Below are 110,102 nucleotides of genomic sequence, written 5' to 3' on the forward strand. Positions count from 1 at the left end.
AGGCTCGCGACATCGCTGCCGCCGCCCGCCTCGGTAATGCCTAGCGCGATGATCTTCTCGCCCGCCAGCACCGGCGGTGCGACGCGCTGCTTCAATTCTTCGGACCCGAGCGCGAGGATCGGCGGCAGCCCGATACCGTGCGTCATCAGCGACGCGCCAAGCCCGCCCGCGCCGACCGCGGCGAGTTCCTCGGTCAGCACCAGACCGTGAAAATTGTCGAAGCCGTCGCTGTGCCCGCCATATTGTTCGGGGTATCGCAGCCCGAGGATGCCCGCGTCCGCGGCCTTTTTATGTAGCGCGCGCGGCAGTTCGCCCTCGGCTTCCCAACGGTCGATATGCGGCGCGACCTCGCGCTCGACGAAGCGGCGGACGCTTTGCGCCAGCGCCTCATGGGTTTCGTCATAATAGGGGGAGCGGGCGCGCCAGTCGTCGAAAGCTGTCATCCCCGGATGCTGCGCGCGATTGACGTAAGCGTCAAGCGAGGCTTGCGCCGCCGCGCCAACGACCTAAGGTCACGGTCCATGAACAAAGCCCCCCTGCTCGCCGGCCTTGCCGCAATCGCCCTGCTCGCCAACCCCGCTGCGGCGCAGACCTCGCCCGAGGCGACCGCCGAAGCGGCGCTGAAAAAAGCGCCGGTGTTCGACGGCCACAATGACGTGCCCTGGGCGCTGCGCGGCCGCGTCGACAATATGATCAACGATTTCGACTTCAAGGACACCAGCCACACCGCAAGGCCCGACGCGACACCGCCGGTGATCGCGATGCACACCGACCTGATGCGGCTGCGCAAGGGCCGCGTCGGCGCGCAATTCTGGTCGGTCTATGTTCCCGCGAACACGAACGAGCAGCAGGCGGTGCAGCAAACGCTCGAACAGATCGACGTCACCAAGCGGCTCGTCGCGCGCTACCCGAACGACCTCGCGCTTGCCGCGACCAGCACCGAACTCGAAAAGGCGATGAAGGCGGGCAAGGTCGCGGGCATGATGGGCATGGAGGGCGGCCAGTCGATCGGCTCGTCGCTCGCGGTGCTGCGCCAGATGTACGATCTCGGCGCGCGCTACATGACGCTGACGCACTCGAAGAACATCCCATGGGCCGACAGCGCGACCGACGCGCCGGCGTTGGACGGCCTCAACGATTTCGGACGGCAGGTCGTGCGCGAGATGAACCGCATCGGGATGATCGTCGATCTGAGCCACGTCAGCGAGGCGACGATGAAGGACGCACTCGAAGTCGCCAAAGCGCCGGTCATGTTCAGCCATTCGGGCGTGCGCGGGGTGAACCCGCATCCGCGTAACGTTCCTGACAGCGTGCTGCCGCTGGTCAAGGCAAACGGCGGCATCGTCATGGTCGTGTTCCTGCCGGGCTTCCTCGACGCCGACGTCCGCGCGCAGGGGCTCGCCCGCACCGCCGAACAGGCGCGACTGAAGGCAATGTATCCGGGTGATCCGGCCGCGGCCGACGCCGCGCTCAAGACGTGGGATGCCGCGAACCCCGTGCCGACGACCAATGTCGGGAAGGTCGCCGGACATATCGACTATCTGAAGAAGATGATCGGCGTCGACCATATCGGGGTCGGCGGCGATTATGACGGGATGGATTCGGCGCCGGTCGGGATGGAAGATGTCGCGGGCTACCCCGCGCTGTTCACCGAACTCGCAAAGCGCGGCTACACCCAGGCCGAACTCCAAAAGATCGCCAGCGGCAACATGCTGCGCGTGCTGAAGGCGGTCGAGGCCTATGCTGCCAGCCAGAAGGGCCAGCCGCCGATCGAAACCCCGGTCGCGAAATAGGCTAGCGGCGGCGGAACGGCCAGTCGGTCGCGCCGCTTGCCCATAGCGCCCACCAGATGATCAGCGGCTGCGCGGCGAGGCGCGGTCCGTGGTACCACCAGCTCAACGTTTCCCGGCCGATCGCGACGTTCGCGAACGCATGGTGGAAATTCGCAGGCCAGACGCAGAGCGCATAAAGCGCGAGCCCCCAGCCCGCCGCCTTGCGCAGCCGCGGAATCATCAGCCCCACCGCGCCTGCCAGCTCGGCGACACCCGTCGCGGCGACGACGAACGCCGGCTGCGGCACCCACTGCGGCGTGATCGCAAGGAACGGCGCTGGCGTTACAAGATGGCGATAGCCTGCGTAGCCATAGGCGATCGCCAGCAACCAGCGCAGCCCGGTTCGGACCAGCGCCTTCACCGCCCGATCGCGGCGAGCATCGCCTCGACGCTGGTGAATTTCTCGCGCGGATTGCCGTCGAGCGCGGCGGCGACCTCGGCTGCCTCGATCCGCCGCCAGTCGCGGAAGGTGACGGGAACCACATTGCGGCTCGCGAGCAGCGCATCGAGCCCCGCGCGCCCCGCCTTACCCGCGCCGCGGCCGATATCCTCGATCACCATCTCGGCGATCCGCGCCCCGTCGGGCTTGTTCGTCCCGATCGTGCCCGACGGCCCGCGCCGCGCCCAGCCGACGGCATAGAGCCCCGGCAGGATCCGCCCGTCGTCGCTCGCAAAGCGCCCGCGGCCGTGCTCGTACGGCACGCCGGGGATCGGCGGCGTCTGATAGCCGATGCAGCTCACCACCAGCCCCGCCTCGATCGCATAGGTCTCGCCCGTGCCGTGGCTGCGCAGATCGGCATCGAGCGTCGTGCGTTCGACGATCACGCGCTGGACGCGCCCCTCCCCTTCGATCGCGACCGGCATCGCGAAGAAATCGAAGTCGATCGTCACCGGCTTGGCGACCGGATTCGCGGCAAATTGCCGGAGATGCGTGACCGACTTGCGCATGCCCGGCTCGAGCATCACGTCGTCGCCCTCGGGCGGCAGGTCGGCGGGGTCGACGCGCGGGCTCGCGCGTTCGAGATGGCCAAGCTCGCCTAGCTCTTTGGGCGTCATCGCAATCTGGTGCGGTCCGCGCCGGCCGAGGATATGGATGTGGCGTACCGCGCTGTCGGCGAGCGCCGCGCGCGCATGTGCGACGATGTCGCTGCCCGCGAATTCGGCCGGGGTCTTGGCGAGGATGCGCGCGACGTCGAGCGCGACATTGCCGTTGCCGATCACTACCACCCCCGGCGCGTCGAGCGGCGGGTCGAGCTTCGCGAAATCGGGATGGCCATTGTACCAGCCGACGAACGCCGCGCTTCCGATCACGCCCGGCAGGTCCGCGCCCGCTATATCGAGCGGCCGGTCGTGCGGCGCCCCGGTCGCGAGCACCACCGCGTCATAGAGATCGGTCAGCTCCTCGATCGAAACGTCGCTGCCGACCGCGACATGGCCGACGAAGCGAACATTGTCGGTCAGCGCCACGCCTTCGTACCGGCGGGAGACCGCCTTGATCGACTGGTGATCGGGGGCAACCCCGGTACGGATCAGGCCATAAGGAACCGGCAGCCGGTCGATAACGTCGACCGCCATATCATCGGCTTTCTGCAATGTTTCGGCGGTATAATATCCCGCCGGACCCGACCCGACGATCGCGACATGACGCATCAGCCCACTCCTCCGGGGTGTCCACGCAGGGCGCGGCCCCCTTTTGTTGTCCGGGTGATGCTAGCGGCGAAATGCGCCAGAGCAAGCAGGCTGTTGCAAGCCGTCGCGGCGGCCTTGACAGATGATCCGTCGAAGCATATTGGCCCCCGCTCCTGCCCTGTCGTCTAATGGTAAGACTGCGGTTTCTGATACCGCCTATCGAGGTTCGAATCCTCGCGGGGCATCCAATCTTCCTTGCAAATTCGTCCGCTGACGCCTCCCCCCCCCCGGGGATCTGGCCAGCGCGCTCAGCCTAGCGCCGACTTGACGAAATCGGCGGCGCGCTCTCCGATCATGATGCTCGGCGCATTGGTGTTGCCCGACACGAGACGCGGCATGATGCTCGCATCGGCGACCCACAGCCCCTCGATGCCATTGAGCTTAAGCGTCGGATCGACCACGGCGTCCGCGTCGCTGCCCATCCGGCACGTCCCGACGGGGTGATAGACGGTGTCGGCGCGGCTGCGGATCAGCGCGTCGAGCGCGGCATCGTCATCGATATCGACCGGATGCCGGTCGATCCCCGCATAGTCGGACAGCGGCGGCGCCCCGACGACGCGGTGCATCATCCGCACGCCCGCGCGTAGCGTCGCAACGTCGCGCTCGTCGGTCAGGAAACCCGGATCGATCGTCGGGGCGGCCGCGGCATCGGCGGAGGCAAGCGTCACCGACCCGCGGCTCTCGGGACGCAGCACGCAGGCATGGACCGAAAAGCCGTGCCCCTTAACCTTGGTCCGCCCATGATCCTCGAGCATCGCGGGGACGAAATGATACTGGATGTCGGGCGCGGGCAGGTCGGGCCGCGACTTCCAGAAGCCGCCCGCCTCGGCGAAGCAGGTCGTCATGATCCCGGTGCGTTTGGTCCGATGTTCGAGGATCGCCTTCACCATCCGCCATGTGCCGCCGAGACTGTCGCCGAGCGGATCGGTCGAGCGCGTCTCCCAGCTCGACACATAGTCGATATGGTCCTGCAGATCGGCGCCGACCGCCCCGCGATCGGCGACCACGTCGATACCCTTGTCCTTCAGATGCGCTCCGGGGCCGATCCCCGACAGCATCAATATCTGCGGGCTGTTGAACGCACCCGCCGACAGGATCACCCCGCCGCGCGCGCGCAACGTCTCGCGCTTGCCGCGGCGCCGGATCACCACGCCGGTCGCCCGGCCGTTTTCGACCAGAATCTTCTCGACCAGCGCTCCGGTGCGGATATCGAGGTTGGCGCGGCCGCGCAGCGGCTCGACATAGGCGCGCGCCGCCGACCAGCGTTCGCCCGCCTTCTGCGTCACCTGATAAAGCCCGAAACCCTCCTGCTGCGCGCCGTTGAAATCATCGGTGCGCGGCAGTTGCAGCGCCGCGGCGCTTTCGACGAAGCGCCGGCTCGTCACATTGGGCCAGCGCTGGTCCATCACATTCAACGGGCCGCTGCTGCCGTGAAATTCGTCGCCCCCGCGCTCGTTGCCTTCGCTCCGCCTGAAGTAGGGCAGCACGTCGGCATAGCTCCACCCGGTTGCGCCAAGCGCGGCCCACTGGTCGTAATCGAACGCATGGCCGCGGATATAGACCATCGCGTTGATCGCGCTCGACCCGCCCAGCCCGCGCCCGCGCGGCTGGTATCCGGTGCGGCCGTTCAGTCCCTTTTGCGGGACCGTCTCATAACGATAGTTTGATGCATCGGGGATGAAGGGCATGAAGCCCGGCGTCTTCACCCGGACCGTATCGTTGCGCCCGCCCGCCTCGATCAGACAGACGGTGCGCGACCCATCTTCGGCGAGCCGCCCCGCCGCTGCGCTGCCTCCGCTGCCCCCGCCGATGACGATGATGTCGAACTGATCCATGAAAGCGACTCTCCCTCGCGCCGCCTGCTCAGCGGTCGTCCGGGTGCTTACATGAATGTCATTAGGGGGCGAGGCAAGCTGTCAGATGCAACGGCTTCAGATGCAGTTACCGAATGTACAGACCGCAACCAAAAGAAACACAGGCGCCATACTCGTCGCAAGGAACAGGGTGCCCGCGACGATCAGCAAGCGATTCCCGTCCGCCAACCCATCACCGCGCCCGCAAGGGCCAGCGGCACGCAGGCCCAGACGGCCAACCACGCTAGCGTTCCTACCGAGCCGGCGAACATGAAGAACGCTTCGCCGCGCGTGCCGAAAGCACCGACAAATATCGCCAAAACAAGCGGCAAGGCGCCTGCCGCGAACGCCAGCACATCCCAATATGGCCAGCGCTCCTTCGTCACTCCGCCGGCTCCTCCACCGGCCGCCCCGCCGCCCAACGTTCCTTGATCATCGCGCTCGTCGCGCGGCTGCCGTCGTGGCTCCAGCCGGGCTCGCGCCACATATAGGAAAGCTTGTGCTGCCACGGCGCGTGCCAGACGTCCTTCGCGATCCCGACCCATTCGTGGACCGCCGCCCAGAGGATGTTGAAGCTGCCGAGCTGCTTGACGATGCCATAGCGCACCGGCTCGTCGTCGCGCTCGGGCACGAAACTGCCGAACATCCGGTCCCAGATGATGAAGACACCCGCATAATTGGCGTCGAGATAACGCGGGTTCACGCCGTGATGGACGCGGTGGTGCGACGGCGTGTTCATCACCGCCTCGAACCAGCGCGGCATCCGTCCGATCGCCTCGGTATGAATCCAGAACTGGTAGATCAGGTTCAGCCCCGCACAGAAAAAGACCATCGCGGGCGGAAAGCCGATCAGGAACAGCGGCAGCCGGAACAGGAAGGTCAGGCTGAAAAAGCCCGTCCACGTCTGCCGCAGCGCCGTCGACAGATTATAATGCTGGCTCGAATGGTGGATGACATGGCTCGCCCAGAACCAGCGGACGCGGTGCGCGCTGCGGTGGAATGCGTAATAGGCAAGATCGTCGAGGAAAAAGCAGAGGATCCACGCCCACCACCATTGGCGAAACGCGATGCCGATATCGAACAGGTGGAATTTATAGACCCACACCGACATGCCGATAACCGCCGCGCCCACGAGCGCGCCCGCAACCTGGCTTACCGTGCCGAGCATCAGCGACGTCAGCGTATCGCGCGCCTCGTACCGGCTTTTGTCAGCACGCAGCGAAATCACCATCTCGGCGATCAGCAGCAAGATGAAGGCGGGCACCGCATAGACCACGGGATCGGGCAGCTTATCCAAAGTTGAGATCCCGCATCCGGCTGGCCCACATCCCCGCATCCTTCCCCAGTTGCAGCGTCACCGACCCGAATGTTTTCTCCGGCATCGTCAGTGTAAGGAAATCCTTGTCGAGCCGGCCGACCGTTGCCGCATCGACCGGCCGCGCCGCGAAATGATTGCCGTGCGCCCGCACCAACATCATCCGCCCTTCGGCATTACGGACGATCGCCGCGAAGCCGGCGCGGTCGCGCGCGACCTCGATACCGTTGAATCCCGCCTCGGCTTCGTCGGCAAGCCGGATCGCATGATCGGCGTCCGCGATCCGGGGATCGCTGCCCAATCCCATCCGTTTGACCAGCCAGGCGACGAACAACACTGCGAGCAGCGAGGCGCCGAGCTGGATCACATCGTTCAGACTCATTTTTCCCCCGCGAGCGCGTCCATCATCGGCCGCAGCCCGGTGAGGTCATAACCTGCCTGCGCCGCGGCATCGACGATGCCGTCGATATCGTCGCCTGCCCGCGCACGGGTCAGCGCCCACAGATGCGTCGAACGCGTGCCCGACCGGCAATAGGCGAGGATCGGCCCCGTCGCGTCGGTCAGCAGCTTGTCGAGCGCGTCGATCTGCGCATGACTGAAACCCGAATGACCGATCGGGATCGCCGCATAGGCCAGTCCCTCGGCGGCCGCGGCGGTCGAGATATGTTCGCCCTGCGGTGCCGAGGGTTCCTCGCCGTCGGGGCGATTGTTGATCACCATGGCAAAGCCTTGCGCCTTGGCCTCGGCGATATCCTCGATCGAGATTTGCGGGGCGACACTGAAGCCGGCGGACAGGGATCGAAAATCGCTCATGCCAGCGATCTACTCCCGCCGCCCGCTTGCTGACAAGTATGAAGGTGGGGCATGAACGCGCGTTGCCGCTTTCCTTGCCATCCGCTTCACCTATGGTCGCGACCATGAACGAACATTTCGACTGGGCCTTCGGCTATTGCGCGGCCCGTGGATACGCCCAACCTGTCGCCGCCTCTTTTCCCTCGGCGCTGTGGTTCGATGTCGGAAAGCCCGACCAGACCGCCCGTCTCATTCTCGGCAACGTATCGGGCGAAGCCGCAGCAGTCGCCTTCGCCGCGGTCGAAGCGCCGAACATCTTTGTCGACATCGCCGCCCCGCGCGACGCGATCCTGCCGCATGCTCCACCGCATTGGCGGCCGCGCGATCCGATGTGGCTGATGGCGGCCGGCACGGACATGCCGTCTGCGCGGCCCACGCCCGATTTCACAATCGAGGTCGATGAAAGTGCTCACCGTTTCGAAGCCATCGCGCGGGACGCCAACGGTGCGCTCGCCGCCCGCGGCGTTCTCGGCATGCACCGCACCACCGCCGTCTATGACCAGATCGTAACGGAACCGCGGTTCGGCCGCCGCGGCCTCGGGTCGGCGATCATGGCCGAACTCGGCCGCCGCGCCGCTCGCCGCGGCGCCACCCGGTGCCTGCTGGTCGCCACGCGTGACGGCAAGGCGCTCTATGAACGGCTTGGCTGGACGCTGTGCAGCGATATCGTTTCGGTCATTTCGCCGCCCGCCTGAGGCACCGCAACCTCGCGCACCACTTCGTGAAAGCGCTCGGCATATCTGGGATGCTCGGTCCCCATCCATTTGTCCCACCAGGTGAAATAGAGCCCGTAATTGCTGTTGAAGCCGCCCGCGTGGTGCAGGTCGTGATGCGTCGTCGTGTTGATCCAGCGCGTCAGCGGCGTCGACAGCCACCAGCGCGGGTGCAGCTCGAATCCCGCATGCCCCATCGCGTTGCGGATGATCTGGAAGTTGATCCACAGGAACATCACCCACACCGGAGTCGCGACGAAGAACAGCCAGATCGGCACGAACAGAATCATCACGAACGCCTCGGGGATCGCGAAGCTGTACGCGGCCCACGGCGTCGGGGTGATCGAGCGGTGATGCGCGCGGTGAAAATGCCTGAACAGCTTCGGATGGTGCATCGCGCGGTGCGCCCAATAGAAATAGGCATCGTGCGCGACGATGATCGCGGCGAGCAGCGCGGCGTCGCCCCAGACACCATAGCTCCCCTGGAACCGGTGCAGCACGCCCGTGTCGACGCCCCAGATGATGAACAGCGACACAAACAGATAGACGCCGACGGTCTGCAGCGACTGCGCGAACTCGCGGCGCTTGTCGGCGGCCGTCGCCTCGCGGGTCTGAATCTTGCGCGCCGCGATGCTCGACCGGCGCAGCCCCCAGACGATCGCGCTGGTAACGCCCGCCGCGACGAAATAGCGGCCGAAGTCGAAAGCAAAGATCGCGGGCCCCTTTTCGAGCAGGATGGCGAGGGGAGGAAGCGAATCGATCATGGCGTCGTCCTTGTTGTGGATGACCGCCATGAAGCAGAATTGCGCGGCCTCCGCCCCGCGCTGTCGAAAATCGGCTAGCCGATTCCGGAATCGGCCAGTTTCGCCGTGCGGTATGCGCTCGGCGTCATGCCCTCGGCATCGCGGAACGCGCGGTTGAAAGGCCCGAGCGATCCGAAGCCCGCGTCGAGCGCGATCGTCAGGATCGGCACCTCGCGCTGCGCCGGATCGGCGAGCGCCGCGCGCACCTCGTCGAGCCGGAAGCCGTTGAGGAACGCAGTGAAATTGCGATGTCCCATCTCGCCGTTGATCGCGCGCCGCACCCGATACTCGGGTTCGCCAAGCCGCGCCGCAAGCGCAGTGATCGAAAAGCCCTCGGCGCGATACGCGCGTTCGTCCGCCATCACCGCCTGCAACCGCTGTGCAAGCGACGACGGCCCGGCGGGCGGAACGGCCCGACCGGGCGGTGCCGGTACCCCCGGCGCCGCGAACAGCTCCGCCGCGCGAAAACGATAGAGGCCGACCGACACAATGAAGGTCGCGACGAAGATCGCCGCCAGCGTCACCGCGCGCCAGATTTCATGGCCGCTTTCGCGGTTGTGGAACATCTCCACAAAGGTGACGAGCAGGACGAAGCCGCCGATCGCGCAGAGCAGCCCGAGCCGGAACCCCCGCCGCGCCTCGACCAGATCGGCCGCCCGGCCGCGCCATGCGATCCACATACCGGCGAGCGCAAAAGCGAACATGCCGATGCGCACGACCACCCATATCGTCTGGCTGAATTGCCCCGTCGCCGCGATCAACGCGATCTGCGCCAGCGGCAGCATCCAGAAAGCCAGCACGACCAACCAGCTCTGCCAACCGATTCGCTGGCGGTCGTCGAACCATGTGCGCGCGAACATCCAGAACAGCGCCGGCACCATCACCGACAGCGCGTCGAGCAGCACATAGGGAAATTCGATCGGCTCTTCGTGACTGAAGGATTTGCCGGCCAGATAGGCGATGATCGTGAAATTCATCGCGATCGCGACGCGCGCCGACAGCACGGCCCGATGATCGCGCCACAGGATCGCGATCCACAGCAGGAACAACGCGATCGCGCCGCCGCGAATCATCGGGTCCAATATGTCGAGCGCCGCCATGGCCGCGTGCTAACGCAGGACCGGCAGGCGCGCCACCCGGGCGATCACCGCGCCGCCAGTTGCCGCAGGCGCTTGTCGGCAAGCTGCGCGAGCGCATCGCTGCGCACCGCTTCGCGGCACTCGCGCGCCGCCTTGCGTGCTTCCAGCGTCAGATGCGCGACATCGTTGCGGCAAAAGGCGCCAACCGCGCGGTCGATCCGGAGATGCGCCGACTCCACCCCGCGCGACGTGGCGAGGTCGAGCCCGTCGAGCGGAATGCGCAGCGACTGGGCGGGCTCGTAGGCGAGCGCGGCGGGTGACAGCATGGCGGCGCCGAGCATGGCGAGGATTGTCATCTGTTTCATGAGTCTTGCTCCTTTGTCGCTCGACGCCGCAGAGGGGAGAGCGTCGATGGACGTCGGATGCAGGCGTTCGTGCGGCGGGTCGCTGCGGGTTCGAAACCCGGCTAGCCGGTTTCGGAATCGGCAAGTCGCGGCAATTGCCGCGCCGTCAATATTGCCGGATCACGGTCAGAAACGCGTCGCCCCACGCGTCGAGCTTCTTGCCGCCGACACCGGGAATGTCGGCAAGCGCGCTGCGCGTCGCGGGCCGCTCGCTCGCCATCGCGCGCAGTACCGCATCGTGAAAGATGACATAGGGCGGAACATTCGCCTCGGCCGCCAACTCGCGCCGCATCGCCCGCAGCGCATCGAACAGCGGGTCACCGACCGGATTGGCCGCGGCCCCGGTGCCGCGCGACGACCGCTGCGTCCGCTTCACGGGGGGCTCGGCGATCAGCACCTGCGTCTCGCCCTTCATCATCGCCCGGCCGGCGGGGCCGAACATCAGCCCGCCATGCTCGGTCGTCTCGAGCGCCTCGCGGGCGACAAGCGTGCGGACGAGCGGCTTGATCAGCCGCGCCTCCTCGCCCGCGACGATCCCGAACACCGAGAGCTTGTCGTGGCCGCGCTGGGCGATCCGCTCGTCGCTCCTGCCCGTCAGCACCGCTTCGACATGGCCGGCGCCATAGCTTTGCCCGGTGCGATAGACCGCGCTCAGCAGTTTCTGCGCCAGCACCGTCGCGTCGATCTGGCCCGGCGGGTCGAGGCAATTGTCGCAATTGCCGCAACGTTCGGGCGGATGTTCCCCGAAATGGCGGAGCAGCAGCGCGCGGCGGCACTCGACCGTCTCAACGAGAGCAGCGAGCGCATTCAGCCGCGCCCGCTCGCTGGCGATACGCGCCTCGGGCAGCTCGCCGAGCCGCATCCGCGCCCGCGCGAAATCCTCCGCGCCCCACAGCATCAGCGCTTCGGCCGGATCACCGTCGCGACCCGCGCGGCCGGTTTCCTGATAATAGCTTTCGATCGATTTCGGCAGCCCGGCATGCGCGACGAAACGCACGTCGGGCTTGTCGATCCCCATCCCGAAGGCGACTGTCGCGGTGACGATGCCGTCCTCCGACGCAACGAAATCATGCTGGACCTGCGCGCGCCGCTCGGGATCCAGCCCGGCATGATAGGCCGCGACGCTCCGCCCCGTCGCTGCCGCGATCTTCTGTGCCATCCGTTCGGTTCCGTCGCGCGTCGGGCAGTAGACGATTCCCGGCCCTGGATTGGCGGCGATGAAGTCGGTGAGCTGCTTCGCGGGGCTGATCCGCGGCGTCACGCGATAGCGGATATTCGGCCGGTCAAAGCCCGCAAGCACCAGACCTTCCGCGGGAATACCGAGCTGGACGAGAATATCCTCGCGCGTGTGCTTGTCGGCGGTCGCGGTGAGCGCAAGCCGCGGCACCGACGGAAAGGCATCGAGCAGCGGGCGCAGCAGGCGGTAGTCGGGGCGGAAATCATGTCCCCATTCGGACACGCAATGCGCCTCGTCGATCGCGAACAACGCCGGCGTGCGCGCCTCCATCAGCGAGCGGAACCCCTCGCCCGTCGCGCGTTCGGGCGCAATATAGAGCAGGTCGAGCTCGCCGTCGCGATACGCCTGCCGCGTGTCGGCAAAATCGGCATCGACACTGGTCAGGCTCGCGGCGCGGATACCGGCCGCGCGAGCACCGCGCAGCTGGTCGTGCATCAGCGCGATCAGCGGCGACACGACGACGACGCACCCGTCGAGCGCGACGGCAGGCAGCTGATAGGTCAGCGACTTGCCCGCCCCCGTCGGCATCACCGCGAGCGTCCGTTCGCGCGCCATCACACGCGAAACGACCTCGGCCTGCTTCCCGCGGAAAGCGTCGAAACCGAAAGTGGACTTGAGTAGCGGAAGGAGAGCGTCGGCGGACATTGCGGGTCGCGATAGGAAGTTTGGCCCGGCGGGGGAAGCCCCTAAGCCTTGGCCAGCATCGCCCGCTCGGCCATCCGCGACGCGGTCTCCCGTTCGGCCATCACGACATGGTCGGCGCCGCGGCGGACGAGATCGTCGACCTCCTCGTCCGAATGCGCGCGCGCGACGATCACCAGCTTCGGATTGATCGCGCGCGCGCGGCGCACGATCGCACCCGCCTCCGCGCCCTCGGGAATGGCAATCAACAGCGTTGACGCCTCGTCGAGGCCCGCCTTGCGCAGCACGCTTTCCTTGGTCGCATCGCCGACGATCACGGTTGCGCCGGCCGCTTCGGCGGCGGCGGCCATATCCTTCTGATCTTCGATTACCGTCAGCCCCTCGCCGCGCCCGCAGATCATGCCGCCAATATGGCTGCCGACGCGTCCATAGCCGATCAGCACGACGCCGGCGTTGCACGGCGCCGGCGCATCGGCCTCCTCCGTCCCGGCCTCGGGCGCGTCGTCGGCGCGGATGCGCTTCACCATCAGCGTAAAGAAGATCGGGTTGAACAGGATCGACAGGATCGATCCCGCCAGAATCAGGTCGCGCGCCTCGTCCGGCATGACCTTCAGGTCGACGCCGAGTCCGGCAAGAATGAAAGAGAATTCGCCGATTTGCGCCAGGCTGACCGCGACCGTCATCGCGGTCTGGTTCGGATGCCCGAAGGCCCGGACGAGCGCATAGGCGGCGAGCGACTTGCCGAAGACGATGATCGCCACCGTCGCCAGCACCGGCAGCGGCTGCTCGACCAGCACCTTCGGGTCGAAGAGCATGCCCACCGACACGAAGAACAGCACCGCAAACGCATCGCGCAGCGGCAGCGTCTCCTCGGCCGCGCGGCGTGACAGCTGCGTCTCGCCGAGGATCATCCCCGCGAAGAAGGCGCCCAATGCGAACGACACGTCGAACACCACCGCCGCGCCGAAGGCGACGCCGAGTGCGATCGCCAGCACCGCGAGCCGGAACAGCTCGCGCGATCCCGAATGCGCGACCCAGTGCAGCACCCACGGCAGCACGCGCCGCGCGACGATCAGCATGAAGGCGACGAAGCCGACAACCTTGATCAGTACGATCCCCGCCGACTGGAGCAGGCCCGCGCCCGATCCCCCCAGCCCAGCTCCCTCGTCGCCGCGCGATCCGAACATCGCGGGCAGCAGCACGAGCGCGAGGACCATCGCCAGATCCTCGACGATCAGCCAGCCGACCGCGATGCGGCCCTTTTCGGTCTCGACCATGTCGCGCGCCTGCAGCGCACGCAGCAGCACCACGGTCGACGCGACCGACAGCGCAAGGCCGAAAATTGCGGCGCCCGCAAGCGACCAGCCGAGCCAAAGGCCCAGCATCACGCCCAGCGCCGTCGCCACGGCAATCTGCAGGACCGCCCCCGGCACCGCGATCTTGCGAACCGACAGCAGGTCTTTGAGCGAGAAATGCAGCCCTACGCCGAACATCAGCAGGATCACGCCGATCTCGGCGAGCTGCAAGGCAAGGCCGGTGTCGGCGACGAACCCCGGCGTGAAGGGTCCGACCATCACCCCCGCGAGCAAATAGCCCGCGATCGGTGAAATCCGCAGCCGGTGCGCAAGCGCGCCCATCAGGAAGGCAACCCCGAGGCCGGCCACGACCGTGCCGATAAGGGTCGTGTCGTGTGGCATGTCCCCTGCCTAGGGGGCGGGGGCCGCGGGGGTCAACCCAAGCCAACCGATTTCGTAGCGATTAAATCTCAGGCGGCGCGAACCCCGGCTTCGCCGCCATCATTCTCGCCATCTGCGACCGCTCGGCCCGGCCGGCCGATCAGGAAGCCCTGCACCTCGTCGCAGCCCTCGCGGCGCAGCACGTCAAGCTGTTCGGGAGTCTCGATCCCTTCGGCAAGGATCGGGATCGACAGGCTCTTGCCCAGCGCCAGCACCGCGCGCAGGATCGCGGTCGACTGGATATTGTCCTCGAGCTCGGAGGCGAAAAAGCGGTCAAGCTTGATCTTGTCGAACGGAAAGGCGCGCAGCGTTTCGAGCGACGAATAGCCGGTGCCGAAATCGTCGAGCGCGACGCCGATGCCCAGCGCCTTGATCTGGCGCAGCACGTGCAGCGCGCGCTCACGGTCGGCAATGATCGCGGTCTCGGTCAGCTCGATTTCCAGCCGCCGCGGCGGCAGCCCGGTGTCGAGCAATATCTGGTGAAACAGGCGCGGCAGGTCGATATGCGCGAGTTGCAGCGGCGACACATTGACCGCAACCTTCGACTTGTGCGGCCACAGCGCGGCGTCGCTGCACGCCCGGCGCATCACCCATTCGCCGAGCGCGAGGATGAAACCGTTCGCTTCGGCTAGCGGAATGAAGGTCGTCGGCGGGATGGCGCCGCGAACCGGGTGCGTCCAGCGCAGCAACGCCTCATAACCCGTGACCTCGCCCGTCGTGACCGACGTCTGGACCTGATAATGGACGTCGAGCTCGTCGCGGTCGATCGCGCCACGCAGATCGGCGGCAAGTTCACGCTGGTCGCGGATCGCCTCGTCGAGCTGCCAGTCATAATAGCAGGGCATTGTCGCCGCGTCGGCCTTTGCCCGGTACATCGCAAGGTCGGCGTTGTTCGCCAGCATCTCGGCGGTCGCGGCATCGTCAGGGAAAACCGCGACACCGATGCTCGCGCCCAGCCGCGCCTCGAAATCGTCGAACAGCAGGGGCGCCTTCAGTTCGGCGTCGAGCCTTGCGGCAAACGCCGTCAGCTGTGCGCGATCGGTGAAGTGCGTCAGCGCGACAAACTCGTCGCCGCCCAGCCGCGCGACGAACTCGTTCGGCCCCAGCGTATCGCGCATCCGCTGCGCAAGTCGCGCGAGCACTTCGTCGCCAGCCTTGTGGCCGTGGACGTCGTTGATTTCCTTGAAGCGGTCGAGGTCTATCGCGCAGAGGCCAACGCGCTCGCCATTGACGATCGCGGCCCCGATCTGCCGCGCCAGTTCGGCGCGAAAGGCGGCGCGGTTGGGCAGGCCGGTCAGCGCGTCGTTCATCGCCATACGTGTCATCTCGCGCAGCGCCTCCGACCGCGTCTGCCGGTCGAGCATCGCGGCGAACACTCCGGCGGCGATCACGATGCCGCCGACCAGAACGGTCGCCAGCGCGAGGGCATTGAATTCCGCCGGGCGCAGCGGCGTCGCGTCGAGCGCCATCGGGGTGATCCGCATCGCGGTCATCGCAAGGAAGTGGAGCGAAGCGATCGCGAGCACGATCAGCGCCGTCGACAAAAGCATGCGGTGCCGCAGCACCCGCCCGGTCCTGAGCATGGTCAGCGCGGCGGCGGCAAAGCCCATGCCGCAGATCACCGCCGCGGCGATATAGCTTCCATCCCACGCGACAATGCCATCGACGCGATAGGCGGTCATGCCGGTAAAGTGCATCGCAGCGATCGCGGCGCCGAAGATCATGCCGCCGATCGCGCCATAGGTCTCGCTCTTGCCCCACGCCGCGACCGCAAAACCGATGAACGAGCCCACCATCGCGATCATCAGCGACGCGATCGTCAGCACCGGGTCGAGCGTGACCGCCGCCTTCGCCTCATAAGCGAGCATCGCGACAAAATGCGTGCACCAGATCGTCGCGCTCGCGGCGACCGCGACCAGAAAGGCCCATGCGATGCCCTGCATTCGCTGCGCATCGCGCACGCGTTCGAACATCTGGACGATCGCAAAGGCGCCGATCGCGCAGATCGCGACCGCCAAGGCGACGAGCCATGGATCATGTTCGATCGCAATGCACATCACCAACCTGATCAAAATTCCACCTTTCGCGCCGGTATCCGCCGGCAGGCGGACTGATCCCGCCGCCCAATGGCCGGAAATCGCTTACAAATTTGTAAATGTCGCGCGGCAATCCAGACGCGAAAACGGACGGGGAGTCCGGCTCCCCGCCCGCCTTGGTCCAGATCGTCGGGTCAGCTGCGCGTGATCGATGCGCCGCCGTCGAGCAACGAGGCGGTACCGGTCACGAAGCTCGCATCGTCCGAGGCGAGATAGAGCACCGACTTCGCGATCTCGGCGGGCTGCGCGACCCTCTTCAGCGCGTGCAGGTTGGTGACGAAATCCTGCTTTTCGGCGCTGTCGTTGACCGCTTCGAACATGTCGGTCGCGACCCCGCCGGGGAGGACGGCGTTCACGCGGACGTTCTGCGGGCCATATTCGGCGGCGAGCGCCTGCGTCAGCCCGATCAGTCCCGACTTGCTCGCCGAATAGGCGGCGCTGCCGGGGAAGGAGAAGCTGTAGCCGACGAAGGTCGAGGTGAAGATCACCGAGCCGCCGCCATGCTTCACCATCTCGGCGATCTGGTGCTTCGCGGCGAGGAACGACGCGGTCAGGTTCACCTGCAGCGCATCGTTGAAGCCCGCTTCGCTGACCTCGGTGCTGGGGCCGGCCTCGCCGAACACGCCGGCATTGTTGAACGCAACGTCGAGCTTGCCGAAATTGTCGACGGCGGCAGCGACGAGCGCCTGGTGAAAGGCTTCGCTGCGGACGTCGCCGGCGACCGCAACGGCCTTGCCGCCTGCTGCGGTGATTTCGGCAACGAGCGAGTCGAGTTCGGCCTGGCGGCGGGCTCCGACGACGACGCTGGCGCCTTCGGCGGCAAAGAGCCTGGCGGTTTCGCGGCCGATTCCGGCGCTGGCACCGGTGACGATCGCGACCTTGTTCTGCAAACGGTTCATGGCTTTTCTCCTGTTCGGCGGCGGGCCCGATGCCCGTGGTCGATGACGAGAAAGTGGACTTTGATTGCCGTTCGGAATAGACGGCAGTTCTTGTTTCTATAATTCGGAATTGCCGAACAATGATCCGTATCGAGGGCATCGCCGCATTCGTCGCGACGGTCGAGCAAGGTTCGATCAGCGGCGCCGCGCGCCAGCTTCGTCTGTCGAAATCGGTGGTCAGCGAACGCCTCGCCGAACTCGAACGCTCGCTGGGGAGCGCGCTGCTTCACCGCACCACGCGCCGGCTCAGCCTGACCGAGGACGGTACCGCTTTCCTGCCTCGCGCGCAGCGGATCACCCGCGACGTCACCGAAGCCGCCGCCGACATCGCCGAGCGCCGCGGCACGCTCGCAGGCCCGCTGCGCATCGCCGCGCCGGTTACCTTCGGCCATATGCACCTCGGCCCCGCGCTCTATCCCTTCCTCAAGAGCCATCCCGACATTCAGCTGACGCTCGACCTCGACGACCGCCGCATCGACGTCGCGTCGAGCGGTCATGACGCGATCATCCGGCAGGGCGTGATCGACGACACGCGGCTCGTCGTCTGGAAACTCGCGAAGAGCCGCCGCATCCTGACCGCGTCCGCCGGCTATCTGGCCGAGCATGGCACGCCGGCCTGTCTTCAGGATCTGCAGGGTCACCGCGGTATCTTCTACACCAACCGCGGCGCGAGCGACTGGCACTTCCGCACCGAAAACGGCCCGGTCACGATTCAGGCAAGGCAGGCGCTCGGCGTCAACAATGGCGACATGATCCGCGACGCGGTCGCCGCGGGTCTCGGCATCGCGATGCTCCCTGCCTTCATCGCCGGCCCCGCGATCAAGGCCGGCAAGATCGTCCCTATCCCTCTCGACCTCGCACCCGACGACGAGTGGATCTACATGGCCCACTCGCAGGGCCGCGACCCGTCGGCAAAGCTGCGGGCGCTGAGGGATCATCTGAAGGAAGCGTTCGGCGATCCGCCTTATTGGGAGACCGATTAGTCCGCCGAGTTGGCAGCTCAGGGGTGGGAAGCGGACGTTGACTTGACAGATTAAGAAGCCAATCGTGACGTGATGTTACGTGTCGCCCCGATCTTGCTGCTCGTATGCGCCGCCTGCGGCGTTGTAGAGCAGCCGAAGTCAGCAGACACAGTTGCAGCTTACGAAGTTCCTCTGCCCACGGCTTCCGACAAGCGCCACTTCCTCGCGCTCCTGACCGAGAAAGCCGAGGCTGCTGGCTTCCATGTCGATGCAGCCACCAACGACGAATTAAGGGTGGCGTCCGAAGTGTCGCCTCAAACATTTAGTGCGACCGTTTGGCGCGGGAAAGATGACGACGAACCGATTGCTTCGGCGATGGATTTCCAAGACCGGCTAGGACGAGTGTGGATTTCTTTCTCGCGCGGACAAGACCCGGTTCAGTCGAGCCAGTTCCGGGCGTCGCTAATGCCAGCGATCCAAGATGGTTGGCCGGAAACAGCCTCGCTTCCGATCATGCCGAACGGCAGCATCCCACTGGCCAGTGATTTGGTTCGCACGCCAAATGGCTATGTCGTCGATCCGCTCGCAGCAAAAACGTATGAAGCAAGACGTAGCATAGAACGTCCATAAACGGTCGCTAGCGGCGATCCCCTAAACCGTCCCCTCTTCCCGCTCCGCCTGCTGCCGCGCCCACATGTCGGCATAGAGCCCGCGCATCGCGAGCAACTGGTCGTGCGTCCCCGTTTCGGCGACGCGGCCCTTTTCCAGCACGATGATCCGGTCGGCGTTGACCACCGTCGACAGGCGGTGCGCGATCACCAGGGTCGTGCGGCGCTCGGCGATGCGTTCGAGCGTGTCCTGAATCGCCGCCTCGGTGCGGCTGTCGAGCGCGCTCGTCGCTTCGTCGAGGATCAGGATCGGCGGATTCTTGAGCAACGTGCGCGCGATCGCGACGCGCTGCTTCTCGCCGCCCGACAGCTTCAGCCCGCGCTCGCCGACCTCGGTCTCATAGCCTTGCGGCAATATCGCGATGAAGCCGTCAATCGCGGCGCCCTTCGCGGCGTCGGCAATTTCCCCGACGCTCGCATCGGCGCGGCCATAGGCGATATTATAGCCGATGCTGTCATTGAAGAGCACCGTGTCCTGCGGGACGATACCGATCTCGCCGCGCAGGCTTTTCTGCGTCACCGCCTTGATATCCTGTCCGTCGATCAGCACGCGGCCGCCCTGCGGATCATAGAAACGGAACAGCAGCCGCGCGATCGTCGACTTGCCCGCGCCCGAGGGCCCGACGATTGCCAGCGTCTCGCCCGCGCCGACCGCAAAGCTCACCCCGTTCAGGATCGTGCGGTCGGGTTCGTAGCCAAAGACGATATTCTCGAACGTTACCGCGCCGCCGTTCACCGCCAGCGCCGGCGCGCCCGGCGCGTCGCTGATCTCCGACGGGGTGTCGATCAGGCGGAACATCGCCTCCATGTCGATCAGCCCCTGACGGATCGTGCGATAGACCATGCCGAGCAGGTCGAGCGGGCGGAACAGCTGCGCGAGCAGCGTGTTCACCAGCACCACGTCGCCGACCTTATACTCCCCGATCGACCAGCCCCAGACGGTGTACGCCATCGCCCCCGCCATCGCGGCGTTGGTGATGAAGCTCTGTCCGACGTTAAGCCATGCGAGGCTGTTCTCGCTCTTCACCGCGGCGCGCGCATATTGATCGGCGACATCGCGATACCGCGCAGCCTCGCGCTCCTCGGCGCCGAAATATTTGACCGTCTCGTAATTCAGCAGGCTGTCGACGCTGCGCCCGACGGTCAAAGTGTCGAGATCGTTCATCCGGGTGCGGAGCGCGGTGCGCCAGTCGGTCACCTTGCGCGTGAAGATGATGTAGACGATCACCATCAGCGCGGTCGCACCCGCCAGCCCGGCGCTGAACTTGGTCCAGAAGATCGCGATCACCGCGACCAGTTCGATCAGGGTCGGCGCGATGTTGAAGAGCAGGAAATAAAGCATCGTGTCGATGCTCTTGGTGCCGCGCTCGATCACCTTGGTGACCTCGCCCGTCCGCCGTGCGAGGTGAAAGCGCAGGCTCAGCGCGTGGAGATGGGTAAAGGTCGCAATCGCCAGTTCGCGCGTCGCATCCTGCCCGACCCGCTCGAACACCACGTTGCGCAGATTGTCGAACAGCACCCCGGCAAAGCGCGCGCCGGCATAGGCAAGCACCAGCCCGATCGCGAGCGCGACGCCCTGTTCCATTCCCGGCGCCATGCGGTCGATCGCGGCGCCATAGAGAAAGCCCATCGAGATCTGCACGCCCTTCGACGCGAGCACGATCAGCGCCGCGAGGACGATACGAACCTTCGCCCCCGTCTGCCCCGCGGGCCACAGATAGGGCATGAAGCGCCCGAGCGTCGCCAGGATCGGCGGCTCGCTGCGCTTGTCGATGGTGGTGGAAGTATCAGGCGGCATGCGCGCCCCATGTAGGAGCGATCAGGCCCGACGCCAACCTGCAACGGTTGCGGTGGGGCTCAGCGTCCCTTCGATATTCCCACATGGCGGATGATCCGGTCGATCAGGCGCCGTTCCTCGCTCGTCGGCTCGGTGGGTTCGATCAGCATGTCGTCGGGTTTGCGGCGGCCGAACATCGGGCGCCGGACGGGAAGCATGGGGGAATAACGCATCGGGGGCACGCCTTGCTTGTCGCGGCCGCCCCCCGGCACCGCATAGGGTCTGGTCCCCGCAGCGATCCTCGCGCGCCGGGCCTTACCCAAAGACTAAAAGCTATGGTTACTGCTTCCTTTGCGGAACCGAGAAGGTGCCCGTGACGCGTCCGTTCGTGCCGCCCGTAACCGGATTGCCGTCGGGGCCGCGCGCGGCGCCGCGTCCGTCGACCGTCGCGCGGCCGCTGTTGAGGTCGATCACCAGCCGGCCACCGGTCAGATGATTGCCGCCCTGCTGCAACTGGACGTTGCCGACCATGGTGATCAGCCTTTTGTCGAGGTCATAGATCGCGACATTGCCCTTCGCGGTCTCGTCGCCCTTGTTCACCGTCACGCCGCCGGTCGCGTCGAGCCGGTTGACGTCGGTGCCGCCGGCCCGCGTATAGGCGACGGTCATCCGCGGCGCGCGGACCGTCAGCCCCGCCTGCGTGACCGTCACTCCGCCCGACAGCACGACGCGGTCGGAGCGATCCTGCACCTCGATGCTGCCCGCGTCGAAATCGACCGGCGCATTGCTGTTATGGTTGGCGAGCGCCTGTGCCTGCGCGGGCGTGCCGCCGCTGCCGGTCGCGAGGATCGCCAGGCTGGTGAAGGCGAAACCGGCCCCTGCCAGTGCGACGCTCTTCATTGTCCAAAGCCCCATCATTTCTTCAACGCTCCCTGGTTGATCCTGAGCTTCGCATTGCCTGACAGGCGCACCACGCGCTGGTCGAGGTCGGCCGACAGCTGGTTGGCCGAAAACCGGCCGATGTTCAATGCGCCGTTGACGCCGCCGGTCCCGGCGAGGCTGCGGCTCTTGAGGTCGATCGCGACATTGCTCGCATCGATGGCATAGCCGTCGGCGCTGCGCACCTTGACCGTGCCGGGGACCGACACTTTCTCGGTGTTCATATTATATTGCCCCTCAGCCGCCGCGATCGTTGCGGGGCCGTCCTTCAGGCGGATCGCGCCCGACAGTTGCTGCATCCGCACAATCGGCTCGGCCGAACTCTTCTGCACCGCGCTGCCCGCGAGCAGAGCAAAGGGCTGCCCTTTCGAATCCTGGCCGCGATATTCAGCGCGCGTCACCTTCATCCGCTCCTGTGCCATCTGGACCTTGTCCTTGGCCAGCAGGAAGCTGATTTCGGTTCGCTGGGTGAAGGGTGAAAAGACGAGCACCGCCGCCACGACACCAATCACCAGCGGCAGGCCATAGCGCAGGGTGCGGACGATCCGGTCGTGGCTCGACCCGCTCGCGGCCCACAGGCGGCGCATCGTGCGATCATGGTCAGCGCGTTCGGACATGGTCTAGCTGCGAATCACTCTCGGTTCAGGTGTGCGCGAAGATATCGACCTCGGGCCAGCCCGCGAGGTCGAGCGCCGCGCGCGTCGGCAGGAAATCGAAACAGGATTGCGCAAGGCCGGTACGCCCCTCGCGCGCCAGCCGGACGTCGAGCACCTCTTTCATCGCATGCAGGAAGCGCACATCGCTCGCCGCATAATCGCGCTGCGCGTCCGAAAGTTCCGCCGCGCCCCAGTCGCTCGACTGCTGCTGCTTCGACACGTCCTGCCCCAGAAGTTCGCGCACCAACTCCTTCAGACCGTGGCGGTCGGTATAGGTGCGAACCAGTTTCGAGGCGATCTTGGTGCAATAGACGGGCGCCGTCACAATTCCCATTGCCTGCTGGATCGCGGCAATGTCGAAACGAGCAAAATGGAATATTTTCAACCGGTTGGGATCTGCCAGAACGGCCTTCAAAACCGGCGCGTCATAGGGGCTGCCGGGTTTGAAGCGAACGAGATGCTCGTCGCCCGATCCGTCGCTGATCTGAACGACGCACAGGCGGTCGCGCAGCGGGTTGAGACCCATGGTCTCGGTGTCCACCGCAACGGCGCCCGGACCCAGCGCGCCTTCGGGCAGATCTTCTTCGTGGAAATAGATGCTCATGGCTCTCGCCTTAGGCCAAGCGGGCTTGCCGCTCAATGACTGGATTCGCCAACGCCGCAAAGCCCGCGCGAGCCTGCGGTAAAGCGTGCAAAATTCTGCATCGCTTTCCTGAAATTTTCTGTTCGCAGCTGTGGATAATTAGGTTATATCTTGCGCTGTTTGTGGCACGGGGCGAGTCCGTGCCCGTGGCGAACTGCGTCCCCGTCCGGCGCAAGGAGCCGGGTAAATGGGGTGTGGACGACCGAAAGCGACTATCAGACTATGAGTTTCAACAAGGATCGGCGCGGCCCGCGCGGACGCGGCAAGCGCGATGATTTCGGCAATTTCGACAGCTTCGAACCTGCACCCTATGGCGGCGACAGCTACGGCGGCGGACGTGGCGGCTTCGGCGGCAATGACCGTGGCGGCGGTTTCGGCGGTGGCGAGCGCGGCGGTGGCTTCGGCGGCGGCGATCGTGGCGGTGGCTTCGGCGGCGGCGATCGTGGTGGCTTTGGCGGCGGACGTGGCGGCGGCATGCCCGCGCAGGTCGTCGGCGAAGGCAATGGCACGGTAAAGTTCTTCAACGCGGCAAAGGGCTTCGGCTTCGTCGCGCGTGACGATGGCGGCGAAGACGTGTTCGTGCACATCAGCGCGGTCGAACAGGCCGGCCTTCAGGGTCTCGCCTCGGGCCAGCCGATGGGCTTCACGCTCGTCGAACGCAACGGCAAGGTGTCGGCGATCGATCTGAAGATCGAAGGCGAACCGATGCCGGTCGAGGAATTCGCTCCGCGCCGCGATGACCGCGGTGACCGTCCGGCGCCCGGCGGCGCTCGCGGCCGTCGTCAGCTGACCGGTGAACGCACCTCGGGCACGGTGAAGTTCTTCAACACGACGAAGGGCTTCGGCTTTATCGCCCGCGATGACGGACAGGCCGATGCCTTCGTTCACATCAGCGCTCTGCAGCGCGCCGGCATGGCCGGCCTCAACGAGGGCGACCGCGTCGCTTTCGACATCGAGGTCGACGATCGCGGCAAGTTTGCGGCCGTGAACCTGCAGCCGGAATAAGCGAACCGCTTCGCTGAAAAGAAAAGGGCGTCCTCGGGCGCCCTTTTTGCTTTACGGCACCAGCATCCGCCAGACGGACTTCAATACCCCAGCGTAGCCTCGAGGAACCAGATCCGCTGCTGCGTTTCGTCGGCCCAGCCGTCGACCAGTCCGCTCGTCGCGATATCGCCGTCAGCCTCGGCTGCAGCCTTCACCTCCTTGATCTGCGCGAGCAGCGCCCGGTTGTCGGCGGCGAGCGACTGCACCATCGCATCGGCCTTCACCGAAGCCGCGTCATCGTCACGGATCGACTGGCGGCGCGCGACGTCACCGATCGAACGCAGCGTCGCCGCGCCGTTCTTGCGCACGCGCTCGGCGATCAGGTCGGTCGTCGCAAGGATCTGCGTGGCCTGCTCGTCGAACAGCAGGTGCAGTTCGCAAAAATGCGGTCCCTGGACGTGCCAGTGGTAATTCTTGGTCTTGAGATAGAGCGCAAAACTGTCGGCGAGCAGCGCGTTGAGCGCATCGGCGACGGCAGGCTGGTTGTTCGATGTGTCGGACATGGGAGCATCCTTTCTGTTGCCCCCGCGATATAGGAGGCGAACAGCGCCGGCGCCCATTGAACCATTTGGTCGCTATCATCGACAAAAGCGATGACAGGCGCCCTGTTGAACGATTCCCCCTATAAGCCGAACGCACCCATCGCGGTGCGGATGCCCCACAAGGCCAGAATCGCCGCGCTTGCCCAGCGGATAAACCGCGCCGAGCGCCGTTCGGCTAGCGCGGGCCCGAAGGCGAGGAAAGGCAGCATCGCGACCACCCAGCCGACCATCCCGCCTGCGGCCGCCCAGAGCCCCGCGCCGCTCGTCGCCGCGAGCGCGCCGATCAGGAAATGGCTGCGGTCACCGAACTGTGCGGCGAGCATCCGGCCCGCCAACACTGCTGGCGACGCCTCGGCGACGTTTGCGCCGATCGGACGCATCCGCCACAGCAGCGCGACCGCAGCGGAGAGCATCGCCATTGCCACCAGCAGCGCGACGACGCCCTGCCCGATCAAACGGTTCGCCGCTGCGCCAAACGCCGCGGCGACCAGCGCATTCGCCAGAAACGCACCGAAGACGATGACGGTCACGACCCGCCGGTCGCGGCGTACGCTCAAGAGACCGGAAAGAAAAACTCCCGTGCGCCCGTCGGCATTGGCCAGGGCAACCGCCACAAGGGCAAGCATGATCGCGTCCATGACTGACGGCCTGCGACGTCAGCGCGGCGGCGTCAATGGCCGAGGCGCATGGCGACCGATGCGAGCCACGCTTCCTGCGCGGCGGCCGGCAGCGGCCCGCGCGGCACCGCGACCGCGTCGCTCATCGCATCGAGATAGGTCAGGATCGCCGCCCGATAGCCGCCCGCGGCAACCGCCGATTCAAGCCGGCTCGCGAGGGTCTCGACCGCGCCGAAACCATTGTCGCGTGCGAGACAGCGGATATCGTCGATCCCCTGCACGATCTGCGTCAGCGCGCAATGCGGCAGCGCCTCGGCCAGCGCACCGATCTGGCCGCTGATGCGGTTCTGAATGTCCTGAAAATGGTCGGTATGGATTGCCATCGTCCGCCCCCTCATGTCCCTGAGAGCCCAGGATGCGCCCATATGGTTAACGACCGGTTAGCCGGTCACTATCAGCGCTGGCCGGCCAATCCCGGCTGCTGCTGTTTCATGAGATACATGTCGCGGTCGGCCGCCGCGAGGATTTCGGACTCGGTCGCGCCGGCCATCAGCATCGCGATCCCGAAGCACGCCGACAGCGCGATATCGTGCCCGTCATAGACCGCCGGCGTCGCGCTCAATACATGGCGCAACCGGTTGACCTGAACCCGCGCGCCATCCTCGCTCGACTGGTCCAGGATCAGCCCGAATTCATCGCCCCCGATCCGCGCCGCGACATCGGTCGCGCGGATCGATTCGTCGAGCCGCTTGGCGATCTCCATCAGCGCGAAGTCGCCTGCCGCGTGACCGAAACTGTCGTTGATAAATTTGAGCTGGTTGACGTCGATGAACACCACCGCAGCCGTCTCGGCATGACGCTCGAAGCGCGCGAGCCGCTGGTGGATCGCGGTCAGGAAATAGCGGCGGTTGAACAGAGGGGTCAGCGTGTCGCGCTCGGAGACGCGCTCGAGCTCGGTCACCGCAATCTTCAGGATGCGGTTCTCGCGGCGCAAGGCGTCGCGCTCCCTGCGCAGTTCGCGCAGCTGGTCCTCAATGGAGTCAACGGATGCAAAGCCGGTCCGGTCGACCGCGATCCGTGCCCCCCCTGCGATATCCATTCTCAGTCCCCGAGAGCCCTCGACACCCCGCCGGCCGGATTGCCGACGGCTACACAGGGCGGAACGTTAGACAGGACTTGATACCAATCGGTAAACGCGCGCGCCGAAATGCATCGTCCGGCGCGAGACCTGCCCCGTCGCGGGACAAGCGAAAGCCTGCTTCCATCTGGAGGAAGCAGGCTCTAGGGGGAGGGTCGGCGGCGATTCACCGGTCGCCGGCCGGGCAGGAGGGTGAAAGATGGGCGACGCAGCCCCGCAAGTGGGCGTGATCATGGGCAGCCAGTCCGACTGGCCGACGATGGCGCATGCGGTCCAGATTCTCGAGGAATTCGGCATTGCGCACGAAGTCCATATCGTCTCGGCGCACCGCACCCCCGACCGGCTCGTCGACTATGCGAAGAGCGCCGCGACGCGCGGGCTGAAAGCCATCATCGCAGGCGCCGGCGGCGCCGCGCACCTGCCCGGCATGGTTGCATCGATGACGCGGGTTCCCGTTCTCGGCGTCCCGGTCCAGTCGGCGGCGCTCAGCGGCGTCGACAGCCTCTATTCGATCGTCCAGATGCCCGGCGGCATCCCGGTCGCGACCTTTGCGATCGGCAAGGCGGGCGCAACCAACGCCGGACTGTTCGCCGCCGCTTTGCTCGCCAACAACGACACCGGTCTGGCGACGAAGCTCGACGCCTGGCGCGTGAAGCAGACCGACAGCGTCGCCCCGACGCCCGTCCGCGAGGGCTGACCCCTTGCTGCCACCGGGTTCGACAATCGGTATCCTCGGCGGCGGCCAGCTCGGCCGCATGCTCGCGATCGCTGCCGCGCAGCTCGGCTACAAGGTCCATATCTACGCGCCCGATGCCGAGAGTGTCGCGGCGGAAGTCACCGCGCACCATAGTCAGGCCGCGTGGGACGACGAGCCGCGCCTCGCCGCCTTTGCCGCCGCGTGCGACATCGTGACCTTCGAGTTCGAAAATGTTCCCGTCGACACCGTCCGTTTCCTGTCGGGCCATGTCGCCATCCACCCCGGCGCCCGCGCACTCGAAATCGCGCAGGACCGGCTTGCCGAAAAGAATTTCGTCGCCGCTCTTGGCGGCCGCACCGCGCCCTTCGCAGCCGTCCCCGACCGCGCCGCGCTCGACATCGCACTGGCCGGGATCGGCGCGCCGGCGATCCTCAAGACCGTGCGCATGGGCTATGACGGCAAGGGCCAGGCACGTCTCGCCTCTGCCGCGGACGCCGATACGGCGTGGGAGACGATCGGTCGCCACGCCGCGATCCTCGAAGGCTTCGTCGCGTTCGAGCATGAATTTTCGGTGATCCTCGTCCGCGGCATCGATGGCGAGATCCGCTATTGGGATTCGACGGTCAACGTGCACGAGGGCGGCATCCTCGCGACCGCCAGCCTGCCACCGCCCGCCATCGTGTCGGCGCAACAGGACGAAGCGCGCGCGATGATGGCCGGAATCGCCGACGCGCTCGACTATGTCGGCGTCCTCACTGGCGAATTTTTCGCAACGGATAATGGTCCCATATTCAACGAAATGGCGCCGCGCGTCCATAACAGCGGCCACTGGACGATCGAGGGTGCGGTTGCCAGCCAGTTCGAAAACCACATCCGCGCCATCGCCGGCCTGCCGCTCGGCAGCACCGCAACCCGCGCGCTGCCCGTCGTGATGCGCAACCTGATCGGCGACCAGATCGCGGCGATTCCCGATTTGCTCGCCGACGAAAATTGTCACGTCCACCATTACAGCAAGACCGAAGTCCGCGAAGGCCGCAAACTCGGCCACGCCACATGGGCGGGTGCAGCGCCCGGAGCCTCTCCCGCATGAATCGCCCCGACATCACAATGATTCTCGCGCGCGCGGCCAATGGCGTGATCGGTGCCGACGGCAAGATGCCCTGGCACCTCCCCGCCGATCTTCGCCGCTTCAAACAGCTCACCATGGGCCGGCCGATGATCATGGGGCGCAAGACCTTCGACAGCCTGCCCGCGATCCTCGAAGGGCGCCGGCACATCGTCCTCACCCGCGACACCGAATGGCAGGAGGAGGGCGCAGAGTCCGTCGAGAGCATCGAAGAGGCCCTGAAGCTCGCCAATGCGCCGCAGGTGATGGTGATCGGCGGCGCCGAAATCCATAACCTTTTCCTGCCGCTCGCGACCCGGATCGAACTGACCGAGGTGGCGCTGGAGCCGCAGGGCGACGCCGTGATCGGTTACCCCGACCCCGCCGACTGGCGCGAGGTCGCGCGCGAGGATTATCCGGCCGACGACGCCGGTCGCCCCGCCTACAGCTTCGTCACATTCACCCGCAAAGCGGGATAAGGGGAGAGAAAAGATGCGTCGCTGGCTGATCGGCATCGTCGCGCTGCTGCTGGTTGCAGCCGCAGCTTTCTTCATCTTCGCGCCAGGCATCGTCGAGCGCGGCACGAACAAGATCGACGGCAAACCGCTGCTCACGGTCAGCGATCATGCAAAGACGCTCCACAAGTCGCTCGTGATCGTCGATCTGCACAGCGACAGCCTGCTGTGGAGCCGCAACTTCCTTGACCGCGCCGATCGCGGCCATATGGACCTGCCGCGCCTCGAAGAAGGCAATGTCGCGCTGCAAATATTGTCGAGCACGACCAAATCGCCCAAGGGCCAGAATTACGACGCGAACAGCGGCGACACCGACAATATTACCAGCCTCGTCGTCGCCCAGCTTCAGCCGGTGCGGACATGGAACTCGCTGCTCGAACGCTCGCTCTGGCACGCCGAAAAGCTGCACCGCGCCGCCGCCGCCTCGGCGGGCAAGCTCGTGGCGGTTGCAACCCCGGCCGAACTCGACGCGCTGCTCGCGGCGCGCAAGACGAAGACGCCGCCGCCCGTCGGCGCGATGATGAGCGTCGAGGGGCTCCACAATCTCGAAGGCCGGATCGACAATCTGGGCAAGCTCTACGCCGCCGGCATCCGCATGGCGGGGATCACCCATTTCTTCGACAATGAGTTCGCCGGATCGATGCACGGCCTTAAGAAGGGCGGCCTGACCCCGCTCGGCCGCGAGGTGGTCGCGCGGATGGAAGCGAAGGGCATGATCGTCGACATCGCGCATTGCAGCCACGCCTGCGTCGCCGATATCTTCAAGGTCGCGCGCCGCCCCGTCGTCTCCAGCCATGGCGGGGTGCAGGCGACGTGCAAGGTCAACCGCAACCTCACCGACGACGAGATCCGCGGCGTCGCGGCGACCGGCGGCGTGATCGGCATCGGCTATTGGGACGCGGCGGTGTGCGACACCTCGCCCGCCAGCGTCGCAAAGGCGATGAAGCATGTCCGCGACCTCGTCGGCATCCAGCATGTCGCGCTCGGCAGCGATTACGACGGCGCCACGACGGTGCGCTTCGACACCTCGAAGCTGGTGCAGGTGACCGAGGCGCTTATCGAGGCGGGCTTCACCGACGACGAGATCCGCGCCGCGATGGGTGGCAATGCGATCCGCGTCCTGCGCGCCGGCATCGCCCCGATGGCACCCGCCGCCTCTGCCATGCCGGCAAAATGATCCGCCTCGACGGCCATCTACGGATCGAGGGCGACCTGCGCGGCGGGGTGATCGCGCTCGGCAATTTCGACGGCTTTCACGCCGGGCATCAGGCGGTCGTCGGCCGCGCGGTGCGCCACGCGAAGGACGAGGGCCGCCCGGCGATCGTCGCGACCTTCGACCCGCATCCGGTCCGCTTCTTCAAGCCCGACGTGCCGCCCTTCCGGCTGACCACGCTCGCGCAGCGGATCGAGCTGTTCGGCGCGGCGGGCGCCGATGCGATGCTGGTCCTTCCCTTCGACGCCGCGCTCGCGGCGACGACGGCCGAGGATTTCATCACCGAACTGCTGCTCGATCGCTATGGCGCGGCCGGCGTCGTCACCGGCGCCGACTTCGTTTTCGGCAAGGGCCGCGGCGGCGATGTCGTCACGCTCGCCGATCATGCCCGCCGCCTCGGTTTCTTTACCGAGATGGTCGCCCCCGTCGACGACGCGGCGGAAGTCATCTCGTCGAGCCGCATCCGCGACGCCTTGCGGGCGGGGGACTGCGCGACCGCGACGCGTCTCCTCACCCGCCCCTTCACCGTCCGTAATGTCGTCCAGCACGGCGACAAAAACGGCCGCCTGCTCGGCTTCCCGACCGCGAACCTCGAGATGGGCCATTATCTGCGCCCGCGCTACGGCATCTATGCCGTCACCGGCCGACTGCCTGACGGCCGCGTGCTCAAGGGCGCGGCAAACCTCGGCATCCGCCCCAGCTTCGACCCGCCCAAGGAATTGCTCGAACCGCATTTCTTCGACTTCGCCGAAGACCTCTACGGGCAGGAAATCGACGTCGCCTTCCACGCCTTCATTCGCCCCGAGGCGAAGTTCGACAGCATGGACGCTCTGATGGCGCAGATTGCCGCCGACTGCGACGAGGCGCGCGCATTGCTGGCGCGTCTGTGACCGACGACTGGGCCACCGCGCTCGAAGGCCCACCGAAAAAGCCGATGCGTCGCGGCACCAAAATCGCACTCTGGCTCTTCGCCGCGCTCGTCGCCTGGCTCACCCTCAGCAACGCCAGCTTCCTGGCGCCCTCACCCGAAGGCAAGCCGAAGCTGATCGCGCACCGCGGCGTCTATCACCTCTATGACAAGCGCGCCGCGAAGGGCCGCGACACCTGCACCGCCGCGCACGCCCGGCCGCCCGATCATCAGGTGTTCGAGAATACCCCCGATTCGATGCGCTGGGCGGTCGGGCTGGGCGCTAACATGGTCGAGGTCGACGTGTCGCCGACGAAGGACGGCCGCATGGTCCTGTTCCACGACTGGACCGTCGACTGCCGCACCGACGGCCATGGCGAGACGCGCGACCTCACCCTGGCACAGCTCAAGGCGCTCGACATCGGCTATGGCTACACCGCCGACGGCGGCAAGACCTTCCCCTTGCGCGGCAAGGGCATCGGCAAGATGCCGACCGTCGAGGAAGGCCTCGCGGCGCTCCCCGTCCACCCCATCCTCTTCAACTTCAAGTCGCGCAATCCGGCCGAAGCCGACCAGCTTTTCGCGATTCTGAAAGCCGCCGGCCGCGACAGCGCGAAAATCGGCGATGCCTTCTACGGCGACGGCGCGCCGGTGAAGCGGATGCGGCAGCTGCTGCCCCACAACTGGTCGTTCGATCTGAAGCGCGAGACGAAGGCCTGCACCAAGGACTATGTTCTCTACGGCTGGACCGGCATCGTTCCCGAAAGCTGCCGGAACGGCGTGATCGCGATCCCGGTCAACTATCAATGGGCCTTCTGGGGCTGGCCCGACCGGCTGATCCAGCGGATGGACGGCGTCGGCGCGCGCGTGATTGTCCTCGGCCCCTATGAAAGCGGCAAGTCGAACGAGGGTCTGACGACGCCGCAGCAACTCGCCAAAGTGCCCGCCAGCTTCAATGGCTATATCTGGGTCGAAGACATCCGCGCCGTCGGCCCGGCCCTCCGCCCGCGTCAGAAATAGCCGCAGCCGAAGGTTTGCTCCTACGCGAATCTGCGCTAAGCGGCCGCCCATGACCGAGAGCACGCCCGCCGCCGAACAGCGCGATTACCGCGACACCGTCTTCCTGCCCAAGACCGACTTCCCGATGAAGGCCGGCCTGCCGCAGAAGGAGCCGCAGATTCTCGCCAAATGGATCGCGGGCGATCTCGAGGCCCAGATTCGCGAAAGCCGCAAGGGCCGCGAGCAGTTCATCCTCCACGACGGCCCGCCCTATGCCAACGGCGACATGCACATCGGCCATGCGCTCAACCATATCCTGAAAGACATGGTCGTCCGCACCCAGACGCTGAAGGGCAAGGACGCGCCATATGTGCCCGGCTGGGACTGCCACGGCCTGCCCATCGAGTGGAAAGTCGAGGAGCAGTATCGCAAGAAGAAGCTGAACAAGGACGAGGTTCCGGTCGAGGAATTCCGCGCCGAATGCCGCGCCTATGCGCAGCATTGGGTCGACACCCAGCGCGAGCAGCTGAAGCGCCTCGGCATCGGCGGCGACTGGGACCATCCGTATCTGACGATGGATTATGAGGCCGAGGCGACGATCGTGCGCGAACTGCTGAAGTTCGCCGCCAACGACATGCTCTATCGCGGCGCCAAGCCGGTGATGTGGTCGCCAGTCGAAAAGACCGCGCTCGCCGAGGCCGAGGTCGAATATGAGGATATCGTCTCGACGCAAATCGATGTCGCGTTCGAGATCGTAGAAACCAAGTCGCCTGCGATCCAAGCCTTGCTCGACAAAGGACACCTCAAAACCTTTGCCGTAATCTGGACGACCACGCCCTGGACAATCCCGGTGAACCAAGCTTTGGCCTATGGTCCCGATGTGAACTACGTCCTCATTCCCGAAGGAGGAACCGTAAACACATATCTGGTTGCCGAGCCGCTCGCCGCCGACTTTATGAAGCGGTGTGGAGATCAGCATCGCGGCATCTTTTCGTCCCATGAAGGCGAGTGGGAGGTCGTTAAAGGCTCCGACCTCGCAGGCACCATCGCCCGCCACCCGATGCACGCGCTCGGCGGCTTCTTCGCGCGCCCGCGTCCCTTCCTCGCGGGCGATTTCGTCACCACCGACAGCGGCACCGGGCTCGTCCATATGTCGCCCGACCATGGCGAGGACGACTTCGACCTCTGCAAGGCGAACGGCATCGACCCCGTTTTCGCGGTCGAGGGCGACGGCAAGTACCGCGCCGACTGGGGCTGGCTCGGCGGACAAGGCTCGGTCATCAACCCCAAGTTCAACGCCCCCGACGGCCCGATCTGTTCGGACCTCCGCGAAGCCGGCGCGCTGCTCGCCGCCAGCGCCGATTACAAGCACAGCTATCCGCACAGCTGGCGCTCGAAGGCCAAGGTCATCTATCGCTGCACCCCGCAATGGTTCGTGCCGATGGACAAGGTCATGACGCACATCGAACCCAAGACCCCGCGCGAAAAGCGCTGGGAGAATGAGGGCGGCGCGATCAACCCGCATGAAGAGGATCTCTGCGACGCGCCGACCTTGCGGCAGGCGGCGATGCAGGCGATCGACGACACGCGCTTCGTCCCCGCCAAGGGCCGCAACCGCATCGGGTCGATGGTCGAGGGCCGTCCCGACTGGGTGCTCAGCCGCCAGCGCGCATGGGGCGTGCCGATCACGCTCTTCGTCGACCGCAAGACCGGCCAGTACCTCAACGACCCGGTCGTCAACGACCGCATCGTCGCGGCCGTCCGCGAAGGCGGCGTCGACGCATGGAACGATGCGCGCGCGCAGGAATATCTCGGCGATACGTATAACACCGCCGATTACGAGCGCATCGTCGACATCCTCGACGTCTGGTTCGATTCGGGCTGCACCCACGCCTTCGTCCTCGAAAGCGGCCGCTGGCCCGCGCTCGTCCGCCACGACGGCGGCACGCACAGCGCCGACCTGTATCTCGAGGGCAGCGACCAGCATCGCGGCTGGTTCCAGTCGTCGCTGCTCGAAAGCTGCGGCACGCGCGGACAGGCGCCGTACAAGGCGGTCCTGACCCACGGCTTCACGATGGACAGCAAGGGCTTCAAACAGTCGAAGTCGCTCGGCAACACGACCGATCCGGTCAAGGTGATGGAAACCAACGGCGCCGACATCATCCGCCTGTGGGCGCTGTCGGTCGACTTCACCGAGGACCACCGCATCGGCGACGAGATATTGAAGGGCGTCGCCGACCAGTATCGCAAGCTCCGCAACACCTTCCGCTACCTGCTCGGCGCGCTCGACGGGTTTACGGAAGAGGAGCGCATCGCCGACGTCGCGGCGATGCCCGAACTCGAACGCTATATGCTCAGCCTGCTCGCCGATCTCGACGCGAAGATGGGCCAAGCGGTCGATGATTTCGACTTCAACAGCTACACGCGCCTGCTGTCCGATTTCTGCAACGAGGATCTGTCGGCCTTCTATTTCGACATCCGCAAGGACGTCCTCTACTGCGACCTCGGCCCCGCCGCGCCGCTCGGCACCGACACGCGCCGCGCGTATCGCAGCGTGCTCGATGTGCTCTTCCACGCGCTCGTCCGCTACGCGACCCCGGTTCTGGTCTTCACCGCCGAGGAAGTCTGGGGCACGCGTTACCCCGAAGCCGGTTCGGTCCATCTCCTCGAATGGCCGAGTGTCGACGCGGCATGGAATGACGCCGCACTCGCGACCAAGTGGGCGGGCGTCCGCGTTCAGCGTGAAGCCGTGACCGAGGCGATCGAGCCCTATCGCCGCGAAAAGACGATCCGTTCAAGCCTTGAGGCCGAGGTGACGATCCCTGATCCGGCGCTCGATCCGGCGGCGCTCGAAGAGGTGTTCATCGTGTCGGTCGCACGCGCGGGCGACGAGCTCACCGTCACCCGCACAGAAAACCACAAATGCGGCCGTTGCTGGCGCCATCTGCCCGAGGTGACCGAGGACGGCAGCTTGTGCAATCGCTGCGAGACGGTATTGGACGCATGATGAGCAAGCGTTCTCCTCATCTCGGCTTCGGCCTCCTCGTCGCGGCGGTCGCCTTCATCCTCGACCAGATCGCCAAATGGATCGTCACCGTCCCGCTGTCGCTCGAGGCCAAGCCCGGCGGGTCGATCAGGATCTTCTCCTTCTTCAACGTCACCTGGGCGGAGAATTGCGGCATTTCGCTGTCGATGTTCTCGAACTGCAACGACACCACGCGCTGGACGCTCGTCGCGGTCACCGCGATCGTCGCGCTCGCCGTCGCTTTCTGGATGACGCGCGAAAAGGCGAAGGGCGACGTGATCGCGCTCGCACTGATTCTGGGCGGCGCGATCGGCAATATCGTCGACCGCGTGCGGCTCGGCTATGTCGTCGACTATGCCGATCTGCACATCGGCGGCTTCCGTCCCTTCATGATCTTCAACGTCGCCGATGCGTGCATCACGATCGGCGTGCTTTTGCTGGTTGCGCGCGCGCTGCTCTTGGGCGAAAAGGCCGGGAACGCGGACGCCAAACCGTCCGCCGGGTAAACGGGGCGAATTGGGAGTATTTTGTAAAGTGAACCGGACCACCGCCATCCTCGCCGCCTCGATTCTCGCGACGACGCTGTCTGCCTGCGGGTCAAACAGCCTGTTCAGCCGCGACCGTCCCGACGAATTCGCCGTGTCGCGTCAGGCCCCGCTCGTCGTGCCGCCCGACTATGCGCTCACCCCGCCGGCCCCCGGCGCCGCGCGCCCGGGCAATGAAACGACCGCGCAGCAAACGCTGAAGGCGCTCTTCGGCGGCGACGCAGTGCGCAGCCCCTCCGAAACCTCGCTCATCGGCCGCGCCGACGGCCAGCGCGCCGACCCCGGCATCCGCAGCAGCGTCGGCAGCCCCGACACGCAGGTCGTCGACAAGGGCCTGATCACCCGCGACATCATCTTCGCCCCCGAAGGCGACGGCCGCGACGCAAGCGCCGCGATCCCCACCGCCTGATCGCACAGATATAATCGGAAACAACGGCCCGGCTTTCCGGGCCGTTTTTCTTTGGGGTCAGGCGAAGATCAGCGAAAAGACGACGAAGACAGCCAGCGCCTCGACCATCGCGCGCGAGGCGTGCAGCGCGGCGCGCCAGCGGCTGGTCCGCAGATGCTGCGCGAACCACAGGATCTGCAGGCTCCCGAACCACAGCAGGGCGAAGGCGAGCAGCGCCAGCCCCGCGATCCCGGCCGCCAGCGGCTTCAGTTGCAACAATATGCCCGCCCCCGACACCATCAGCGCAAAGGGCGCAGCGACATAGCATTGGCTATAGAAGGGCGCTTTCAGCGGCGCCCGGTCGAGCTTGCGCCCCCGCGCTTTCACCAGCCGCGCCGCCATCACGAGCGGGAACAGGCTGAAAAAGGCGACGCGCATCAGGATATAGGTCGAATCGTCGTTCACCAGCCCGCCGAGCCCGGTCTTGTCGAGGACGATCGCACTCTCGCCGACCGTCGACAGTTCGAGCGCATGACTGATGACCAAAGTCAGCAGCAGGAACAGCGGCGGCGACAGCGTGTCGGTATATTGTTTTTCCTCGGCATCGCCCTGCTCGGCGTCCGAATAATCCATCATCTTCAGCGGCCGCGTCAGCGCGCGCCACAGCGTGACCGGATAAAAGATCAGCCACGCCATGACCTCGTAGAGCAGCTCGTCGAGCGACTTCAGGAGGTTGAAGAAATTCATGCCGCCCCCGTTTCCGCGCGGCTACCGGCTCATGCCCGCGCGCCGGCTTCTTCGACGCCCGCGCTATTGTGTCGCAGCGCCTTTAGCACGGTGTCGACGATCTGCGGCGCGTTGAGGCCCGCCTGATCATATTGCAGCTCGGGCTTGTCCTGATCCTGGAAGATGTCGGGCAGCCGCATCGTGCGCAGCTTCAGCCCCGCGTCGATCAGCCCCTCGTCGCTCGCGAGGGTCAGCACATGCGCGCCGAGGCCGCCGACGCTGTTCTCTTCGATCGTCACGCAGACCTCATGGCCCGCGAGCGTCTTGCGGATCAATTCCTCGTCGAGCGGCTTGGCGAAGCGCAGGTCGATCACGCTCGTCGACAGCCCGCGCGCTTCCAGCGTGTCGGCTGCCTTCAGCGCCTCGCCCAGCCGGGTACCGAGCGAGAAGATCGCGACGGCCTTGCCCGCGCGCACGATACGGCCCTTGCCGATCTCCAGCTTCTCGGGAACCTCGGGAAGCGGCACGCCGGTGCCATTGCCGCGCGGATAGCGGAAGGCGATCGGCCCGTCGTCATATTCGGCGGCGGTGTAGGTCATATGGACCAGCTCGGCCTCGTCGGCGGCCGCCATCACCACCATGTTCGGCAGGGTCGCCAGATACGTCACGTCGAACGAGCCCGCATGGGTCGAACCATCGGCTCCGACGAGCCCTGCGCGGTCGATCGCAAAGCGCACCGGCAAATTCTGGATCGCGACATCGTGCACGACCTGATCGTATGCGCGCTGGAGGAAGGTCGAGTAAATCGCCGCGAACGGGCGCATCCCCTGCGCCGCAAGACCCGCCGCGAACGTCACCGCATGCTGTTCGGCGATCCCGACGTCGAAGGTCCGCTCGGGATGCGCCTTCGCGAATTTGTCGACGCCCGTCCCCGACGGCATCGCGGCGGTGATCGCGACGATCCGCGGATCGCTGTCCGCCAGTTTGGCAAGCGTTTCGCCGAAAACATTCTGATAGGCGGGCGGCCCCGGAGGCGCCTTCGCCTGCTCGCCGGTGATCACGTCGAACTTCTGCACGCCATGATATTTGTCGGCTGCGGCCTCGGCGGGGGCATAGCCTTTGCCCTTCATCGTCACCGCATGGATCAGCACCGGGCCATGATCGCTGTCGCGGACATTCTCGAGCACCGGGATCAGGTGGTCGAGATTATGGCCGTCGATCGGCCCGACATAATAAAATCCGAGTTCCTCGAAAAGCGTCCCGCCCATCGCCATACCGCGCGCGAACTCGTCGGTCTTCTTCGCCGCCTTGTGCAGCGGCTGCGGCAGCTTGCGGGCAAAGCGCCGTGCGATCTCGCGCAGCTCGATGAACGGCCGCGACGACACCAGCTTGGCGAGATAGGCCGACAGGCCGCCCACCGGCGGGGCGATCGACATGTCATTGTCGTTGAGGATCACGATCAGCCGGTTGCCCGCGATGGCGGCATTGTTCATCGCTTCATAGGCCATGCCTGCCGACATCGATCCGTCGCCGATCACCGCGATCGCGCGGCCCGGCTCGTCCTTCAGCTTGTTCGCGACCGCAAAGCCCAGCGCGGCGCTGATCGAGGTCGAGCTGTGCGCGGCACCGAACGGGTCATACTCGCTCTCGCTGCGCTTGGTGAAGCCACTGAGGCCACCGCCGGTGCGCAAGGTGCGGATTCGGTCGCGGCGCCCGGTGACGATCTTGTGCGGATAGCATTGGTGCCCGACGTCCCACACGATCTTGTCGCGCGGCGTCTCGAACACATAGTGAAGCGCGACCGTCAGTTCGACGACGCCCAGCCCCGACCCCAGATGTCCGCCGGTCGTCCCGACCGCCGATATCATCTCGGCGCGCAGCTCGTCGGCGAACTGGCGGAGGTCTTCAGGCTTCAGCTTGCGGAGGTCGGCGGGGACATCCACCGTGTCGAGCAGCGGCGTATGCGGACGGTCGGTCATCGCGTCGTCATAATGGTAACCGCCGATACTGTCGAACGAAAAGGGGCACGCGGCTCATCGCGCCGCGGGCGCCTCGCGAATGTCCGCCGTCAGCTGCCAGCAGTCGGCGGTCGGCGAAAACAGCAGATAGCCGCCGGGGCCGGTCTTCTCGATCAATGTCCCCGGCCCGTCGCCCTCGCCGGGCTCGAAACGCCCCGGCTGCCAGTCGACGCGCTGCCGCTCGTCCTGCGCGGTGTTGAACTCGACCTCGGTATAAACCAGCTTCGACGCGTCGCCGTCGGTGTCGAAGCGCCGCGCCGAATCGCCGGTGACATAACTGTAATCGATCATCAGGATCGGAAAGTCGTTCGCCGCCAGATAGTCGGCACGCGGCACGTCGCGGCTCTTGCTGTCGCTTCCCGTCCCGACGGTCGCCGCGGTATAGCGTTCGCGGACCGGCGCACTGTTGGCATAGGGCCACAGGAAGGCCGAGAAATCGCCGTTTGCGCACGCTTCCTTCGCCATATCGAGGAACAGGGCGTCGCTCTCCGCATCCGCATTCGCCGCCACCGGCACCGCCGCAAACATCAGGGCACACGCCGCCGCTGCAAATTCCGTCTTTCGCATCCTGTCCTCTTCTATCCTTCGCCGTCCGACGGCGCTTCGCTATCCTGTTCGACCCGCTTGGCCGCGTCGACCTGCGCATAAAGCCCGCGCACCATCAGGTCTGTGAACACCAGCATAACCCCGACCATACCGAGCAGCAGCGCGACGGCCACAACGGGAAACGGCCCGAGCGCCTCGACTTCGTTCCGCCGCATCGCCACCGCGAGCAGTGCCGCGGCCGCCATGAACGCATAACCAACGAAGCGCCCCGCACGCGTCATGCCGCAACGCCTCCGGGCGGCGCCCCATAGTCCGCGAGATCGATCGCCATGATGTCGGAAATCAGGTCGCGCTTTGCGACATAACGCGCCGCGTCGCGGAGATCCTGCGCCAGATGCCGCTTCAGATACGGTGCCGCCGCCATCGGGTCGCGCCCCGCCAGCGTTTCGCTGATCGCAAGAGCACTCATCAACGCCCGCTCGGACAAATAGCCCTGCCAGCCCGAGAGATACCAGCCTCCGCCGATCGAGGTGCCGATGTCGTCCTTGGTGTGATAGCCATAGCGGGCCGTGTTGCCGAGGAAGATACCGAACCCCAGAGCGACCGCGGTCAGATCGGTGAGCAACTCCTCGCATTCGGCCCCGCCCGGCGCAACGCGACGCGTTCCGGTCATCCAATAATGCGCCGTTTCATGTCCCAGCGTCGCGACGAGCGCGCCTTCGTCCTCGAGCTGGCCGCGGTCGGCGACGATTTCGGCGAGCCAGCCGCCCGCGCCATCCTCGACGAGCTGAAAGGTTCCCGCCGCGCTTTCGCCGCTGTGGGCCAGCGCGTGCCGATCCGACACCGCCACATGCGGTCGCGCCCCATCGACCATCACCAGCCGCGCCGGCCAGTCGCCGATACCCGCGATCGCCATCACCTGCCCCAAAAGCTCGGAAGCACGTGCATCGCCGCTTAACCTGCTATCCGGAAAGCAGGCGCCGTCGGGCGTTGCGAGCATCCGTCCCCGATGCGCCTCCACGCCCCCGAACTCGTCGAGCAACCAGCGGAAACCGGCTAGTTGCCATTCCCACTCCGCTGCCGCGAGCGGTCGCTTCGGTCCGAACAGGCTCACCACGCAACCGTCATCCCTACGGAACCAAAGCGTATCCGGTGACTTAGACAGGGGATCAAGCGAGGCTGGTGCATGAATGTCACGATGGAGTGAAAAGCATCCCCCCGCAAGACGAAGTCTTTGCATTGCCGCGACAATCCCATACACCCGCCGCGAGGGGGCAAGAACATAGGATGGATATGCCCGATTTGACGCCGCTCTTCCGCTTTGCCTGTGCGGCTCCGTTCGCCGCCGCTCTCGTTGCTTTCGCGGCGCCCGCTGCCGCCGAAGATGCGGCGCTTCCCTATGACTTGCCCACGACCGTGGCCGATCCGTCGCCGATCGCGCCGCCCGTCCCGGCGCCCGATGACGCGCCGGTGCTGTTCCTGCAGGACAGCGGCGACATCGACGAGAATATCCTGCTGCCCGCCGCACGGCCGCACGATGACGACGACAACCGCACCTATGCCCGCGACTATTTCGCAATCGCTGGCGGGGTCATCACCGTGCCGAGCTACAATGGTTCGGACGAGCGCAACATCCTGCCCGCCTTCTATTTTCGCGGCCGTTTGAAGGGCTACAGCTTCTCGACCCGCGGCACCAATTTCCAGGTCGATCTGATCCGTCAGCAGCGCGGGCAGAAAACCGACATCAAGTTCGGCCCGATCATCAACCTGCGCAGCGACCGCACCGGCCGGATCAAGGATGCGCAGGTCGAGGCGCTCGGCGACCGCAAGATGGCGGTCGAGCTTGGCGTGTCGGCGGGGGTCACCCAGACGGGTCTCATCACCAGCGACTATGACCAGCTCGGGCTACGCGTCGTCGCGCTGAAGGATATCAGCGGCAAGCATGGCAGCTGGGTCGTCTCGCCGACGATCGATTATGGCACCCCGCTGTCGAAGCGCGCCTACATCGGCATGTCGGCCTCGTTCAACCTCTATGGCAAGGGGTTCGGCCGCTATTATTTCGACGTCGATCCGGTCGGCAGCGCCGCGAGCGGCCTGCCGGTCTATACCGGCGCCAGCCGCAAGGCGACGCTCGGCAAATATACGATCGGCCTCGCCGGCGCCTATGCGCTGTCGGGCGACCTTCGCAAAGGCTTCGTCCTGATCGGCGGCGCGCAATATGGCCGGATGACCGGCCGCTACGCCGACTCGCCGATCGTCGACATCGCGGGCAGCAAGGACCAGTTCCTCGCGGGCGGCGGGGTCGCGTACCAGTTTTAGGCGCCAAGCCCCGCCATCCGCATCCGCGCCTTCATTGCATCGACGAACCGCCGCACCGACGGCAGCGCCGCACGCGACGGCTCGAACAGCAGATGCACCGGCAGCGGCGGCGGCGCTTCGTGCGGCAACAGCGCGACCAGCCGCCCCGCATCGACCGCCCCGGCGACCTGATAGCTAAGCAGATTTGCGATCCCGCGCCCCGCCTCGGCGGCGGCCATCGCGGCATCGACGGTATTGACGCTGAGCCGCGGCCGACGGTCGAAACGCCAGCGCCCGCTGGCCAATTGCCACTCGTTCGTCGTGCGTGGCCCCTCCATGCCGACGATGTCGTGCCCGCTAAGGTCGGCGATCGTCGCCGGCGCGCCGCGCCGCGCGAGATAGGCGGGGCTTGCGACCAGCATCTGTCGCACCGCGCCGACCCGCACCGCCTTCAGGCTCGAATCGGCGAGCGGTCCGATCCGCACCGCGACATCGATCCCTTCCTCGACGATGCGGACATTCCGATCGATCAGCATCATCCGCACCATCAGCTCGCCATGTTCGACCAGCAGCGCATCGACGACGGGCAGCACATGCAGCCGGCCGAACATCACCGGCGCGGTCAGATAGAGCTGCCCGCGCGGGTCGGCCTGAACACCCCGCACCGCGCGCTCGGCATCGGCAAGTTCGGCTAGCAGCCGCCGCGCTTCGCCCAGAAACGCCGCCCCCGCATCGGTAAGCGCGACCGCGCGCGTCGAGCGGTGGAACAATGCGGTCCCCAGCCGCGCTTCGAGCGCCGCGATCCCGCGCGTTACCGCGGGCGGCGAGCTGCCCAGCTTGCGCGCCGCGGCGGCGAACCCGCCTTCGCCGGCGACCGCGACGAACATCTCCAGCGTCTGCAACCGGCCCATGATTATTCCAGTATCTGAAATTAACTTATGCAGTTCTTTCCGATTATCACCATCGGAGCAATGCAATAAATCGGCGTGGCGAACGGAGAGCCAAGCCCCCTCCCCCGACTGCTTCGCTCGCACCTTTGCCCGAAAGGCCCCGACGATGGCACGCAACTACCGGCACACGCTTTTCGACGACGCGGTGAAGACGCTGCAGGAACAGCATGGCTCGCGCGCCTCTTATGCAAAGATGGACGCCGGCGCGGACGGCGCGCCCGACACGCTGACGCCAAAGGAAATCGCCTTCATCGAGGAACGCGACAGCTTCTACATGGCCAGCGTCAATCCCGAGGGCTGGCCCTATATGCAGCACCGCGGCGGCCCCGCCGGTTTCCTGCGCCATATCGCGGGCAACCGGATCGGCTTCGCAGACTATCGCGGCAACAAGCAGTATATCAGCACGGCCAATTTGATGGGCAACGACCGCGTCTCGCTGTTCCTGATGGATTATCCGAACAAGGAGCGGCTCAAGCTCGTCGGTCATGCGGTGAGCATCGAGCTCGCCGACGATCCCGCCGCGGTCACCGCGCTGATGCCCGAAGGCTATCGCGCGACGCCCGAGCGGGCTTTCTTCATCGATGTGATCGGCTGGGAATGGAATTGCTCTCAGCACATCACCCCGCGCTTCACCGAGGCCGAAATTTCCGCAGCGATCAAGCCGATGGCGGCCGAACTCAACCAGTTGCGCGCTGAAATCGCCGCGCTCAGAGCGGAAAGGGACGACCAATGACCACCCCCTACACCCAGGGCGCCCATCACATCGGCCTCGCGGTCCGCGACGTGGCCGAGGCGCGCGATTTCTTCGTCGATGCGCTCGGCTTCGCCGTCGCCGCCGAGCGCCCGGACTATCCGGCGATCTTCGTCAGCGACGGCACGACGCTTCTGACGCTGTGGCAAGTCGCCGATCCTTCGGGGGCCGCGCCCTTCGACCGTCGCGCGAACATCGGCCTCCACCATCTCGCGCTCCGCGTCGCCGATCTCGATGCACTGCGCACCGTCTTCGCGCGCGTCCAGAACCACCCCGGCACCATCATCGAGTTCGACCCCGAGCCCATCCGCGAAGGCGCGACGACGCATCATTTCGTTTGCGCAATGCCCGGCGGTATCCGTATCGAATTCGCCACCCCCTTCGCCTGAGGAGAGCCGTTATGCCCTATGTGAACATCCAGATCACGCGCGAGGGCGCGACCCCCGGGCAAAAGGCCGAGCTGATCGCCGGCGTCACCAAGCTTCTGGTCGATGTTCTCGGCAAGAATCCCGCGACCACCGTCGTCGTGATCGACGAGGTCGATACCGACAATTGGGGGATCGGCGGGCTGCCCGTTCTTGACTATCGCGCCGCGCAGGCCGCGAAGGAGGAAAAGCCATGACCGCGACGAGCAACGCCCCCGCCTTTGCGCTGATCATGCTTCTGACGGGCATCGGCATCCCGATCCTCGCCGCCTTGAACGGCGGGCTCGGCGCCCGGCTCGGCAGCCCGATGGCGGCATCAATGATTCTCTTCGGCCTCGCCTTCCTGATCGCGACCACCGGGGCGCTGCTGACCAGCTCGGTCGGGCAGGTACGCTTCACCTCCGACATTCCTGCCCAATTCTACTTCGGCGGGCTGTTCGTCGCTTTCTATGTGATCGCGGTAACCTTCATCGCGCCGAAGTTCGGCGTCGGCAATGCGATCTTCTTCGTCCTCGTCGGCCAGCTGATCAGCGCCGCGACGATCGACCATTTCGGGCTGTTCGGCGCGATGCGTTCGGCGATCGATGCCAAGCGCGTCGCGGGAATCGCGTTGATGATCGCAGGTGTGTATCTCGCGCGGAAGACGAGCTAGCGCCGCATATAGACCCAGCTCCGCGCGCCCGACCCGTCGATTTTCGAAATCGTCGCGGTCAGCCGTTCGCCCTCGCGAACATAGCGAATGCGCTGCGGATAATCATGCGCAGCATTCTCGAAGGTCGCGCTCGCGGCGTCATGCTGCACGAGCGGAAACGCCACCGGCGCGCTGCCGCCCGGCTGTGCGATATAGGCTATCGCGCCATCGGCATCGGCCTGAACGCGCAGAAACTCGAATTCGCGTAGGACCGCGCCCTGCCCCGACCGGCTCGCCCCCAGCATCACGCCGCCACGCGGGAGCGACCAATATTCCTCGGTCCAGCGGCCGTCCTTCTCCTGCACCCAGCTTCCCGCCATCCACGCCAGATCGTCGACCCTTGCAGACGCGGGCGCGGGTGGGGCCGCGGCGAGCAACAGCGCCGACAATGTGGCCAGAATGATGGTCATGATGCGCCTCCCTTTGCCCGCCTTCTGCCATGTACCGCATCCCGCGTCTTGAACCGACACGACATCCGTCGTCTAACCGCCGCATGGACTATCGCGAGATACCCCCGCCGTCGCATCTCGTGGGCCTGATCAAGGCGCGCTGGACGCTTGCGGGCGACGGCGATGCCGCAGCATGGCTTGCGCAGCAGGCGACCCCCGACGGCTGTATCGAACTGATCCGCCGCACGCGCGGCCGTTCGCGCTGGGACGGCGACCAGCCCGAAAGTTTCGTTGTCGGGCTCGTCGACCGCCCGCAGCCGTTCGAAATCAGCGGCGACGCGGCGTTCGAGGCGCTGCGGATCTGGCCCTGGACGTGGTCCTTGCTCGGCGGCATCGCTCCCGCTGACGTTGCCGGCCGCTGGGTGCCGTGGGAGGCACCCTCGTTCACGGCGGTCGAGGATCGTCTTGCGGCGGCGACCGACCTCAACCGGATCGGTGCGGCGCTGATCGCGGCACCCACGGTTGCGACAATGTGCGATGCGACCGGCATGGCCCCGCGCGCGCTCCAGCGCTGGTTCGCGCGCCATGTCGGCCTGCCCCCGCGCGTCTGGCTACGTCTGGTCCGCTTTCAGGGCGCCTTCGAAAGCCTTCCGGGCGAGCCGAGCCTCGCTGGCCATGCCGCGGCGCGCGGATATGCCGATCAGGCGCATATGGCGCGCGAATTTCGCGAGCTGGCCGGCGTTCCAGCCACCGCCGCACGGCGCCGCGCGCGCGGCCCCTTCCTCGACTAGCCCCCTCCTCGACGAGATCCTTCTTCGATCAGGCCGCCTCGCGTCCCGCAAAGTCCGCGCGCGCCGCCAGCACCGCGTCGAACTCGCGTTCGATCCATTCGAACAGCGGGGTCAGCGAATGGCCGAGCGACACGCCCAGCGGCAGCAGATGATATTCGACATGCGGCGGCACCGTGTGGAAATCGCGCCGTTCGACCAGCCCGTTGGCTTCCAGTGCGCGCAATGTCTGCGTCAGCATCTTCTGGCTGATCCCGCCGACGCGCCGCTTGAGCTCGCCGTTGCGGTGATAGCCCTGCGCGATCACGAGCAGCAGCAGCAGGCTCCAGCGGTCGCCGATCAGGTCCAGTATGTCGCGCGAGGGGCACCCCGCATCGCAGGGGTCAACCTTCGCTATCCAGTCGGGAGCCTTTTCTTTCATAGTTACCTCAAGGTGCGTACTACACTTTTGGTTCCTACCCCATCATGTTCGCTTCCGCAAGCCGGGGCCGTTGCCCCTTCCCCCCGGGCCCCGGCTGCACAGGTCCAGGAAAGGAACGAGATATGACGCAGGTTGCCATCATCTATCATTCGGGCTTCGGCCATACCGAAGTGCTCGCAAAGGACGTCGCGCGCGGGGTCGAGGCTGCGGGCGGCGCGCCCGTGCTGCTCGCGATCGAGCCGGGACAGACCGACTTCGACAGCTTCTTCGCGGTCGCGAACGAATCCGACGCGCTGATCTTCGGATCGCCGACCTATATGGGGACCGTCTCGGCGCCGATGAAGGCGTTCATGGACGCCAGCGCTGCCGTCTATTTCACCAAGCGGTGGAAGGACAAGCTGGGCGCGGCCTTCACCGTCTCGGGCTCGCCTTCGGGCGACAAGCTCAACACGCTCACCAGCCTTGCGATCTTCGCGGCGCAGCACGGGATGCTGTGGATCGGCACCGGCCAGAACCCCGGCAACAATGACGACACCTCGGCCGCCACCGATGTCGAAAACCGCCTCGGCAGCTTCATCGGCGCGATGGCGCAGGCCGCGAACGACAGCGCAGAGGTTACGCCGAAGGCCGGCGACCGCGCCACTGCCGCGTCGCTGGGCCGCCGCGTCGCCGAAGCCGCCACGCGCTGGACCGCCGGCGCGCGCGAGGCTGTCACCGCCGCCTGACGCCTGACCGCGCGCCGCCTCCTCTCCGGCGGCGCGCGGCAGCGCTTACATCTTGTGCGCGGGTACCGCCTTCGCGGCCACCTTGCGCTTCGGCGCGACCGGGTGCTTCGCGGCAACACGATGCCTGGCCGGCGCGCGATGCCTGGCCGCGACGCGGTGCTTCGGCGCCGCATGGCGCTTGGCCACCACATGATGCGGCGCGGCGGCATGACCATCGCGCTGCAGGCAATTATCGGTCACCGTCTTCGAACAGATCGGCGTCGCGTCCTGCGCGTTGGCGGACGTCCCCGAGAGCGCGAGCAGGGCTGCAGCGCCCAGCGCGGCGATTGTGGTCTTCTGCATGATAGGCCTTCCTTTCATCCCGTGGATGGGAAGGCTCGACCTTCGCACAGCCATCATGGCCGTGCGGAGTCCGCAACATTACAAGCGCGCAATGCGGTCAGGTGGCAATCCGCACCGGCATATGGACGAAGCCATGCAGGAACGGGCTCGGCAGTCGCTCTGCCGGGCCTTGCGGTGCAATCCGGATTCCGCGCGACACGATTTCCTCGATCAGCGTGCAGAGCTGGATTTCGGCCAGCCGCGCCCCGACGCAGCGGTGGATGCCATGGCCGAAGGCGACGTGCCGCCGCGCATTGTCGCGGCGCACGTCAAAGCGTTCGGGATCGGGAAACACACTCTCGTCGTGATTGCCCGAAATATACCAGAGGATCACCTTCTCGCCCTTGCGAAGCCGCTGCCCGCCCAGTTCGACATCCTCGGTGCAGGTGCGCCGCATATGCGTCACCGGCGACTGCCAGCGGATGATCTCCTGCGCCGCATTCGGGATCAGCGACGGATCGGCGCGCAGCCGGTCGAGTTCGCCAGGAAAGCGGTCGAACGCCTCGATCAGCCCGCTCATCGAATTGCGCGTGGTGTCGTTGCCGCCGACGATCAGCAGCGCGATATTCGCGAGCCGTTCCATCGGATTGAGGCTCCCCATCGCCTCGCTGTGCACCATGCGCGAGAGCAGGTCGTCGCTCGGCGGCATCGCCTTGCGCTTGGCAAACTCCTCGTCGAAGCGCGCGAGCATCGCGGTCATCTGCGCCATCCACTCGGCGCGATATTCTTCGGTCGCGGTCTCGGGCGAGACATTGCCGCCATAGTCCGACCAGCGCTTCAGGTCGTGGCGCTCTTCCCACGGAAAATCGAACAGGATGCACAGCATCCCGATCGTCAGCGGCACCGAGACGCTTTCGACCCAGTCGAAGGTCTCACCGACCGGCAGCGCATCGAACAGCTCGCGCGTCCGCTGCTTCACCGTCTTCTCGCGTTCGGTCATCTGGCTGGGGTTGAAGGCGGGCGCGATCACCTTGCGCTGCGCGGTGTGCACCGGCGGGTCGGCGGCGATGAAGTTCGGCAGATTCGACTGCGGCGGCGGGTCGGCGATGACGATATTGCCATTCTCCCATGAGGAGGAGAAGATCATCGGGCTGAGCTCGACCTGCTGGATCAGCGGATGCGTCACCACCGACCAGTAACCGCCATAGGGGCTGTCGGGGCACCAGCTCACAGGCATGTCGGCGCGCAGTTTCGCAAACGGCTCGCGCCAGCGGTCCTCGGTATACAGCGCGATGTCGCTGACATCGACCGGGTTCACCGCACGCGCTTCGTCCATCACCGACGCCATATGTCTCTCCCGCCGCCCGCGTGATCGCGGATCTTGCGGCGCCGACTATGCCACGCTTGCGGGGCGAGTCCAGTATCGCCGATGGACAGCCCCCGCGCCCGCGCCTATAACCGCGCCATCCCCGGGGAGCCTGTGTGCAGAAACAGGTTGAGAGCGGAACAGCCCGCGACCCGTTGAACCTGATCCGGGTAATACCGGCGGAGGGAGGGCCGGCATTTCCTACCGGAAAACCGTCTTTCGCTCCGATACAATGGAGCGACTGCACATGGCCGACATCGACTCGAAATTCGAATCCGCAACCCCCATCGGTGTCACCACCGGCCCGATCCGCGGCAGCCGCAAGATCCACGTCGCGACCCAGACCGGCAGCGGCATCCGCGTCGCGATGCGCGAGATCGACCTCGACCCGCATTCTGGCGAGCCCCCCGTCCGCGTCTATGACACCAGCGGCCCCTACACCGACGTGAACGCCACGATCGACATCAACGCCGGCCTGCCCGAGATCCGCGCCGACTGGATCCGCGGCCGCGGCGACGTCGAGGACGTCACCCAGCGCGAGGTGAAGCCCGAGGATAACGGCCAGCTCGGCCCCGACCGCAGCGGCGGCGTCCCCGCCTTCCCCAACGTCCGCCGCAAGGTGCTGCGCGCCAAGCCCGGCGCGAACGTCAGCCAGATGCACTACGCCCGCCGCGGCATCATCACGCCCGAGATGGAATATGTCGCCGAGCGCGAAAATCTCGGCCGCGCGCGCCTCGCCGAATATAAGCGCGACGGCGAAAGCTTCGGCGCCAGCATCCCCGATTACGTCACCCCCGAATTCGTCCGCGACGAGGTTGCGCGCGGCCGCGCGATCATCCCCAGCAACATCAACCACCCCGAGAGCGAGCCGATGGCGATCGGCCGCAACTTCCTCGTCAAGATCAACGCCAATATCGGCAACAGCGCGGTCGCGTCCGACGTCGCGAGCGAGGTCGACAAGATGGTCTGGTCGATCCGCTGGGGCGCCGACACCGTCATGGACCTGTCGACCGGGCGCAACATCCACGACACGCGCGAATGGATCATCCGCAACTCGCCCGTCCCGATCGGCACCGTCCCCATCTATCAGGCGCTCGAAAAGGTCGGCGGCGTCGCCGAGGACCTGACGTGGGAAATTTTCGCCGACACGCTGATCGAACAGGCCGAACAGGGCGTCGACTATTTCACCATCCACGCCGGGGTCCGCCTGCCTTATGTGCCCCTCGCGGCGAAGCGCATGACCGGCATCGTGTCGCGCGGCGGCAGCATCATGGCGAAATGGTGCCTCGCGCATCACAAGGAAAGCTTCCTCTACGAACGCTTCGACGAGATTACCGAGATCATGAAGGCCTATGACGTCGCCTACAGCCTCGGCGACGGCCTGCGCCCCGGCAGCATCTATGACGCGAACGACGAGGCGCAGTTCGCCGAACTCTACACGCTGGGCGAGCTCACCAAGCGCGCCTGGGCGCAGGATGTGCAGGTGATGATCGAGGGGCCGGGCCACGTCCCGATGCACAAGATCAAGGAGAATATGGAAAAGCAGCTCGAAGCATGCGGCGAGGCGCCCTTCTACACATTGGGGCCGCTCACCACCGACATCGCGCCCGGCTACGACCATATCACCAGCGGCATCGGCGCCGCGCAGATCGGCTGGTACGGCACCGCGATGCTCTGCTACGTCACGCCGAAGGAGCATCTCGGCCTCCCCGACCGCGACGATGTGAAGGTCGGCGTCGTCACCTACAAGCTCGCCGCCCACGCCGCCGACCTCGCCAAGGGCCACCCCGCCGCGCAGGTCCGCGACGACGCGCTGAGCAAGGCCCGCTTCGAATTCCGCTGGCGCGACCAGTTCAACCTGTCGCTCGACCCCGACACCGCCGAGCAATATCACGACCAGACGCTACCGGCGGAGGGCGCCAAGTCGGCGCATTTCTGCAGCATGTGCGGCCCCAAATTTTGCTCGATGAAGATCAGCCAGGAAGTCCGCGACTTCGCGAAGCTGCAAAATCAGGACAGCGCGGGCTTTATCGCGGCGGAGGAAGCCGAGAAGGGCATGGCGGAAATGAGCCAGGTCTATGAGGATACGGGGCGCGAGCTGTATATGGGCGCGGGTGGCCGCGAACACGACTGATGGCCAGCGGGGGATTGTTCGGAAAGCTGTTCGGACGGCGCCAGCCTTCCGCCCTCGAATTCCTGCAATCCGCCCGCTGGAAATGCACGAGCTGCGATGTCGAGCATGAAGGCATGTTCGACATCGGCTCGCAGGCGCCCGACCATTGGGGCAAGGCCGAACAGCTCGAACCCAATGGCGCGCTGCGCCTCGACGGCGATTTCCTGTCCGAAGATTTCTGCGTGATCGGCGGCGAGCACTTCTTCGTCCGCTGCGTCTTCGGCATCCCCGTCCACGGCATGCCCGAGAAATTCGGCTACGGCGTCTGGTCGACCCTCTCGCGCGAGAATTTCGACCGCTATGTCGATGGCTTCGACGACGGAAAATATAGCGACATGGGACCGTGGTGGGGGTGGTTCGGGAATAGTCTCAAGGGCTTTCCCGAAACGATCAACCGAGGCTGCTGGGTCCATCCGCAATTGGGGCGGCAACGCCCGGTGATAAGCCTTGACGACGAGGATCACGAACTGGCGATTGCGCAGCGGGACGGTATTAGCCCCGAGCAGCTACTCGAACTCTACTCCGAATATGGTCACGCGCCCGACGTAAGCTGACCACATTAATTATGGAGGCTGTTGTGCCTCCCACCGCAATTCCGAATAGCTTAGCCGCCGCGCCAATTCCTAGACGGCGTGATTGGGATTTATTGCTCGCGTCCAGCTACTTCTAATTCGTCGTCGTCATTCGCTAGCGTCGCTGCCGCCACTGTGGCAGGAACCGCGATTGCCGCCACTGCTCCCGCCTTCGCTGGAAGCAATGCAAGCAATTTTGAAGCCAGATCCGGGACTCTGTTGAGTGCACTACGCATATTAGGATTGCTCAGCGCCTCCTCTAGAGGAGAACTATGATAGCTGGGATCGACCAATCGAATTGGCGCTTCCTCGAATCTATCCAGTGCCGCTGAAAATAGCCTCGTACGCATTTCTTCATCTATATCAGTCGCCTCGATTCGGTATCCCTCATATGCCTGAGCAACTGACGCCTTAAAGGCATAATCTTCGGCCAAGCGAAATGTTGTTCCAATTTGCTTCGTTGAAAGCCAAGCGAACCAGACAGGGGCACCGATTCCTATTATCGCAAGAAGCGCGTTTACGACTATTATAGTACTAGATTTATCTCCTGTTAGCACCTCTTTCAGCGTATTTACACGCTCCCATCCGATACCAAGCGCAGTTATCAAGGCAACTGCCAATCCAATTGTCCACCACATTCCTGCTTTGGACAACGATTGCTTTCTAGCTTCAAATGCTTTTGCGAGTCCAACCGCAGTTGCACCGCGGAGTGCATGCTCACTTTTTGCCAAAATACTTTCGGCATGCTCAGATGTCTTAGATATTTTATCTTCAGTTAGTTTTATGTCTTTTTCAAACCGAATCTTGGCATCACCGACAATTTCGCTATCTTTTTTGACCTGTTCCGCAAGCTCTTGAGCTGATGTTATCAGCTCTGAAAGCTCAACCCTCTTCTCTGCCAGTTCGGCCAGATCGGTTGGCAACTGATCTGCTGCTGAATGCGCATTCTCGATATCAGAAATCTTTTTTGCAATATCTTTTGAACGAGGCTCAAGTTCAGATAGTCTAGCGTCCATAGAACGGAGCCTCGCCGAAAGGTCGCGCGGCAGTAGCGATTTTTGATCTTTTAGGTCCTCCCAGTTCACCTTCGGCTCCCTTGGAGGCAACGTAGGAATCGCCGCGTCAATCATTTGCAATATAGTTATCGCATTACTGAACTGAATATGATGCCCCTGATTCATCGCGTTGAATTGCAAAGCATTCAACCCCGGGATAACGCTTCCTAGCCACGTTCCAAATTGGTCGATCTCCAACTGCTGCTTTGTTAAACGCTCGACGCGTAAAGCTACAATTTCAGCATAGCCAGCTACAGTTTCGGCGGACACGGAAATCCCGGTTGCGCCAACGATCTGAGAGAATGGCTCTGTGTTTGACCATCCAATTGAGGTCATTTGATTTTTTAGTCTCTCGCCCGCAGCTCGTATAGCATCGGCAACTTCTGAAACTGTAGTCACACGCCCCCCGATCAACCTCTTTAAACTCGTACGCATCTACATTGACGGTGATTTGCCAAATATCAAACTAATTTGATACAGAAAGAGGTACTTCGCTGGTCCAAGGCTACAACGACATTCTACCGAATCTCCAAGTGCCAATCCACCAGCAGTCGTCCCCACCCCCACACCATGCTACGCCCCCACCCATGCGCGCCCGAAACCCCCTCTACGTCATGGCCAAGCCGCCGCCGGAGGTGCAGGCGCAGATCGCCGCGCTGCCGCGCAACGACCCCGGACGCGGCCCCGACCTTCTCCATGTCACCCTCATCTCGCTCTACGACCTGCACACTGCGCCGCCCGATTGGCTGCCCGCGACCATCGCCGCGCTGGACGGCTTCGTCGCGGCGCCCTTCCCGCTCCGCTTCGACCGGATCGAGAACCGCAAGGCGGTGACTTTGCGCACGCGCGATCCGCTGGTCGAGGCGCGGGCGTTCCAGAAGGCACTGGTGAACCATCTGCTGCGCGAAAAGGCGCCGATCATGGACGGCACCACCCCCGAACCGCACATCACGATCAACTATCACGGCGACCGGCTGAATGCCCAGAAGATGCCGCCGATCGGCTGGACGGTCGACGAGATCATCCTGATGGAAAGCATCGTCGGCAAGACCACCCATGTCGAACACGGCCGCTGGCCGCTCCGCGGGGATGCTTCCTGAGATTGCAAACCCCCACCCCAGCGCTTACCCTCGCGGCATGTCGCACCCCTCGAACATCGTTCATTGCAGTGGCCCGCAAGACCCGCACGCGCTCGACGGCATTTCGCCGCGTCACCGCACCGGCGACCTCGACCTGCGCTGCCCGGTCTGCGCGGGGCATGGCCAGTGGAACAGCCAGATCGACCTGGTCAGCCACCGCTCGATCCGCGTCGTCTGCCCCAAATGCGACGGGCGCGGCTGGATCGAGACAGGGGCCGATATGGTGCCCAGCCACGACATTTCGCTGTCGCCCGAGGGGCGACCGCAATGGGTGGTGCGGCTCGACCCGTCCGACGATATCGAATAGCCGCTCGCTGCGGCGGCTCAGCTCGCCAGTGCCATGCGGTCGCGACCGCCGTCCTTGGCGGCATAGAGAGCGGTGTCGGCGCGCGACATCAGGCTGTCGAGCCCTTCGCCGCTGTGCGCTGCGGCGAGCCCGAAGCTGCACGTCATGCGCTTGAGCCCCGTCGCGGCAGGCACCGGCATATGCGCCAGCGCATCGGCGATGCGCGCAACCAACGCCGCGGCGTCGACCGCCGCGGGGACCAGCAGCGCGAACTCCTCGCCGCCCAGCCGCGCGACGATGCTGCCCTCGGGCGCCGCGCGCTCGAGCACCGCGGCGGCGTGCGCCAGCGCCAGATCGCCCGCGGCATGGCCCATGCTGTCGTTGATCCGTTTGAAATGGTCGATGTCGGCGACCAGCAGCTGCGCGGTCTCGCCCCCCGCCAGCCGCGCACGCGCCGCCTCGACAAAGGCGCGGCGGTTGAACAGCCCGGTCAGCGCGTCGTGCCGCGCGAGCGTGTCGAGCGTCGCATTCGCCTGATGCAGCCGGTAGGTCAGCACCGCGACCCAGCCATAGGCCGGCGGCGCGACGAGCAACGGCACGATCGCCGAAGCCCACATCGCCCCGGCATAGTCGAGGTCGCCCAGCAGCACGAAGCTGAGATGGGTGAACAGCAGCGCCGCCCCGACCGAGAAGGCGACGACCAGCAGCCCCCCCAGCACGAGGCGCGTTTTCAGACTGAGTCGGGCGGCGACCATGCCGCCACCCTAACCACCCGACGATGAAATGGGGTTAAGAAATCGCGCTGCGCCGTACGCCGCGGGACGCCGGGCCCCGAAGCGCCTTTCCGAATCGCCGCGGCCATGCTCCAACAGTGCGCCGACGAACGAAGGAGCTGCGATCCGATGTCCGACACCCCGACCGGCCCAGACGCCGGCGCCACCTTCTACCACGGCACCCGCGCCGACCTGAAATCGGGCGACCTGCTCGCCGCAGGATGGGGCAGCAATTATCAGGCGGCGCCGATGTCGTGGATCTATTTCTCCGCCGCATTGGAGTCGGCGATCTGGGGCTGCGAGCTCGCCGCGGGAGAGGGCCGCGAGCGCATCTATATCGTCGAGCCGACCGGCGACTGGTTCGACGACCCGAACCTGACCGACAAGAAATTCCCGGGCAACCCGACGCGCAGCTATCGCAGCCGCTCGCCGCTGCGCATTATCGGCGAGGTCGAGAGCTGGGAGCCGCATGCGCCCGAGGTATTGGCCGCGATGAAGGCGAATCTCGCGCGGTTGCAAGCCGAGGGCGCGCCGATCATCGACTAGTCTTCAATCCGGAACGAGCCCCTGGACCGGACCAAAGGGAATTGAACCCATGCTGACGACACTCCTCACCCTCGCCGCAGCCGCCGCGACTCCCGCCCCCTCTGCATCCCCCGCCGACCTCGCGGCGATCGAGGCGACATGCTTCGACTATGTCGACGGCCAGCTTCAGGGCGATCCCGAACGGGTGGAGCGCGCGCTGCACCCCGACCTCGCGAAGCGCCGCGTCATCGGCGACACCCCCGACGAACGGCTGGGGCTGCAACGGATGAGCCGCGAGGAACTGGTCGGCCTCACGCGGCGCGGCGCGCTCAAGACGCCCGAGGCCGAGTGGAACCGGTCGTGCCGCATCCTCGACGTCGCGGGCGATGCCGCCGCGGTGCGCGTCGAAACCCCATGGTTCGTCGACTATTTCCACATGGGCAAATTTGGCGAGCGCTGGGTCATCGTCAACGCCATGTGGCACATGAAACCGCGACCGCCGCGCGATTGACCGGGAACCCGGCACCACCCTCGCGAGTCTTGTTCAGAAGAGGGGCGAGCGCATGCCGCGCCGTCCGCCCGGCACGCCACCAACCGGAGTGATGCCGATGAACAAGCTTCTGATCCTGCCCCTTGCCGCTGCGACCGCCATGGTCGGCGCCTGCGCGACGACCGGCGACCGTTACGCTTACGACGATGGCGGCTACGGCTATTACGATCGCGGCTATTATGACCAGTATGGCCGTTATGACTATGACCGCCCCGACCCGCGCACCGGCGGCTATTACGCCGACAATTATTACCGCACCGACCGTCGCTATCGCGAACGCCGCCTTGGGAACAACGACCGCATATACCGCGGTCGCGACGACAAATACTACTGCCGCCGCAACGACGGGACGACCGGTCTGATCGTCGGCGGGATCGCCGGCGGCGTGCTCGGCAATGTCATCGCGTCGGGCCGCTCGGAAACGCTCGGCACCGTAATCGGCGCGATCGGCGGCGCGGCGGTCGGCACCGCGATCGACCGGAGCAACGTGCGCTGCCGTTAAGGCCGCGACTTAGCCCGCAATCTCGGCTGTCGCCGCCCGCTCGATCGCGCGGCGCCAGCCGGGTTCGGGGTCGAGCAGGAAGATATCGCGCAGCGCCGCCGCAATCTCGTCGGCCGACAGATAGCGCTGCTCGATGTGGCCATCGGTGCGGCGGATCGTCAGCCGGTTGTCGCGAAGGCCATGCCGCGCGTCGGCGGTGGTCCGTGCGGCAATCAACTGATGCCGGAAATGCGAGTCAGGATGCTGGCTGGTGTACCAGTTGCCGACCTCATAATCGATCGACGGCGCCGCCGCGCCCTCCAGATCATACAGCGTGCGCCATTCGCCCGCGAGGTCTGCTTCCAGCCGGTAACCGCCGTCGCGGCGCGACACGCGATAGGTTTCGTGGCGCGTCGCCTGCGGCCCCTCGCCGTCGAGCGCCAGCGGCTGCGGCGGCACCGCCGATCCGAAGCCGACGTCGGCGAGCCAGGGCCGCCCGCCCAGCCATACGCGCACCGTCATATGCGTGCGCGCCGTCGGCGGTGCATCGTCGGGTAGCATCCAGCGTACCCGGCCGATCAGCCCCTCGGCCTGAAAGCCGAGCTGCTGCAGGATGCGCAGGAACAGGCCGTTCTGCTCGAAGCAATAGCCGCCGCGGCGCCTGTCGATGATCTTCGCCTCGACCGCCTGCGGATCGATGTCGACCCCTTCACCGGTGAGCGCGTCTATCGCCTCGAACGGGATCGCCGCGATATGCGCCACCTGCAGCGCGGCGAGCGTCTCGAGCGTCGGCGTCACCGGTCCGTCGTACCCGATACGCGCCAGATAACGCGTCACGACGTTCGCCGGGCCCGCGGCATCGCGCGGCGAGGGGTCGGGGAAATCATCGCCGAAAACGGGGGCGTCGGAGCTATGCAACATGGATCATCATCCTTTCGCGAATCATGTTTCCCGCGCTTATGAAAGCTCAAGCGCAGTTGAGATCAAGTGCTCGATAGCCGCGCGGGGAATATGGCCGCCGTGGTCGTCCGATCGGCAAAGCGGCCGCTTATGAACGGCTTATCTATTGCCGAAGCGCGCCGGGTGAGGCACATCGGCACGAACATACCCGGTCAGGAGTTCCCATGCCCCGCTATCGCCTCGCCGCCGCGCTGCTTTCCGCCGCGACCGTCATCGCCACCAACCCCGCCCACGCCGCAACCTGCGAAGAGGCGTTCGTCAAAAAAGGCAATCCGGTGACCGGCTTGCGCTTTACCGCTGCGGTGACCGTAGCAGACCTGCCGCCGGCGGTCGCGATCGGCCAGATGCGCGGGATCGTCGCGGGCAAGGGCTATGACATCATGGCCGACGAGGCCGAATTTGGCTCGATGCTGATCGAACAGCCGATGACCGGCAGCGCGCGCGCCTTTCCGATCCAGATCACCGCGACCCAGACCGGCGGCATCGGCACCGTGGTGATGGAAGCGAAGCTCCGCGCCGGTCAGGCGGTCGGCGCCGACGCAGCCAAAACCGAAATGTGCGGCATCCTGAACCAGATCAAGGGCGGCAAGCTCGGCGCAGCAGCCGCAAAGAAGGGCGCAACCGCGACGACCGTCGCAGCCGCGCCGGTCAAGATCAGCGCGCTCGGCCTGTCGCAGCAGGTATCGAAGGATACCGAGCGCAACGCCGCGGGCATTCTCACCCGCTACAAAGGCAAACAGTTCACCGTCGACGGCCTCGTCGATTATGTGACCAAGGACGGCAGCGCGTTCCGCATTGGCTACAAGATTCCGAACCCGTGGGAACAGGCGATCCGCCTGCCGAATCAGGCCGATTTCAAGACCGACATCGTCTGCTACATGGCGCCCGGACAGGCCGCCTATTCGCTGCAACTGAAACCCGGCAAGAGCATCAAGCTGACCGGCACGGTCGAAGATTTCGACCAGTACAAGCACATCCTCTGGATGAAGGACTGCCGCCCGGCGCAATAAAACGCCGTGACCGGCCTAACGCTCGTCCCGGTAGAAGGGACGGTCGCCCGCGATCGTCACCCGCTCCATCCGCCGCACCGCAGGAAAATAGTCCGACGCGGCGTAATGCTGCGCGCCCCGATTGTCCCAGAAAGCGATCGAGCCCGGCTCCCAGTGAAAGCGGCACTGATATTCGGGGATCGCCGCCTGTGCATGGAGATGCGCGAGCAGCGCATCGCTTTCCGGTTTCGACAGATCCTCGACATGGCTGGTGAAGGCGGTGTTGACGTAGAGCGCCTGCTCGCCCGTCTCGGGGTGCGTGCGTACAACGGGATGCCTCTGCGGCGGAAATTGCTTATGCAGCTCCTCGACGGGCTTGCCGAGCCGCCCGGCAAAGACGCGCGCGATATCGTGCACCGCGGTCAGGCCGCGGCACCAATCCTGCATTGCGGGCGACAGCCCGCGGAATGCCGCGCCCATGTCGGCGAACAGCGTGTCGCCGCCCACCGCGGGCACCTCGACCGCGCGCAGTATCGAACCGAGTGATGGCTCCTCACGCCAAGTGACGTCGGAGTGCCAGGCGTTTTCCTTGCCCTTCGAATCCGGGCCGTGCGCGATGTGGAGCACTTCAGGATCGGGCTGATCCTTGGGCGTCGCCGGATGGATTTCGAGCCTCCCGAAACGGCGGGCGAAGGCAATATGCTGCGCGGGCGTGATATGCTGGTCGCGAAAGAAGACCACCTTGTGTGTCAGCAACGCCGCGCGAATTTCGCCGATCACCGCCTCATCCTGCTCTTGCGCCAGATCGACGCCGGAGATCTCGGCACCGATCGCGGGGGTCAGCGGCCTGACGCCCAGCCGTTCGAAAATACGCTGCGAAGCGGCGATGTTCATGGGCCTCTCCTTGTCTTTCGCGCATTAGCGGCGCCGCGGCGCAGCGAGTCAAGCACCACGCGGCCAAACCGCGCCGACCGCCTTGTCCAGCGCGTCGGCGGCAGAGATGCTCGCGGTCGATCCGGCGCGTGCGCCATAAAGCCAGAGCAGCGCATCGAGGATCGCCGCCGCATTGTCGCGCGGGATCGCCGGCTGCCAGCCGTCGCGCTCGCGATTCTCGATCTCGACCGCGTTGAGCAGTGCTGCCGCGAGCGTGGCCGAGTCCCCGCTCATCCCTTTTTCGCGCGCGCAGGCTTCGCCAGATTGGCCTCCACGGCAGCGCGGATCAGCGCCTTGAAAGCCGCGGCGTCGACTTCGTCGCCCTCGGCAAAATCGATCGCGCGACGCACATTGCCGTCGAGGCTCGAATTGAACAGCGCCGCCGGATCGTCGATCGCAGCACCCTTGGCGAAGGTCAGCTTGACCTTATCCTTGTACGTCTCACCCGTGCACAGCACCCCTTCGCGTTCCCACGTCGGGACGCCAGCGGGATTCGTGGGCTTGCGCCATTTGACCGTTTCCTCGATCGCGGGATCGGCCTCGCGGATCAGCGCGCGCAGTCTACCAAGCGTGGCACCGCGCCAGTCGGTCATCGATGCGATCTTCGCATCGATCAGCGCCGAAGCATCTTCGTCCTGCATGCCCTGTCCCCTCACAATTTCTCTCCGGGCAGCGCGACCGCCTGCCGGACCCAATCAGCAAACGCCGCCTCATCAACCGCGTCATCCTCGTGAATATGGAAATAGCTCGCCTGCCCGCTCTTCGAAGCGACCGGCGGCACGGGGTCGAGGCGCTTGCCGTCGAAGAAGGCGATCTTGATATATTTATCGTAGCAATGGATGCTGAGAAACCAGTGGCCCGGCAGCGCATCGGGGGCGCCATAGAGCGGCGAGTTCCACTTCACCGCCTTGTGGACGCCCGGCACAACCTCTTCGATCAGGGCATCGAACCGCGCCCAGACGGCGGATTTCCAGCCCGGCATCGCCGCGATATAGGCCTGTACCGGGCCATCGCCCTCCCCCTTGGAAATCTGCGGATTACCGCCCGATAGCAGCACGGGCTTGGCAGGCGCCTTGTCGGCCATGGAACACTCCTCGGCCGCCTTGTCGCGCAAGGGCCATGGCAAAGCAATGACTTGCAGTGCCAGCCCCCGCCCCTCGCCCACTCGTCGGGTCCCGCCCGCGCCTCGTCGAAGCATAGTGGGAAAGCCTGCCTGTGCCGCGCATCGCTTTCGCACCCGCTTCCCGATCCGGAGCCTGACATGCGCCTCTCTCCCATTGCCGCCGCCCTGATTGCCACGACCCCGATCGCCGTCGCATGCCCTGCCGCCGCTCAGGACGAGGGCGATGCCCCGATCGTCGTCACGGGGCAGAAGGATATCGAGCAGCAGATCCAGAACTTCGTCGGCGCGCTTACCCCGGCCTCGCCGCGCGGCCAGATCGCGCGCTTCGAGGATTCGATCTGCCCCGGCGCCGTCGGCTTCACCAAGGAACAGCGCGAGGTGGTCGAGGACCGCATCAAACTCGTGGTGGAACACGCCGGGATGAAAGCCGGCGGCGCCAAATGCCAGATCAACATGCTGATCATCGCCACCCCGGACAAGCCCGGCTTTCTGAAGGGATTGAGCGGCGATTACGGCTTTCTGTTCGGCGATCGCTCGCCGGGCGAGATCCGCAGGATATTGGCGCAGCCGGGTTCGGCGACCGCCTGGCAGGTCAAAGGCCGGCTCAATGCCGATGGCCATCCCATCAATCTGGAACAGGGCATAGCGGTCAACCGAACTACGCGGTTGCCTTCGCTGATCACTGCGGCCGCCCGCCCCTATGTCGCGGGCGCAGTGGTCGTTCTCGACAGCCGCGCGCTCGGCGGGCTGACGACGACGCAGGTCGCCGACTATGCGCTGATGCGCGCCTTTGCCGATGTCGATGTCCGGAAACTCGACGCCGCGTCGGCACCGACAATCCTCCGCGCGCTCGACGCGCGCGACAACGAAGAAATACCGGTGACGCTCACGCAATGGGATCTGGCTTTCCTGAAGGGGCTTTATTCGGGGCCCGACAATCTTTACGCCCCGTCACAGCGGTCGGCGATCGGCCGCACGATCGAAAAGGAAATCGGCGCGGACGCGGTAAAAGAGGAGCGGCAGCCCGACCGGTCGCGGGGGTAGGCCGCACCGTCCGCGCCCCGAAAGAGGACGCATATCGCGCAATGACGCCCGGCTTCATCATGGTCGACGATTTCGTCGCCAACCCGCACGAGCTTCGGCGTCAGGCGCTCGGCCTCGGCTATGATGCGGCGAGTGCGTCTGGCAATTATCCGGGGATCACCTCTACCCGCGCGTTGCCGATCAAGGGCATCGACGACTATGTTTCACGCCTCACCGGTCTGAAACTCACCGGCGCGCCCGAAACGCTCCATGGTCATTGCCGATTGACGTTGAAGGGCGATCGCGGGCGTAGCGGCGTGCACATCGATCCGGCCGCATGGTCGGGCATCCTCTACCTGACGCCGCCCAAGCATTGCCGTGGCGGCACGGACTTCTATCGCCACCGCCGCACCGGGCTCGACCGCGTGCCGACGACCGCCGAGGGCATCCACGCCGCCGGCTATGGCGACATCAACCAGCTGGTCGAGGACGTCGTGAACCGCGACACGCTGAAGCCCGCAGCATGGGAAAAAAGCTTCACCGCGCCGATGCGCTTCAACCGGCTGATCCTGTTCAGCCCGTGGATGTTCCACAATTCGGCGCCGGGCTTCGGCACCGGCCCCGACGACGGCCGCCTCGCCTATCTGATGTTCTTCGTCGCGGCGCCATGATAGCTAGGGCATCGTCCGCAGGAGAAAGCCCGATGTTCCTTCGCCGTGCCACGCCTCTCGCCCTCGCCCTGATCCTTGCCGCCTGCGGCACCGGCGCCGACAAGGCCGCCGCCGATGCACCGAAGACCGATACGCCTGCGGCGACCGACACTCCTACCGATGCGGGCCCTACAAAAACTGCGGCAGGCGGACCGGCCGAAACGTCGCCGCTGCCGCCGACCGCCGGCACCAAGCTCGCGTCCTATGTGGGCAAATATCCGTTCGACAAGGTCGACGGCGTCGCATGGAACGACAACAGCCTCGTCAAGGCGGGGATCGCGGTGACTGTGAAGGACGCCGCAGTGCTCAAGGCGATCACCACCACCGCAGGCCCGTCTGCGCCGATCGAGATGAAGAACGGCAAGGTCGCCGCGTGGAGCTGCGAACAGCATAATTGCGGGTCGCATCAATGGTCGGTCCAGATCGATCCGCGCACGGGCGCAACCGACGTCTGCTATTTCGACGAAGCCGCCGATCCCGACAAGGCGCGCTGGTTCCTCGCCAACGGCAAGGAAGAAAAGCGCGAGGCGAACTGCCAATAGGCCAAGCGGGGGCGGAAGGATTCGACTCTAGCGCCCGATAGGAACATAATAGGAACATCATCCGATTCGGAGAATGATGATGGCACCGATGTTCCGCTACTTTCTCGGCTTCCAGGTTCCCGCCGACCGCGCCGGCTGGCTGGCGCGGCAATTGCCGCCGGTTTCCATCGACCTGTTCGCGGGTCTGAAGCCGCAAAATTATCATCTCACGCTTTGCACGATTGCCGAGACGCAGGCACAGCATCCCTTCCTGCGACAGCAGGTGGCCAAGGCCTTTGCATCGGGCCTGCCTGCAGCGAGTCCTATCCCCTTCGGCCGGATCGTGAGTCGCGACATGGGGGCGGAACTTACGACGACCGGAAACGTCGGCGACATTCGACATCTCTATCAAGGAATCATTGCCCTGCTGGAAAGCCAAGGCCTGGAACCGATGCATCGCAAGTCCGGACTTCGGCCGCATATTACGCTAGGCTATGGCGCCTGCGATTTCGAGGCTGTGCCGACAGCCTGGCGCTGGACCCCGAGCGAACTGGCCTTGATCGAAAGCCATGTCGGCCATCGCCGCCATCGCGTTCTGCAAAGCTGGACGCTCGCGCCGCCGGCGCAGGGCATGTTCGACTTCATGGAAGACGAACTGCCCCCGCCGCTGCGCTATGCGGCCTAGCTTTCGAGCGTATGCTCGAGCGTGATCTCGCAATCGAGCAGCTTCGACACCGGGCAGTTCATCTCGGCCTCCTTTGCGATCGCCGCGAACTCCTCGGCCGAGATTCCGGGCACCTTGCCGGTCAGCGTCAGCGCCGACTTGGAGATTTCGAACCCGCCGTCGACCTGATCGAGCGTCACCTCGGCGCTCGTCTCGAGCGTATCGCCGCTATAGCCCGCTCGCGCGAGCCCGAACGACAACGCCATCGTGAAGCAGGCCGCGTGCGCCGCGGCGATCAGCTCCTCGGGGTTCGTCCCCGGCTGTCCCTCGAAGCGGGTCCCGAAGCCATAGGGCTGCGCATTCAGCACGCCCGACTTGGTCGTTATCGATCCTTTGCCCTCCTTGCCGAAACCTTCGTAGCGGGCAGATGCGCGATTGACGGTCATATCTTGTCTCCTTGTTCGGCGGCGAACCCGACCGACCGATTCGACCTTACACGATCGGTACGGTATAGGGCATTCCAACGATGGTATGATGACATCATGCGATCAGCCGCCGCGCCACCACACGCTTCCAGGCTTTTTCGTGAAAGAAGAAAGCGACCGCATTGATGCACGGTTCGATGATCGCGATGCCGCCGGCAAGCGCCACCGATCCCGTCATCACATAAGCGACGCTGAAGCCGATCGTCAGATGGATCGACAGATAGGTAAAGGTCTTGATCAGATCGAGCGGCATGGCGACGTGTCCCTTCGAATGACCTAGTTAAGAATCATTCGCAAAATAGCCAACGCAGCCTTCCGCTTACTCTGATCGATTTCCGGCCCGAAAGCCTCAGCGTGAAACCCGCTCGACGCCGGCCCGGTCGAGTTCGGGGCCAATCCGCCCGGCCAGCCACAGCGCCCACATTTTGAAGTCGGCCGCAAGGCTCCACAGCGGATAGGTGAAAGTCGCCGGCCGGTTCTTCTCGACCCCGAAATGCGCGACCCAGGCAAAAAAATAGCCCGCGAGCGGCAGCGCGGCGAACCACCACCAGCGCCCGGTGAACAGGGTGGCGAGGGCGATCAGCACGACCAGGCTCGTTCCGATATAATGCAGCGCCCGTGTCCGCGGCTTGCTGTGCTCGCGCAGATAAAAGGGCCAGAAGTCGGCGAAGCTGGTATAAATCCGGGCCATGCCGGCAGAATGCGCCGCTTGCCCATCGCGGTCAAATAATATGGACCGCCCTCTGCGATCTGGTACGTTCCCCGAAAAAGGGGAGAGGTTCATGAAAAATTCGATGCGTGCCCTGCTGGGGCTCGTGCTGCTGGACGCCATCATCATCGGCGGGGCTTGGTGGATGATCCAGCGCACCGAAAGTGGTGCCTGGAATTCGAACAACCCGGCCGAATCGGTCACGATGATCACGACTACCGCCGGCATGATGGCGGGCTTTGCCTCGATCATCCTGTTGCTGGCGTTCATGCGCCACCGCGCCGCCGGAAACTGACACACCCTGAAATCGTGCCCTCCCGCCGGAGGTCGGAATCGGCGGGAGGGCTGATTCCGCATCGGCGTGGTGGGCCGGCGCAGAACGGTTCGTGGTTGCTGCCGTCCGTAAGTCCTTGGCGCACGCCCGCCGTGATCGCCGTCACTGGCGCCGGTTTTTCAGCCCGCGCGTTTCAGCCGCACCAGCGCCGTGTCGAGCGCCTGCAGGAACTGCGACCGGTCGGCCTTTGAAAAGGGCGGAGGGCCACCCATGCCGTCGCTCATGCCCGCGCGCAGATCGGCCATGATCGCGCGCGTCGCGATCGCGGGGCCGATCGAAGCGGCAGTGAAAGGCTTACCCGTCGGTGCGAGCACCGTCGCTCCGGCCTTCAGCGCCCGGTCGGCCAGCAATATATCGGCGGTAACAACGATGCTCTTCGCATTCGCCGCTTCGGCGATCCAGTCGTCGGCGGCGTCGAAACCGTCCGAGACCACGACCCGCTCGATCAGCGGGTGCTCGGGCACACGCAGCCGGCTGTTACTGACAACTTTCACCGGCACGTCGTGCCTCCAGGCGACTTTGTAGATTTCGTCCTTCACCGGACAGGCGTCGGCATCGACGAGGATCTGGGGAAGCGCAGCCATAAGGATTCCGGTCAGCCGACCTCAACGCCCTTCCAGAACGCAATGCGATCGCGGATCGCGGCGGCGGCTTCCTTGGGGTCGGGATAATACCAGGCGGCGTCTTCGTTCACCCGCGCACCCACCGTCACATGATGATAATGGGCGATGCCCTTCCACGGACAAAAGCTTGTCGTCGCACTGTTCGACAACAGCGCCGCATCGACCGCGGCGCGCGGAAAATAGTGATTGCCCTCGACCACCACCGTGTCCTCGCTATCTGCGATCACCGCACCATTCCAGACTGCCTTCACCATGGTCTCATGCCTTCATTCGCGCGTGGCTATTTTTTCATGTTGTCGAGCCCGGCAATGACGCCGGCCTTGGTCGACGGGTTGCTCGCGTTCGGCTTTTTGGGCTTTTCGGCCTTGGGTTTGCGCGTTTCCCGATTCGATTTCTTCTGACCCTTGGCCATGTTCAATACCTTGCAAGGCGGCGGACGCCTTTGCCCGTCCCCTCCGGTCTAGGCGCTTTGCCGGCTTCCGTCGCCTTTTATCCCGCCACTCCGTCCCAAAGCAGCTTTGCGCCCAGAAAAACCATGAGCAGATAGATGATGACATAGAAGCGAGCGGGGTCCATCCGCTTCATCCAGCGCACCGTGACCAGCGTCGACACGATCGCCAGCGGCATCAGCAGCAGCGCCGCGACGATCACCTCATGCGGAAAGGCACCCAGTGCCAGATAGGCGGGCACTTTCATCCAGTTGACGATCGCAAACAGGATCGCGCTGGTCCCGATGAAGGTCAGGTGCGGCAGTCGGCGCGGCGTCACCCACATCTGGAACGGCGGCCCGCCGGCATGCGCGATCTGGCTTGTGAAGCCCATCGCACCGCCGAAGATCGTTCCGACCCAGCCCGGCGAACTCGACGCCGCCACGACGCGTCCGCCGCGCTCGGCCCACAGGCGATAGAGGCCGAAGGCCAGCGTGATCGCGCCCAGCGCGGCCATCAGCTGTGCCTCGTTAACGCGGTCGGCATAGAACCAGCCCGCCGCGACGCCGACCGCCGCGCCCGGCAGCATCCAGCCGATGATCCAGCCGTCCCATGTCTGGCGGAACGCCCAAACGCTGATCACATCCTGCACGATCAGGATCGGCAGCAGCAGCGCCGCCGCCGTTGCGGGCGGCAGCACGAGCGCCGCGAGCGGCGTCGCCAGCGCGCCGACCCCGGCGAGCCCGCCCTTCGCCATGCCGAGCAGGATCACCGCCGCGACCAGAACGGCGAGCGTCAGCGGATCGGCCAACAGGCTCATGTTTCGGGGTTGTCCGGCAGCCGCCAGTCGATGGCGCCGCGGCCATGCGCTTCGAGGAAAGCGTTCGCCTGACTGAAGGGCTTCGATCCAAAGAAACCATTATGCGCCGATAGCGGTGAGGGGTGCGGCGCGCGCAGGACCAGATGCGGGCTCCCCGCGCCCAACCCCGCGACATTCGCAGCCTTGCGCTGCGCATGGCTGCCCCAGAGGATGAAGACCTTCGGCGCCGGATCGGCCGCGACCGCGGCGACCGCGGCATCGGTGAACGTCTCCCACCCCTTGCCCTGATGCGACGCGGCCATCCCCGCCTCGACCGTCAGGCAATTGTTGAGCAAAAGTACGCCCTGCTCGGCCCAATGCTTCAGATAGCCGTGTGGCGCTGGCGCGATACCGAGGTCGCTTCGCATCTCCTTGTAGATGTTGACGAGGCTCGGCGGTGTCCGCACGCCGGGCTGGACCGAGAAGCAGAGGCCGTGCGCCTGCCCCGGCCCGTGATAGGGATCCTGCCCCAAGATCACGACGCGCACATCCTGCGGCGCCGTCGCATCGAGCGCCGCAAACCAGTCGCGCGGGCGCGGATAGATCGCCTTTCCCTTCGCGCGCTCGTCGGCAAGGAACGTCTTGAGCTGCGCCATATAGGGCTGCTCGAACTCGCCACCGATCGCGGCGAGCCAGTCGGGATGCAATTTGACCTCGGCCATGGCGGCTGCTTCACCAGAGGCATCGCGGCTTGTCCAGCCATCTTGTCCGGCGCCCTTCCCGCCGCTAGGCACGGCGACGACGAAAGGGCATGACCTATGGTGATCGGCGAGGCATTGACGGAGCTTGAAACGGTGGTGAGGGATCGCCTCGCCGCGGGCGATGCGGGCGCCTCCTATGTCGCCAGCCTTGTCGCGAAGGGACGCGGCAAGATCGCGCAAAAGCTGGGCGAGGAAGCGACCGAGACGATCATCGCCGCGCTGACCGAGGATGACGCCGCCCTGACCGGAGAGGCGGCCGACCTCGTCTTCCACCTCACCATACTGCTCGCGGATCGCGGGCTCGGCTGGGATGCGGTCGCCGCCGAACTCGCACGCCGCCACGGCACGTCGGGCCACGCCGAAAAAGCGGCCCGCCCGCAATAAGCATCACCTACAGGAGCCTCCGATGCCGATCGACGCGACCCTCCCCTATGACGACAGCAACATCTTCGCGCGCATCCTGCGCGGCGAGCTGCCGGCGAAGACCGTCTATGAGGACGAGTTCGCCCTCGCCTTCCACGACATCAATCCGCAGGCACCGCTCCATATTCTCGTGATTCCCAAGGGGCCGTATGTGAGCTGGGACGATTTCTCGGAGCGCGGCAGCGAGGCCGAAATCGCCGGCTTCGTCCGCGCTGTCGGCAAGGTCGCGCGCGATCAGGGCCTCGTCGCGCCGGGTTACCGCCTGCTCGCGAATGTCGGCCTCGACAGCCATCAGGAAGTCCCGCACCTCCACGTCCATCTCTTTGCGGGTCAGCCGCTGGGACCGATGCTGGCACGCTGACCATGGCGTCCGCCGAAAAGCGGAACGGCGGGGATTTTTCTTTTGTCTATGATCGCCGTCACAGCGTTTTCGCCATCTGCGATTAACCGTGCGCGCTGTGCGGCGACGGGTGGACTCATGCCCCTGTTTCCAGCAGGATAGATCCAGGCTCACCGGGGAGACGACGCGATGGCAACGGGATGGCAGGCGCTGGCAAAGGCTTTTGCCGGCAAGATGCGGCTGGCCATGATCGTTCCGCTCGCCGCGGCGCTCGTCGCCGCCGGCGGCGACACCGTTCCGCAGGTCACCCTCGCCACCCCCGGCTCGTCGGGCACCGGCGACGGCACGATCAGCCGTTTCACGCTCCGCTTTTCCGAAGACATGGTGCCGCTCGGCGATCCCCGCGCCAAGGCCCCCGCGACCCACGACTGCAAGGTTCCTGCCGACGGCCGCTGGGTCGACACCCGCACCTGGGTTCTCGAATTCGAAAAATCGCTTCCCGGCGGCATGAGCTGCCATGTCGATCTGCGCAGCGACCTGACCACCGCGCGCGGGGTCAATGTCGTTGGCAACAGCCGGTTCGAAATCGACACCGGCGGCCCTTCGGCACGCGCCGTGCTCGCCGGCACCGGCTATGGCGGGATCGAGGAAGACCAGATCTTTCTCGTCGCGACCAACGTCGCCGCCGATCGCGCCTCCGTCGGCCGCTTCGCCTATTGCGCGGTCGACGGCATCGGAGAGAAGATCCCGGTCGACGTGCTGAAGCGCGAGACTGTCACGACCATCCTTGAGGGCGTCAGCGACCAGTGGTCGGCGCAATCCTTCACGCAGGACGCCGGCCTGCCGCTGCGCCTGCCCGCCGCTGGCGCCGACCGCGAGGCCGCGCTCGACCGCGTCGTCCCGGTCAAATGCCGCCGCCCGCTACCGCCCGGACGCGAGATGGCGCTCGTCTGGGACGCGCGCATCTCGCAGTCGGGCGTGCCCACCCGCACCGCCGGCCGCGACCAGCGTTTCGACTATGATGTCCGCCCGGCCTTCACCGCCAAAATGTCGTGCAGCCGCGTCAATCCGCAGGCGGGCTGTAACCCGCTCAAGGACATCAATGTCAGCTTCGCCGCGCCCGTCGCGCGCGATGTCGCGCTCGCAGCCACACTCCGCACCGCCGACGGCAAGACCATCGCCGCGAAGATCGACGATGATGACAAGAATGATGCCTGGCTCGAGCGCATTCATTTTGCCGGCCCGCTGCCACAGAATGTCGACGCGACGCTCGTACTGCCCGCCGACATCGCCGACCAGAGCGGTCGCAAGCTGCAGAACCAGTCGAACTTCCCGCTGAAATTCCACATCGACAGCGCCCCGCCGATCGTCAAATTCGCCGCCGAATTCGGCATTCTCGAAGCCGGCGAAGGCGGCATCCTGCCCGTCACCGTGCGCGGCGTCGAAGCCTCGCTGATCCAGTCGAACCTCAAGATGCCCGCAAGCGTGCTCAAGGTCGGCGACGACGATGCTGCGATCGCGCGCTGGCTGACCCGCGTCGAAAAGGCCGACGATACCGACTATCGCGAAGAAAAGAACGCGAAGGGCGAAGACATCACCGTCAATTACACCGGCACGCAGTCGGTGTTCGACGGCGCGCCCGCGGGCGGCGAACGTCGCAACCTGACCCTCGCGCCACCGGCCGGGGGCAAGGAGTTCGAGGTCGTCGGCATTCCGCTGGCCGAAAAGGGCTTCCATGTCGTCGAGATCGCAAGCCCCGAGCTGGGCGCAGCGCTGCTCGGCCGCAAGGCGACGCGCTATGTCGCGACCGCGGCGCTCGTCACCAACATGGCGGTGCATTTCAAATGGGGCCGCGACGGCTCGCTTGCCTGGGTGACCGCGCTCGACACCGGCCTTCCCGTCGCGGGTGCCGAGGTTCGCGTCACCGACAGCTGCACGGGGCGCCTGCTCGCGCGCGGCACTGCCGACAAGTCCGGCCGCCTCGCCTTCCCGAACGGCCTGCCGCAACCCGAAACCTATGCGAGTTGCGAGGACGATCCCGACCCCGCGAACAGCGAAGGCCATGCGCTTATGGTCAGCGCGCGCTCGGGCGATGATTTCAGCTTCACGCTCACCGACTGGGGCGACGGCATCCGCCCCTATGACTTCGACCTCCCCTATGGCTGGTCGGAGCGCGAGGATATCCTCCACACCCTGTTTGACCGCGCGCTCGTGAAGGCGGGCGAGACGGTCCATATGAAGCATATCCTGCGCCGCCCGGTCGGCACGGGCTTCGCGACCCCGAAACCGCTCGCGGGCAAGCTCCGCCTCGTCCACCGCGGTTCGGACACCGAATTCGAAATGCCCTTCGCGATCGATGCGAACGGCAGTGGCGAGACGGTATGGAATGTCCCTGCGTCGGCACCGATGGGCGATTATGAGCTCGTCTTCGTCACCAAGGATAAAGACGGCAAGGACAAGAGCATCTGGTCGAACCAGTCGGTCAAGGTCGACGAATATCGGCTGCCGACGATGAAGGCGACCGTGACCGGCCCGAGGGCCGCGCTCATCCGCCCGGCGCAGGTGCCGCTGTCGCTGTTCGTCGGCTATCTGTCGGGCGGCCCTGCACCCGGTCTGCCGGTCGAGGTCCGTTCGACCTTCCGCCCCGCGTGGACCGCGCCCGACGATTATCGCGACTGGGACTTCGACGGCCAGCCCGTCAAGGAAGGCGTCATCCAGCTCGACGACAGCGGCGAAGAGCCCGAGGCCGACATGCCGCTCGCACGCTCGGTTCCGCTCAAGCTTGGTGCCGACGGCACCGCAACGACCAGCGTCACCGTCGACCAGCCGATCATCGAACCGACCCAGATGGCCGTCGAGATGGATTATGAGGATGCGAATGGCGAAACGCTGACCTCCAGCCGCCGCATCACCCTCTATCCCTCGGCCGTGCGCCTCGGCCTCAAGACCGACGGCTGGCTGATGCGCGACAATGATCTGCGCCTGAAGTTCATCGCGCTCGACCTCGACGACAAGCCGATCTCGGGCCAGCGCGTGCAGGTCGCACTCTACAATCGCGAGATCATCACGGCCCGGCGCCGCCTGATTGGCGGCTTCTATGCCTATGACAACCAGATGCGAACGACCAGGCTCGCCACGACGTGCAGCGCGACGACCGACAAGCTCGGCCGCGCGAGCTGCGCGATGGCGCCCGGCATCTCGGGCGAGGTGACGGTCGTTGCGACAACCGCCGATGCCGACGGCAACGAAGCCCGCGCGATCCGCTCGGTCTGGCTCGCCGGCGACAATGACTGGTGGTTCGGCGGCGACAATGGCGACCGCATGGACGTCATCGCCGAAAAGCCGCGCTACGCCGCTGGAGAGACCGCGAACTTCCAGGTCCGCATGCCGTTCCGCGAAGCGACCGCACTTGTCACCGTCGAACGCGAGGGCGTTCTGTCCAGCTTCGTCGTGCCGCTGAAGGGCACCGATCCGGTTGTCCGGGTCAAACTGCCCGCGACTTACGCCCCCGACGTCTATGTGTCGGTGATGGCCGTGCGCGGCCGTGTGACTGGCGAGGAAAGCTGGTTCCGCAAGATGAAGCGCGCGGTCGGCTTCAAGATCGAGAATAGCGAAGGTGCGCCCGCGACCGCGCTCGTCGACCTTGCAAAGCCGAGCTACCGGCTCGGCATCGCGAAGATCAAGGTCGGCTGGGAAGGCCATCAGCTCGGTGTCAAGGTCAAGGCTGACAAGGAAAAATACGCGATCCGCGAAACCGCCAAGGTGGGCATCGAGGTCAAGGATCCTTCGGGCAAGGCAGCACGCGGCGCCGACGTCGCTTTCGTTGCAGTCGACGAAGCCTTGCTCCAGCTCGCACCCAACGAAAGCTGGAAGCTGATCGACGCGATGATGGGCGACCGGACGCTCGACGTCCTCACCTCGACCGCGCAGATGCAAGTCGTCGGCAAGCGCCACTATGGCCGCAAGGCGCTCGAACCGGGCGGCGGTGGCGGCGGCGATTTGTCGGGCCTGACGCGCGAGGACTTCCGCCCCGTGCTGCTGTGGCAGGGCCATGTTCCGCTCGACGGACAGGGCCGCGCGACGGTCGATGTGCCGTTGTCCGACAATCTCTCGGGCTTCCGCCTCGTCGCGATTGCGACCGACGGATCGCAATATTTCGGCACCGGCGAAACGAGCGTCCGCACCGTTCAGGATCTCGGCGTCTTCGCCGGACTCCCCGAACTGGTCCGCACGGGCGACACGTTCGACGCGCGCTTCACGCTGCGCAACGGCACCGACAGGGAGATGACGGTCACCGCCACCCCGACCCTGACGCCTGCGGTCGCGACCGCACCGCCGCTGACCGTGACGATCCCGGCGGGCGGCGCCGTGCCGATCAGCTGGTCGATGACCGCGCCCGAGGCCACCGGTCCGATCCAGTGGACCGTCGATGCGGTGTCAAAGGATGGCAAGGCGCGCGACCGCCTCGTCTTCGAGCAGGTCGTCGAACCGGCCGTGCCGGTCGAAACCTGGGCTGCCAGCCTGTTCCGCGTCGGTCCGGACACCACCCTGCCGATCGCGATCCCGGCGGGGGCGCTGCCTGGCGGTTATGTCGACGTCGCGCTCGCGGGCACGCTGGCGCCGCCGCTTTCGGGCGTGCGCGACTATATGGCTATCTATCCGTACAACTGCTTCGAGCAGTCGACCTCGCGCGCAATCGCGCTCGGCGATGTCGCGCGGTGGCAGGCGCTGGCAGGCGCGATGCCGACCTATCTCGATAGCGATGGTCTGCTCCGCTACTGGCCGAACGACCGGATGGAGGGCTCGCCCGAGCTGACCGCCTATGTCCTTGCGATCACGGCGGCGAACGGCTTCGCGATCCCCGAAGCGTCGAAGACGAAGATGGTCAAGGCGCTGCAGGCGGTCGTCGAGGGACGCCTGACCCGCAAGGGCTATGGCCCCTATGACATCCGCCCGGTCCGCGTCGCGGCGCTCGCAGCGCTCGCCCGCAACAATGCGTCGAGCGCCCGGCTGGTGGCGACGATCGACATGGCGCCCGTCGACATGGCGACCGGCACGCTTGCCGACTGGCTCGTCGCGATCGAGCGCACCCCCGGCGTCCGCAACGCCGTCGCGCTGCGGACCGCAGCCGAAGCCGAACTGCGCAAGCGGCTCGTCTATGAAGGCACGCGCCTCGACCTCGTCGACGATGCGAAGGCGCCGTGGTGGATGATGTCGAGCGGCGACGAAATGGCGATCAAGACGCTTGAGGCCGTCCTCGGCCGCAAGGGCTGGGAAGACGATGCGGGCAAGCTGATGGTCGGCGTCGCGCAGCGTCAGCGCAAGGGCCACTGGGATACCACCCCGGCCAATGCCTGGGGTGCGGTGACCGTCCGCCGCTTCGCCGAGCTTTATCCGGCAAGCGCGATCACCGGCGTGACCAATATCAGCCTTGCCGGTGGCACTGCCTCGCAAAGCTGGCCGCTCCCGGCCGAAGCTCCCTCGCCGCTTCGCGTTGCGCTGAACGCAGCAACGATGAGTCTGAAGCATGAGGGCGCCGGCGCGCCATGGGCGACGGTCAGCGTCAAGGCGGCCGTCCCGCTCAAGGAACCCCTCAACGCGGGCTATCGCATCAAGCGCTCGGTCAGCATCGTCAAGGCGGCCGACCCGAACCGGCTGACGCGCGGCGACGTGATCAAGGTCCGGATCGAGATCGTCGCGGCCGCGGGCCGGACATGGGTGGTCGTCAACGATCCGGTGCCCCCGGGCGCGACGATCGTCGGCAACCTCGGCGGCCAGTCGGAAATGCTGGCGGCGCAGGCGGGCGGGTCGAACTGGCAGCCCTCCTATGTCGAACGCGGCAAGGACAGCTGGCGCGGCTATTACGGCTGGATGCCCGCAGGCACGCACGCGGTCGAATATGTCGTTCGGCTCAACGGCTCCGGCAAATTCACCCTGCCCCCGACGCGTGTCGAGGCGATGTATTCGCCCGCGATCCGCGGACAGTGGCCGAACGCGCCGGTGACGGTCGCCGCCGCCGCGCAATAAGGTGACGACCATGCCGCCCATTCCCGGGCACCGGCGGCGCTGGCCCCATGCTCTGGCATGGGCGGCGCTGGCGGCGCTCGTCCTCACCACCGCCGCGCATCTGCTGACGCGCCCGCCGGCGATGCCCGGCTATGCGGCGGTGCGCGCCGACTGGAAGCCCAGCGAAGCTTGGCTCTATGACCGCGACGGGCAGCTGCTCGACAGCGAGCGCATCAATTTCGAGCGCCGCCGTCTCGCGTGGGTATCGCTCAAGGACATCAGCCCTGCGGTGCGCGAGACCGTCGTCGCGGCCGAGGATCATCGCTTCTGGTCGCACGGCGGGGTCGACTGGCTCGCGATCGCCAGCGCCGCCCGCACCCGCTGGACGGGAGGGCGCTCGCGCGGCGCCTCGACCTTGCCGATGCAGCTCGCCGCCTTTCTCGCGCCCGACCTAGCACAACCCGGCCAGCGCGGCTGGCTCGCCAAGATCCGTCAGATGCGCGCCGCGCAGGTGCTCGCATCGAACTGGACGCACGAGCAGATGCTCGAGGCCTATTTCAACCTGCTGCCGCTGCGCGGCGAGGCGCAGGGGATCGGCGCGGGCGCGCAGAGCCTGTTCGGCAAGACCCCCGGCGAAATGAACCGCACCGACGCCGCGCTGTTCGCCGGGCTGCTCCCTAACCCCGCGGCAAAGGCCGATGCCCTCGGCCGCCGCGCGTGCCGGATCGCCAAGGCATCCGACTGCAGCGCAATCGATGCTGCCGCGGCTACGCTCGTCTCGGGCGAGCAGGCCGCGCGTTTCGACCCCGCGCTCGCGCCGCACCTTGCGACGCGGCTGCTCGACAGGCCCGGCAAGCGCGTCACGACGACGATCGATCGCCGCATCCAGACCGCCGCGATCGTCGCGCTGCGCCGCCAGCTTTCGGGCCTCGGCTCGGACCGTGTGCGCGACGGCGCGGTCGTCGTCCTCGACAATGCGACGGGCGAGGTTCTCGCCTATGTCGGCGGCGTCGGGCTCAAATCGACCGCCGCCGCCGTCGATGGCGCCAACGCCCGGCGGCAGGCCGGCTCGACCCTGAAGCCGCACCTCTATGCGCAGGTGATCGAGCATGGCTGGCTCACTGCAGCCTCGATCCTCGACGACAGCCCGGTGCAACTCGACACCGCCTCGGGGCTCTATGTGCCCAAGAATTACGACCATAGTTTCAAGGGGCCGGTCAGCGTGCGGAGCGCGCTCGCCTCCTCGCTCAACGTCCCCGCCGTCCGCACCCTCGTCATCGACGACGTCCAGGAGTTTCGCGACCGCCTGTGGGCGCTCGGCTATCACGGCCTCGTCGAGGACGGCGAATACTACGGCTTCAGCCTCGCGCTCGGCTCTGCCGAGGTCAGCCTTGTCGAGCAGGCCAATGCCTTCCGTACCTTCGCCAATCATGGCCGCTGGTCGCCGGTGCATTTCCGCATCGGCGAGAAAGCGGCCCCCGCGCGGCAGATCGTAAATCCCGCTGCAGCCTTCATCGTCGGCGACATCCTCGCCGACGCCTCGGCGCGCGCCGACGCCTTCGGTGAGGACAGCGCGCTCCGCCTGCCCTTCTGGGCGGCGGCAAAGACCGGCACTTCGAAGGGCATGCGCGACAATTGGTGCGTCGGCTGGTCCGACCGCTACACCGTCGCGGTCTGGGTCGGCAATCTCGAGGGCGATTCGATGCGCGCCGTCTCGGGCACCTCGGGTGCCGCCCCCGTCTGGCGCGACGTCATGATGGCGCTCCATGCGGGAAGTCCGGGGAAGGCGCCGACGATGCCCGACGGCGTCGAGGCCCGCCAGATCAGCCTCCCCGGCACGCGCGAGCCGCCGCGCCGCGAATATTTCATGCGCGGCACGGCGCAGGCAGAAATGGCTGCCGCGCCGCAGGTATCGCGCCGGCCGCGGATCACCAGCCCGGTCAGCGGCAGCGTCTACGCGCTCGACCCCGACATCCCGATCGACCGTCAGAGCCTTGCGGTTCTGGTGAGCGGCGAGGTCACGGGCTTTCGCCTGATCCTCGACAAGAAGCCGCTCGGCGACGCCGATACCGGCGCCCAGATCCTTCCCCGACCCGGGGTCCATATGCTGACCCTCGTCGATCCGGGCGGGCAGATCATCGATCGCGTGCGCTTTACGGTACGGTAGACTGCGACAAAGCGCCTGTCACACGCCTGAAATTAAGTTGCGCTGACGCGCGGAGCGTTTAGTCTCCCCTGCCATGAGAGGCCCGTTCCGGGCCCCAAAGGGGAAATCTGGATGATATTTGGTCGCGTCAAACCGCTCGACGCCATCTTGGCCACGGCCGAGAAAAAGTCGCTGCACCGAACGCTCGGTGCCTTTCAGCTAACCTTGTTCGGTATCGGCTGCGTGATCGGCACCGGCATTTTCGTGCTGACCTCGGCCGGCGCACAAAAGGCCGGCCCGGGCCTGATGCTGGCCTTTGCCATTGCCGGCCTGATCTGCATCGTTGCCGCGCTCTGCTACGCTGAAATCGCCGCGATGATCCCCGTTGCCGGCTCCGCCTATACCTACACCTATGCAACGATGGGCGAAATGCTCGCCTGGACCGTCGGCTGGGCGCTTGTCCTCGAATATGCGGTCGCAGCATCCGCTGTGTCGGTCGGCTGGTCCGGCTATTTCTCGGGAACGATATTAAATGAATTCCTGGGGATACAGCTGCCATCCTATCTGGCTGGCGCGCCGCTGGCGCTAGGCGGGATCGAGGGCGGTTTTATCAACCTGCCCGCCGTTTTCATCGCCTTGCTCATCACCGGACTGCTGATGATCGGCACCACCGAAAGCGCACGCGTCAACGCGATCCTGGTCGCGATCAAGGTCACCGCGCTCACGGCCTTCATCGCGCTGACCTTGCCCAGCGACTATTTCTCGACCGACAAGTTCAATCCCTTCCTGCCGGCCGGCGTCTTCGGCGGCTTCGGATCGGGCATCGGCGCGGTCGGCGCCGCGGCGACGATCTTCTTCGCTTATGTCGGCTTCGACGCGGTTTCGACCGCCGCTGAAGAAACCAAGAACCCGCAGCGCAACGTGCCGATCGGCCTGATCGGCTCGCTGCTCTTCTGCACTGTCTTCTACATTCTGGTCGCCGCGGGCGCGATCGGCACCGTCGGTGGCCAGCCGATCATGGGCCCGAATGGTGTGCCCTTCCCCGCCGGTTCGGAAGAACTGGCACGCCAATGCGCCACCTATGCCGCCGACAACCTGCCGCTCGTCTGCTCGAACGAAGCGCTCGCGCATGTTCTTCGCCAGATCGGCTGGTCGGGCGTCGGCAACATGCTCGGCATCGCCGCCTTCGTCGCGCTGCCGTCGGTGATCCTGATCCTGCTGTTCGGTCAGACCCGCGTCGCCTTCGTGATGAGCCGCGACGGCCTGCTCCCCGAATCGTGGAGCAAGGTGCATCCGAAGTGGAAGACCCCGCATGTGATCACCGCGATTACCGGGATGGCAGTCGCGGTCGCCGCGGCGTTCCTGCCGGTCGGCAAGCTCGCCGACATCGCCAATGCCGGCACGCTCTATGCGTTCATGATGGTCGCGATCGCCGTGATGATGCTGCGCAAGACGGCGCCGAACCATCCGCGCGCGTTCCGGACGCCGGCGCTGTGGCTGATCGGACCGCTGACCATCGCGGGTACGATCTTCCTGTTCTTCAACCTGCCGCTCGACGCGATGCTCGTTCTCCCGATCTGGGGCGGCATCGGCCTTGTCTTCTATTACCTCTACAGCCGCAGCCGCAGCCACCTCGGCCGCGGCATCGTCGAAGTGCACGAGGACGATCTCGAGCCGCACGCGCCGATCAACTGACGGCGGCACCAACCTGTAAAAAGGGCCGTCCCGGCAATGCCGAGGCGGCCCTTTTCTTTGCCCGCGACAAAAGCGTGCTCAGTAAGGCATCTTGGGCGCCGTCCCCGGCCGGGTGAACAGCTTGCCGCGCTCCGCCCAGAAGACCAACGTCAGCCCGACGACGCCCGAGATCAGGAACGCATAGGCCAGCGGCAGCGTCGTGCCATTATATTGCTGCCCGATCAGCGCGCCGACGCCCGCTGCGAGCAGGGTCTTGGCAAAGCTCTGATAGGAGGAGGCGACGCCCGCCATATGGCCGAAGTCCTCCATCGCGATCGATCCGAAATTGCTGCCGATAAAGCCGATCAGGCCGACATTGACCATCATCAGCACGGTGAACATCCACAGCGTCTCGGCGCCGCTCAGCGCGACGAGAATCTGGACGATCGAGGTCGCCATGAAGGCAAAGGTCGCAGCCTGCGACACGCGCCGCGCGCCGAACCGCTCGACGATCGCGGCGTTCGAGAAATTGGCGATCGCGATCCCCATCGCGACGCAGGCGAACACCAGCGGGAACCAGCTGCGAGCATCGAAGATGTCGGCGATGATCTGTTCGCTGCTATTGAGATAGCCATAGAGCGACCCCTGCATCATGCCCGATGCGATCATATAGCCCGCGGCGCGGCGATGCCGCGTGACCGTCGCCCAGCCCGCGACCATCGTCCGCAGATCGAGCGGCCGGACGTCGGCGGGGTCGAGTGTTTCGGGCAGGCGGCGCAGCCACAGGATCATCACGATCCCCATCACCGCCAGCACGATGAAGATCGCACGCCAGCTTGCGAACAGCGTGATGCCCGCGCCCATAGTGGGCGCAATTGCGGGGACGATCATGAAGACGAGGAAGATCATCGACAGCCGCTTTGCCATCGCGTCGCCCGAGAACAGGTCGCGGATCACCGCGACGACGATCACGCCGAGCGCCGCGCTGACCAGCCCATGCCCGAAGCGCAGCGCGAGGAGCAGCGGAAAGCTGTTCGCGAGCCCGCAGCCGATCGAGAAGGCGACATAGGCGAAGAGCGCGGGGACGAGTACGCCCTTGCGCCCGAAGCGGTCGGACAAGGGCCCGTAGAAGAGCGACCCGGCCCCGATGCCGAAGAGATAGATCGAGATGATATATTGGCGGTCATTGGCAACCGCGACGCCCAGACCCTCACCAATCGCGGGCAGTGCGGGCAGCATCGAATCGATGGCAAGCGCATTCAGCGCCATGACCATCGCCATCATGAACGTCATTTCGCGGTCGCCGGGCATGCGGGACCGTTGAGGGGTTTCGGTCATTTTGTGCATTGCGGCAGGCCTATGCGCCTCCCCGCCCGCTTTGGATAGCCCCCGCGGCCCGAAAAGCTATGCAAAGCAAAAGGGCCGCCCCGATGGAGCGGCCCTTCCGGTTTCCGTTTCCCGAAGGATCAGGCCTGACGGGTGCCCGTCATCGCCATCGAACCGAACGCGCCGGCCTTGATCGTGCCGGTCAGCGTGTCGCCGTCGATCGTCGCTTCGGCTTCGAGCGTCATCGGCATCGGCACCTTCATGTTCATGGTCCAGGTCAGCTTGTTGCCGTCGACCTTGCCATTTTCGACATCGAGCGCGCCCATCGCACCGGCATTCTGGCCGGTGAAGCTGTCGCCGTCGCTCTTCACGGTGAAAACCGACTTCTGGTCGCCCATCGGCGATTTGGTAACGCACTCGTAGTTGCCATCGACACCGGACATAGACTCTCTCCTACTGAAACTGATGTTAGTTAGCGGGTGTCGCTATTTCCACCGGCAGGCCCAGCCCGTCAAGCTGCGGTTTGACCACCGCGGCATCGCCGACGATGACATAGACGAGATCGCCGGCCAGCGCCTTGCGGGCCGCAGCGTCGATTTCGGCCGTGGTCATCGCTTCATAGGTTTTGGGCAGCGTTTCGTAATAATCGTCGGCGCGGCCGAACTTCACGATCTGGCGGAGTCCGCCGAGCACGTCGCCCGACGTTTCGAAGCTGCCCGGCAGTTCGCGGACGCTGCCGTTGACGGTGCGTTCCAGTTCCTCGCCGGTGACGCCCTTGTCGCCAAGGAAGCTCTTGAGGTCGCTCTGGAACTCCTTGATCGAATCGCCCGTGCGGTCGGCCTGCACCGGCGCGATCGCGACCCAGGTCAGCCGGTCCTTGTCGTTCGAGATGCGCGAGCGCACCCCATAGGACCAGCCCTTGGTCTCGCGCAGGTTCATGTTGAAGCGCGACAGGAAATTCCCGCCGAAGATGTCGTTCGCGGCGCGCAGCGGCTCCAGTTCGTCGCTGCCCTTTGCGGTCAGCACCTTGCCCGCCATGATCACCGACTGCGGCGATTTCGGCCGGTCGAAAAGCAGGATGCGCGGCTTCTGCGCCGGCACCGCGATTTCGAAATGCTTCGTGCCCTTCGCGGCCGCCGAAGCTTTCCAGTCGCCGAACGCGGCATCGAGCTGCTTCGTGACATCCTTCAACGTCGTGTCGCCGACGACGAAGATGCGTGCATTGTCGGGCCGGATCCACGCCGAGTGGAAGCTCGCAAGCTGGTCGCGCGTCGCCGCGGTCACCGCCGCCGTGGTGCCGAGGCCCGAGGGCGGAATGCCATAGGGATGGTCGGCGCCATAAAGCGCCGGCATCAGCAGGCGGTTGGCGATCGCATTCGGATTGTTGAGCTCCGACTTCAGCCGGTTGAGCTGCTGCGCGCGCACGCGCTCCAGTTCCTTCCCGTCGAAGGCGGGGTTGCGGATATAGTCGGCGAGCAGGCCCAGCGAGGCGCTGAGGTTCGGCTTCAGCGCGAACAGGCTGAACACCGTCTCGTCAGCGGTCGCCGACCCGTCGATCTGTGCGCCAAGGCGCTCCTTCGCTTCGGCGAAGTTGATCGAATCGCGGCGCGTCGTGCCTTCGTCCATCAGGCTGAGCATCAGCGACTGGGTGCCAAGCGCATTGTGCGGATCGGCGGCATAGCCGGCGTCGAAGCTGACCGCGACCTGCACCGTCGGCACCGTCGTCCGGCGCGCGAAGACCACTTCGATGCCGTTCTTGAGCTTCGCGCGTTCGATCGCGGGGAAGTCCAGCGCGGTGAGGTCGGCAACCGCCGGAAGCTGCGAGCGGTCGGCGAACGAGGTCGCCCAGGCGGCCCCCGTATCGGGACCGACGTCGCCGAGCGCGGGGTTCCAGTAACGGTCGGGCGCGATTCCGGTGACTTTCTCCGCGGTCACGGCGCCGCCGCGATTCTCGCCGCCCTCGGTGCGTTCGCCCGGCGTATAGGTCAGCGAGAAGACCGGACGCGACATCCACTTCTGCGCGACGGCCTTCACCTGCTCAGGGGTCGCCTTGGCGAGCCGGTCGAGTTCGACCTTGTAATAAGCCGGATTGTTCGAATAGAGCGCGCCCTCGGCCAGCGTCACCGCCTTGCCGCCGAAACCGCCCACCGATTCAAGACCCGAAATCGTGCCGCCAAGATAGCTGGCGGCCGCCCGCTGCAGTTCGTCGGCGGTCGGCCCCTCGGCGAGGAACTTCGCGATTTCCGCGTCCAGCTTGTCGCCGACGACCTTCGGATCGACCCCAGGCTTTACGTCGGCCTGCACGATCAGGAAGCCCGCGTCTTCCAGCGTCTGGGCGCCCGCGCCGACGCTCACCGCGACCGGATCCTTGCGGACCATCGCATTGTCGAGCCGCGACGAGGACAGACCGCCCAGCACCGTGGCCGCCATCTGCAGCGGCACCGCATCGGCGTCGTTCAGGCCCGGAATCGCCCACATGCGATAGAGGCGCGTCGTCGGGACCAGATCCTTCACTTCCTTCGCGAACGGCGCAGGCAGGGTCGGAACCGAGGTTTCGGGCGCCTTCACCTGCGGCCCGCGCGGAATGTCGCCGAACCATTCGGTGACCTTCGCCTTCGCGGTCGCCACGTCGACGTCGCCCGCGAGCACGAGCACTGCATTGTTGGGGCCATAATTGTCGGTGAACCACTTCTTCACGTCGGCGAGGCTCGCCGAATTGAGGTCGGCCATCGAGCCGATCGTGCTGTGGTGATAGGGGTGCCCCTTGGGGAAGAGATTCTCGAAAATCTCGTAGCGCAGCAGGCCATAGGGGTTGTTGTCGCCCTGACGCTTTTCATTCTGGACGACGCCGCGCTGGTTATCGAGCTTTTCCTGCGTCACCGCGCCGAGCAGATGCCCCATGCGGTCGCTTTCGAGGAACAGCGCGCGGTCGAGCGCGCCGGTCGGCACCGTCTCGAAATAATTGGTGCGGTCGACGTTGGTCGTGCCGTTGCTGTCGGTCGCGCCGACCTGTTGCAGCGGCTCGAAGAAGTCGCCCGGCGAATTTTCCGAGCCATTGAACATCAGATGTTCGAACAGATGCGCAAAGCCCGTCTTGCCCGCCGGCTCGTTCTTCGACCCGACGCGGTACCAGACCGATACGGCGACGACGGGCGCCTTGCGGTCCTCATGGACGATGACGCGCAAACCATTGTCGAGCGTGAAGCTCTGGTAGGGGATATCGACCGCCTTCACCAGATCGGCGATCGGCGCCGGCGCGGCCTCCTTCGCCTTGGCGAGCGCGGGACCGGCGGCGACAAGCGAGGTCGATGCCGCGAGGGCGAGAGCGAAGTGACGGAATGCGGGCATGAAATTCCTCTTGGATACGGGAGCGCGGGCCTGAAAAGCCAGCCGCGGGCCGGGTGCCGGACGGCACTGTATCAGCGGTTTAGGTCAGCGCCCGCACGCTTTCAAGGCCGATAGAAACGCGCCCCGCTCGCGCGCAGCGCCGCTGGATCGAACAACACCGGTTTCAACCGGTGCTGCACGAACAGCGGCGCCTGATCATTATAGTGCGGGCTGTCCGGACGCGTCGTCGCGGCGCCGAAGGGCTGGATCGATTCCGATCGCACCTGCCCCGCCCTGTCCCACGTCACGAACATGATGAAGCTGTCGCCGTGGCGCACTTTCAGACGCCCGTCGGGCTCGACATCCCACAGGGTCGAGGCACGGACCGTGTCGTTGCCGCCATCGAGCGGCAGGTCGACGCGGTGTGCGCCCTCGCCGTGACGAAGCCGCAGCACGGTGCCGAGCTTCGGATCGAGACCGCCGAAATGCTCCTGCAGATGCGCGACCGTATCCTTCAGCACCGTGCGCGGATCGGGGTCGGCCTTGCGCTGGTAATGGCTGCCGTTCGCGGGGCGCAGCACCATCAGCGCCAGCGCGTCGCCCTTGCCCTTGCCATCGAGGTTCCAGTCCCACTGGCGCAGCAGGCCCTGTGCTTCGGCCAGCGCCGCATCGCCCTTCGTATCGAGCGCGAGCAGCCGGTCCATCCAGACCTTGGCATAGCCGGTCTTCGCATAGGCGGTGTCATATTTGATCGCCTTCAGCCGCGCCTCGTCGATCTGCCCCGAGGCCTCGAACAGCTCGATCAGCCGCACCGCGCGGTTGGTCATGTCGTCCTCGATCCCGAGCAGTGGCGAAAAGGCCGCAGCGTCGAGTTCGTCGCCCGGCCCGGCCGCGACCCACGGCGTGTTGTTCGCGTTCATCAGATAGCCCGAGCGCGGATTGACGAGCGCGGGCACGCGATCGAACGGCAGCGTTTTCGTCCACACGTCGGCCGACGTGTCGCCGGGCAGGATGCCGCGCCAGTTGAACCCCGCCGGCCGGTCGGGGAACATCGCATTATAGAACAGCCCGATATTGCCCTTCGCATCGGCATAGATGAAATTGGTGGCGGGCACGCCCTGTCCCGCCATCGCGGCGCGCCATTCGGCAAAGCTCTTCGCCTTGTTCAGCCGGTAATATTGGGTGACCATATTCGCCTGGTCCATCCCGGCATAGCGGATCGCGAACGCGCCCTTCGCATTCCGGATCACCGGCCCCTGCACCGATCGATAGATGGTGCGCGGCACCGGAATCACGAACGGGCCATATTTGACCCGCAGCCAGATACGCTGCTCCTCGAGCGGCAGCCATTTGCCGTCGAAGCGGTAGTTCTTGCCGCTCTCGTCGAGCACCAGCTTGTAGATGTCGATGAGGTCGGGCCGGTTCACCGTATTGGTCCAGCCGAGATATTTATTGTGACCGAGGAAGGGATAAGGCGACCCGGGGAAGTTCGCGCCCGCGAAATCCCAGCCTTCGCCCGAATGGACGACCAGTTCGTACCAGGCGACGCCGCCGGTCCACGGCTGGTGCGAGTTGGAAACGAGCCGCGTCGCGCCATCGGTCGACCGCGCCGGCGCGACCGCCATGCCGTTCGAGCCATTGGCCTCGGGATCGCGGCCGACCGGGGTCAGCTCGCGCGGGACGAGCTTGCCCTTGGCGTCGAGCGAAGGCCCGCCTTCGCGTCCGAGTATCTTGTCCTCGGTCAACCCGCCGAGCACCGAATCGAGTCCGAAGAAGAAAGGCGAGCGCAGGACGAAGCCCGCGACGACATCCTCGCCGGTCACCGGGAACAGTCCCGAGAGCCGCACCTCGCCCGGATGCTTGTCGGCATAATGGTTGAGCCCGGCGGCATAGGCGGTGAACAGCGCCTTCACATCGGCGGGCAGGCGCGGCCAATCGCGCGCGGTCGTCGCGCGGACACCCAGCAGCGCCTCGGCATAATCGACCTTCGCGCCATCCTCGCCGAGCATCGCGCCCGCGCGCCCGCGCGTCATCGCGATGACTTCCTGCAGGGTCGAGAAATCATCCTCGGCATGTGCATAGGCGACGCCATAGGCGACGTCGGCATCGGTCTTCCCGAAGATATGCGGCACGCCGAACTTGTCGCGCGCGATCTGCACATTGACCGGCTTGAAATCGGGCGCCGCGGGGGCCTTGGCGGTCAGCGGCTCCCATATTGCGAGACCGATCAGAACGGCGACGAGCAGAACCAGAAAGCCGACGAAAAATTTGCGCATCCGCTTTCCCACTCCATGCCGTATCAGTCGCGACAGGCGTCATGGCCGAAAATTCGCACGACGGAAAGCCATGCTCTTGTGTTGCAAATCGGCAACACTATCTTGCTCGTCGAGAAAGGGGCTTATCCAGAATGAACCTCGAGAAATTTACCGATCGCGCCAAGGGCTTCCTCCAGTCGGCGCAGACGATTGCGATCCGCATGAATCATCAGCGGATCAGTCCCGAGCATGTCGCCAAAGCACTGCTCGAGGACAAGGAAGGCATGGCCGCGGGCCTGATCGCGAAAAGTGGCGGCGACGCCGCACGCGCGGTGGCAGGCATCGACGCGCTGCTTGCCAAGGTGCCCGCCGTGTCGGGTTCGGGTGCGCAGCAGACGCCGGGGCTCGACAATGACGCCGTGCGCCTGCTCGATCAGGCCGAACAGGTCGCCGAAAAGGCGGGCGACGGCTTCGTCACCGTCGAACGGCTCCTGCTCGCGATGGTGCTCGGCACCACGACCCCCGTGGGCAAGGCCTTCGCCGATGCCGGTGTGAAGGCCGAAGCGCTGAACGCCGCGATCAACGAGCTGCGCCGCGGCCGCACCGCCGACAGCGCGGGTGCCGAGGACAGCTTCGAGGCGCTCAAGAAATATGCGCGCGACCTCACCGAGGTGGCGCATGCGGGCAAGCTCGATCCGGTGATCGGCCGCGACGAGGAAATCCGCCGCACCATCCAGATTCTCGCGCGCCGGACCAAGAACAACCCCGTGCTGATCGGCGAACCGGGTGTCGGCAAGACCGCGATCGCCGAGGGCCTTGCCCTGCGCATCGCCAATGGCGACGTGCCCGACAGCCTGAAGGACCGCCGCCTGCTGTCGCTCGACATGGGCGCGCTGATCGCGGGTGCCAAATATCGCGGTGAATTCGAAGAGCGGCTGAAGGGCGTTCTCGACGAGGTGAAGTCGGCCGAGGGCGAGATCATCCTCTTCATCGACGAGATGCACACGCTGGTCGGCGCGGGCAAATCGGACGGCGCGATGGATGCATCGAACCTGCTGAAGCCCGCGCTCGCGCGCGGCGAACTCCATTGCATCGGCGCGACGACGCTCGACGAATATCGCAAATATGTCGAGAAGGACCCCGCGCTCCAGCGGCGGTTCCAGCCGGTCTTCGTTGGCGAGCCGACGGTCGAGGACTCGATCTCGATCCTGCGCGGGCTCAAGGAAAAGTACGAGCTGCACCATGGTGTGCGCATCACCGACGGCGCGATCGTTGCCGCCGCGACTCTGTCGAACCGCTATATTTCCGACCGCTTCCTGCCCGACAAGGCGATCGACCTGATGGACGAGGCCGCGAGCCGCATCCGCATGGAAGTCGAATCGAAGCCCGAGGAGATCGAAAACCTCGACCGCCGCATCATCCAGATGAAGATCGAGGAAGCCGCGCTTACCAAGGAGACCGATGCCGCGTCGAAAGACCGGCTTCAGGCCCTGCGTACCGAGCTGGCGAATCTCGAACAGCAATCGGCCGGGCTTACGCAGCGCTGGCAGGCCGAGAAGGACAAGATCCACGCCGAGGCGAAGATCAAGGAAGAGCTCGACGCCGCGCGCTCGGCGCTCGACCAGGCGCAGCGCGCCGGCGACCTCGCGAAGGCGGGCGAGCTTAGCTATGGCACCATCCCCGGCCTCGAAAAGCAGCTCACCGATGCGCAGGCCGCCGCAGGCAATGCGATGCTGCGCGAGGAAGTCACCGCCGACGACATCGCCGCAGTGGTCAGCAAATGGACCGGCATCCCCGTCGACCGGATGATGGAGGGCGAGCGCGAAAAGCTGCTCGGCATGGAGGCGACGCTCGAAAAGCGCGTGATCGGCCAGGACGAGGCGGTTCGCGCCGTCTCGACCGCCGTCCGCCGCGCGCGCGCCGGACTACAGGATCCGAACCGGCCGCTCGGCTCGTTCCTGTTCCTCGGCCCGACGGGCGTCGGCAAGACCGAACTCACCAAGGCGCTCGCACGTTTCCTGTTCGACGACGACAATGCGATGGTCCGCATCGACATGTCCGAGTTCATGGAAAAGCACAGCGTCGCGCGGCTCGTCGGCGCGCCGCCGGGCTATGTCGGCTATGAGGAAGGCGGTACGCTGACCGAAGCGGTGCGCCGCCGTCCCTATCAGGTCGTGCTGTTCGACGAGGTCGAGAAGGCGCATCAGGACGTGTTCAACATCCTGCTGCAGGTGCTCGACGACGGGCGCCTGACCGACGGGCAGGGCCGCACGGTCGACTTCACCAACACGCTGATCATCCTGACGTCGAACCTCGGCAGTCAGGCGATCGCGGCGCTTCCCGACGACGCGCCGGTCGAACAGGCCGAACCTGCGGTGATGGAGGTGGTGCGCGCGCATTTCCGGCCCGAGTTCCTGAACCGGCTCGACGAAATCGTGCTCTTCAATCGCCTCGCGCAGCAGCATATGGGCGGGATCGTCGATATCCAGGTTGCGCGCGTGCAGAAGCTGCTCGCCGACCGCAAGGTGACGCTCGACCTGACCGACGCCGCGCGCGCGTGGCTCGGCCGCGTCGGCTATGATCCGGTCTATGGCGCACGACCGCTGAAGCGCGCGGTGCAGAAATATCTGCAGGATCCGCTCGCCGACCTCATCCTGAAGGGCGAGGTCCACGACGGATCGACAATCAAGGTCGACGAAGGCGACGGCGCCCTCAAGCTGACACCCGCCTGACCGCTGCGTGAATTGGGCGCCCCTCGAAAGGGGGCGCCTTAATTCCCGGCGGTGCCGCGTTGAACCTGCGCGCGCTCGATATTGCCGCGATTTTCGCGCGTCTCTTCTGCCCATTCGGCGCGCGTCTTGCAGATTTTCGTCGTCTGCAAACGGCTGCCGAGAACCTCTTCCTTGCGGCACACGACTTCGTTCGGATCTTTCTTCTTGCCCGCGGGTTCGGCGGCGGCGGGACCGGGAACGAGCAGGGTGCCGCCGATCAGGGCGGCCAGCATCAGGGATTGCGTCTTGGGCATCACTTGAACCTTTTATAACTCTCTGCCGCGCAGTCTAAATCGTCCGCGGCGCGCGGCCAAGCCTTTTGCGCCGGATCGCTCGGCGCCCGATTGCTCAGCGCGGCGGGGCGACGTCGAACGCGACCGTCAGCCGCTCGCCCTCGCCGAACGGCCGCGTGCCGTGCCACAGCCACGACGGGAAAAGCACCAGCCGCCCGGGCACCGGCTCCACAAGCCGCGTCGGCGGCGTATCGAGCCCCAGCGCGGCCTGCGGCTCACCGAGCGTGAGCCAGCCCGCGTCGGCGACATCGCCCGGCTGGCGGTCGGGCAGCGCGACATAGAGCGCCGAGCTGATCCAGCCCTGCGGGTGGACATGGTTGGCATGGAAGCCGCCGCCGCGCAGCCGCACCGACCAGCTTCCCGCGAAACGCACCCGCCGGCCGCGGCGCGGGCCGAGGAGTGGATGCCCGGCGTCGAGCGGCGGCAGGTCGGCGACATAGGTCTCAACCGCCTCGACGATCACGGCGCGCAAAGCACGGGTCAGCGGATCGATGCGGCTGAACAGCGGCCCGTCGGTCTGGGTGCCGCCGCGCACCGACTGGTCGAGATATTCGCCCCGCGCGACATGCAACGATCGCAGATGCCCAGCGAGCTGATCGAGCGGCGGCAGGCGGTCCGCCAGATCGAACGTCCGCACCAGCCCCGCCTCGCCCGACAGCCAGCCCGCGCGCGGATCGCCCGTCAGTCGCCAGAGCAATTCGGCATAGGGCCAGATTACCGCCCGCCGTTCCCCGCCAGCCGCGATCTCGGTATCGATCAGCGCCCCCGCCGCAACGAAGCGCTGCGCCCGCAGCAGATGCCGCACCCGCCAAATTCGCGTGCCGGGCCGCATCGCTTCGCCGGGCAACGCCTCGAACAGACGGTCGGCGCGATCGATCTGCCCCAGTTCGGCCGCGGCAATCGCTTCATGGTCGGCGATTTCGCTCGCCGGCACACCCGCCCTTCCGGCGCGCGCCACCGCATCGGCCAGCGCGGCATAATCCTCGCCCTGACGATGAAGCTCGAACAGCGCGCGCCATAGCGGCACCGACGCCGGGTCCGATGCCAGCGCACGCTCGAACGACGCCGTCGCCTCGCCGGCGCGTCCCATCAGTGCGCGCAGCTGCGCAAGTTGCATATGCCCGGGCAGCCACAGCGGCACCTCTGCCACGATCGCATCGAGCGCGGCCTCCGCCTCCTCGCCGCGCCCCGCGGCCCAGCGCGCCGCCGCCAGCCCGATCAGCACATCGCCATTGGGCGGCCCCGCGCGCCCGGCCGCCTCGAACAGCGCCACCGCATCGAGCCCCGCCTCATAGGCGACGCGCGCGCGGCCGTGCGCGATCCCGGCATCGCCCGGCGCCAGCCGCGCCGCGGCGCCGAACGCTTCCAGCGCCGCTTCATGCTCATCGAGCGCACGGTGGAGCAAGCCCGTCCACTGCCACAGCCGCGCCGCGTTCGACCGCTTCGCCGCCGCCGCGACGAGCGGCAGCGCCGCCTCTTCCTCGCCTTCGTCAAGCGCGAGGTTCGCAAGGTCCGCAAAATCGTCGGTACTCGCCCGCCCCGCGTGCGCCGCCGCAAGCCGGCCGGCGAAGCTCACAGCCCCTCGGGCGCGCCGCCCGCCTCGCTGCCGATCAGCGCCGCGACCGCCTCGCGCTCGACGGGGAGCAGGTCGGGGTGCCAGACGTCGAAGATGAAGACCACGCGCAGTTGTTCGCTCGGGTTCAGCGCCTCATGCTCGATGGTGTCGTCGAACACGAACGCCTCGCCGCGCCGCCAGTTACGCGTCTCGGCGCCGACGCGGAACCAGCAGCCCTCGGGCACGACCAGCGGCAGATGGCAGACGAGCCGCGCATTATTGTAGCCGACGTGCGGCGGGATCGCGGTGCCCGGCGCGAGCAGCGAGAACATCGCATTGGGCGACGCGCCCGGAATGGCCGGCTGATCCAGCCCCTCAAGCAGCGCCATCGTGCGCGGGCAATGGCGCGCATTGGCCTCGATCCGCCGCCCGCTGCGCAGCAGGTGGATCGCCGTCCAGTCGGGATTATGGTTGAGACCCCGCCACTGGTCGAGCGGCTGGTGCGCGGCATATTGGACATAGGGGACCAGCTCGGCGCGCTCGGCGGTCATCACCGCCTCCAGCTCGGCGGCGATGGTGTTGGTCGCCGCCTCGATCGTCTCCAGCCAGGGGAAAAGCGCGCGCGGATGAAATTCGCGCTCGCGCAGGCCCGGAAAATGAAAATGGGTCGGCTCGCTATGATAGGGCCGCGTGCGGCGCAGCGCATTGCTGCGAAAGCGCGCGATGCGGGCGGCCTCGTCGGCATCGGCGCGCGCCTCGATGTCGGCCATTGCTGTCGCCAGCCCCGCTTCCTTGGCATCGAGCCACGCCGCATGGCAGCGCTCGCCCTCGGCCAGTACTGCGGCCAGCTGCGGCGGCAGCGTGCCATCGGGTTTCTGCGCGATCGCATGTCCCCACGCCTCACCTGCGTTCGGCTCGCCGATGCGCTCGAGCAGGTTCGCGCGCAGCATCAATGCGGTGAAATCGAGCGGCGCCAGCGCCAGTGCGCGATGCACCGCATCGAGCGCGACGCGCGGGCGGCCCAAGGCGCGATGGGCACCGGCAAGCCGCAACAGCACCGACAGGTCGTCGCCGTCCTTCGCCGCTTCCTCGAACAGGCTTGCCGCGCGGGCGAAATCCTGCGCCGCCAGCGCGCGGTCGGCTTCCGCCAGAATCGCCGCGCGCGCTGCCGTCACAGACTGTACCCGAATTTTTCCACCCATGGCCGCAGCACCGGCAGGACCGGTTCGAGATGCTGGCGATACCCTTCCCAGCGTCCCGCCGCACGCTTGTAGATCGGCTCGACAACCTGCGCATAGCTTGCGGTGGTGATCAGCCCGCGCGACTTGGCGGTCGTGCGGTGATCGAGCGCCTCGTCGCGCCACTCCAGCCCGAGGAAGTCGAACAGCGGCCGCACCTCGGCCTCCACATCCTCGACCAGCCGCTCATAGACGATCGTGTGGACGTTCAGTCCGAACAACTCGCGCGCGCGCTCCCAATGCTGGAAGGTCAGGTCATAGAAAGCCGCTGCGTCCTCCAGCCGCAGGAAATTCGCCATCGCGTCGTTGAGACGGAAATTGCTCATGAAACAGCTCAGCAGCACGTCGCACGGATGCCGCAGCGCGAGGATGAAGCGTGCGTTCGGGAACAGACGCTGGATCAGCACCGCCTTCGACAGGAACAGTGGCGACTTGTCGATCAGCATCCGGTCGGGTGACAGCGGCGCCGGCGCGACCTTGGCGATCTCATCGAAATAGAAGCGGCGGGCATCGGCAACCCCCGCATCGTCGAGGCCCTGTATTTCCGCCATTCCGCCGATACGCCGATCGACGAGATTGAGCGGCGGCTGCTCTTCGAGCACCATCGTTCCGGGGTGCCCCATCAATATCGTATCGAGAAGCGTCGTCCCCGAACGGGGAAAGCCGAGCAGGAAGACGGGGTCCGCATGGTCGCGGCCGGACGCCGCGCCGGGCCATGACTCCACCCATTCGGGGCTCAGCAGATCGAGCTCGCTCTGCAACCGCTCGCGAAGCACCGACGCGCGTTCGAGCGGCCGCGTCGGCGACATTTCGTGCAGGCCGTTCGTCTTGCTGAAGGCCGCGAAGGCTTCGTCGATGCGGCCGAGCCGGTCGAGCACCTGTCCGCGGAAATGCGATGTCCGCTCGGGCTCGATCTCGGGCGGCACGCGGTCGAAGTTGGCGAGCGCCTCCTCGAACATCTTCGCGCGGCGAAACTCGAGCGCGCGGATGAAGGCGAGCGCGCCGTCGCCAAGGCCGTTGGCCTCGGCAAGCGCGATCAGCGGCGCCAGCTCTTCCTCGCGGTTGCTATGCTCATATTGCACCGCCAGCCCGATATAGGCGTCGGTGACCGACGGATCGAGCGCGATGACCTTGCGAAACGCCTGCTCGGCCTCGTCGATCCGGCTCAGCAGCCCGCATTCGACGCCGAATTTCAGCTGCAGATTGGCATTGTCGGGGTCGCGCGCGATCGCCGCCTCGATTGCCGGCATGGCATCGTCCTGCCGGCCCTCCTTCTTGTACTGGACATATAGTTCGTGGAGCGCGCGCGCGTCATCGGGAAACTCCTCGGCCGTCCGCCGGAGCAGCGCCTCGGCCTCTTCGCCGCGATCGACCGTACGCAGCGCAACCGCCAGGTTTAGCCGCGTCGGCGGCGCATACGGGTTGAGCGCCATCGCCTTTTCAAGTGCGGCGACGCTGCCTTCGAGGTCGCCGGTCGCCGAGCGCGCATTGCCGAGGTTGTTCCAGCTTTCGAAATCCTGCGGCTCGCGCGCCACGACATGCTCATAGGCGGTGACCGCCTCGTCAAAGCGTTCGAGCGACTGCGCGACGAAGCCGCGATAGCGCGCGACCCGCAGCGTCGCGTCGGCGCGCGCCAGCTCGGGCGTCGCAATCTCCAGCGCCCTTTCCAGATCATCATTGTCGATCAGCACCGCAATCAAATTGCATGCGATCGTCGTGTCGGCCGGGCGCGCGCCATGCGCGGCGCGGAGATGGTCCGCCGCAGCCGCCAGATCGCCAGCCCGTGCCTGTAGCATGCCCAGAAAGGCGTTGAGCGCGGCGGTGTCGCCGCCGCTTTCGAGCGCGCCTTCGGCAAGCTGCCGGGCGCGCGCGACATCGCCGGACTGCGCCGCACCGACGGCCTGGCGCAGCACGTCGGCGGTTTGGGAATCGAGCATCGAGTTTTTCACCGCTTGAACGAAAAGGGGCGGCCGGTCCTGCGACCTGCCGCCCCCCTATCTTAGGACGAAATGCGGAACTTAGAAGTCCAGCGTGACGCCAGCAAAGATGTAACGACCCAGCGCGTCATAGGTCGCCGGATAGGTGTTACCGTTGCAAGGACCGGTCGGGCACAGGTTCGACCCGTCGCGGCCGGCGTTACCCGAGGTAACGAGCGGCGGCTGCTTGTCGAGCAGGTTGTTGATGCCCAGACGGAACGTATAGTTGTCCGACACGGCGAAGGTGGTCGCCAGATCGAAGTAGCTGTACGCCTTCAGACGCAGACCCGGGTCGAAGTTGAAATCACCCGCAAGCGACTGGCTGTCGCTGAGCGTTTCCGCCTTGACCTTGCCGATGTAGCGCCACTGCAGCGAGATCCCCACGCCGCTCGGCATGTTGAAGCTGGCGCGAACCTTGTGACGCCACTTCGGCAGCATCGAACCGCCAGCCGTGGTACCGCCCGACGAGCAGACCGGACCATAGAGGCCGGCGCAGTCATAGGCTTCGGTGAGGCCGTTATCGACGCTGTACTTGTCGAGATACGTGCCGACGAAGCTCATCGACAGCGTACCGGCACTGCCGATTTCGTGGCTGTAGGCGCTGTTGATCTCGAGGCCGCGGGTGCGGACCTGACCGAGGTTCGACGGGATGTTGTTCACATAGCCGCCCGGGGTCAGCCACAGCGAGCCGGCCGCATCACGGTTGATCAGGTCGCACGATGCGGGCGTGAAGGTTGCGGTCGCGTTCAGCGTGCAATCCTTCAGGATCGCATCCTGTGCCGGCGGCTGGATGGCATCCTTCAGCTTGATGTCGAACCAGTCGACCGTCAGCGAGAAGCGCGGCAGGAAGCTCGGTTGCAGGACGACACCAAAGGTCTTCGTCGTTGCGGTTTCGGGCTTCAGGTCGGGGTTACCGCCGAGCAGGCCGTTATACTGGCCCGCCGGGTTGGCGGTCGTGCCCTGGCCAACGGCCAAACCCTGCGCGATACAGCCATAGTCGGTCGCGGTGACCGGTGCGCCGGCGCACGGATCGGTCGCACCGTTCAGGCCGACCGTCGGCGTCGAGAACAGTTCCTGGATGTTCGGAGCACGAACCGCGCGGTTGTACTGACCGCGGAACCGGACGTCGCGGATCGGCGCGAATTCCAGCTGCAGCTTGTACGTGTCGGTATCATATTTGCGGTTGGCGCTCGTCTGGTACCAGGACTTGCGATAGCCACCGCTGAAGCTCAGGTCATAGATGAAGCTGTCCTGGATGATCGGAACCTGCGTTTCCGCGAAGAACTCATAGACCCGGAAGCTGCCCGAGAGCGGGAGCGTCGCGCCGCCCTGGCCGGTGAGATCGCCGGTCGAGAAAGCGTTGTCGGTCTTGAGATCGAGCGATTCCTTGCGCCATTCGAAGCCGAGGTTCACGCCGATGCCATCATCCGCCCAGGGCGACTTGATGCCATATTCGCCAAGCTGACCCGTGAACGAGGCGTTGGCCACCTGTTCCGAGGTGAAGCCCTTCTGGAAGCCGACGGCCGACAGATAGTTGACCGATTCGGGGCTTGCACCACCAGCACCGTTGAAGATGTTGTACGGTACGCAGTTCGGATCGCTGCCGTCGATGACCGAACGGCAGACGACTTGACCCAGCGTCGCGCTACCCGCGCGGGTATCGGTGACGACGTTCAGCGCGCGATTGAGACGCGCGACCGAGAATTCGTTCGAATAGACCTGGGTATAGTTCGAACGACCGTACTGGTAGTACGCATCATACGACCAGGCTTTACCGAGGTCGCCCTTCGAACCGATCACCGTGCGGAAGTTCGTGTGCTGCAGATCGCTCTGACGCGGACCACCTTCGACGTTACGACGCAGAACCTGCATGAACGCCTGGTTGTAGGTGTTGCCGAGCGAGTCGGTGAACACCAACGGGGCAGCACCCGGGTTCGGGTTGTACGGCGCTGCCACGGCAGTCGGGAAGTTCCCGATATAGCCGTTGATCAGGTTCGGCGCGGCGCAGATGATGGCGCGCTGGGCGGCCGACATCAGGGCGTTGTCGCAGTTGACGGTCAGCGTGTTGCCGAAGTTGCCCGACGGGGCGATCTGGGCGACCGTGCGGTCGTCCATGAACATGAACTCGAGGTACGGCTTGATCGACTCGTTGATCTCGTAGTTTGCGAACAGGCCGGCGGTGTAACGCTCGTCCGGACGCTGATAGTGGTTCGTCGGCGCGAAGTTATAGCGCGACGTGGTGTTCTCGAACCCGCCGCCCGGCAGGAAGCTGTACACCGTCGACGACGCCGTGTTGAGCGTCGGGTCGAAGATGATCGCCGTGCCGGTCGAGTTGGTCAGCGAGCCACCGCAGTTCGGCGCACCGCCACCCGTGTTCTGGATGGTGCAGGCGCTGTAGTCGCGGCGCGACTGAAGGATGGCGTTCGCCTTGCGATAGCCGGCATAGGCGACGATGTGGCCGCGGCCGTCGTCGAATGCCGCACCGAAGGTCGCGGTGACGTCGATGGTGCCTCCGTCGACGACGCTGCCATCGGGATAGCCAAAGCCGCGCGCCTCAAGCGGGCCGCGGATCAGCTTGTTGCGGTTGTCGTGCTGATAGATGCTGTACTGGCCGTCGACACGGAAGCCCGTGAAGTCGGTGTCCATCACGAAGTTGACGACGCCGGCGACGGCGTCCGCACCATAGGTCGCCGAAGCGCCGCCGGTCAGAACCTGGACGTTCTTGAGCAGCGCGGCCGGGATCATGTTGATGTCGGCAGCCGAGCCGCTTCCGGGGCTCGGGTCGCCCGGCAGCAGGCGGCGGCCGTTGACGAGGCTGAGCGTACGCGTGGTGCCGAGGCCGCGAAGGTCGACCGAAGCGGTGCCGTCCGCGCCGTTGGCGGCGGTCGACGACTGGCTGGCGAAGACCGACGGCAGCGAGTTCAGCATGTCCTCGACGCGGGTCGTGCCCTGCAGCTTGATATCTTCGGCGGTCACAACCGTGATCGGCGCGGCCGATTCCAGGTTCGCCTGCGGGATACGCGTGCCGGTGACGATGATTTCGTCGCCGCTGGTGGCGGTGTCGTCGCCGACCTGGGCATCCTGCGCCATCGCGGGGGATGCGCTGGCAAGCAGGCCAATGCCGAGCACGAACGGCGCAGCGCCGAGCTTCAGCTTCGAATAGTGGGTGGTTTTCACAGTGCAGTCCCTTGCTACTGTTGATGATATTACCCGGACCCCCGTTTGCGAACGGCGCAAAGCCGACGCAACAGACGCCCCGATGCGTGCGGGATGATCCTACATTCAGGCGTAGTAAAGGTGCATTACACCTGCCGCGGCGGTTTCATCGGCGATTGTGACGTATTTGCAACAGACCGGAATCGCAGTGAAATAGACTGCGCCAACCCGGCACAGTTCGCGACACATGATATCAAATGATATGATTTCAGCGCTGTGAAACGCCCTTCAGCGGCCCATCGGACCTGCCAGCTTGCCGGGATCGAGACGCGCATCGCGCCATTTCAGGCCCCAGTGCATATGCGGTCCCGTCGCGCGGCCGGTCCGCCCGACCAGCCCCAGCTGTTGCCCTTGCACCACATGATCGCCGACTTTCACATCGAGCCGCTGGCAATGGAGGAATGCGCTCGACAGCCCCATCCCGTGGTCGACGATGAGCAGATTGCCCTCAAGCGTGAACGGCGCCGACGCGGCCAGCGTCACCACCCCGTCGGCGGGCGCAAAAAAGGGTGTCCCCGCAGGCACCGCGACGTCGGTGCCGCTGTGGTAGCTGCCCGGCTTGCCCTGATAGACGCGCTGCGACCCGAAAAAGCCCGATAGGCGCCCGGTCACCGGCCAGCGGAATGTCTGGCGCCAGCCGTCGGACACCACCGGCGTCGCGCGCGCCGCGGCGATCTGCGCCAGCTCGGCGGGGCGGCGGCGTTCGAACTCGGCGTCGCTCGACGCGCTGCCGCGATAGGGGGCGTTGATAGTCTCGATCCGCCAGCTGCCTGGCGCGACGGACAGCGCGCGCTCGACCTGCTGCCCCGAAGCGAGCGTCGCGACAAGCCGCGCCGAAGGCCCGGCATCGCGGTCGAAGGCGATCAGGAAGCTGCCGTCGGCAGCAACGGCGATCGCCTGCCCGTCGAGCGTCAGCGTCCGCGTTCCGCCCGGCACCTGCCCGACCATCACCGCGCCCTGTTCGGGGGTGCCGCGAAGGATGAAATCGCCGCGCACCGGCGCGGGCGGCGGAGCCACCGGGGCCGGCGGCGTGACCGCCGCAGGCGACGGCGCGGGCTTGGCGGGGGCTTCGGTCGCGGGAACGCAGCTCGCCGCGACGATCAGCAAAGGCAGCGCGGCCGCGAACCGGCGCGCGGTCATGGCCCGCCTCATGCCTTGTGGTCGAGCTCAGCCTGCACCGAAATCGCGGCGGTCGCATAGGGCTCCTGCCGCGCGACCGACCAGTAGCGCAGCTCGTCGAGCCCGATCGGAGCGCCCGAAACCGCGCACAGCACATGATCACCGGGCGCAAGCACCCGGAAGCCATTGGGCCCGTAATGGAGACGCGCAAGGCGGTTGCGGCTGGCGATCAGCATGATTTTTGGTCCATCGAAACGTAAGTCAATGCAGTCCCTATATCAGCTTGGCGGCCCCGGGCCACCCCCGCGGAGTTCGGGAAGGCGTCAGAAAAGCTCGCCCTGCCCCCGCCCCGTCGCGCCGGGCGCGGCGGACGGAGCCTTTCGCGCAGGCCTCGCTGCCGCCGGCGCATCGCCATCGGCGACCTCGGCCGGCACCTCACCGTCGGCGAATTGCAGCCGCAGATGCCCCGCCGCACGCGCCTTCGCCGCCGTCGTCACGATCGCACCGTCGACATCACGCACCATGGCATAGCCACGCGACAGCAGCGCGCGCGGGTCGAGCGAACCGAGCAGCCGCCCCAGCCCCTCCAGCTTCGCCCGGTCGCGGTCCCATCGCCGTTCGAGCAGCGCCGGCCTGAGCGCGCCCGACCGCGTCGCAAGCCGCTCGGCCACCACGCTCAATCGGTGGCGCTGTGCGCGGTCGAGCCGGTCGCCATTGTCGTCGAGCCGCTGGCGCTGCGGCGCATAGAGCGCCTCGCGCTTCGGCAGGTGCCGCGCCAATGCGGCCAGCCGCTCGCCCGCCAGCGCCTGTTGCCGGTTCGCGGCGCCGATCATCCGCCCCTGCCACGTCGCAAGCTGCGCCTGCAGCTCGGCGCGCACCGGCACCGCCATCTCGGCGGCCGCGGTCGGCGTCGGCGCGCGCACGTCGGCGACATAATCGGCGAGCGTCACGTCGGTCTCATGCCCCACCGCGCTGATCGTCGGGATGCGGCAATCGGCGATCGCGCGCACGACGACCTCTTCGTTGAACGCCCACAGATCCTCGATCGAACCGCCGCCGCGCGCCACGATCACCAGATCGGGCCGCAGCACCGGTCCGCCGGGCGCAATTGCATCGAACCCGCGCACCGCATTCGCGACCTGCGCCGCCGCGCCCTCACCCTGCACCAGCACCGGCCACACGATCACCCGCGTCGGGCAGCGGTCGGCGAGACGGTGCAGGATGTCGCGGATCACCGCCCCGGTCGGCGAGGTTACGACCCCGATCACCTGCGGCAGATAGGGCAGCGGCTGCTTGCGCTCGCGGTCGAACAGTCCCTCGGCGCCGAGCCGCGCCTTCAATTTCTCGAAGAGCAGCATCAGCGCGCCCTCGCCCGCGACCTCGAGCGTGTCGACGACGAGCTGGTATTTCGAGCGCCCCGGATAGGTGGTGAGCTTGCCCGTCGCGATCACCTCGATCCCGTCCTCGGGCCGGAAGGCGAGACGGCCAGCCTGCCCCTTCCACATCACCATGTCGATGAGGGCATTGTCGTCCTTCAGCGCGGCATAGAAGTGCCCCGACGCGGCGCGTTTCGCGCCCGACAGCTCGCCGCGCACGCGGACACGGGCGAAACCGTCCTCTACGGTGCGCTTGATCGCTGCGGATAATTGGCTGACCGACAGGGCAGGCGCATTGTCCCCCGGCGACGCCTCGGCTAACAGCCGCGCTTCGGTGCCATCATCGGACGCCGGATCGGGAAAAGGGACTGACATGAATATCCTGCTGGTGGGCTCTGGTGGCCGCGAACATGCGCTGAGCTGGCAACTGGCACAATCGCCGAGTTGCGCCAAGCTCTATGCCGCCCCGGGCAACCCGGGAATCGAACTCCACGCCGAATGCGTGCCGATTTCTATCGATGATCTGGACGGCCTGATCGCCTTCGTCAAAGCCCATGCCATCGATTTCGTCGTCGTCGGGCCCGAGGCGCCGCTCGTCGCCGGTCTCGCCGACCGCCTGCGCGACATCGGTATTCCCGCCTTCGGCCCGTCCGCCGCCGCCGCCCGGCTCGAAGGGTCTAAGGGCTTCACCAAGGATCTGTGCGCACGCGCCGGCATCCCGACTGCCGGTTACGTCCGCTGCACCAGCGCCGACGAAGCGCTCGCCGTTCTCGAAGGCTTCTCGATTCCCGTCGTGATCAAGGCCGACGGTCTCGCCGCCGGCAAGGGCGTGATCATCGCCGAGACGCGCGGAGAAGCCGAGGCGGCGATCGCCGACATGTTCGACGGCGCCTTTGGCGGCGCGGGCGCCGAGGTGGTGATCGAGGAGTATATGACCGGCGAGGAAGCGAGCTTCTTCGCCCTCTCCGACGGCACGGACGTGATCGCCTTCGGCAGCGCGCAGGATCACAAGCGCGTCGGCGACGGCGATGTCGGCCCGAACACCGGCGGCATGGGCGCCTACAGCCCCGCCCCGGTGCTTACCCCCGACCTCGAAGCCGCCGTCATGGACCGCATCATCCGTCCGACCGTGGCGACGCTCGCCGCAGAGGGCACGCCTTATGTCGGCGTGCTGTTCGCGGGACTGATGCTGACCAGCGAAGGCCCGAAGCTGATCGAATATAATTGCCGCTTCGGCGACCCCGAATGCCAGGTGCTGATGATGCGCTTCAAGGGCGACTTCGCCGCGCTGCTTTACGCCGCTGCGACCGGCACGGTCGCGACGGCCGCCCCGCCCACCTTTTCGCACGACTATGCGCTCACCGTCGTGATGGCGGCAAACGGCTATCCCGGCACCCCCGCAAAGGGTGGCGCGATTCACCGCATCGCCGATGCCGAAGCGGGCGGCGTGCGCGTCTTTCACGCCGGCACCGCGCGCGAGGATCGCACGCTTGTGGCTGCTGGCGGCCGCGTGCTGAACGTCACCGCCACCGGCAAGAGCGTCACCGAAGCGCAGGCACGCGCTTATGCCTCGGTCGACAAGCTCGATTTCGCCAGCGGCTTCTGCCGCCGCGACATCGGTTGGCGCGAGGTCGCACGCGAGGCGGAGCAGGCGGTGCTGGACGGCGCGAACGCGCGCGCATAGGCTGATCCGCAAGACAGGGAGAATATCATGGCGTGGCTTCAGGAAAATTGGATCATCGCGGTCGTCGGCCTTGTCGTCGCGGTCATCCTGTTCTGGTTCCTTTTCGGCCGGAAAAAGCCTGCGGACAACGAAACCCCGGTCGCGCCGCCCGCCGAACCGAAAAAGCCGCTGGAAGCCGTGAAGCCGGAGATTATTGCGGCCGAACCCGCGCGCTTCAAACCGAAGGAACCGGCCCCGGCGCCTGTCGCTGCACCCGCGCCTCCCCCGCCGCCGGCGCCCGAACAGGTCGCTGAAACGCCCCCGACGCCCGAATCCGCGCCGGCACCCGAGCCCGAACCTGCCGCCGAAGTCCCGGAAGAGCCCACCGTTCCGGCCGCTCCCGTCGCGGAAGCCCCCGCGCCCGCGCCGCCGCCTCAACCTGCGCCGGCCCCCGAACCTGTCGCGGCCGTACCCGAAGAACCCACCGCTCCGCCCCCGGCGCCCGAGCCCGCCGCCGAAACGCCGGCACCCGCTCCGGAACCGGCTCCTGCCCCCGCTCCGGCAGCCAAGGCCGACAATCTGCAATTGCTGAAGGGCGTCGGCCCGAAGATGGTCGGCCTGCTGAACGGCCTCGGCGTCACCAGCTTCCAGCAGATCGCCGACTGGACCGACGCCGACGTGGCACGGATCGACCCGCAGCTCGGTGCCTTCCAGGGCCGCATCGCGCGCGATGCGATCGTCGATCAGGCCAGCTATCTCGCGCGCGGCGACAAGGCCGGGTTCGAAGCGAAATATGGCGCGCTGGGGGGCGAACTATAGCGTCAGCTTCCGACCGATTGCAGACACTGACCACTGCGTTATAATTGCTCGATGAAACGATTGCCTATCGCGCTCCTATTCGCATCGGTTGCAAGTTGCTCGACCCTTCCAAAGCCAAATGGCATTTCGGAATATGCGGAGCTTGAGGGATTGATCGGCCAGAATGTGACCTTGGCTGGCTTCTGGTCGAAGCAGCATGAGGCCACGGGGATTTACTTCGGAAAACAAGAGTACCGAGACGCGCCCAAGCAATGTGTCGCGGTCGCTCCGTCCCTCGAAGTCGCCCACGGCAGTCGTGTGCGGATTAGCGGGACCTTAGAGAAAGGTCCCTGTGGTAAGGAGCTGATCTGCCTCACCGTTTGCCAGCCGTATGTCCTCAACAACGCTCGCGTGGTTAGATAATCATTAGTTGTCCGCTTCCCACCCCATTCCCACCTTTCGCTGCCGATCTGGTCGAAATGACGGCAATCGACCGATTGCGGACACTAAAAGATTCAAGCATGGTTCGACAATGAAGCCCATCCCATCCAAATCCGAGCGAATGGAATTACGCAAGGCGATCGGGAATAGGGCCATTACAGACCCCTACATTCCGCCTCATCACCGCGGACCGGAATTTCTCGTAGCTCACGCTTGTTTCGATTGTCGGAAATCATGGAAGCTGTCTGAGGAAAGCTCCGCAATTTGTCCCCAGTGCGGGAAGTCCGTCAACTGGATGGGACGAGCATTCAAGGCGCCAAAAAAGACGGACCGTGAGCAGTGGGAAAAGGTTGAGGCGCTGTGGCGGGCGGGATTTCGGTTCTTCCCCAACACGGGCTGGCGCGAGGTTGAACCATATCCAGAACGGTTGCGCGATGTTGCGAAGTTCGTTGCTGACAATCCGAAGCATCCATTTCGAGTTGAGAGCTAACGTCCGCTTTCCACCCCAAAGTCGACATCGCCTTCAAATAACCCTTTCCTACATTATCCGGCCGTGCTCCAGACTGGCAGATGGAGAACCGCACACCGCCGCCCGCCCGGCTGCTTGCCGATAGCTGCCTCGCCTTTATCCCCGTCGCGCAGCAACGTCATCGTGCCGACGGCTGGACGCCGGAAACGCAGGCCAATTTCATCCGCGCGCTCGCGGCGATGGGGTCGGTGGGTCAGGCGGCGCGCGCTTTCGGCATGGGACGACGTTCCGCCTATCGCCTCCGCGATCGTGCTGGCGCAGCCAGCTTTGCGTCCGCATGGGACTGCGCGCTTTCGATGGGGCGGACACACCAGTTCACTATCGCGATGGACCGCGCGCTCAACGGCGTCACCATCGTGCGGGTGATGAAAGGCGGCGCGATCGATGTCAGCGGCGGCCCCGACATGGATATCGTCCGCTCGGCGCTGCGCGAGGATACAGCGCCGCTTAAAGCCACAAAGGACACAGTTTGAAGGCGCGCGTGCGGGGCCTTTGTGGCTTTAACGAAAAATCCGGCGCCTCACTCGTCCCCGTCGCCTTTCGGCTTCGACATTTCGGTGACCAGCAGCTTGTCGATCTTGCGCCCGTCCATGTCGACGATCTCGAACTTCCAGCCCTTGTCGACGAAGCTTTCGCCCTCGGTAGGCAGGCGCTTCAGGATCGCCAGCACATGGCCCGCCACGGTCGCATAGTCGCGGTCGTCGCCAAGCTCGATCCCCAGCCGTTCGGCCATCTGGTCGGCGGGCATCGATCCCGCGATGAGCAGGCTGCCATCGTCGCGTTCGGTGACGAACGGCTCGCTGCCGATATCCTGATCCGACGCGAATTCGCCCGCAATCGCCGACAGGAGGTCGGCGGGCGTCACCAGCCCGTCGAAATGGCCATATTCGTCGTGGACGAGCAGCATCGGCACTTCGGCGGCGCGCAGCCCTTCCAGCGCGTCCATCGCGTCGATCTGGTCGTGGATCACCTTGGCGGGACGCATCAACTGCTCCAGGTCGATCGCATCGCCGCGGAACAGCGCTGCCGCAATGTCGCGCGCCTGCACCACGCCGACGATATCGTCGACCGATCCGCGCGCGACAGGCAAGCGGCTGTGCGGCGTTTCGAGCAGCTTGTCGCGCACCCCGCGCGCGTCGAGCGCGGTGTCGATCCAGTCGACATCCTTGCGCGGCGTCATCACCTCGCGCACCGGACGGTCGGCAAGCCGCACGACGCCCGAGATGATCGCGCGCTCGCTTTCCTCGATCACCCCCGATTTCGACGCCTCGGCGACGATCAGATGCAGTTCCTCGGCGGTCACCCGATCTTCGGATTCGCGGCTGAGGCCGAACAGGCGGAACACCAACGCCGAACTGTTGTTGAGCAGCCAGACGAGCGGCGCGGCGATACGCGACAGCCAGTACATCGGCCCGGCGACGATGATCGCGATGCGTTCGGGCGCGCGCAGCGCGAACTGCTTGGGCACCAGTTCGCCCGCAATCAGCGAGAAATAGGTCGTGATTGCGATGACCGTGGCAAAGCCGGCCGCCTCGGCGGTTTCGGGATCGAGTCCCAGCCACGCCGACAGGCGGTCGGCGACCGGCTGACCCAGGCTCGCGCCCGAATAGGCCCCGGTGAGGACGCCGATCAACGTGATGCCGACCTGCACCGTCGACAGGAAGCGTCCGGGGTCGGATGCGAGCTGCCGGGCGATCTTGGCGCCGCGGCTGCCGCGTTTTTCGGCCGCCTGCAGCCGCGGGTCGCGCGACGAGACGATCGCGAGTTCGGACATGGCGAAAACGCCGTTGAGAAGGACGAGGACCGCGATGATCGCGACGTCGGACCAGGGGAAAGGGCTCATCGGGCGGTGGTACGGCGCATCGGCGCCAGGCCCCTGTCGGTTTCGGTCATGCCCGCGCTATAGGCGAAAGATGGCGCGATGCACAATGGCCCTGCCCGAAAGCCTCTCCGCACCATCGGCTCAGCCCCGGTTCAGCCAGATTTTGGAACCAGTTGCCCCGGCCATATGTTATCCGCATGGATGGCGGCATCCGCAGGGCCAGAAAGCGGTCGCCGCCGAAAGAAAGGGAGCAAAATCATGAACAGCAGGACGATCAAGCTTGCAGCCATGGCCAGCATCGGCGCCATCACGCTGACCGGCTGCGTCACCGACCCCGAAACGGGCAAGCAGACGATTTCGAAGGCCGCGATCGGCGGCATCGGCGGCGCGCTCGGCGGCTACCTGCTCGGCGATCTCGTCGGCGGACGCCGCGACCGCACCGAAAAGATCCTTGGCGCCGGCATCGGCGCCGTCGCCGGCGCGGGCGTCGGCTATTATATGGATCAGCAGGAAAAGAAGCTGCGCGAACGCACCGCGGGAACCGGCATCGATGTCGAGCGTCAGGGCGACCAGCTCGTCCTCAACATGCCCGGCGACGTGACCTTCGACCTCAACAGCGCGGTCGTGAAGTCGCAATTCCGCAGCGCGCTCGACAGTGTCGCGTCGACCCTCTCGGAATTTCCGAACACCTATATCGACGTGTACGGCCACACCGATTCGCAGGGCAGCGACGCCTATAATCAGGGTCTGTCCGAACGCCGCGCCTCGTCGGTCGCCGACTATCTTGCCGGCCGCGGCGTCAACCGCGCCCGCATGGCAACGATGGGCTATGGCGAATCACAGCTGAAATGCGCGCCCGAGCGCACGCAGGCCGACTATCAGTGCAACCGCCGCGTCGAGATCCGCATCGCGCCGGTGACGCAGAGCGACGTCAACAACGCTCGCTAAAACAGTTCCATTCCCGTGGAACGGGGCGTCGCCGAAAGGCGGCGCCCTATTTTACGAGAGGCCCGTTTACGAAAGGCTGGGAAAGCTGGCCTTCAGCCCGTCGATGACGAACTGCGCCGCGAGCGCCGCGAGCAACACGCCGAGCAGCCGCGTAATCACCGCTTCGCCCTTGTTGCCGATCAGCCGCATGAACGGCCCCGCCATCAGCAGCGCCGCCAGCGTCAGCAGCAGCACGAGCAGCAGCGCGCCAAAGATCACCAGTGCCCGGTCGAGCCCGCTGTTCTGCGACACGAGCAGCATCACCGAGGCGATCGAGCCGGGTCCGGCGAGCATCGGCATCGCCATCGGAAAGACCGAGACATCCTCGACCTCGGGCGTCGCCTTTACCTTTTCGGCGCGCTGTTCGCGCCGTTCGGTCCGCTTCTCGAACACCATGTCGATGGCGATGATGAACAGCATGACGCCGCCGGCGATGCGGAAGCTGTCGAGATCGATGTGAAGGAAGCTCAGCAATCCTTCGCCGAACATGGCGAAGAAGATCAGGATGAAGCCCGCGATGAACGTGGCGCGGATAGCCATCGAACGGCGCTGTTCGACGCTCGCACCGGTCGTCAGGCTGGCATAGATCGGCGCGCAGCCCGGGGGATCGATGACCACGAACAGCGTCACGAAGGCCGAGATGAAAAGGTCCATCATTTCGGTGCGGCAACCTGATTGTCGATCACGGTCGCCATCTCCTTGCCGTCCCACAGCCGGATGGTGACGCGGCGCGAGTTGTCCGGGTGAACCGTCGAGGTCCAGCTCAACGTCTGGTCGGGCGACAGGCCCACCGCCATATCATCCCCTTCGGCGCCCGCCGAAATCGGCACGGCGGGGCGCGATCCGCACTTCGCCTGCTTCGATTCGATGAAATCGGGCGCGACGCGCGGCGTCGCCAGCCCGTCGCCATGGTCGAGCACCCACGTCATCTTGCCCTTCTTGGGGTCGCGGAGCCAGACGGTGGTGAAATAGCCGTTCGCCGGGCCCTTTTGCCAAGCGCCGGTGGTTACCCCGACATTGCCGTCGCAGCTGACATAGACCGCATGCGGTTGCCACTTCACCGCCTCGGCGGGGTCTTTCTGCGACTTCAGCCAATCCTGTGCCTTGACGCGCTGCGGCACGAACATCACCGCATCGGGCGCCGACGTTTCGCGAAACGCCGTCCATTGCCCCTTTTCCTGTGCCAGCCGTGCAAAGGCGATTTCGGCGGCGATGAAGCCGCTGGGGTTCGCCGAGAGCGGGCGGTTGCGTTCGCGGGCCGCAACGGCTCCGCCCGCGATCATGGCAAGCGCGGTCGCGGCGATGAGCAGGCGGCGCATCAGAAACCCTCCGGATCGGCAAGGCCGGCGCGGCGATGCGCGGCGACGAGCGTGTTGCGAAGCAGGCAGGCGATCGTCATCGGACCGACCCCGCCTGGCACCGGCGTGATCGCATCGGCGACAACAGCCGCGCTGCCATAGTCGACGTCGCCGACGAGCCGGCCCTTCGCCGCACCGTCGGCGGGCGGCAGGCGATTGATGCCGACATCGATCACGACGGCGCCGGGCTTGATCCAGTCGCCCTTGACCATCTCGGGACGGCCGACCGCTGCTACAACTATATCGGCGCGGCGAACGAGATCGGGCAGATCCTTCGTGCGGCTGTGCGCCATCGTCACTGTCGCGTTCGCGCCGAGCAGCAACGCCGCCATCGGCTTGCCGACGAGGATCGAGCGGCCGATCACGACCGCATCCTTGCCCGACAGGTCGCCAAGCCGGTCCTGAAGCAGCAGCAGGCAACCATAGGGAGTGCAGGGCACCATGCCCGCGATGCCGAGCGCGAGGCGACCCGCGCTGACCGGGGTCAGCCCGTCGACATCCTTGTCGGGATCGATCGTCGCGACCGCCCGCTGTTCGTCGAGATTGCCGGGAAGCGGGAGTTGCAGCAGGATGCCGTCGACCGCGTCATCGGCATTGAGCGTCGCGAGAAGCGCCTCGACCTCGTCCTGCGTCGCAGTCGCGGGCAGGCGATGTTCGAAGCTTTCCATGCCGGCGGCAATCGTCGCCTTGCCCTTCGATCCGACATAGACTGCGCTCGCCGGATCGTCGCCGACGAGCACGACGGCAAGCCCGGGCGCGCGTCCGGTCGCGGCCTGAAAGGCGGGCACCGCCTCGGCAATGCGGCCGCGCAGGCCGGCGGCGAACGCCTTGCCGTCGATGACCGCCGCCGTCACGTCAGATCGCTCCCGAATTCACGCCGAGCTGGTAAAGATAGCTGATCACCGGTCCCTGCAGGATGACAAGCAGGATCAGCACCACCATCGGCGCGAGGTCGAGTCCGCCGAAGTCGGGCAGGATGCGCCGGAACGGCCGGTAGAGCGGCTCGGTAATTCGTTCGAGGAAATACCAGAGCTGGCGGACGAAATCATTGTGGGTGTTGATGACGTTGAAGGCGATCAGCCACGACATCACGAACTGCACGATGATGATCCACCAGAGTATATTGAGCAAAATCGACAGGATTTGCAGGAACATCAGATACATCAAACTCTCCGGCGAGAAGCGTCGGTTATGGTTCCGCCCCAGCGGTGAAGGCCATCCTAGCGATGAATGAGCGTGCCCGCACCCCGTGCGGTGAAAATTTCCAGCAGCATCGCGTGCGGGATGCGGCCATCGAGGATGACCGCCGCCTCGACCCCGGCATCGACCGCGGCGACGCAGGTCTCGACCTTCGGGATCATGCCGCCGGTTATCGTCTCGTCGGCCTTCAGCAAGTCGATCGCGGCGCGGTCGAGATCGGTGAGCAGCGAACCCGATTTGTCGAGCACGCCGGCGACGTCGGTGAGGAGGAAGAAGCGCTTCGCGCCCAGTGCCCCTGCGATCGCCCCCGCCATCGTGTCGGCGTTGATGTTGTAGGTTGCCCCGTCGGCTCCAAGCGCGACCGGCGCCACGACGGGGATGAAATTGTCGCCCGACAGGTTCCGCAGGATCGTCGCATCGACCGCGACCGGCTCACCGACGAAGCCAAGATCGACATGACGTTCGATCCCCGAATTGGGGTCGGGTTCGGTGCGGCTGACCTTTTCGGCGAGCACCAGATTGGCGTCCTTGCCCGAAATACCGACCGCACGCCCGCCAAGCCCGGCGATCCAGCTGACGATTTCCTTGTTGATCTTGCCCGCGAGCACCATCTCGGCGACCTCGGCGGTCGCGGCGTCGGTAACGCGAAGCCCGCCCACGAAGGTCGATTCGATCCCGAGCTGTTTCAGCATCCTGCCGATCTGCGGCCCGCCGCCATGGACAACCACCGGATTGATCCCGACGGCTTTCAGCAGCACGACGTCTTCGGCGAAGTCGCGCTGCGCTTCGGGATCGCCCATCGCGTGGCCGCCATATTTGATCACGAAGGTCTCGCCCGCATAGCGCTGCAGATAGGGCAGCGCCTCGACGAGCGTTTCGGCCTTGGCAAGCAGGTCGGGCATTTTCGAGGGATCGGTTGTCGTCATCATCCGGCGACCTCGGGCGCCTGCGTTCCGTCCAGCCTGCGGCCGATCGCGACCACCGCCATCACGAGCAGCGGCACCATCACCGCCGACAGCACGACCTTCGCAAGCATCTGGCCAAGCATCAGGTCCGCAATCGGGCGGACGCCATAGAAACTGACGGTGATGAAGATCAGCGTGTCGATGATCTGGCTCAGCGCCGCGGCGACAAAGCCGCGCAGCGGCAGCAGCCGGCCGTTGTTCGCGGTCATCCGCGCAAAAATCCAGACATTGAGGCTGACCGACACGCCATAGGCGAGGATGCCGGCCGCCATCATGCGCCACCCCTGCCCGACGATGATCGGGAAGGCCTCTTTCGCGGGCGGATACATCCCCTCGTCGGTCGGCAGTTGCAGCACGAAGACAGTGAGGATGATCGCAAGAATGAGCGGAATGAAACCGAAGCGAACCAGCTTGTCGGCGACCGCGCGGCCATGCAATTCGGCGATACCGCTCGAGATTGCGATCAGCGTCAGAAAGGGGAAAATCCCGGCTTCGACCGCCAGCGGGCCGAGGGCGACCTGTTTCGCGCCAAGGAAGCCGCCGAGCGGAACCATGCCGCCGTAGAGGATTGCAAACAGCAGCAGCGAGGGCGCGATCAGGCGCGAAGAGCTATTTTCCATCGGCGCCGCTTAATCGCTTTTGCGGCGGGTGGAAAGATGCCGTGGTTCGGGGTTTTTGGGGCACAGGCTTGCCCCACGGGCAAACGCCGTTAGACACGGGTGATAAATTTGCGGGGGACGCACGAAGATTATGGAACGGCTTATCGGGTTACTCGGCATTATCGCATTGCTTGCGATCGCCGTGCTTTTTTCATCGAACCGTCGCTGGATTCGCCTGCGCGTCGTCATCCCCGCCTTCCTGCTTCAGGCCGGTTTTGCGCTGCTCGTGCTCGGCACCCCATGGGGCCGCGCGATCATTCAGGGCATGTCGAGCGGCGTTTCGAACCTGCTCGGCTATGCCAAGGCCGGCACCGATTTCATCTTCGGCCCGCTCGCCGGCCCCGAAATGGGCGGTCACAGCTTCGCGATCGCCGCGCTGCCCGTCATCATCTTCTTCGCCTCGATGATTTCGATCCTCTATTATCTCGGCATCATGCAGCTGGTGATCAAATGGGTCGGCGGCGCGATCCAGAAGATCACCGGCATCACCAAGGTCGAAAGCCTTGGCGCCGCAGCGAATATCTTCGTCGGCCAGAGCGAGAGCCCGCTCGTCATCCGCCCCTATCTCGCCGGTCTGACACCGCCGCAGCTGTTCACGGTGATGACCGTCGGCATGGCCGGCGTCGCGGGCACGATTCTCGGCGCGTATGCCAGCATGATCGGCGAGCAGCTGCTCCCCTATCTGCTTGCCGCAAGCTTCATGTCGGCGCCTGGCGGGATCCTGATGGCGAAGATCATGATGCCCGACGATCCGAAGGATTTGGGCATCGAACCCGTCATCATGCCCGAGGCGAGCCATGACGAGGAAAAACCCGCGAACATCATCATGGCGGCGGCACAGGGCGCGCAGACCGGTGTGCGGCTCGCGGTCGCAGTCGGTGCGATGGTGCTGGCCTTCGTCGCGCTCGTCGCGCTGGCCAACGGCCTGCTCGCCGGGATCGGCGGCTGGTTCGGCTATCCCGACCTGTCGTTTCAGGCGATCATCGGGACGATCTTCCGCCCCGTGATGTGGCTGATGGGCGTGCCGTGGGACGAAAGCGCCGCGGTCGGCGGACTTTTCGGCACCAAGATCGTGCTCAACGAATTCGTCGCCTTCATCGACCTCGGCAAGGTGCAGGGTGCGATGTCGCCCGCCTCGATCGCCATCGCGACCTTCGCGCTGTGCGGCTTCGCCAATTTCAGCTCGATCGCGATCCAGATGGCGGTGACCGGCGGGCTCGCCCCGAACCAGCGTCCGATGATCGCAAGGCTGGGCCTGAAGGCGCTGCTCGCGGGCAGCCTGTCGAACCTGATGTCGGCGGCGCTCGCGGGGCTGATGCTCGGCATCGCGCCCCCGGCCGCTCCGCCCCCCGCTCCCTCCACCGCGACGACAGCGCCGGTCGCCGACGCCACACCGGCCGAGGCTTCTGCGACCGACCCCGCCAAGACACCCTGACCTGCCGTTACGGGCACCGCACGGCTAACGCCGGCACATTGTGATAATTTGCAAGCCTCCCCGGCTTGACGTAAGCTTCGGGACCATAACGAATCCCCGGGTCGCGTTTCGCTGAAAGATGGGAGGCCGTGATGAAAACCGCGTATCGTTTGTCGATCCTTGCCGCTGCTGCGGCGTCGATAGGGGCGGGTTTTCTCGCCACCTCGAACGCCCAGACCGTCGAAACCGAACGCTACCGCCCGCCCGAAGCCACCATCTATCGCGACGCGGCCTATAAGGGGCCCGCGGTCTTCATCGGCGAGGAAAAGCCCAACCTCGGGCTCGCCTGGCCGGTAAATTCGGTTCGCGTCGCCAGCGGGCGCTGGGAGCTTTGCGAGAAGACGCGTTATCGCGGCAACTGCAGGACGATCGATCGCGACACGCCGATGCTCGGCAACATCCTGCGCGGCATCACCATCCAGTCGATCCGTCCGGTCGGGAACAACGGTGGCGGCTGGAATCAGCAGCCGCCCGCAAATGATCAGGTCGCGCGCGGCAATTTCGCCGAATTCCACACCCAGCCGTCGCAGGGCCGGTACCGCGTCCTCGCCTGCACCAGCGGCTC

General features: G+C 65.8%; 114 protein-coding genes, 1 tRNA gene and 1 riboswitch (2 of these 116 cut by a window edge). Of the genes, 47 read left to right on the top strand and 68 right to left on the bottom strand.

The annotated features are described in order from the left end of the window. Positions 1 to 443, bottom strand: partial view of an acyl-CoA dehydrogenase family protein gene (locus tag ACQY80_RS05490; RefSeq protein WP_428684418.1) — the start only. It extends 733 nt beyond the left edge of the window; only the first 443 of its 1,176 coding nucleotides appear in the window; the start codon lies at positions 441 to 443; the stop codon falls past the left edge of the window. A gap of 78 nt (positions 444 to 521) precedes the next feature. On the opposite strand from ACQY80_RS05490, the gene ACQY80_RS05495 reads away from it, so the two are divergent. Next, on the top strand, positions 522 to 1,793 hold the full coding sequence (locus ACQY80_RS05495; RefSeq protein ID WP_428684420.1) for a dipeptidase: 1,272 nt from the start codon (positions 522 to 524) through the stop codon (positions 1,791 to 1,793). 1 nt (position 1,794) lies between these two features. Here the strand turns inward: ACQY80_RS05495 and ACQY80_RS05500 are convergent, their stop codons facing one another. Next, a complete protein-coding gene (locus ACQY80_RS05500) occupies positions 1,795 to 2,193 on the bottom strand; it encodes a DoxX family protein (protein ID WP_428684422.1) in 399 nt (132 codons plus the stop codon). Then, positions 2,190 to 3,482 (bottom strand): FAD-dependent oxidoreductase, encoded by a 1,293-nt coding sequence (locus tag ACQY80_RS05505; RefSeq protein ID WP_428684424.1) that lies wholly within the window; start codon positions 3,480 to 3,482, stop codon positions 2,190 to 2,192. Before ACQY80_RS05505 ends, ACQY80_RS05500 begins: the two co-directional genes overlap by 4 nt. Positions 3,483 to 3,635: 153 nt before the next feature. On the opposite strand from ACQY80_RS05505, the gene ACQY80_RS05510 reads away from it, so the two are divergent. After that, positions 3,636 to 3,709, top strand: a tRNA-Gln gene (locus ACQY80_RS05510). A gap of 60 nt (positions 3,710 to 3,769) precedes the next feature. Here ACQY80_RS05510 and ACQY80_RS05515 read toward each other — a convergent pair. The 5 genes from ACQY80_RS05515 to ACQY80_RS05535 form a co-directional block, all read right to left on the bottom strand. After that, positions 3,770 to 5,356: a GMC family oxidoreductase gene (locus ACQY80_RS05515; RefSeq protein ID WP_428684426.1), complete on the bottom strand. Its 1,587-nt coding sequence runs from the start codon at positions 5,354 to 5,356 to the stop codon at positions 3,770 to 3,772. A 182-nt stretch (positions 5,357 to 5,538) separates the two neighbouring features. Beyond that, complete coding sequence (locus ACQY80_RS05520; RefSeq protein WP_428684428.1) at positions 5,539 to 5,760, bottom strand: hypothetical protein; 222 nt, start codon at positions 5,758 to 5,760, stop codon at positions 5,539 to 5,541. Beyond that, a complete protein-coding gene (locus ACQY80_RS05525; protein ID WP_428684430.1) occupies positions 5,757 to 6,671 on the bottom strand; it encodes a sterol desaturase family protein in 915 nt (304 codons plus the stop codon). The genes ACQY80_RS05520 and ACQY80_RS05525 overlap by 4 nt, the downstream gene beginning before the upstream one ends. Then, entirely contained in the window at positions 6,664 to 7,071 is a 408-nt protein-coding gene (locus ACQY80_RS05530) for a hypothetical protein (RefSeq protein WP_428684432.1), read from the bottom strand. The genes ACQY80_RS05525 and ACQY80_RS05530 overlap by 8 nt, the downstream gene beginning before the upstream one ends. Beyond that, positions 7,068 to 7,502, bottom strand: a complete 435-nt coding sequence (locus tag ACQY80_RS05535) for a TIGR01244 family sulfur transferase (RefSeq protein ID WP_428684434.1) — start codon at positions 7,500 to 7,502, stop codon at positions 7,068 to 7,070. The genes ACQY80_RS05530 and ACQY80_RS05535 overlap by 4 nt, the downstream gene beginning before the upstream one ends. A gap of 104 nt (positions 7,503 to 7,606) precedes the next feature. Here ACQY80_RS05535 and ACQY80_RS05540 point away from each other — a divergent pair, with 104 nt between their 5' ends. Then, positions 7,607 to 8,236 (top strand): GNAT family N-acetyltransferase, encoded by a 630-nt coding sequence (locus tag ACQY80_RS05540; protein ID WP_428684436.1) that lies wholly within the window; start codon positions 7,607 to 7,609, stop codon positions 8,234 to 8,236. Here ACQY80_RS05540 and ACQY80_RS05545 read toward each other — a convergent pair. The 7 genes from ACQY80_RS05545 to ACQY80_RS05575 all read right to left on the bottom strand — a co-directional run bounded on the left by ACQY80_RS05545 (position 8,173) and on the right by ACQY80_RS05575 (position 17,150). Beyond that, entirely contained in the window at positions 8,173 to 9,018 is an 846-nt protein-coding gene (locus tag ACQY80_RS05545) for a sterol desaturase family protein (RefSeq protein ID WP_428684438.1), read from the bottom strand. The two genes, ACQY80_RS05540 and ACQY80_RS05545, sit on opposite strands and share 64 nt — an antisense overlap. A gap of 74 nt (positions 9,019 to 9,092) precedes the next feature. Continuing rightward, positions 9,093 to 10,157 (bottom strand): helix-turn-helix domain-containing protein, encoded by a 1,065-nt coding sequence (locus tag ACQY80_RS05550; protein WP_428684440.1) that lies wholly within the window; start codon positions 10,155 to 10,157, stop codon positions 9,093 to 9,095. Positions 10,158 to 10,201: 44 nt separating this feature from the next. Continuing rightward, entirely contained in the window at positions 10,202 to 10,501 is a 300-nt protein-coding gene (locus tag ACQY80_RS05555) for a UrcA family protein (RefSeq protein ID WP_428684442.1), read from the bottom strand. A 145-nt stretch (positions 10,502 to 10,646) separates the two neighbouring features. Further along, positions 10,647 to 12,422, bottom strand: a complete 1,776-nt coding sequence (recQ, locus tag ACQY80_RS05560; protein WP_428684444.1) for a DNA helicase RecQ — start codon at positions 12,420 to 12,422, stop codon at positions 10,647 to 10,649. 41 nt (positions 12,423 to 12,463) lie between these two features. Beyond that, positions 12,464 to 14,116: a YbaL family putative K(+) efflux transporter gene (gene ybaL, locus ACQY80_RS05565; RefSeq protein ID WP_428684446.1), complete on the bottom strand. Its 1,653-nt coding sequence runs from the start codon at positions 14,114 to 14,116 to the stop codon at positions 12,464 to 12,466. A gap of 68 nt (positions 14,117 to 14,184) precedes the next feature. Continuing rightward, positions 14,185 to 16,227: a putative bifunctional diguanylate cyclase/phosphodiesterase gene (locus ACQY80_RS05570; RefSeq protein WP_428684448.1), complete on the bottom strand. Its 2,043-nt coding sequence runs from the start codon at positions 16,225 to 16,227 to the stop codon at positions 14,185 to 14,187. A gap of 158 nt (positions 16,228 to 16,385) precedes the next feature. Next, positions 16,386 to 17,150 (bottom strand): SDR family oxidoreductase, encoded by a 765-nt coding sequence (locus ACQY80_RS05575; RefSeq protein ID WP_428684450.1) that lies wholly within the window; start codon positions 17,148 to 17,150, stop codon positions 16,386 to 16,388. A gap of 119 nt (positions 17,151 to 17,269) precedes the next feature. On the opposite strand from ACQY80_RS05575, the gene ACQY80_RS05580 reads away from it, so the two are divergent. Both ACQY80_RS05580 and ACQY80_RS05585 read left to right on the top strand, forming a co-directional pair. Next, the gene (locus ACQY80_RS05580; protein WP_428684452.1) at positions 17,270 to 18,172 is read left to right on the top strand and encodes a LysR family transcriptional regulator; all 903 of its coding nucleotides are present in this window, start codon (positions 17,270 to 17,272) and stop codon (positions 18,170 to 18,172) included. A 72-nt stretch (positions 18,173 to 18,244) separates the two neighbouring features. Then, entirely contained in the window at positions 18,245 to 18,781 is a 537-nt protein-coding gene (locus ACQY80_RS05585; RefSeq protein WP_428684454.1) for a hypothetical protein, read from the top strand. Between the two features lie 21 nt (positions 18,782 to 18,802). Here ACQY80_RS05585 and ACQY80_RS05590 read toward each other — a convergent pair whose 3' ends face one another. The 5 genes from ACQY80_RS05590 to ACQY80_RS05610 all read right to left on the bottom strand — a co-directional run bounded on the left by ACQY80_RS05590 (position 18,803) and on the right by ACQY80_RS05610 (position 22,795). Beyond that, positions 18,803 to 20,617, bottom strand: coding sequence for an ABCB family ABC transporter ATP-binding protein/permease (locus tag ACQY80_RS05590; RefSeq protein ID WP_428684456.1), 1,815 nt, complete (start codon positions 20,615 to 20,617; stop codon positions 18,803 to 18,805). A gap of 59 nt (positions 20,618 to 20,676) precedes the next feature. Next, on the bottom strand, positions 20,677 to 20,829 hold the full coding sequence (locus tag ACQY80_RS05595) for a hypothetical protein (RefSeq protein WP_428684458.1): 153 nt from the start codon (positions 20,827 to 20,829) through the stop codon (positions 20,677 to 20,679). Between the two features lie 106 nt (positions 20,830 to 20,935). Next, positions 20,936 to 21,496, bottom strand: a complete 561-nt coding sequence (locus ACQY80_RS05600) for an LptA/OstA family protein (protein WP_428684460.1) — start codon at positions 21,494 to 21,496, stop codon at positions 20,936 to 20,938. Between the two features lie 14 nt (positions 21,497 to 21,510). Then, positions 21,511 to 22,152: an LPS export ABC transporter periplasmic protein LptC gene (lptC, locus tag ACQY80_RS05605; protein WP_428684462.1), complete on the bottom strand. Its 642-nt coding sequence runs from the start codon at positions 22,150 to 22,152 to the stop codon at positions 21,511 to 21,513. 25 nt (positions 22,153 to 22,177) lie between these two features. Then, positions 22,178 to 22,795 (bottom strand): ribonuclease D, encoded by a 618-nt coding sequence (locus tag ACQY80_RS05610; RefSeq protein ID WP_428684464.1) that lies wholly within the window; start codon positions 22,793 to 22,795, stop codon positions 22,178 to 22,180. Positions 22,796 to 23,056: 261 nt separating this feature from the next. On the opposite strand from ACQY80_RS05610, the gene ACQY80_RS05615 reads away from it, so the two are divergent. Continuing rightward, positions 23,057 to 23,839, top strand: a complete 783-nt coding sequence (locus ACQY80_RS05615; protein ID WP_428685765.1) for a cold-shock protein — start codon at positions 23,057 to 23,059, stop codon at positions 23,837 to 23,839. A gap of 80 nt (positions 23,840 to 23,919) precedes the next feature. Here the strand turns inward: ACQY80_RS05615 and ACQY80_RS05620 are convergent, their stop codons facing one another. The 4 genes from ACQY80_RS05620 to ACQY80_RS05635 form a co-directional block, all read right to left on the bottom strand. Then, positions 23,920 to 24,381 carry a Dps family protein gene (locus ACQY80_RS05620; protein WP_428684466.1) on the bottom strand — a complete coding sequence of 154 codons (462 nt, stop codon included), beginning with the start codon at positions 24,379 to 24,381 and terminating at the stop codon, positions 23,920 to 23,922. A gap of 119 nt (positions 24,382 to 24,500) precedes the next feature. Then, positions 24,501 to 25,046 (bottom strand): TMEM165/GDT1 family protein, encoded by a 546-nt coding sequence (locus ACQY80_RS05625; protein ID WP_428684468.1) that lies wholly within the window; start codon positions 25,044 to 25,046, stop codon positions 24,501 to 24,503. A 44-nt stretch (positions 25,047 to 25,090) separates the two neighbouring features. Then, positions 25,091 to 25,420 (bottom strand): hypothetical protein, encoded by a 330-nt coding sequence (locus tag ACQY80_RS05630; RefSeq protein WP_428684470.1) that lies wholly within the window; start codon positions 25,418 to 25,420, stop codon positions 25,091 to 25,093. Positions 25,421 to 25,491: 71 nt separating this feature from the next. Then, positions 25,492 to 26,136 (bottom strand): diguanylate cyclase, encoded by a 645-nt coding sequence (locus tag ACQY80_RS05635; RefSeq protein ID WP_428684472.1) that lies wholly within the window; start codon positions 26,134 to 26,136, stop codon positions 25,492 to 25,494. Positions 26,137 to 26,374: 238 nt separating this feature from the next. Between ACQY80_RS05635 and purE the strand changes: the two genes are divergently transcribed. Genes purE through ACQY80_RS05680 form a run of 9 tightly spaced genes read left to right on the top strand, consistent with a single transcriptional unit; the run spans position 26,375 to position 35,590 of the window. Further along, positions 26,375 to 26,872, top strand: a complete 498-nt coding sequence (gene purE, locus ACQY80_RS05640; RefSeq protein ID WP_428684474.1) for a 5-(carboxyamino)imidazole ribonucleotide mutase — start codon at positions 26,375 to 26,377, stop codon at positions 26,870 to 26,872. A 4-nt stretch (positions 26,873 to 26,876) separates the two neighbouring features. After that, a complete protein-coding gene (locus ACQY80_RS05645) occupies positions 26,877 to 27,962 on the top strand; it encodes a 5-(carboxyamino)imidazole ribonucleotide synthase (RefSeq protein WP_428684476.1) in 1,086 nt (361 codons plus the stop codon). Beyond that, positions 27,959 to 28,456, top strand: coding sequence for a dihydrofolate reductase (locus ACQY80_RS05650; protein WP_428684478.1), 498 nt, complete (start codon positions 27,959 to 27,961; stop codon positions 28,454 to 28,456). The genes ACQY80_RS05645 and ACQY80_RS05650 overlap by 4 nt, the downstream gene beginning before the upstream one ends. A 13-nt stretch (positions 28,457 to 28,469) precedes the next feature. Further along, on the top strand, positions 28,470 to 29,669 hold the full coding sequence (locus ACQY80_RS05655) for a dipeptidase (protein ID WP_428684480.1): 1,200 nt from the start codon (positions 28,470 to 28,472) through the stop codon (positions 29,667 to 29,669). Next, positions 29,666 to 30,595, top strand: coding sequence for a bifunctional riboflavin kinase/FAD synthetase (locus ACQY80_RS05660; RefSeq protein ID WP_428684482.1), 930 nt, complete (start codon positions 29,666 to 29,668; stop codon positions 30,593 to 30,595). The genes ACQY80_RS05655 and ACQY80_RS05660 overlap by 4 nt, the downstream gene beginning before the upstream one ends. After that, on the top strand, positions 30,592 to 31,632 hold the full coding sequence (locus tag ACQY80_RS05665; protein WP_428684484.1) for a glycerophosphodiester phosphodiesterase family protein: 1,041 nt from the start codon (positions 30,592 to 30,594) through the stop codon (positions 31,630 to 31,632). The genes ACQY80_RS05660 and ACQY80_RS05665 overlap by 4 nt, the downstream gene beginning before the upstream one ends. Positions 31,633 to 31,681: 49 nt before the next feature. Beyond that, positions 31,682 to 34,618, top strand: a complete 2,937-nt coding sequence (ileS, locus tag ACQY80_RS05670) for an isoleucine--tRNA ligase (RefSeq protein WP_428684486.1) — start codon at positions 31,682 to 31,684, stop codon at positions 34,616 to 34,618. After that, positions 34,615 to 35,142 carry a signal peptidase II gene (gene lspA / locus ACQY80_RS05675; protein ID WP_428684488.1) on the top strand — a complete coding sequence of 176 codons (528 nt, stop codon included), beginning with the start codon at positions 34,615 to 34,617 and terminating at the stop codon, positions 35,140 to 35,142. The genes ileS and lspA overlap by 4 nt, the downstream gene beginning before the upstream one ends. 28 nt (positions 35,143 to 35,170) lie before the next feature. Further along, complete coding sequence (locus ACQY80_RS05680) at positions 35,171 to 35,590, top strand: DUF3035 domain-containing protein (protein ID WP_428684489.1); 420 nt, start codon at positions 35,171 to 35,173, stop codon at positions 35,588 to 35,590. A gap of 57 nt (positions 35,591 to 35,647) precedes the next feature. On the opposite strand, the gene ACQY80_RS05685 is transcribed toward ACQY80_RS05680, so the two are convergent. Genes ACQY80_RS05685 through ACQY80_RS05705 form a run of 5 tightly spaced genes read right to left on the bottom strand, consistent with a single transcriptional unit; the run spans position 35,648 to position 39,976 of the window. Beyond that, positions 35,648 to 36,316, bottom strand: a complete 669-nt coding sequence (locus ACQY80_RS05685; RefSeq protein WP_428684491.1) for a hypothetical protein — start codon at positions 36,314 to 36,316, stop codon at positions 35,648 to 35,650. 29 nt (positions 36,317 to 36,345) lie between these two features. Continuing rightward, positions 36,346 to 38,274, bottom strand: coding sequence for a 1-deoxy-D-xylulose-5-phosphate synthase (gene dxs, locus ACQY80_RS05690; protein ID WP_428684493.1), 1,929 nt, complete (start codon positions 38,272 to 38,274; stop codon positions 36,346 to 36,348). Positions 38,275 to 38,328: 54 nt separating this feature from the next. Continuing rightward, positions 38,329 to 38,880, bottom strand: coding sequence for a hypothetical protein (locus ACQY80_RS05695; protein WP_428684495.1), 552 nt, complete (start codon positions 38,878 to 38,880; stop codon positions 38,329 to 38,331). Between the two features lie 11 nt (positions 38,881 to 38,891). Then, the gene (locus tag ACQY80_RS05700; RefSeq protein ID WP_428684496.1) at positions 38,892 to 39,140 is read right to left on the bottom strand and encodes a hypothetical protein; all 249 of its coding nucleotides are present in this window, start codon (positions 39,138 to 39,140) and stop codon (positions 38,892 to 38,894) included. Then, the gene (locus ACQY80_RS05705; RefSeq protein WP_428684498.1) at positions 39,137 to 39,976 is read right to left on the bottom strand and encodes a hypothetical protein; all 840 of its coding nucleotides are present in this window, start codon (positions 39,974 to 39,976) and stop codon (positions 39,137 to 39,139) included. The genes ACQY80_RS05700 and ACQY80_RS05705 overlap by 4 nt, the downstream gene beginning before the upstream one ends. 176 nt (positions 39,977 to 40,152) lie before the next feature. On the opposite strand from ACQY80_RS05705, the gene ACQY80_RS05710 reads away from it, so the two are divergent. Further along, positions 40,153 to 41,178 (top strand): MipA/OmpV family protein, encoded by a 1,026-nt coding sequence (locus ACQY80_RS05710; RefSeq protein WP_428684499.1) that lies wholly within the window; start codon positions 40,153 to 40,155, stop codon positions 41,176 to 41,178. Here the strand turns inward: ACQY80_RS05710 and ACQY80_RS05715 are convergent. Beyond that, positions 41,175 to 42,068: a LysR family transcriptional regulator gene (locus tag ACQY80_RS05715; protein WP_428684501.1), complete on the bottom strand. Its 894-nt coding sequence runs from the start codon at positions 42,066 to 42,068 to the stop codon at positions 41,175 to 41,177. The two genes, ACQY80_RS05710 and ACQY80_RS05715, sit on opposite strands and share 4 nt — an antisense overlap. Before the next feature lie 145 nt (positions 42,069 to 42,213). Here ACQY80_RS05715 and ACQY80_RS05720 point away from each other — a divergent pair, with 145 nt between their 5' ends. From ACQY80_RS05720 to ACQY80_RS05735, 4 genes are read left to right on the top strand one after another with little or no spacing between them, the layout of a single operon-like run. Beyond that, entirely contained in the window at positions 42,214 to 42,840 is a 627-nt protein-coding gene (locus ACQY80_RS05720) for a pyridoxamine 5'-phosphate oxidase family protein (RefSeq protein WP_428684503.1), read from the top strand. Continuing rightward, positions 42,837 to 43,247, top strand: a complete 411-nt coding sequence (locus tag ACQY80_RS05725) for a VOC family protein (protein ID WP_428684505.1) — start codon at positions 42,837 to 42,839, stop codon at positions 43,245 to 43,247. The genes ACQY80_RS05720 and ACQY80_RS05725 overlap by 4 nt, the downstream gene beginning before the upstream one ends. Positions 43,248 to 43,258: 11 nt before the next feature. Continuing rightward, entirely contained in the window at positions 43,259 to 43,480 is a 222-nt protein-coding gene (locus ACQY80_RS05730; RefSeq protein ID WP_428684507.1) for a tautomerase family protein, read from the top strand. Continuing rightward, the gene (locus ACQY80_RS05735) at positions 43,477 to 43,935 is read left to right on the top strand and encodes a DMT family transporter (RefSeq protein WP_428684509.1); all 459 of its coding nucleotides are present in this window, start codon (positions 43,477 to 43,479) and stop codon (positions 43,933 to 43,935) included. Before ACQY80_RS05730 ends, ACQY80_RS05735 begins: the two co-directional genes overlap by 4 nt. On the opposite strand, the gene ACQY80_RS05740 is transcribed toward ACQY80_RS05735, so the two are convergent. Further along, entirely contained in the window at positions 43,932 to 44,384 is a 453-nt protein-coding gene (locus ACQY80_RS05740; RefSeq protein WP_428684511.1) for a DUF6265 family protein, read from the bottom strand. The genes ACQY80_RS05735 and ACQY80_RS05740 overlap by 4 nt on opposite strands. A gap of 83 nt (positions 44,385 to 44,467) precedes the next feature. On the opposite strand from ACQY80_RS05740, the gene ACQY80_RS05745 reads away from it, so the two are divergent. Next, a complete protein-coding gene (locus ACQY80_RS05745) occupies positions 44,468 to 45,154 on the top strand; it encodes a helix-turn-helix domain-containing protein (RefSeq protein ID WP_428684513.1) in 687 nt (228 codons plus the stop codon). A 28-nt stretch (positions 45,155 to 45,182) separates the two neighbouring features. Here ACQY80_RS05745 and ACQY80_RS05750 read toward each other — a convergent pair whose 3' ends face one another. After that, positions 45,183 to 45,572, bottom strand: a complete 390-nt coding sequence (locus ACQY80_RS05750; protein WP_428684515.1) for a winged helix-turn-helix transcriptional regulator — start codon at positions 45,570 to 45,572, stop codon at positions 45,183 to 45,185. A 122-nt stretch (positions 45,573 to 45,694) separates the two neighbouring features. On the opposite strand from ACQY80_RS05750, the gene ACQY80_RS05755 reads away from it, so the two are divergent. Further along, on the top strand, positions 45,695 to 46,297 hold the full coding sequence (locus ACQY80_RS05755; protein ID WP_428684517.1) for a flavodoxin family protein: 603 nt from the start codon (positions 45,695 to 45,697) through the stop codon (positions 46,295 to 46,297). 45 nt (positions 46,298 to 46,342) lie between these two features. Here the strand turns inward: ACQY80_RS05755 and ACQY80_RS05760 are convergent, their stop codons facing one another. Together ACQY80_RS05760 and ACQY80_RS05765 are read right to left on the bottom strand one after the other, a co-directional pair. Continuing rightward, positions 46,343 to 46,639: a hypothetical protein gene (locus ACQY80_RS05760; protein ID WP_428684519.1), complete on the bottom strand. Its 297-nt coding sequence runs from the start codon at positions 46,637 to 46,639 to the stop codon at positions 46,343 to 46,345. A gap of 97 nt (positions 46,640 to 46,736) precedes the next feature. Continuing rightward, entirely contained in the window at positions 46,737 to 47,966 is a 1,230-nt protein-coding gene (locus ACQY80_RS05765) for a cytochrome P450 (protein WP_428684521.1), read from the bottom strand. A 112-nt stretch (positions 47,967 to 48,078) separates the two neighbouring features. Continuing rightward, positions 48,079 to 48,189: riboswitch (TPP riboswitch) on the top strand. A gap of 42 nt (positions 48,190 to 48,231) precedes the next feature. Here ACQY80_RS05765 and thiC point away from each other — a divergent pair. Beyond that, positions 48,232 to 50,118 carry a phosphomethylpyrimidine synthase ThiC gene (gene thiC / locus ACQY80_RS05770; RefSeq protein ID WP_428684523.1) on the top strand — a complete coding sequence of 629 codons (1,887 nt, stop codon included), beginning with the start codon at positions 48,232 to 48,234 and terminating at the stop codon, positions 50,116 to 50,118. Beyond that, positions 50,118 to 50,711 (top strand): DUF2199 domain-containing protein, encoded by a 594-nt coding sequence (locus ACQY80_RS05775; protein WP_428684525.1) that lies wholly within the window; start codon positions 50,118 to 50,120, stop codon positions 50,709 to 50,711. The genes thiC and ACQY80_RS05775 overlap by 1 nt, the downstream gene beginning before the upstream one ends. Before the next feature lie 89 nt (positions 50,712 to 50,800). On the opposite strand, the gene ACQY80_RS05780 is transcribed toward ACQY80_RS05775, so the two are convergent. Continuing rightward, positions 50,801 to 52,054, bottom strand: a complete 1,254-nt coding sequence (locus ACQY80_RS05780) for a hypothetical protein (RefSeq protein WP_428684527.1) — start codon at positions 52,052 to 52,054, stop codon at positions 50,801 to 50,803. Positions 52,055 to 52,371: 317 nt separating this feature from the next. Here ACQY80_RS05780 and ACQY80_RS05785 point away from each other — a divergent pair, with 317 nt between their 5' ends. Next, complete coding sequence (locus tag ACQY80_RS05785) at positions 52,372 to 52,884, top strand: 2'-5' RNA ligase family protein (RefSeq protein ID WP_428684529.1); 513 nt, start codon at positions 52,372 to 52,374, stop codon at positions 52,882 to 52,884. Positions 52,885 to 52,921: 37 nt separating this feature from the next. Further along, positions 52,922 to 53,230: a hypothetical protein gene (locus tag ACQY80_RS05790; RefSeq protein ID WP_428684531.1), complete on the top strand. Its 309-nt coding sequence runs from the start codon at positions 52,922 to 52,924 to the stop codon at positions 53,228 to 53,230. Between the two features lie 17 nt (positions 53,231 to 53,247). On the opposite strand, the gene ACQY80_RS05795 is transcribed toward ACQY80_RS05790, so the two are convergent. After that, positions 53,248 to 53,964, bottom strand: a complete 717-nt coding sequence (locus ACQY80_RS05795; RefSeq protein ID WP_428684533.1) for a GGDEF domain-containing protein — start codon at positions 53,962 to 53,964, stop codon at positions 53,248 to 53,250. 147 nt (positions 53,965 to 54,111) lie between these two features. Here ACQY80_RS05795 and arr point away from each other — a divergent pair, with 147 nt between their 5' ends. The 3 genes from arr (at position 54,112) to ACQY80_RS05810 (ending at position 55,559) form a co-directional block, all read left to right on the top strand. After that, positions 54,112 to 54,528 carry an NAD(+)--rifampin ADP-ribosyltransferase gene (gene arr, locus ACQY80_RS05800; protein ID WP_428684535.1) on the top strand — a complete coding sequence of 139 codons (417 nt, stop codon included), beginning with the start codon at positions 54,112 to 54,114 and terminating at the stop codon, positions 54,526 to 54,528. A gap of 49 nt (positions 54,529 to 54,577) precedes the next feature. Next, entirely contained in the window at positions 54,578 to 55,018 is a 441-nt protein-coding gene (locus ACQY80_RS05805) for a nuclear transport factor 2 family protein (RefSeq protein WP_428684537.1), read from the top strand. Positions 55,019 to 55,115: 97 nt separating this feature from the next. Next, complete coding sequence (locus tag ACQY80_RS05810) at positions 55,116 to 55,559, top strand: glycine zipper 2TM domain-containing protein (RefSeq protein WP_428684539.1); 444 nt, start codon at positions 55,116 to 55,118, stop codon at positions 55,557 to 55,559. Between the two features lie 9 nt (positions 55,560 to 55,568). On the opposite strand, the gene ACQY80_RS05815 is transcribed toward ACQY80_RS05810, so the two are convergent. Then, positions 55,569 to 56,459 carry an arylamine N-acetyltransferase family protein gene (locus ACQY80_RS05815; RefSeq protein ID WP_428684541.1) on the bottom strand — a complete coding sequence of 297 codons (891 nt, stop codon included), beginning with the start codon at positions 56,457 to 56,459 and terminating at the stop codon, positions 55,569 to 55,571. A 203-nt stretch (positions 56,460 to 56,662) separates the two neighbouring features. On the opposite strand from ACQY80_RS05815, the gene ACQY80_RS05820 reads away from it, so the two are divergent. Further along, positions 56,663 to 57,508, top strand: coding sequence for a hypothetical protein (locus ACQY80_RS05820; protein ID WP_428684543.1), 846 nt, complete (start codon positions 56,663 to 56,665; stop codon positions 57,506 to 57,508). Between the two features lie 15 nt (positions 57,509 to 57,523). Here ACQY80_RS05820 and ACQY80_RS05825 read toward each other — a convergent pair whose 3' ends face one another. The 4 genes from ACQY80_RS05825 to ACQY80_RS05840 are packed head-to-tail and all read right to left on the bottom strand — an operon-like array spanning position 57,524 to position 59,504. Beyond that, positions 57,524 to 58,381: a TauD/TfdA dioxygenase family protein gene (locus tag ACQY80_RS05825; RefSeq protein WP_428684544.1), complete on the bottom strand. Its 858-nt coding sequence runs from the start codon at positions 58,379 to 58,381 to the stop codon at positions 57,524 to 57,526. Between the two features lie 48 nt (positions 58,382 to 58,429). After that, the gene (locus tag ACQY80_RS05830; RefSeq protein WP_428684546.1) at positions 58,430 to 58,654 is read right to left on the bottom strand and encodes a hypothetical protein; all 225 of its coding nucleotides are present in this window, start codon (positions 58,652 to 58,654) and stop codon (positions 58,430 to 58,432) included. After that, positions 58,651 to 59,061 (bottom strand): DUF1801 domain-containing protein, encoded by a 411-nt coding sequence (locus ACQY80_RS05835; RefSeq protein WP_428684548.1) that lies wholly within the window; start codon positions 59,059 to 59,061, stop codon positions 58,651 to 58,653. Before ACQY80_RS05835 ends, ACQY80_RS05830 begins: the two co-directional genes overlap by 4 nt. 11 nt (positions 59,062 to 59,072) lie before the next feature. Continuing rightward, positions 59,073 to 59,504: a DUF1801 domain-containing protein gene (locus tag ACQY80_RS05840; RefSeq protein WP_428684550.1), complete on the bottom strand. Its 432-nt coding sequence runs from the start codon at positions 59,502 to 59,504 to the stop codon at positions 59,073 to 59,075. Between the two features lie 177 nt (positions 59,505 to 59,681). Between ACQY80_RS05840 and ACQY80_RS05845 the strand changes: the two genes are divergently transcribed. The 4 genes from ACQY80_RS05845 to ACQY80_RS05860 all read left to right on the top strand — a co-directional run bounded on the left by ACQY80_RS05845 (position 59,682) and on the right by ACQY80_RS05860 (position 62,482). Continuing rightward, positions 59,682 to 60,587: a hypothetical protein gene (locus tag ACQY80_RS05845; protein WP_428684552.1), complete on the top strand. Its 906-nt coding sequence runs from the start codon at positions 59,682 to 59,684 to the stop codon at positions 60,585 to 60,587. Positions 60,588 to 60,628: 41 nt separating this feature from the next. Next, positions 60,629 to 61,237, top strand: coding sequence for a DUF6445 family protein (locus ACQY80_RS05850; protein ID WP_428684554.1), 609 nt, complete (start codon positions 60,629 to 60,631; stop codon positions 61,235 to 61,237). A gap of 32 nt (positions 61,238 to 61,269) precedes the next feature. Beyond that, positions 61,270 to 61,818: a hypothetical protein gene (locus tag ACQY80_RS05855; RefSeq protein ID WP_428684556.1), complete on the top strand. Its 549-nt coding sequence runs from the start codon at positions 61,270 to 61,272 to the stop codon at positions 61,816 to 61,818. Between the two features lie 79 nt (positions 61,819 to 61,897). Then, complete coding sequence (locus ACQY80_RS05860; RefSeq protein WP_428684558.1) at positions 61,898 to 62,482, top strand: 2'-5' RNA ligase family protein; 585 nt, start codon at positions 61,898 to 61,900, stop codon at positions 62,480 to 62,482. On the opposite strand, the gene ACQY80_RS05865 is transcribed toward ACQY80_RS05860, so the two are convergent. The 3 genes from ACQY80_RS05865 to ACQY80_RS05875 all read right to left on the bottom strand — a co-directional run bounded on the left by ACQY80_RS05865 (position 62,479) and on the right by ACQY80_RS05875 (position 63,637). Continuing rightward, positions 62,479 to 62,907: an OsmC family protein gene (locus ACQY80_RS05865; protein ID WP_428684560.1), complete on the bottom strand. Its 429-nt coding sequence runs from the start codon at positions 62,905 to 62,907 to the stop codon at positions 62,479 to 62,481. The genes ACQY80_RS05860 and ACQY80_RS05865 overlap by 4 nt on opposite strands. 94 nt (positions 62,908 to 63,001) lie before the next feature. Then, the gene (locus ACQY80_RS05870; RefSeq protein WP_428684562.1) at positions 63,002 to 63,199 is read right to left on the bottom strand and encodes a DUF2061 domain-containing protein; all 198 of its coding nucleotides are present in this window, start codon (positions 63,197 to 63,199) and stop codon (positions 63,002 to 63,004) included. A gap of 96 nt (positions 63,200 to 63,295) precedes the next feature. After that, entirely contained in the window at positions 63,296 to 63,637 is a 342-nt protein-coding gene (locus tag ACQY80_RS05875; protein WP_428684564.1) for an Mpo1-like protein, read from the bottom strand. Between the two features lie 91 nt (positions 63,638 to 63,728). Here ACQY80_RS05875 and ACQY80_RS05880 point away from each other — a divergent pair, with 91 nt between their 5' ends. Next, on the top strand, positions 63,729 to 63,950 hold the full coding sequence (locus ACQY80_RS05880; RefSeq protein ID WP_428684566.1) for a hypothetical protein: 222 nt from the start codon (positions 63,729 to 63,731) through the stop codon (positions 63,948 to 63,950). A 158-nt stretch (positions 63,951 to 64,108) separates the two neighbouring features. Here the strand turns inward: ACQY80_RS05880 and ACQY80_RS05885 are convergent, their stop codons facing one another. The 5 genes from ACQY80_RS05885 to ung all read right to left on the bottom strand — a co-directional run bounded on the left by ACQY80_RS05885 (position 64,109) and on the right by ung (position 66,561). Then, entirely contained in the window at positions 64,109 to 64,573 is a 465-nt protein-coding gene (locus ACQY80_RS05885) for a YaiI/YqxD family protein (RefSeq protein WP_428684568.1), read from the bottom strand. Between the two features lie 11 nt (positions 64,574 to 64,584). Further along, on the bottom strand, positions 64,585 to 64,866 hold the full coding sequence (locus tag ACQY80_RS05890; protein ID WP_428684570.1) for a DUF427 domain-containing protein: 282 nt from the start codon (positions 64,864 to 64,866) through the stop codon (positions 64,585 to 64,587). A gap of 26 nt (positions 64,867 to 64,892) precedes the next feature. Next, positions 64,893 to 65,024: a hypothetical protein gene (locus tag ACQY80_RS05895; RefSeq protein ID WP_428684572.1), complete on the bottom strand. Its 132-nt coding sequence runs from the start codon at positions 65,022 to 65,024 to the stop codon at positions 64,893 to 64,895. A 77-nt stretch (positions 65,025 to 65,101) separates the two neighbouring features. Beyond that, positions 65,102 to 65,860, bottom strand: coding sequence for a sulfite exporter TauE/SafE family protein (locus ACQY80_RS05900; RefSeq protein ID WP_428684574.1), 759 nt, complete (start codon positions 65,858 to 65,860; stop codon positions 65,102 to 65,104). Beyond that, positions 65,857 to 66,561: a uracil-DNA glycosylase gene (gene ung, locus ACQY80_RS05905; protein WP_428684576.1), complete on the bottom strand. Its 705-nt coding sequence runs from the start codon at positions 66,559 to 66,561 to the stop codon at positions 65,857 to 65,859. The genes ACQY80_RS05900 and ung overlap by 4 nt, the downstream gene beginning before the upstream one ends. A gap of 102 nt (positions 66,562 to 66,663) precedes the next feature. On the opposite strand from ung, the gene ACQY80_RS05910 reads away from it, so the two are divergent. From ACQY80_RS05910 to ACQY80_RS05930, 5 genes are all read left to right on the top strand, one after another. Further along, complete coding sequence (locus tag ACQY80_RS05910) at positions 66,664 to 66,984, top strand: phosphoribosyl-ATP diphosphatase (RefSeq protein ID WP_428685767.1); 321 nt, start codon at positions 66,664 to 66,666, stop codon at positions 66,982 to 66,984. A gap of 22 nt (positions 66,985 to 67,006) precedes the next feature. After that, positions 67,007 to 67,384 carry a histidine triad nucleotide-binding protein gene (locus tag ACQY80_RS05915; RefSeq protein WP_428684578.1) on the top strand — a complete coding sequence of 126 codons (378 nt, stop codon included), beginning with the start codon at positions 67,007 to 67,009 and terminating at the stop codon, positions 67,382 to 67,384. Positions 67,385 to 67,552: 168 nt separating this feature from the next. Further along, positions 67,553 to 73,390, top strand: a complete 5,838-nt coding sequence (locus ACQY80_RS05920) for an alpha-2-macroglobulin family protein (protein WP_428684580.1) — start codon at positions 67,553 to 67,555, stop codon at positions 73,388 to 73,390. A gap of 10 nt (positions 73,391 to 73,400) precedes the next feature. Further along, positions 73,401 to 75,536, top strand: a complete 2,136-nt coding sequence (gene pbpC, locus ACQY80_RS05925) for a penicillin-binding protein 1C (RefSeq protein WP_428684582.1) — start codon at positions 73,401 to 73,403, stop codon at positions 75,534 to 75,536. A gap of 111 nt (positions 75,537 to 75,647) precedes the next feature. After that, entirely contained in the window at positions 75,648 to 77,210 is a 1,563-nt protein-coding gene (locus tag ACQY80_RS05930) for an amino acid permease (protein WP_428684583.1), read from the top strand. A gap of 78 nt (positions 77,211 to 77,288) precedes the next feature. On the opposite strand, the gene ACQY80_RS05935 is transcribed toward ACQY80_RS05930, so the two are convergent. The 4 genes from ACQY80_RS05935 to ACQY80_RS05950 all read right to left on the bottom strand — a co-directional run bounded on the left by ACQY80_RS05935 (position 77,289) and on the right by ACQY80_RS05950 (position 84,118). After that, on the bottom strand, positions 77,289 to 78,500 hold the full coding sequence (locus tag ACQY80_RS05935; protein WP_428684585.1) for a multidrug effflux MFS transporter: 1,212 nt from the start codon (positions 78,498 to 78,500) through the stop codon (positions 77,289 to 77,291). Positions 78,501 to 78,655: 155 nt separating this feature from the next. Then, positions 78,656 to 78,958 (bottom strand): hypothetical protein, encoded by a 303-nt coding sequence (locus tag ACQY80_RS05940; RefSeq protein ID WP_428684587.1) that lies wholly within the window; start codon positions 78,956 to 78,958, stop codon positions 78,656 to 78,658. Positions 78,959 to 78,983: 25 nt separating this feature from the next. Further along, positions 78,984 to 81,863, bottom strand: coding sequence for a M16 family metallopeptidase (locus tag ACQY80_RS05945; protein ID WP_428684589.1), 2,880 nt, complete (start codon positions 81,861 to 81,863; stop codon positions 78,984 to 78,986). A 101-nt stretch (positions 81,864 to 81,964) separates the two neighbouring features. Next, the gene (locus tag ACQY80_RS05950; protein ID WP_428684591.1) at positions 81,965 to 84,118 is read right to left on the bottom strand and encodes an acylase; all 2,154 of its coding nucleotides are present in this window, start codon (positions 84,116 to 84,118) and stop codon (positions 81,965 to 81,967) included. 131 nt (positions 84,119 to 84,249) lie between these two features. On the opposite strand from ACQY80_RS05950, the gene clpB reads away from it, so the two are divergent. After that, entirely contained in the window at positions 84,250 to 86,829 is a 2,580-nt protein-coding gene (clpB, locus tag ACQY80_RS05955) for an ATP-dependent chaperone ClpB (protein WP_428684593.1), read from the top strand. A 38-nt stretch (positions 86,830 to 86,867) separates the two neighbouring features. On the opposite strand, the gene ACQY80_RS05960 is transcribed toward clpB, so the two are convergent. The 8 genes from ACQY80_RS05960 to xseA form a co-directional block, all read right to left on the bottom strand. Beyond that, the gene (locus ACQY80_RS05960) at positions 86,868 to 87,122 is read right to left on the bottom strand and encodes a hypothetical protein (RefSeq protein WP_428684595.1); all 255 of its coding nucleotides are present in this window, start codon (positions 87,120 to 87,122) and stop codon (positions 86,868 to 86,870) included. A gap of 94 nt (positions 87,123 to 87,216) precedes the next feature. Beyond that, positions 87,217 to 88,737: a putative 2OG-Fe(II) oxygenase gene (locus ACQY80_RS05965; RefSeq protein WP_428684596.1), complete on the bottom strand. Its 1,521-nt coding sequence runs from the start codon at positions 88,735 to 88,737 to the stop codon at positions 87,217 to 87,219. Continuing rightward, a complete protein-coding gene (locus tag ACQY80_RS05970) occupies positions 88,734 to 89,891 on the bottom strand; it encodes an aspartyl/asparaginyl beta-hydroxylase domain-containing protein (protein ID WP_428684598.1) in 1,158 nt (385 codons plus the stop codon). Before ACQY80_RS05970 ends, ACQY80_RS05965 begins: the two co-directional genes overlap by 4 nt. Continuing rightward, positions 89,888 to 91,891: a tetratricopeptide repeat-containing sulfotransferase family protein gene (locus ACQY80_RS05975; RefSeq protein WP_428684600.1), complete on the bottom strand. Its 2,004-nt coding sequence runs from the start codon at positions 91,889 to 91,891 to the stop codon at positions 89,888 to 89,890. The genes ACQY80_RS05970 and ACQY80_RS05975 overlap by 4 nt, the downstream gene beginning before the upstream one ends. A gap of 81 nt (positions 91,892 to 91,972) precedes the next feature. Continuing rightward, a complete protein-coding gene (locus ACQY80_RS05980) occupies positions 91,973 to 95,107 on the bottom strand; it encodes a TonB-dependent receptor domain-containing protein (RefSeq protein ID WP_428684602.1) in 3,135 nt (1,044 codons plus the stop codon). A gap of 267 nt (positions 95,108 to 95,374) precedes the next feature. Continuing rightward, on the bottom strand, positions 95,375 to 96,286 hold the full coding sequence (locus ACQY80_RS05985; RefSeq protein WP_428684604.1) for a M23 family metallopeptidase: 912 nt from the start codon (positions 96,284 to 96,286) through the stop codon (positions 95,375 to 95,377). An 8-nt stretch (positions 96,287 to 96,294) separates the two neighbouring features. Next, positions 96,295 to 96,501 (bottom strand): DUF2093 domain-containing protein, encoded by a 207-nt coding sequence (locus ACQY80_RS05990; RefSeq protein ID WP_428684606.1) that lies wholly within the window; start codon positions 96,499 to 96,501, stop codon positions 96,295 to 96,297. 87 nt (positions 96,502 to 96,588) lie between these two features. After that, a complete protein-coding gene (xseA, locus tag ACQY80_RS05995) occupies positions 96,589 to 98,016 on the bottom strand; it encodes an exodeoxyribonuclease VII large subunit (protein WP_428684608.1) in 1,428 nt (475 codons plus the stop codon). On the opposite strand from xseA, the gene purD reads away from it, so the two are divergent. The 3 genes from purD to ACQY80_RS06010 all read left to right on the top strand — a co-directional run bounded on the left by purD (position 98,015) and on the right by ACQY80_RS06010 (position 101,545). Beyond that, entirely contained in the window at positions 98,015 to 99,325 is a 1,311-nt protein-coding gene (gene purD, locus ACQY80_RS06000; protein WP_428684610.1) for a phosphoribosylamine--glycine ligase, read from the top strand. The genes xseA and purD overlap by 2 nt on opposite strands. 27 nt (positions 99,326 to 99,352) lie before the next feature. Next, positions 99,353 to 100,123: a hypothetical protein gene (locus ACQY80_RS06005; RefSeq protein WP_428684612.1), complete on the top strand. Its 771-nt coding sequence runs from the start codon at positions 99,353 to 99,355 to the stop codon at positions 100,121 to 100,123. A 990-nt stretch (positions 100,124 to 101,113) separates the two neighbouring features. Next, positions 101,114 to 101,545, top strand: a complete 432-nt coding sequence (locus tag ACQY80_RS06010; protein ID WP_428684614.1) for a hypothetical protein — start codon at positions 101,114 to 101,116, stop codon at positions 101,543 to 101,545. Positions 101,546 to 101,592: 47 nt separating this feature from the next. Here ACQY80_RS06010 and ACQY80_RS06015 read toward each other — a convergent pair whose 3' ends face one another. Continuing rightward, positions 101,593 to 102,915: a hemolysin family protein gene (locus tag ACQY80_RS06015; protein ID WP_428684616.1), complete on the bottom strand. Its 1,323-nt coding sequence runs from the start codon at positions 102,913 to 102,915 to the stop codon at positions 101,593 to 101,595. Between the two features lie 237 nt (positions 102,916 to 103,152). Here ACQY80_RS06015 and ACQY80_RS06020 point away from each other — a divergent pair, with 237 nt between their 5' ends. Then, the gene (locus ACQY80_RS06020) at positions 103,153 to 103,842 is read left to right on the top strand and encodes an OmpA family protein (protein ID WP_428684618.1); all 690 of its coding nucleotides are present in this window, start codon (positions 103,153 to 103,155) and stop codon (positions 103,840 to 103,842) included. Positions 103,843 to 103,908: 66 nt separating this feature from the next. Here the strand turns inward: ACQY80_RS06020 and ACQY80_RS06025 are convergent, their stop codons facing one another. The 6 genes from ACQY80_RS06025 to ACQY80_RS06050 are packed head-to-tail and all read right to left on the bottom strand — an operon-like array spanning position 103,909 to position 108,024. Next, a complete protein-coding gene (locus ACQY80_RS06025; RefSeq protein WP_428684620.1) occupies positions 103,909 to 104,538 on the bottom strand; it encodes a MarC family protein in 630 nt (209 codons plus the stop codon). Further along, positions 104,535 to 105,200 (bottom strand): hypothetical protein, encoded by a 666-nt coding sequence (locus tag ACQY80_RS06030; protein ID WP_428684622.1) that lies wholly within the window; start codon positions 105,198 to 105,200, stop codon positions 104,535 to 104,537. The genes ACQY80_RS06025 and ACQY80_RS06030 overlap by 4 nt, the downstream gene beginning before the upstream one ends. Further along, entirely contained in the window at positions 105,200 to 106,093 is an 894-nt protein-coding gene (folD, locus tag ACQY80_RS06035; RefSeq protein ID WP_428684624.1) for a bifunctional methylenetetrahydrofolate dehydrogenase/methenyltetrahydrofolate cyclohydrolase FolD, read from the bottom strand. The genes ACQY80_RS06030 and folD overlap by 1 nt, the downstream gene beginning before the upstream one ends. A gap of 1 nt (position 106,094) precedes the next feature. Further along, positions 106,095 to 106,403 carry a YggT family protein gene (locus tag ACQY80_RS06040; protein WP_428684626.1) on the bottom strand — a complete coding sequence of 103 codons (309 nt, stop codon included), beginning with the start codon at positions 106,401 to 106,403 and terminating at the stop codon, positions 106,095 to 106,097. 56 nt (positions 106,404 to 106,459) lie between these two features. Then, complete coding sequence (gene argB, locus ACQY80_RS06045) at positions 106,460 to 107,368, bottom strand: acetylglutamate kinase (protein WP_428684628.1); 909 nt, start codon at positions 107,366 to 107,368, stop codon at positions 106,460 to 106,462. Next, the gene (locus ACQY80_RS06050; protein WP_428684630.1) at positions 107,365 to 108,024 is read right to left on the bottom strand and encodes a queuosine precursor transporter; all 660 of its coding nucleotides are present in this window, start codon (positions 108,022 to 108,024) and stop codon (positions 107,365 to 107,367) included. Before ACQY80_RS06050 ends, argB begins: the two co-directional genes overlap by 4 nt. Positions 108,025 to 108,154: 130 nt before the next feature. On the opposite strand from ACQY80_RS06050, the gene ACQY80_RS06055 reads away from it, so the two are divergent. Further along, entirely contained in the window at positions 108,155 to 109,498 is a 1,344-nt protein-coding gene (locus ACQY80_RS06055; RefSeq protein WP_428684632.1) for a NupC/NupG family nucleoside CNT transporter, read from the top strand. Positions 109,499 to 109,629: 131 nt separating this feature from the next. Further along, positions 109,630 to 110,102 carry the 5' portion of a beta/gamma crystallin-related protein gene (locus tag ACQY80_RS06060; protein ID WP_428684634.1) on the top strand. Its footprint extends 142 nt past the window's final position, so only the first 473 of its 615 coding nucleotides appear in the window; the start codon lies at positions 109,630 to 109,632; the stop codon falls past the right edge of the window.

Origin of the sequence: Sphingopyxis sp. (assembly GCF_965279755.1) — a bacterium.
Classification (GTDB): Bacteria; Pseudomonadota; Alphaproteobacteria; order Sphingomonadales; family Sphingomonadaceae; genus Sphingopyxis.

Excerpts from the sequence above, each read along its gene's own strand:
- ACQY80_RS05920 (WP_428684580.1), top strand. The coding sequence starts at position 67,553 with ATGGCAACGGGATGGCAGGCGCTGGCAAAGGCTTTTGCCGGCAAGATG.
- clpB (WP_428684593.1), top strand. The coding sequence starts at position 84,250 with ATGAACCTCGAGAAATTTACCGATCGCGCCAAGGGCTTCCTCCAGTCG.
- ACQY80_RS05540 (WP_428684436.1), top strand. The coding sequence starts at position 7,607 with ATGAACGAACATTTCGACTGGGCCTTCGGCTATTGCGCGGCCCGTGGA.
- ACQY80_RS05530 (WP_428684432.1), bottom strand. The coding sequence starts at position 7,071 with ATGAGTCTGAACGATGTGATCCAGCTCGGCGCCTCGCTGCTCGCAGTG.
- ACQY80_RS05760 (WP_428684519.1), bottom strand. The coding sequence starts at position 46,639 with ATGCAGAAGACCACAATCGCCGCGCTGGGCGCTGCAGCCCTGCTCGCG.
- ACQY80_RS05865 (WP_428684560.1), bottom strand. The coding sequence starts at position 62,907 with ATGACCGTCAATCGCGCATCTGCCCGCTACGAAGGTTTCGGCAAGGAG.
- ACQY80_RS05940 (WP_428684587.1), bottom strand. The coding sequence starts at position 78,958 with ATGTCCGGTGTCGATGGCAACTACGAGTGCGTTACCAAATCGCCGATG.
- ACQY80_RS05650 (WP_428684478.1), top strand. The coding sequence starts at position 27,959 with ATGAATCGCCCCGACATCACAATGATTCTCGCGCGCGCGGCCAATGGC.
- ACQY80_RS05725 (WP_428684505.1), top strand. The coding sequence starts at position 42,837 with ATGACCACCCCCTACACCCAGGGCGCCCATCACATCGGCCTCGCGGTC.
- ileS (WP_428684486.1), top strand. The coding sequence starts at position 31,682 with ATGACCGAGAGCACGCCCGCCGCCGAACAGCGCGATTACCGCGACACC.
- ACQY80_RS05715 (WP_428684501.1), bottom strand. The coding sequence starts at position 42,068 with ATGGGCCGGTTGCAGACGCTGGAGATGTTCGTCGCGGTCGCCGGCGAA.
- recQ (WP_428684444.1), bottom strand. The coding sequence starts at position 12,422 with ATGTCCGCCGACGCTCTCCTTCCGCTACTCAAGTCCACTTTCGGTTTC.
- ung (WP_428684576.1), bottom strand. The coding sequence starts at position 66,561 with ATGGCCGAGGTCAAATTGCATCCCGACTGGCTCGCCGCGATCGGTGGC.
- ACQY80_RS05730 (WP_428684507.1), top strand. The coding sequence starts at position 43,259 with ATGCCCTATGTGAACATCCAGATCACGCGCGAGGGCGCGACCCCCGGG.
- ACQY80_RS05810 (WP_428684539.1), top strand. The coding sequence starts at position 55,116 with ATGAACAAGCTTCTGATCCTGCCCCTTGCCGCTGCGACCGCCATGGTC.
- ACQY80_RS05860 (WP_428684558.1), top strand. The coding sequence starts at position 61,898 with ATGGCACCGATGTTCCGCTACTTTCTCGGCTTCCAGGTTCCCGCCGAC.
- ACQY80_RS05600 (WP_428684460.1), bottom strand. The coding sequence starts at position 21,496 with ATGAAGAGCGTCGCACTGGCAGGGGCCGGTTTCGCCTTCACCAGCCTG.
- ACQY80_RS05795 (WP_428684533.1), bottom strand. The coding sequence starts at position 53,964 with ATGGTCGCCGCCCGACTCAGTCTGAAAACGCGCCTCGTGCTGGGGGGG.
- ACQY80_RS05870 (WP_428684562.1), bottom strand. The coding sequence starts at position 63,199 with ATGCCGCTCGATCTGATCAAGACCTTTACCTATCTGTCGATCCATCTG.
- ACQY80_RS05845 (WP_428684552.1), top strand. The coding sequence starts at position 59,682 with ATGCGCCTCTCTCCCATTGCCGCCGCCCTGATTGCCACGACCCCGATC.
- ACQY80_RS05750 (WP_428684515.1), bottom strand. The coding sequence starts at position 45,572 with ATGAAAGAAAAGGCTCCCGACTGGATAGCGAAGGTTGACCCCTGCGAT.
- ACQY80_RS05620 (WP_428684466.1), bottom strand. The coding sequence starts at position 24,381 with ATGTCCGACACATCGAACAACCAGCCTGCCGTCGCCGATGCGCTCAAC.
- ACQY80_RS05575 (WP_428684450.1), bottom strand. The coding sequence starts at position 17,150 with ATGAACCGTTTGCAGAACAAGGTCGCGATCGTCACCGGTGCCAGCGCC.
- ACQY80_RS05580 (WP_428684452.1), top strand. The coding sequence starts at position 17,270 with ATGATCCGTATCGAGGGCATCGCCGCATTCGTCGCGACGGTCGAGCAA.
- ACQY80_RS05545 (WP_428684438.1), bottom strand. The coding sequence starts at position 9,018 with ATGATCGATTCGCTTCCTCCCCTCGCCATCCTGCTCGAAAAGGGGCCC.
- ACQY80_RS05850 (WP_428684554.1), top strand. The coding sequence starts at position 60,629 with ATGACGCCCGGCTTCATCATGGTCGACGATTTCGTCGCCAACCCGCAC.
- ACQY80_RS05615 (WP_428685765.1), top strand. The coding sequence starts at position 23,057 with ATGAGTTTCAACAAGGATCGGCGCGGCCCGCGCGGACGCGGCAAGCGC.
- ACQY80_RS05700 (WP_428684496.1), bottom strand. The coding sequence starts at position 39,140 with ATGACGCGTGCGGGGCGCTTCGTTGGTTATGCGTTCATGGCGGCCGCG.
- ACQY80_RS05875 (WP_428684564.1), bottom strand. The coding sequence starts at position 63,637 with ATGGCCCGGATTTATACCAGCTTCGCCGACTTCTGGCCCTTTTATCTG.
- ACQY80_RS05790 (WP_428684531.1), top strand. The coding sequence starts at position 52,922 with ATGTCGCACCCCTCGAACATCGTTCATTGCAGTGGCCCGCAAGACCCG.
- ACQY80_RS05935 (WP_428684585.1), bottom strand. The coding sequence starts at position 78,500 with ATGCCCGGCGACCGCGAAATGACGTTCATGATGGCGATGGTCATGGCG.
- argB (WP_428684628.1), bottom strand. The coding sequence starts at position 107,368 with ATGATGACGACAACCGATCCCTCGAAAATGCCCGACCTGCTTGCCAAG.
- ACQY80_RS05950 (WP_428684591.1), bottom strand. The coding sequence starts at position 84,118 with ATGCGCAAATTTTTCGTCGGCTTTCTGGTTCTGCTCGTCGCCGTTCTG.
- ACQY80_RS05720 (WP_428684503.1), top strand. The coding sequence starts at position 42,214 with ATGGCACGCAACTACCGGCACACGCTTTTCGACGACGCGGTGAAGACG.
- ACQY80_RS05740 (WP_428684511.1), bottom strand. The coding sequence starts at position 44,384 with ATGACCATCATTCTGGCCACATTGTCGGCGCTGTTGCTCGCCGCGGCC.
- ACQY80_RS05495 (WP_428684420.1), top strand. The coding sequence starts at position 522 with ATGAACAAAGCCCCCCTGCTCGCCGGCCTTGCCGCAATCGCCCTGCTC.
- thiC (WP_428684523.1), top strand. The coding sequence starts at position 48,232 with ATGGCCGACATCGACTCGAAATTCGAATCCGCAACCCCCATCGGTGTC.
- ACQY80_RS05755 (WP_428684517.1), top strand. The coding sequence starts at position 45,695 with ATGACGCAGGTTGCCATCATCTATCATTCGGGCTTCGGCCATACCGAA.
- ACQY80_RS05840 (WP_428684550.1), bottom strand. The coding sequence starts at position 59,504 with ATGGCCGACAAGGCGCCTGCCAAGCCCGTGCTGCTATCGGGCGGTAAT.
- purD (WP_428684610.1), top strand. The coding sequence starts at position 98,015 with ATGAATATCCTGCTGGTGGGCTCTGGTGGCCGCGAACATGCGCTGAGC.
- ACQY80_RS05555 (WP_428684442.1), bottom strand. The coding sequence starts at position 10,501 with ATGAAACAGATGACAATCCTCGCCATGCTCGGCGCCGCCATGCTGTCA.
- ACQY80_RS05590 (WP_428684456.1), bottom strand. The coding sequence starts at position 20,617 with ATGCCGCCTGATACTTCCACCACCATCGACAAGCGCAGCGAGCCGCCG.
- ACQY80_RS05635 (WP_428684472.1), bottom strand. The coding sequence starts at position 26,136 with ATGGATATCGCAGGGGGGGCACGGATCGCGGTCGACCGGACCGGCTTT.
- ACQY80_RS06055 (WP_428684632.1), top strand. The coding sequence starts at position 108,155 with ATGGAACGGCTTATCGGGTTACTCGGCATTATCGCATTGCTTGCGATC.
- ACQY80_RS05710 (WP_428684499.1), top strand. The coding sequence starts at position 40,153 with ATGCCCGATTTGACGCCGCTCTTCCGCTTTGCCTGTGCGGCTCCGTTC.
- ACQY80_RS05535 (WP_428684434.1), bottom strand. The coding sequence starts at position 7,502 with ATGAGCGATTTTCGATCCCTGTCCGCCGGCTTCAGTGTCGCCCCGCAA.
- ACQY80_RS05835 (WP_428684548.1), bottom strand. The coding sequence starts at position 59,061 with ATGCAGGACGAAGATGCTTCGGCGCTGATCGATGCGAAGATCGCATCG.
- ACQY80_RS06005 (WP_428684612.1), top strand. The coding sequence starts at position 99,353 with ATGGCGTGGCTTCAGGAAAATTGGATCATCGCGGTCGTCGGCCTTGTC.
- ACQY80_RS06030 (WP_428684622.1), bottom strand. The coding sequence starts at position 105,200 with ATGCGCCGCCTGCTCATCGCCGCGACCGCGCTTGCCATGATCGCGGGC.
- ACQY80_RS05745 (WP_428684513.1), top strand. The coding sequence starts at position 44,468 with ATGGACTATCGCGAGATACCCCCGCCGTCGCATCTCGTGGGCCTGATC.
- lptC (WP_428684462.1), bottom strand. The coding sequence starts at position 22,152 with ATGTCCGAACGCGCTGACCATGATCGCACGATGCGCCGCCTGTGGGCC.
- ACQY80_RS06040 (WP_428684626.1), bottom strand. The coding sequence starts at position 106,403 with ATGTATCTGATGTTCCTGCAAATCCTGTCGATTTTGCTCAATATACTC.
- purE (WP_428684474.1), top strand. The coding sequence starts at position 26,375 with ATGGGCGACGCAGCCCCGCAAGTGGGCGTGATCATGGGCAGCCAGTCC.
- ACQY80_RS05775 (WP_428684525.1), top strand. The coding sequence starts at position 50,118 with ATGGCCAGCGGGGGATTGTTCGGAAAGCTGTTCGGACGGCGCCAGCCT.
- ACQY80_RS05990 (WP_428684606.1), bottom strand. The coding sequence starts at position 96,501 with ATGCTGATCGCCAGCCGCAACCGCCTTGCGCGTCTCCATTACGGGCCC.
- dxs (WP_428684493.1), bottom strand. The coding sequence starts at position 38,274 with ATGACCGACCGTCCGCATACGCCGCTGCTCGACACGGTGGATGTCCCC.
- ACQY80_RS05695 (WP_428684495.1), bottom strand. The coding sequence starts at position 38,880 with ATGCGAAAGACGGAATTTGCAGCGGCGGCGTGTGCCCTGATGTTTGCG.
- ACQY80_RS05900 (WP_428684574.1), bottom strand. The coding sequence starts at position 65,860 with ATGAGCCTGTTGGCCGATCCGCTGACGCTCGCCGTTCTGGTCGCGGCG.
- xseA (WP_428684608.1), bottom strand. The coding sequence starts at position 98,016 with ATGTCAGTCCCTTTTCCCGATCCGGCGTCCGATGATGGCACCGAAGCG.
- ACQY80_RS05585 (WP_428684454.1), top strand. The coding sequence starts at position 18,245 with ATGTTACGTGTCGCCCCGATCTTGCTGCTCGTATGCGCCGCCTGCGGC.
- ACQY80_RS05685 (WP_428684491.1), bottom strand. The coding sequence starts at position 36,316 with ATGAATTTCTTCAACCTCCTGAAGTCGCTCGACGAGCTGCTCTACGAG.
- ACQY80_RS06020 (WP_428684618.1), top strand. The coding sequence starts at position 103,153 with ATGAACAGCAGGACGATCAAGCTTGCAGCCATGGCCAGCATCGGCGCC.
- ACQY80_RS06025 (WP_428684620.1), bottom strand. The coding sequence starts at position 104,538 with ATGATGGACCTTTTCATCTCGGCCTTCGTGACGCTGTTCGTGGTCATC.
- lspA (WP_428684488.1), top strand. The coding sequence starts at position 34,615 with ATGATGAGCAAGCGTTCTCCTCATCTCGGCTTCGGCCTCCTCGTCGCG.
- ACQY80_RS05830 (WP_428684546.1), bottom strand. The coding sequence starts at position 58,654 with ATGAGCGGGGACTCGGCCACGCTCGCGGCAGCACTGCTCAACGCGGTC.
- ACQY80_RS05765 (WP_428684521.1), bottom strand. The coding sequence starts at position 47,966 with ATGGCGTCGGTGATGGACGAAGCGCGTGCGGTGAACCCGGTCGATGTC.
- ACQY80_RS05610 (WP_428684464.1), bottom strand. The coding sequence starts at position 22,795 with ATGAGCATCTATTTCCACGAAGAAGATCTGCCCGAAGGCGCGCTGGGT.
- ACQY80_RS05985 (WP_428684604.1), bottom strand. The coding sequence starts at position 96,286 with ATGACCGCGCGCCGGTTCGCGGCCGCGCTGCCTTTGCTGATCGTCGCG.
- ACQY80_RS06050 (WP_428684630.1), bottom strand. The coding sequence starts at position 108,024 with ATGGAAAATAGCTCTTCGCGCCTGATCGCGCCCTCGCTGCTGCTGTTT.
- ACQY80_RS05960 (WP_428684595.1), bottom strand. The coding sequence starts at position 87,122 with ATGCCCAAGACGCAATCCCTGATGCTGGCCGCCCTGATCGGCGGCACC.
- pbpC (WP_428684582.1), top strand. The coding sequence starts at position 73,401 with ATGCCGCCCATTCCCGGGCACCGGCGGCGCTGGCCCCATGCTCTGGCA.
- ACQY80_RS05825 (WP_428684544.1), bottom strand. The coding sequence starts at position 58,381 with ATGAACATCGCCGCTTCGCAGCGTATTTTCGAACGGCTGGGCGTCAGG.
- ACQY80_RS05625 (WP_428684468.1), bottom strand. The coding sequence starts at position 25,046 with ATGCTTGCCCTTGTGGCGGTTGCCCTGGCCAATGCCGACGGGCGCACG.
- ACQY80_RS05785 (WP_428684529.1), top strand. The coding sequence starts at position 52,372 with ATGCGCGCCCGAAACCCCCTCTACGTCATGGCCAAGCCGCCGCCGGAG.
- ACQY80_RS06015 (WP_428684616.1), bottom strand. The coding sequence starts at position 102,915 with ATGAGCCCTTTCCCCTGGTCCGACGTCGCGATCATCGCGGTCCTCGTC.
- ACQY80_RS05595 (WP_428684458.1), bottom strand. The coding sequence starts at position 20,829 with ATGCGTTATTCCCCCATGCTTCCCGTCCGGCGCCCGATGTTCGGCCGC.
- ACQY80_RS05815 (WP_428684541.1), bottom strand. The coding sequence starts at position 56,459 with ATGTTGCATAGCTCCGACGCCCCCGTTTTCGGCGATGATTTCCCCGAC.
- ACQY80_RS05505 (WP_428684424.1), bottom strand. The coding sequence starts at position 3,482 with ATGCGTCATGTCGCGATCGTCGGGTCGGGTCCGGCGGGATATTATACC.
- ACQY80_RS05735 (WP_428684509.1), top strand. The coding sequence starts at position 43,477 with ATGACCGCGACGAGCAACGCCCCCGCCTTTGCGCTGATCATGCTTCTG.
- ACQY80_RS05805 (WP_428684537.1), top strand. The coding sequence starts at position 54,578 with ATGCTGACGACACTCCTCACCCTCGCCGCAGCCGCCGCGACTCCCGCC.
- ACQY80_RS05820 (WP_428684543.1), top strand. The coding sequence starts at position 56,663 with ATGCCCCGCTATCGCCTCGCCGCCGCGCTGCTTTCCGCCGCGACCGTC.
- ybaL (WP_428684446.1), bottom strand. The coding sequence starts at position 14,116 with ATGCCACACGACACGACCCTTATCGGCACGGTCGTGGCCGGCCTCGGG.
- ACQY80_RS05660 (WP_428684482.1), top strand. The coding sequence starts at position 29,666 with ATGATCCGCCTCGACGGCCATCTACGGATCGAGGGCGACCTGCGCGGC.
- ACQY80_RS05855 (WP_428684556.1), top strand. The coding sequence starts at position 61,270 with ATGTTCCTTCGCCGTGCCACGCCTCTCGCCCTCGCCCTGATCCTTGCC.
- ACQY80_RS05630 (WP_428684470.1), bottom strand. The coding sequence starts at position 25,420 with ATGGCAATCCATACCGACCATTTTCAGGACATTCAGAACCGCATCAGC.
- ACQY80_RS05550 (WP_428684440.1), bottom strand. The coding sequence starts at position 10,157 with ATGGCGGCGCTCGACATATTGGACCCGATGATTCGCGGCGGCGCGATC.
- ACQY80_RS05880 (WP_428684566.1), top strand. The coding sequence starts at position 63,729 with ATGAAAAATTCGATGCGTGCCCTGCTGGGGCTCGTGCTGCTGGACGCC.
- ACQY80_RS05945 (WP_428684589.1), bottom strand. The coding sequence starts at position 81,863 with ATGCCCGCATTCCGTCACTTCGCTCTCGCCCTCGCGGCATCGACCTCG.
- ACQY80_RS05975 (WP_428684600.1), bottom strand. The coding sequence starts at position 91,891 with ATGCTCGATTCCCAAACCGCCGACGTGCTGCGCCAGGCCGTCGGTGCG.
- ACQY80_RS05885 (WP_428684568.1), bottom strand. The coding sequence starts at position 64,573 with ATGGCTGCGCTTCCCCAGATCCTCGTCGATGCCGACGCCTGTCCGGTG.
- ACQY80_RS05655 (WP_428684480.1), top strand. The coding sequence starts at position 28,470 with ATGCGTCGCTGGCTGATCGGCATCGTCGCGCTGCTGCTGGTTGCAGCC.
- ACQY80_RS05930 (WP_428684583.1), top strand. The coding sequence starts at position 75,648 with ATGATATTTGGTCGCGTCAAACCGCTCGACGCCATCTTGGCCACGGCC.
- ACQY80_RS05895 (WP_428684572.1), bottom strand. The coding sequence starts at position 65,024 with ATGGCCAAGGGTCAGAAGAAATCGAATCGGGAAACGCGCAAACCCAAG.
- ACQY80_RS05515 (WP_428684426.1), bottom strand. The coding sequence starts at position 5,356 with ATGGATCAGTTCGACATCATCGTCATCGGCGGGGGCAGCGGAGGCAGC.
- arr (WP_428684535.1), top strand. The coding sequence starts at position 54,112 with ATGTCCGACACCCCGACCGGCCCAGACGCCGGCGCCACCTTCTACCAC.
- ACQY80_RS06010 (WP_428684614.1), top strand. The coding sequence starts at position 101,114 with ATGGAGAACCGCACACCGCCGCCCGCCCGGCTGCTTGCCGATAGCTGC.
- ACQY80_RS05890 (WP_428684570.1), bottom strand. The coding sequence starts at position 64,866 with ATGGTGAAGGCAGTCTGGAATGGTGCGGTGATCGCAGATAGCGAGGAC.
- ACQY80_RS05915 (WP_428684578.1), top strand. The coding sequence starts at position 67,007 with ATGCCGATCGACGCGACCCTCCCCTATGACGACAGCAACATCTTCGCG.